General features: G+C 59.2%; 101 protein-coding genes, 1 tRNA gene and 20 pseudogenes. 66 read left to right on the top strand and 56 right to left on the bottom strand.

Translation table 11 applies throughout. The annotated features are described in order from the left end of the window. Positions 1-131 precede the first annotated feature (131 nt). The 15 genes and pseudogenes from C8024_RS23200 to C8024_RS08450 all read left to right on the top strand — a co-directional run bounded on the left by C8024_RS23200 (position 132) and on the right by C8024_RS08450 (position 9,328). Positions 132-923 carry a phytanoyl-CoA dioxygenase family protein gene (locus C8024_RS23200; RefSeq protein ID WP_217272091.1) on the top strand — a complete coding sequence of 264 codons (792 nt, stop codon included), beginning with the start codon at positions 132-134 and terminating at the stop codon, positions 921-923. A 429-nt stretch (positions 924-1,352) separates the two neighbouring features. Then, positions 1,353-1,649: pseudogene (locus C8024_RS20160) on the top strand (DsbA family protein); the annotation flags it as partial. Continuing rightward, a complete protein-coding gene (locus C8024_RS08510; RefSeq protein ID WP_173204086.1) occupies positions 1,643-2,218 on the top strand; it encodes a DsbA family protein in 576 nt (191 codons plus the stop codon). The pseudogene C8024_RS20160 and the gene C8024_RS08510, both read left to right, overlap by 7 nt. A 144-nt stretch (positions 2,219-2,362) precedes the next feature. After that, positions 2,363-2,555: pseudogene (gene secE / locus C8024_RS08505) on the top strand (preprotein translocase subunit SecE). A gap of 30 nt (positions 2,556-2,585) precedes the next feature. Then, positions 2,586-3,122 carry a transcription termination/antitermination protein NusG gene (nusG, locus tag C8024_RS08500; RefSeq protein ID WP_173204083.1) on the top strand — a complete coding sequence of 179 codons (537 nt, stop codon included), beginning with the start codon at positions 2,586-2,588 and terminating at the stop codon, positions 3,120-3,122. Between the two features lie 171 nt (positions 3,123-3,293). Continuing rightward, positions 3,294-3,725 (top strand): 50S ribosomal protein L11, encoded by a 432-nt coding sequence (gene rplK, locus C8024_RS08495; RefSeq protein WP_100092806.1) that lies wholly within the window; start codon positions 3,294-3,296, stop codon positions 3,723-3,725. Between the two features lie 4 nt (positions 3,726-3,729). Further along, positions 3,730-4,429, top strand: a pseudogene (gene rplA, locus C8024_RS08490) (50S ribosomal protein L1). Between the two features lie 109 nt (positions 4,430-4,538). Then, positions 4,539-5,318, top strand: a complete 780-nt coding sequence (locus C8024_RS08485) for a transglutaminase family protein (RefSeq protein ID WP_173204118.1) — start codon at positions 4,539-4,541, stop codon at positions 5,316-5,318. Continuing rightward, positions 5,207-5,779 carry a GFA family protein gene (locus C8024_RS23195; RefSeq protein WP_367947234.1) on the top strand — a complete coding sequence of 191 codons (573 nt, stop codon included), beginning with the start codon at positions 5,207-5,209 and terminating at the stop codon, positions 5,777-5,779. The genes C8024_RS08485 and C8024_RS23195 overlap by 112 nt, the downstream gene beginning before the upstream one ends. Before the next feature lie 568 nt (positions 5,780-6,347). Beyond that, positions 6,348-6,859 (top strand): annotated as a pseudogene (rplJ, locus tag C8024_RS08475) (50S ribosomal protein L10). A gap of 42 nt (positions 6,860-6,901) precedes the next feature. After that, positions 6,902-7,275, top strand: a pseudogene (gene rplL / locus C8024_RS08470) (50S ribosomal protein L7/L12). Between the two features lie 220 nt (positions 7,276-7,495). Next, positions 7,496-8,026: a hypothetical protein gene (locus tag C8024_RS08465; RefSeq protein ID WP_173204081.1), complete on the top strand. Its 531-nt coding sequence runs from the start codon at positions 7,496-7,498 to the stop codon at positions 8,024-8,026. Positions 8,027-8,077: 51 nt separating this feature from the next. Next, entirely contained in the window at positions 8,078-8,617 is a 540-nt protein-coding gene (locus tag C8024_RS08460) for an adenine phosphoribosyltransferase (RefSeq protein WP_173204079.1), read from the top strand. Then, entirely contained in the window at positions 8,610-8,885 is a 276-nt protein-coding gene (locus C8024_RS08455) for a hypothetical protein (RefSeq protein ID WP_173203969.1), read from the top strand. Before C8024_RS08460 ends, C8024_RS08455 begins: the two co-directional genes overlap by 8 nt. After that, entirely contained in the window at positions 8,882-9,328 is a 447-nt protein-coding gene (locus C8024_RS08450) for a hypothetical protein (RefSeq protein WP_367947229.1), read from the top strand. The genes C8024_RS08455 and C8024_RS08450 overlap by 4 nt, the downstream gene beginning before the upstream one ends. Before the next feature lie 100 nt (positions 9,329-9,428). Here C8024_RS08450 and C8024_RS08445 read toward each other — a convergent pair. Further along, positions 9,429-10,393: pseudogene (locus C8024_RS08445) on the bottom strand (carotenoid oxygenase family protein). After that, the gene (locus C8024_RS21330; RefSeq protein WP_254305720.1) at positions 10,342-10,821 is read right to left on the bottom strand and encodes a carotenoid oxygenase family protein; all 480 of its coding nucleotides are present in this window, start codon (positions 10,819-10,821) and stop codon (positions 10,342-10,344) included. Before C8024_RS21330 ends, C8024_RS08445 begins: the two are co-directional and overlap by 52 nt. 234 nt (positions 10,822-11,055) lie before the next feature. Here C8024_RS21330 and C8024_RS22540 point away from each other — a divergent pair, with 234 nt between their 5' ends. The 6 genes and pseudogenes from C8024_RS22540 to rpoC all read left to right on the top strand — a co-directional run bounded on the left by C8024_RS22540 (position 11,056) and on the right by rpoC (position 22,869). After that, on the top strand, positions 11,056-11,646 hold the full coding sequence (locus C8024_RS22540; RefSeq protein ID WP_302051607.1) for a TetR/AcrR family transcriptional regulator: 591 nt from the start codon (positions 11,056-11,058) through the stop codon (positions 11,644-11,646). Between the two features lie 108 nt (positions 11,647-11,754). Next, complete coding sequence (locus C8024_RS08435; RefSeq protein WP_173204075.1) at positions 11,755-12,663, top strand: hypothetical protein; 909 nt, start codon at positions 11,755-11,757, stop codon at positions 12,661-12,663. Beyond that, positions 12,644-13,495, top strand: coding sequence for a sulfatase-like hydrolase/transferase (locus C8024_RS08430; RefSeq protein WP_173204073.1), 852 nt, complete (start codon positions 12,644-12,646; stop codon positions 13,493-13,495). Before C8024_RS08435 ends, C8024_RS08430 begins: the two co-directional genes overlap by 20 nt. Before the next feature lie 11 nt (positions 13,496-13,506). Continuing rightward, positions 13,507-13,731: a hypothetical protein gene (locus C8024_RS08425; RefSeq protein ID WP_173204071.1), complete on the top strand. Its 225-nt coding sequence runs from the start codon at positions 13,507-13,509 to the stop codon at positions 13,729-13,731. Between the two features lie 278 nt (positions 13,732-14,009). Then, positions 14,010-18,402 (top strand): annotated as a pseudogene (gene rpoB / locus C8024_RS08420) (DNA-directed RNA polymerase subunit beta). 63 nt (positions 18,403-18,465) lie between these two features. Beyond that, the gene (rpoC, locus tag C8024_RS08415) at positions 18,466-22,869 is read left to right on the top strand and encodes a DNA-directed RNA polymerase subunit beta' (protein WP_173204069.1); all 4,404 of its coding nucleotides are present in this window, start codon (positions 18,466-18,468) and stop codon (positions 22,867-22,869) included. Positions 22,870-22,967: 98 nt separating this feature from the next. Here the strand turns inward: rpoC and C8024_RS23190 are convergent, their stop codons facing one another. The 4 genes and pseudogenes from C8024_RS23190 to C8024_RS08395 form a co-directional block, all read right to left on the bottom strand. Further along, a complete protein-coding gene (locus tag C8024_RS23190) occupies positions 22,968-23,453 on the bottom strand; it encodes a mannan-binding lectin (protein ID WP_217272087.1) in 486 nt (161 codons plus the stop codon). Next, entirely contained in the window at positions 23,420-23,833 is a 414-nt protein-coding gene (locus C8024_RS08405; RefSeq protein WP_173204067.1) for a hypothetical protein, read from the bottom strand. The genes C8024_RS23190 and C8024_RS08405 overlap by 34 nt, the downstream gene beginning before the upstream one ends. A gap of 141 nt (positions 23,834-23,974) precedes the next feature. Continuing rightward, positions 23,975-24,555, bottom strand: a pseudogene (locus C8024_RS08400) (FMN-dependent NADH-azoreductase). Positions 24,556-24,646: 91 nt separating this feature from the next. Next, positions 24,647-25,363, bottom strand: coding sequence for a pirin family protein (locus C8024_RS08395; protein WP_173204065.1), 717 nt, complete (start codon positions 25,361-25,363; stop codon positions 24,647-24,649). Between the two features lie 125 nt (positions 25,364-25,488). Here C8024_RS08395 and C8024_RS08390 point away from each other — a divergent pair, with 125 nt between their 5' ends. The 3 genes from C8024_RS08390 (at position 25,489) to C8024_RS08380 (ending at position 27,924) form a co-directional block, all read left to right on the top strand. Beyond that, positions 25,489-26,379, top strand: coding sequence for a LysR family transcriptional regulator (locus tag C8024_RS08390; RefSeq protein ID WP_173204063.1), 891 nt, complete (start codon positions 25,489-25,491; stop codon positions 26,377-26,379). A 219-nt stretch (positions 26,380-26,598) separates the two neighbouring features. Next, complete coding sequence (locus tag C8024_RS08385) at positions 26,599-26,898, top strand: hypothetical protein (protein ID WP_173204061.1); 300 nt, start codon at positions 26,599-26,601, stop codon at positions 26,896-26,898. Positions 26,899-26,904: 6 nt separating this feature from the next. Continuing rightward, positions 26,905-27,924, top strand: coding sequence for a M48 family metallopeptidase (locus C8024_RS08380; RefSeq protein WP_217272086.1), 1,020 nt, complete (start codon positions 26,905-26,907; stop codon positions 27,922-27,924). A 1-nt stretch (position 27,925) separates the two neighbouring features. Here the strand turns inward: C8024_RS08380 and C8024_RS08375 are convergent, their stop codons facing one another. From C8024_RS08375 to C8024_RS08345, 8 genes and pseudogenes are all read right to left on the bottom strand, one after another. Next, positions 27,926-28,195: a DUF6726 family protein gene (locus C8024_RS08375; protein WP_173204057.1), complete on the bottom strand. Its 270-nt coding sequence runs from the start codon at positions 28,193-28,195 to the stop codon at positions 27,926-27,928. A 49-nt stretch (positions 28,196-28,244) separates the two neighbouring features. Next, positions 28,245-29,075 (bottom strand): UTP--glucose-1-phosphate uridylyltransferase, encoded by an 831-nt coding sequence (locus C8024_RS08370; RefSeq protein ID WP_173204055.1) that lies wholly within the window; start codon positions 29,073-29,075, stop codon positions 28,245-28,247. Positions 29,076-29,122: 47 nt separating this feature from the next. Beyond that, a pseudogene (gene msrA / locus C8024_RS08365) lies at positions 29,123-29,655 on the bottom strand (peptide-methionine (S)-S-oxide reductase MsrA). A 10-nt stretch (positions 29,656-29,665) separates the two neighbouring features. Beyond that, positions 29,666-31,790: pseudogene (locus C8024_RS08360) on the bottom strand (efflux RND transporter permease subunit). Between the two features lie 65 nt (positions 31,791-31,855). Next, on the bottom strand, positions 31,856-32,737 hold the full coding sequence (locus C8024_RS21310) for an efflux RND transporter permease subunit (RefSeq protein ID WP_254305719.1): 882 nt from the start codon (positions 32,735-32,737) through the stop codon (positions 31,856-31,858). A gap of 36 nt (positions 32,738-32,773) precedes the next feature. Then, positions 32,774-33,778 (bottom strand): efflux RND transporter periplasmic adaptor subunit, encoded by a 1,005-nt coding sequence (locus C8024_RS08355; protein WP_173204053.1) that lies wholly within the window; start codon positions 33,776-33,778, stop codon positions 32,774-32,776. 183 nt (positions 33,779-33,961) lie between these two features. Next, the gene (aqpZ, locus tag C8024_RS08350) at positions 33,962-34,684 is read right to left on the bottom strand and encodes an aquaporin Z (RefSeq protein WP_367947228.1); all 723 of its coding nucleotides are present in this window, start codon (positions 34,682-34,684) and stop codon (positions 33,962-33,964) included. A gap of 116 nt (positions 34,685-34,800) precedes the next feature. Further along, a pseudogene (locus tag C8024_RS08345) lies at positions 34,801-35,759 on the bottom strand (L-threonylcarbamoyladenylate synthase). 52 nt (positions 35,760-35,811) lie between these two features. Between C8024_RS08345 and C8024_RS08340 the strand changes: the two are divergent. Both C8024_RS08340 and C8024_RS08335 read left to right on the top strand, forming a co-directional pair. Next, on the top strand, positions 35,812-37,563 hold the full coding sequence (locus C8024_RS08340) for an acyl-CoA dehydrogenase (protein ID WP_173204049.1): 1,752 nt from the start codon (positions 35,812-35,814) through the stop codon (positions 37,561-37,563). A gap of 2 nt (positions 37,564-37,565) precedes the next feature. Then, on the top strand, positions 37,566-38,396 hold the full coding sequence (locus C8024_RS08335) for an ATP-binding protein (RefSeq protein ID WP_173204047.1): 831 nt from the start codon (positions 37,566-37,568) through the stop codon (positions 38,394-38,396). A gap of 1 nt (position 38,397) precedes the next feature. On the opposite strand, the gene C8024_RS21305 is transcribed toward C8024_RS08335, so the two are convergent. Further along, positions 38,398-39,552 carry a sorbosone dehydrogenase family protein gene (locus C8024_RS21305; RefSeq protein ID WP_367947227.1) on the bottom strand — a complete coding sequence of 385 codons (1,155 nt, stop codon included), beginning with the start codon at positions 39,550-39,552 and terminating at the stop codon, positions 38,398-38,400. A gap of 254 nt (positions 39,553-39,806) precedes the next feature. Then, entirely contained in the window at positions 39,807-40,010 is a 204-nt protein-coding gene (locus tag C8024_RS08325) for a hypothetical protein (RefSeq protein WP_173204045.1), read from the bottom strand. A 161-nt stretch (positions 40,011-40,171) separates the two neighbouring features. Between C8024_RS08325 and C8024_RS08320 the strand changes: the two genes are divergently transcribed. Further along, complete coding sequence (locus C8024_RS08320; protein ID WP_100092837.1) at positions 40,172-40,381, top strand: hypothetical protein; 210 nt, start codon at positions 40,172-40,174, stop codon at positions 40,379-40,381. On the opposite strand, the gene C8024_RS08315 is transcribed toward C8024_RS08320, so the two are convergent. The 7 genes from C8024_RS08315 to C8024_RS08285 form a co-directional block, all read right to left on the bottom strand. Further along, the gene (locus tag C8024_RS08315; protein ID WP_173204043.1) at positions 40,382-41,089 is read right to left on the bottom strand and encodes a DUF2807 domain-containing protein; all 708 of its coding nucleotides are present in this window, start codon (positions 41,087-41,089) and stop codon (positions 40,382-40,384) included. Beyond that, positions 41,086-41,709 carry a class I SAM-dependent methyltransferase gene (locus C8024_RS08310; protein WP_100092839.1) on the bottom strand — a complete coding sequence of 208 codons (624 nt, stop codon included), beginning with the start codon at positions 41,707-41,709 and terminating at the stop codon, positions 41,086-41,088. Before C8024_RS08310 ends, C8024_RS08315 begins: the two co-directional genes overlap by 4 nt. 63 nt (positions 41,710-41,772) lie before the next feature. Then, on the bottom strand, positions 41,773-42,501 hold the full coding sequence (locus tag C8024_RS08305; RefSeq protein ID WP_173204041.1) for a head GIN domain-containing protein: 729 nt from the start codon (positions 42,499-42,501) through the stop codon (positions 41,773-41,775). Positions 42,502-42,667: 166 nt separating this feature from the next. Next, positions 42,668-43,198 carry a CarD family transcriptional regulator gene (locus C8024_RS08300; RefSeq protein WP_100092841.1) on the bottom strand — a complete coding sequence of 177 codons (531 nt, stop codon included), beginning with the start codon at positions 43,196-43,198 and terminating at the stop codon, positions 42,668-42,670. A 290-nt stretch (positions 43,199-43,488) separates the two neighbouring features. Further along, positions 43,489-43,827 (bottom strand): ferredoxin FdxA, encoded by a 339-nt coding sequence (gene fdxA / locus C8024_RS08295; RefSeq protein ID WP_100092842.1) that lies wholly within the window; start codon positions 43,825-43,827, stop codon positions 43,489-43,491. A 104-nt stretch (positions 43,828-43,931) separates the two neighbouring features. Further along, entirely contained in the window at positions 43,932-44,138 is a 207-nt protein-coding gene (locus C8024_RS08290) for a S4 domain-containing protein (protein WP_240616938.1), read from the bottom strand. A 105-nt stretch (positions 44,139-44,243) separates the two neighbouring features. After that, positions 44,244-47,054, bottom strand: coding sequence for a helicase-related protein (locus tag C8024_RS08285; RefSeq protein WP_173204039.1), 2,811 nt, complete (start codon positions 47,052-47,054; stop codon positions 44,244-44,246). A gap of 519 nt (positions 47,055-47,573) precedes the next feature. Here C8024_RS08285 and C8024_RS08280 point away from each other — a divergent pair. The 6 genes from C8024_RS08280 to C8024_RS08260 all read left to right on the top strand — a co-directional run bounded on the left by C8024_RS08280 (position 47,574) and on the right by C8024_RS08260 (position 52,128). Next, the gene (locus C8024_RS08280) at positions 47,574-48,827 is read left to right on the top strand and encodes a M23 family metallopeptidase (protein ID WP_254305718.1); all 1,254 of its coding nucleotides are present in this window, start codon (positions 47,574-47,576) and stop codon (positions 48,825-48,827) included. Positions 48,828-48,897: 70 nt separating this feature from the next. Continuing rightward, positions 48,898-49,899 (top strand): porphobilinogen synthase, encoded by a 1,002-nt coding sequence (gene hemB, locus C8024_RS08275; protein WP_173204037.1) that lies wholly within the window; start codon positions 48,898-48,900, stop codon positions 49,897-49,899. After that, positions 49,892-50,461, top strand: coding sequence for a GNAT family N-acetyltransferase (locus C8024_RS08270; protein ID WP_173204035.1), 570 nt, complete (start codon positions 49,892-49,894; stop codon positions 50,459-50,461). The genes hemB and C8024_RS08270 overlap by 8 nt, the downstream gene beginning before the upstream one ends. Continuing rightward, positions 50,458-51,009: a gamma carbonic anhydrase family protein gene (locus C8024_RS08265; protein WP_173204033.1), complete on the top strand. Its 552-nt coding sequence runs from the start codon at positions 50,458-50,460 to the stop codon at positions 51,007-51,009. Before C8024_RS08270 ends, C8024_RS08265 begins: the two co-directional genes overlap by 4 nt. Before the next feature lie 58 nt (positions 51,010-51,067). After that, a complete protein-coding gene (locus C8024_RS21300; protein ID WP_254305717.1) occupies positions 51,068-51,331 on the top strand; it encodes a hypothetical protein in 264 nt (87 codons plus the stop codon). A gap of 47 nt (positions 51,332-51,378) precedes the next feature. Then, complete coding sequence (locus C8024_RS08260) at positions 51,379-52,128, top strand: class I SAM-dependent methyltransferase (RefSeq protein WP_254305716.1); 750 nt, start codon at positions 51,379-51,381, stop codon at positions 52,126-52,128. Between the two features lie 28 nt (positions 52,129-52,156). Here the strand turns inward: C8024_RS08260 and C8024_RS08255 are convergent, their stop codons facing one another. Continuing rightward, entirely contained in the window at positions 52,157-52,672 is a 516-nt protein-coding gene (locus C8024_RS08255; RefSeq protein ID WP_173204031.1) for a hypothetical protein, read from the bottom strand. A gap of 217 nt (positions 52,673-52,889) precedes the next feature. On the opposite strand from C8024_RS08255, the gene rplU reads away from it, so the two are divergent. From rplU to C8024_RS08240, 3 genes are all read left to right on the top strand, one after another. Next, positions 52,890-53,414 carry a 50S ribosomal protein L21 gene (gene rplU / locus C8024_RS08250; protein ID WP_100092850.1) on the top strand — a complete coding sequence of 175 codons (525 nt, stop codon included), beginning with the start codon at positions 52,890-52,892 and terminating at the stop codon, positions 53,412-53,414. A gap of 62 nt (positions 53,415-53,476) precedes the next feature. Then, the gene (locus tag C8024_RS08245; protein WP_173204096.1) at positions 53,477-53,686 is read left to right on the top strand and encodes a 50S ribosomal protein L27; all 210 of its coding nucleotides are present in this window, start codon (positions 53,477-53,479) and stop codon (positions 53,684-53,686) included. Between the two features lie 179 nt (positions 53,687-53,865). Then, complete coding sequence (locus C8024_RS08240; protein ID WP_254305715.1) at positions 53,866-54,435, top strand: GNAT family N-acetyltransferase; 570 nt, start codon at positions 53,866-53,868, stop codon at positions 54,433-54,435. On the opposite strand, the gene C8024_RS08235 is transcribed toward C8024_RS08240, so the two are convergent. The 8 genes and pseudogenes from C8024_RS08235 to C8024_RS23175 all read right to left on the bottom strand — a co-directional run bounded on the left by C8024_RS08235 (position 54,337) and on the right by C8024_RS23175 (position 60,274). Next, positions 54,337-55,404 (bottom strand): metal-dependent hydrolase, encoded by a 1,068-nt coding sequence (locus C8024_RS08235; RefSeq protein ID WP_254305714.1) that lies wholly within the window; start codon positions 55,402-55,404, stop codon positions 54,337-54,339. The genes C8024_RS08240 and C8024_RS08235 overlap by 99 nt on opposite strands. Positions 55,405-55,595: 191 nt before the next feature. Next, a complete protein-coding gene (locus C8024_RS08230) occupies positions 55,596-56,291 on the bottom strand; it encodes a tRNA (guanosine(46)-N(7))-methyltransferase TrmB (RefSeq protein WP_173204029.1) in 696 nt (231 codons plus the stop codon). After that, positions 56,288-56,458: a hypothetical protein gene (locus tag C8024_RS08225; RefSeq protein WP_173204027.1), complete on the bottom strand. Its 171-nt coding sequence runs from the start codon at positions 56,456-56,458 to the stop codon at positions 56,288-56,290. The genes C8024_RS08230 and C8024_RS08225 overlap by 4 nt, the downstream gene beginning before the upstream one ends. After that, a complete protein-coding gene (locus tag C8024_RS08220) occupies positions 56,455-57,324 on the bottom strand; it encodes a hypothetical protein (RefSeq protein WP_173204025.1) in 870 nt (289 codons plus the stop codon). The genes C8024_RS08225 and C8024_RS08220 overlap by 4 nt, the downstream gene beginning before the upstream one ends. 124 nt (positions 57,325-57,448) lie before the next feature. After that, complete coding sequence (gene metK, locus C8024_RS08215) at positions 57,449-58,660, bottom strand: methionine adenosyltransferase (RefSeq protein WP_173204023.1); 1,212 nt, start codon at positions 58,658-58,660, stop codon at positions 57,449-57,451. Between the two features lie 69 nt (positions 58,661-58,729). Beyond that, on the bottom strand, positions 58,730-59,086 hold the full coding sequence (locus C8024_RS23185) for a nitrilase-related carbon-nitrogen hydrolase (protein ID WP_367947233.1): 357 nt from the start codon (positions 59,084-59,086) through the stop codon (positions 58,730-58,732). Positions 59,087-59,262: 176 nt separating this feature from the next. Then, positions 59,263-59,607: pseudogene (locus C8024_RS23180) on the bottom strand (apolipoprotein N-acyltransferase); the annotation flags it as partial. 103 nt (positions 59,608-59,710) lie between these two features. Further along, entirely contained in the window at positions 59,711-60,274 is a 564-nt protein-coding gene (locus C8024_RS23175) for a hypothetical protein (RefSeq protein WP_367947226.1), read from the bottom strand. Positions 60,275-60,358: 84 nt separating this feature from the next. Here C8024_RS23175 and C8024_RS08205 point away from each other — a divergent pair, with 84 nt between their 5' ends. Beyond that, entirely contained in the window at positions 60,359-61,042 is a 684-nt protein-coding gene (locus C8024_RS08205) for a hypothetical protein (protein WP_173204021.1), read from the top strand. Then, positions 61,032-61,471: pseudogene (locus C8024_RS08200) on the top strand (VOC family protein). Before C8024_RS08205 ends, C8024_RS08200 begins: the two are co-directional and overlap by 11 nt. Before the next feature lie 15 nt (positions 61,472-61,486). Here the strand turns inward: C8024_RS08200 and C8024_RS08195 are convergent. Continuing rightward, positions 61,487-62,083, bottom strand: a complete 597-nt coding sequence (locus tag C8024_RS08195) for a TetR/AcrR family transcriptional regulator (RefSeq protein WP_173204019.1) — start codon at positions 62,081-62,083, stop codon at positions 61,487-61,489. Between the two features lie 73 nt (positions 62,084-62,156). On the opposite strand from C8024_RS08195, the pseudogene C8024_RS08190 reads away from it, so the two are divergent. Then, positions 62,157-63,049 (top strand): annotated as a pseudogene (locus tag C8024_RS08190) (metal-dependent hydrolase). 24 nt (positions 63,050-63,073) lie between these two features. On the opposite strand, the pseudogene C8024_RS08185 reads toward C8024_RS08190, so the two are convergent. After that, positions 63,074-63,624: pseudogene (locus C8024_RS08185) on the bottom strand (hypothetical protein). A 234-nt stretch (positions 63,625-63,858) separates the two neighbouring features. On the opposite strand from C8024_RS08185, the gene C8024_RS08180 reads away from it, so the two are divergent. Both C8024_RS08180 and C8024_RS08175 read left to right on the top strand, forming a co-directional pair. Then, positions 63,859-64,992 carry a sensor histidine kinase gene (locus tag C8024_RS08180; protein ID WP_100092860.1) on the top strand — a complete coding sequence of 378 codons (1,134 nt, stop codon included), beginning with the start codon at positions 63,859-63,861 and terminating at the stop codon, positions 64,990-64,992. Beyond that, the gene (locus C8024_RS08175) at positions 64,989-65,738 is read left to right on the top strand and encodes a LytTR family DNA-binding domain-containing protein (protein ID WP_100092861.1); all 750 of its coding nucleotides are present in this window, start codon (positions 64,989-64,991) and stop codon (positions 65,736-65,738) included. The genes C8024_RS08180 and C8024_RS08175 overlap by 4 nt, the downstream gene beginning before the upstream one ends. Before the next feature lie 24 nt (positions 65,739-65,762). Here C8024_RS08175 and C8024_RS08170 read toward each other — a convergent pair whose 3' ends face one another. The 4 genes from C8024_RS08170 to C8024_RS08160 form a co-directional block, all read right to left on the bottom strand. Then, on the bottom strand, positions 65,763-66,782 hold the full coding sequence (locus C8024_RS08170) for a hypothetical protein (RefSeq protein ID WP_217272085.1): 1,020 nt from the start codon (positions 66,780-66,782) through the stop codon (positions 65,763-65,765). 110 nt (positions 66,783-66,892) lie between these two features. After that, positions 66,893-68,158, bottom strand: coding sequence for a vanadium-dependent haloperoxidase (locus tag C8024_RS08165; protein ID WP_173204016.1), 1,266 nt, complete (start codon positions 68,156-68,158; stop codon positions 66,893-66,895). A gap of 205 nt (positions 68,159-68,363) precedes the next feature. Beyond that, complete coding sequence (locus tag C8024_RS21295; RefSeq protein WP_254305713.1) at positions 68,364-68,813, bottom strand: TonB-dependent receptor; 450 nt, start codon at positions 68,811-68,813, stop codon at positions 68,364-68,366. Continuing rightward, on the bottom strand, positions 68,705-70,345 hold the full coding sequence (locus tag C8024_RS08160; protein ID WP_367947225.1) for a TonB-dependent receptor plug domain-containing protein: 1,641 nt from the start codon (positions 70,343-70,345) through the stop codon (positions 68,705-68,707). Before C8024_RS08160 ends, C8024_RS21295 begins: the two co-directional genes overlap by 109 nt. 238 nt (positions 70,346-70,583) lie before the next feature. Here C8024_RS08160 and C8024_RS08155 point away from each other — a divergent pair, with 238 nt between their 5' ends. Both C8024_RS08155 and C8024_RS08150 read left to right on the top strand, forming a co-directional pair. After that, complete coding sequence (locus tag C8024_RS08155; RefSeq protein WP_173204014.1) at positions 70,584-71,387, top strand: hypothetical protein; 804 nt, start codon at positions 70,584-70,586, stop codon at positions 71,385-71,387. Between the two features lie 132 nt (positions 71,388-71,519). After that, positions 71,520-72,731: a hypothetical protein gene (locus tag C8024_RS08150; protein WP_217272084.1), complete on the top strand. Its 1,212-nt coding sequence runs from the start codon at positions 71,520-71,522 to the stop codon at positions 72,729-72,731. 27 nt (positions 72,732-72,758) lie between these two features. Here C8024_RS08150 and C8024_RS08145 read toward each other — a convergent pair. After that, positions 72,759-73,657: pseudogene (locus C8024_RS08145) on the bottom strand (prephenate dehydratase). 211 nt (positions 73,658-73,868) lie between these two features. Here C8024_RS08145 and C8024_RS08140 point away from each other — a divergent pair. Continuing rightward, positions 73,869-74,495, top strand: a complete 627-nt coding sequence (locus tag C8024_RS08140; protein WP_100092869.1) for a cytochrome c family protein — start codon at positions 73,869-73,871, stop codon at positions 74,493-74,495. A gap of 17 nt (positions 74,496-74,512) precedes the next feature. Here C8024_RS08140 and C8024_RS08135 read toward each other — a convergent pair whose 3' ends face one another. Genes C8024_RS08135 through C8024_RS08125 form a run of 3 tightly spaced genes read right to left on the bottom strand, consistent with a single transcriptional unit; the run spans position 74,513 to position 76,338 of the window. Beyond that, positions 74,513-75,382, bottom strand: coding sequence for an LOG family protein (locus tag C8024_RS08135; protein ID WP_100092870.1), 870 nt, complete (start codon positions 75,380-75,382; stop codon positions 74,513-74,515). Between the two features lie 49 nt (positions 75,383-75,431). Then, positions 75,432-76,118 (bottom strand): extensin family protein, encoded by a 687-nt coding sequence (locus C8024_RS08130; protein ID WP_173204012.1) that lies wholly within the window; start codon positions 76,116-76,118, stop codon positions 75,432-75,434. A gap of 13 nt (positions 76,119-76,131) precedes the next feature. Further along, on the bottom strand, positions 76,132-76,338 hold the full coding sequence (locus tag C8024_RS08125; protein WP_173204010.1) for a hypothetical protein: 207 nt from the start codon (positions 76,336-76,338) through the stop codon (positions 76,132-76,134). 74 nt (positions 76,339-76,412) lie between these two features. Between C8024_RS08125 and C8024_RS08120 the strand changes: the two genes are divergently transcribed. From C8024_RS08120 to C8024_RS08100, 5 genes are all read left to right on the top strand, one after another. Then, a complete protein-coding gene (locus C8024_RS08120) occupies positions 76,413-76,724 on the top strand; it encodes a PepSY domain-containing protein (RefSeq protein ID WP_100095418.1) in 312 nt (103 codons plus the stop codon). Between the two features lie 115 nt (positions 76,725-76,839). Further along, positions 76,840-78,012, top strand: a complete 1,173-nt coding sequence (locus C8024_RS08115) for a phosphoserine transaminase (RefSeq protein ID WP_173204008.1) — start codon at positions 76,840-76,842, stop codon at positions 78,010-78,012. A gap of 107 nt (positions 78,013-78,119) precedes the next feature. After that, positions 78,120-79,703: a phosphoglycerate dehydrogenase gene (serA, locus tag C8024_RS08110; RefSeq protein ID WP_173204006.1), complete on the top strand. Its 1,584-nt coding sequence runs from the start codon at positions 78,120-78,122 to the stop codon at positions 79,701-79,703. A 65-nt stretch (positions 79,704-79,768) separates the two neighbouring features. Beyond that, positions 79,769-80,890 carry an ATP phosphoribosyltransferase regulatory subunit gene (locus C8024_RS08105; protein WP_367947224.1) on the top strand — a complete coding sequence of 374 codons (1,122 nt, stop codon included), beginning with the start codon at positions 79,769-79,771 and terminating at the stop codon, positions 80,888-80,890. A gap of 4 nt (positions 80,891-80,894) precedes the next feature. Next, a complete protein-coding gene (locus C8024_RS08100; protein WP_173204004.1) occupies positions 80,895-82,184 on the top strand; it encodes an adenylosuccinate synthase in 1,290 nt (429 codons plus the stop codon). A gap of 46 nt (positions 82,185-82,230) precedes the next feature. Here C8024_RS08100 and C8024_RS08095 read toward each other — a convergent pair whose 3' ends face one another. The 8 genes and pseudogenes from C8024_RS08095 to C8024_RS08065 form a co-directional block, all read right to left on the bottom strand. Then, positions 82,231-83,469 (bottom strand): dicarboxylate/amino acid:cation symporter, encoded by a 1,239-nt coding sequence (locus C8024_RS08095; RefSeq protein ID WP_173204002.1) that lies wholly within the window; start codon positions 83,467-83,469, stop codon positions 82,231-82,233. Between the two features lie 74 nt (positions 83,470-83,543). Further along, a complete protein-coding gene (locus C8024_RS23170; protein ID WP_367947232.1) occupies positions 83,544-83,816 on the bottom strand; it encodes an SLC13 family permease in 273 nt (90 codons plus the stop codon). A gap of 2 nt (positions 83,817-83,818) precedes the next feature. Then, on the bottom strand, positions 83,819-85,117 hold the full coding sequence (locus C8024_RS08090) for an SLC13 family permease (RefSeq protein ID WP_367947223.1): 1,299 nt from the start codon (positions 85,115-85,117) through the stop codon (positions 83,819-83,821). Positions 85,118-85,418: 301 nt separating this feature from the next. Beyond that, on the bottom strand, positions 85,419-86,486 hold the full coding sequence (aroC, locus tag C8024_RS08085; protein ID WP_173204000.1) for a chorismate synthase: 1,068 nt from the start codon (positions 86,484-86,486) through the stop codon (positions 85,419-85,421). Positions 86,487-86,552: 66 nt separating this feature from the next. Further along, positions 86,553-87,356 carry an enoyl-ACP reductase FabI gene (fabI, locus tag C8024_RS08080; protein WP_173203998.1) on the bottom strand — a complete coding sequence of 268 codons (804 nt, stop codon included), beginning with the start codon at positions 87,354-87,356 and terminating at the stop codon, positions 86,553-86,555. A 66-nt stretch (positions 87,357-87,422) separates the two neighbouring features. Continuing rightward, a complete protein-coding gene (locus C8024_RS08075) occupies positions 87,423-88,262 on the bottom strand; it encodes a YihY/virulence factor BrkB family protein (RefSeq protein ID WP_254305712.1) in 840 nt (279 codons plus the stop codon). Between the two features lie 113 nt (positions 88,263-88,375). Continuing rightward, positions 88,376-89,291 (bottom strand): annotated as a pseudogene (locus C8024_RS08070) (DnaJ C-terminal domain-containing protein). 69 nt (positions 89,292-89,360) lie between these two features. Further along, complete coding sequence (locus C8024_RS08065) at positions 89,361-89,819, bottom strand: ABA4-like family protein (protein WP_173203996.1); 459 nt, start codon at positions 89,817-89,819, stop codon at positions 89,361-89,363. Positions 89,820-89,920: 101 nt separating this feature from the next. Between C8024_RS08065 and pdxH the strand changes: the two genes are divergently transcribed. Both pdxH and C8024_RS08055 read left to right on the top strand, forming a co-directional pair. Then, on the top strand, positions 89,921-90,496 hold the full coding sequence (pdxH, locus tag C8024_RS08060) for a pyridoxamine 5'-phosphate oxidase (protein ID WP_173203994.1): 576 nt from the start codon (positions 89,921-89,923) through the stop codon (positions 90,494-90,496). Continuing rightward, on the top strand, positions 90,493-91,287 hold the full coding sequence (locus C8024_RS08055; RefSeq protein WP_173203992.1) for a PhzF family phenazine biosynthesis protein: 795 nt from the start codon (positions 90,493-90,495) through the stop codon (positions 91,285-91,287). The genes pdxH and C8024_RS08055 overlap by 4 nt, the downstream gene beginning before the upstream one ends. Positions 91,288-91,307: 20 nt before the next feature. Here C8024_RS08055 and C8024_RS08050 read toward each other — a convergent pair whose 3' ends face one another. Continuing rightward, positions 91,308-92,237: a serine hydrolase gene (locus tag C8024_RS08050; protein ID WP_254305711.1), complete on the bottom strand. Its 930-nt coding sequence runs from the start codon at positions 92,235-92,237 to the stop codon at positions 91,308-91,310. A 240-nt stretch (positions 92,238-92,477) separates the two neighbouring features. Between C8024_RS08050 and C8024_RS08045 the strand changes: the two genes are divergently transcribed. Continuing rightward, the gene (locus C8024_RS08045) at positions 92,478-92,846 is read left to right on the top strand and encodes a hypothetical protein (RefSeq protein ID WP_173203988.1); all 369 of its coding nucleotides are present in this window, start codon (positions 92,478-92,480) and stop codon (positions 92,844-92,846) included. Between the two features lies 1 nt (position 92,847). On the opposite strand, the gene mnmA is transcribed toward C8024_RS08045, so the two are convergent. Further along, on the bottom strand, positions 92,848-93,969 hold the full coding sequence (mnmA, locus tag C8024_RS08040; protein WP_173203986.1) for a tRNA 2-thiouridine(34) synthase MnmA: 1,122 nt from the start codon (positions 93,967-93,969) through the stop codon (positions 92,848-92,850). 201 nt (positions 93,970-94,170) lie between these two features. Here mnmA and C8024_RS08035 point away from each other — a divergent pair, with 201 nt between their 5' ends. The 6 genes and pseudogenes from C8024_RS08035 to C8024_RS08005 all read left to right on the top strand — a co-directional run bounded on the left by C8024_RS08035 (position 94,171) and on the right by C8024_RS08005 (position 101,505). Further along, entirely contained in the window at positions 94,171-94,512 is a 342-nt protein-coding gene (locus tag C8024_RS08035) for a hypothetical protein (protein ID WP_173203985.1), read from the top strand. Between the two features lie 124 nt (positions 94,513-94,636). Next, a complete protein-coding gene (locus C8024_RS08030; RefSeq protein ID WP_173204090.1) occupies positions 94,637-94,918 on the top strand; it encodes a DUF1153 domain-containing protein in 282 nt (93 codons plus the stop codon). Between the two features lie 165 nt (positions 94,919-95,083). Then, entirely contained in the window at positions 95,084-95,347 is a 264-nt protein-coding gene (locus C8024_RS08025; RefSeq protein WP_100092886.1) for a GlsB/YeaQ/YmgE family stress response membrane protein, read from the top strand. 249 nt (positions 95,348-95,596) lie between these two features. Then, positions 95,597-96,775: an efflux RND transporter periplasmic adaptor subunit gene (locus C8024_RS08020; protein ID WP_100092887.1), complete on the top strand. Its 1,179-nt coding sequence runs from the start codon at positions 95,597-95,599 to the stop codon at positions 96,773-96,775. Between the two features lie 27 nt (positions 96,776-96,802). After that, positions 96,803-100,226 (top strand): annotated as a pseudogene (locus tag C8024_RS21290) (efflux RND transporter permease subunit). Between the two features lie 74 nt (positions 100,227-100,300). Next, positions 100,301-101,505, top strand: a pseudogene (locus C8024_RS08005) (DUF445 domain-containing protein). On the opposite strand, the gene C8024_RS23165 reads toward C8024_RS08005, so the two are convergent. From C8024_RS23165 to C8024_RS07995, 4 genes and pseudogenes are all read right to left on the bottom strand, one after another. Next, positions 101,502-102,638 carry a hypothetical protein gene (locus C8024_RS23165; protein WP_367947231.1) on the bottom strand — a complete coding sequence of 379 codons (1,137 nt, stop codon included), beginning with the start codon at positions 102,636-102,638 and terminating at the stop codon, positions 101,502-101,504. The pseudogene C8024_RS08005 and the gene C8024_RS23165 sit on opposite strands and share 4 nt — an antisense overlap. Positions 102,639-102,704: 66 nt before the next feature. Beyond that, a pseudogene (locus C8024_RS23160) lies at positions 102,705-104,119 on the bottom strand (NAD-glutamate dehydrogenase domain-containing protein); the annotation flags it as partial. Positions 104,120-104,208: 89 nt separating this feature from the next. Further along, positions 104,209-106,176 (bottom strand): hypothetical protein, encoded by a 1,968-nt coding sequence (locus tag C8024_RS23155; RefSeq protein ID WP_367947222.1) that lies wholly within the window; start codon positions 106,174-106,176, stop codon positions 104,209-104,211. Between the two features lie 195 nt (positions 106,177-106,371). After that, on the bottom strand, positions 106,372-107,727 hold the full coding sequence (locus tag C8024_RS07995) for a hypothetical protein (protein WP_254305710.1): 1,356 nt from the start codon (positions 107,725-107,727) through the stop codon (positions 106,372-106,374). A 231-nt stretch (positions 107,728-107,958) separates the two neighbouring features. Between C8024_RS07995 and C8024_RS07990 the strand changes: the two genes are divergently transcribed. The 8 genes from C8024_RS07990 (at position 107,959) to C8024_RS07955 (ending at position 111,356) form a co-directional block, all read left to right on the top strand. Next, positions 107,959-108,034, top strand: a tRNA-Thr gene (locus C8024_RS07990). A 298-nt stretch (positions 108,035-108,332) separates the two neighbouring features. Then, positions 108,333-108,539, top strand: coding sequence for a PqqD family protein (locus C8024_RS07985; protein ID WP_173203983.1), 207 nt, complete (start codon positions 108,333-108,335; stop codon positions 108,537-108,539). 71 nt (positions 108,540-108,610) lie between these two features. After that, on the top strand, positions 108,611-108,952 hold the full coding sequence (locus C8024_RS07980) for a sulfotransferase (protein ID WP_173203981.1): 342 nt from the start codon (positions 108,611-108,613) through the stop codon (positions 108,950-108,952). After that, the gene (locus C8024_RS07975; RefSeq protein WP_173203979.1) at positions 108,931-109,374 is read left to right on the top strand and encodes a sulfotransferase; all 444 of its coding nucleotides are present in this window, start codon (positions 108,931-108,933) and stop codon (positions 109,372-109,374) included. Before C8024_RS07980 ends, C8024_RS07975 begins: the two co-directional genes overlap by 22 nt. 167 nt (positions 109,375-109,541) lie before the next feature. Continuing rightward, positions 109,542-110,291, top strand: a complete 750-nt coding sequence (locus tag C8024_RS07970; protein ID WP_173203977.1) for a sulfotransferase — start codon at positions 109,542-109,544, stop codon at positions 110,289-110,291. A 31-nt stretch (positions 110,292-110,322) separates the two neighbouring features. After that, a complete protein-coding gene (locus C8024_RS07965) occupies positions 110,323-110,796 on the top strand; it encodes a hypothetical protein (protein WP_173203975.1) in 474 nt (157 codons plus the stop codon). A 53-nt stretch (positions 110,797-110,849) separates the two neighbouring features. Continuing rightward, entirely contained in the window at positions 110,850-111,122 is a 273-nt protein-coding gene (locus C8024_RS23150; protein ID WP_367947230.1) for a hypothetical protein, read from the top strand. 96 nt (positions 111,123-111,218) lie between these two features. Continuing rightward, positions 111,219-111,356: a lasso RiPP family leader peptide-containing protein gene (locus tag C8024_RS07955; protein ID WP_173203971.1), complete on the top strand. Its 138-nt coding sequence runs from the start codon at positions 111,219-111,221 to the stop codon at positions 111,354-111,356. The last annotated feature ends 159 nt before the right edge of the window (positions 111,357-111,515 follow it).

Raw genomic sequence — 111,515 nt, 5'->3', positions numbered from 1 at the left:
TTCAATTCAAATAGTCGCTAGACAGGCTCCATAAGCAAAATACGGAGCGGATCGATGACTATAGCGAGCGAGATCGAAACAGCGGCAGAAGATCTGAGCCGCTACTTGCATGGCCGCAGTTTTGACGATGCCTGGGACCAGTATCAGGAGGAAGGCTATGTCATCTTCCCCGATGTCCTGAGCTCCGAACAGCTGGAACAGCAGCGCGCGGCGCTCAAACCCTGGATCGATGCCGATATCCGCGGCCGCAACAATTTCGAGGGCGACCGGTCCAACCGCATCTACGGTATGCTCGACAAGGATCCGGTCTTTGCCGACCTGATCTCCCATCCCCTGCAACTGGCCTTTGCCGAGCGGGAGCTTGGCAAAAGCTGTCTGCTCTATGCCTGTCTGGCGATCAACCTGCATCCCGGCGAAACCGTCCAGCCTGGCATTTCGATGACAGCCATTGCGGTCTGGCCCGGCCGCGCGATCCGCTCAGCCTTTCGACTTTCTGGTCGATCAGCGACACGACCGAGACCAATGGTGCCACCGAAATCATCCCTGGCAGCCACAAATGGGGCGCCGAACAGCCGGTGGGCGCCAATCGCGGCTCCGACTTCCAGACCGGTGTCATTGACAAGAAGACAGGTGCAGATGATGGCCATCCCGACATGATCAAGGCGACCATGCCAGCCGGTTCGCTAATGATCGCCAAGGGGACCTTGTGGCATCGCGGCGGCGCCAACAGTTCGGGCGACCAACGCCTGATCGTGACGCCGCAATTCTGCAAGGGCTGGTGCCGTCCGCTGGAACAGCAATTGCTCGCGGTCTCCCCCGAAAAGTTGCGCGCCTCCCGAAGCGGGTGCAGGAACTATTGGGTTACAATATCCACCCACCCTTCATGGGCTATGTTGACGGCATGCACCCGGGCAGGGTTTTGACGCAGATCTGAACTGCCCTCGAAGGGAGACCATTATGAAAGCCCTGAAAAGCGACGCGCCACTGATCGTCTATGTCGACATCAAGAGTCCCTATGCTTTTGTGGCGATCCGGCCGACGCTGGCACTGGAAAAAGCGCTCGGCATGCGTTTCGACTGGCGGCCGCTGACGCTCGATATCCCCAGCTATCTGGGGTCGGCGCGTAAAAGCGGGGGCAAGGTCGTCGAAAGCACCCGCAGCGCCAGCCAGTGGGTGGGCATCAAATATGGCTATCGCGATGCCCGCCGCTATGCCGAGCGTCAGGGCCTGATGCTCAAAGGCACCGAGAAAATCTGGGACTCGTCGATCCCCAACATCGGTATATTCTGGGCGATGCAGACGGACCGTGACCGCCTGGGTGACTATTTTGAAGCGGTCTATCCGCCTTCTGGCGGCGGGAGCTTGATATCGAGGATGTTGCGGTGGTCGAGGCCTGCCTGGAACAGGCCGGTATCGACTCGACCGGCTTTGCGGCTTTCGTCAACGGCGAGGGTCGTGCGCAGCATGACGCTCTGCAAACGCAGCTCCACCCGAGCGGGATTTACGGCGTGCCGACCTATGTCTTTGACGGCACCATCCTGTTTGGCCGTGAACATCTCCCTTATGTCCGCTGGCACCTGCAGGGCCGCAAAGGTCCGGCGCCCGACATCGCTTACGAAATTGATGGCGCGGAGGCATTGCCATGCTGAAGGTCTTCATCGATTTCAAATCGCCGGCTTCCTTCCTTGCGTTAGAACCGACACTGGCTCTGGCGCAGGACACCGGCGTTCCGGTCGACTGGCGGCCTTTTGCGGTCCGCCCCTTTGTGATCCCCGAAGAACAGGCCGACGAGACGGTCGGCGAGCGCCATCGCCGCGTCCGCGCCATCGCCCGGCGCGACACCCATTTGCATTATGCTGCGGTTCAGGGGCGGGAGATGCATTTCGCTCAGGCTCCGGCGGGTAGCGGTGCTGCTCTTGCCGCCTTGGCCGGGCTGGACGGTGACCCGGTGCCGTTTCTCCGCGCCGCCTTTGATGCCTATTGGACGGATCAGGCGGACCTTGATGACGAGGCGGTGGTCGCGGGCCTGTTGTCAGATGTGAACCTTGCTCTTCCCGACATGCAGTCGGCCCGTGAAACGCTGGATTCCATCCGCGCCGAGGCAGAAGAATCCGGCATTTTCGAATCGCCTTCCTATGTCATTGCAGACCAGCTATTTGTCGGCCGCGAGCATCTCCCGTGGATCGGCTCGCTGATCAAAGCGGCGACCGTCCGGTAAAATCCGGTTCTTTTTCTTGCGAATCCGGGAATCTGGGTATAAAGGGCTGGTTCTTTCCGAAACCATGCATATATCCGAACACAGTCAAATGACTGACACCCGGAGTTTATGTGGAAACCGGCGAGAAATTTTAGGGAATCAAGCATGGCGAAAGTCAATCCAGGCGAATTCATGAATCAGGTCAAGGCCGAGACCAACAAGGTCGTCTGGCCGACATGGCCCGAGACCGTCCGTACGGCGATCCTCGTGCTGATCATGACCACCATTCTTGGTCTGTTTTTCTCGGCGTTGATTCGGTTTTAACGGGATCGTGGCCTGGCTCCTCAGCCTTGCCTAAGCGCCCCACTCAGTTTTTTAGGTTATTCGCATGGCACGCTGGTACATCATTCACGCTTATTCGGGCTTTGAACACAAGGTCAAGGAAGCCATTGAGGCGGACGCCAAGCGTCTTGGCCTGACCGAGCTGGTCGAGGATATCGAAGTCCCGACCGAGACCATCACCGAAGTCAAGCGCGGCAAGAAGATCCAGTCGGAGCGGAAATTCTTCCCCGGCTATGTTCTGGCCAAGCTGCAAATGACCGATGATGTCTATCACCTGGTCAAGAACCAGCCCAAGGTAACCGGCTTTCTCGGCAGCAGCGGCAAGCCGCAGGCGATCAGCGAAGCCGAAGCGGCCCGCATTCTCAACACCAAGGAAGAAGCCGCCAACGCTCCGAAAGAACGGATCACGGTCGCTTATGAAATCGGCGACGAGGTCAAGGTCAAATCCGGCCCGTTCAACAGCTTCAACGGCATTGTCGAGGAACTGGATTTCGACAAGAACAAGGTCAAGGTTTCCGTGTCCATCTTTGGTCGCGCAACCCCGGTCGAACTGGACTTCGGCGAAGTCGACCTGATCAGCTAGTTTTCATGCTTCGGACCCAAGTCCGGAGCACAACAGAATTTGGTGGCTTTCAGCTGCCGAATACCACCGCGGGAGGAAGTTTCGGCTTCTGTCTGACCGCTTAATTTGAGGTTTCGGAGACCCGCTCATCCCGAGCTTGTCGAAGGACCGAAAGAATGAAAGGACTGCCAAATGGCTAAGAAAATTGATGGTTATATCAATTTGCAAGTACCAGCCGGTATTGCAAATCCATCCCCGCCAATCGGCCCTGCACTGGGTCAGCGCGGCGTTAATATCATGGAATTCTGTAAGGCGTTTAACGCGGCTACGGACAAGCTTGAAAAAGGCACGCCGATCCCGACCAAGATCACGGTCTATGGCGATCGCAGCTTTACCTTCGAAACCAAGACGCCTCCGGCCAGCTATCTGATCAAGAAGCTTGCCAAGCTGAAAAAGGGTTCGAGCGAACCGGGCAAGACTTCCGGCGGGTCGATCAAGGCTTCGCAGATCAAGGAAATCGCCGAAACGAAAATGGCCGACCTCAATGCCAACAGCATTGACCAGGCTATGAAAATCATTTCAGGCACCGCACGCTCGATGGGCGTAGATGTGGTGGAGGGATAAGAACATGGCGAAACTCTCCAAAAAATGCAGGCGATCAACGAGAAAGTCGATCGCGAAAACTGTACAGCATCGATGAAGCTATCAAGACGCTGAAAGGCTTGGCTGCCGACTCGAAATTTGACGAGACGCTCGACGTCGCGATCAATCTCGGCGTTGATCCCCGCCACGCCGACCAGATGGTCCGCGGCGTGGTCTCGCTGCCAGCCGGAACCGGCAAGACCGCCCGGGTTGCAGTATTTGCCAAGGATGCGAAAGCGGACGAAGCCCGGGAAGCGGGCGCTGACACGGTTGGTGCCGAAGACCTGATGGAAGCCATGCAGGGCGGCGATCTCAACTATGATCGCATCATCGCAACCCCGGACATGATGGGCGTTGTCGGCCGTCTCGGTAAGGTTCTGGGTCCAAAAGGCCTGATGCCGAACCCGAAACTCGGCACGGTTACCCCGAATGTTGCGCAAGCGGTCAAGGATGCCAAGGGCGGCCAGATCGAATATCGCGTCGAAAAAGCGGGTATCATCCACAACGGCATTGGCAAGGTCAGCTTCTCCGAAGCCGATCTGCGCAAGAATTTCGATGCGCTGGTCAACACCGTGATCAAGGCAAAGCCAGCCGGCGCCAAGGGCAAATATGTCCGCAAGGTCGGTCTAAGCACGACCATGGGCCCGGGCCTGAAAATCGATCTCGGCGAGATCGAAGGCGCCTGATTGATATGGCCCATCCCGGCGCGAGCAGGGATGATACACAAAGCTTATAGAAAAAGGCCGGGCGCGATCCCGGCCTTTTTTCATGCGCGATAATTTTAGAAGGACCGACATGACCCACTTGCAGATCAGCGCGGACCTCAGCTACCGCCTGCCCGCGCCCTGCACGATATTGGTCCAGCTCGAGGCGGCGGCGACACCCGACCAGACACTCACCCGCACGGACATCCATATCGGACCGGCCAACAGCCAAGCGGTGGTCCCGGCCCATGACGGTATCGGCACAAGATTGTGGACCACGCAGCAGGAACAGCTCACCGTCTCCTATGCCGCGCAGGTCGCGATCGATCGGGCCACCCCGGATTTTGCCACCCTGCCCGCGACCGCGCTGAATGACTTGCCCGGCCAGGCCGTGCCTTATCTGTTCAACTCGCTCTATTGCTCGGTCCATGCCTTTGACGAACTGGTGGCCGGAGAATTTCCCGGCCTGACCGGCGGCCCGCTCGTGTCGGCGATGGCCGATTATATCGGGCAGACCATGACCTATGGCTCGGATGTCGACAATGCCAACAGCAACGCCCGGCAAAGCTTTGACGCGCGCAAGGGCGTGTGCCGCGACTATGCCCATATATTGATCAGCATGGCCCGCGCCGCCAATATCCCGGCCCGCTTTGCCAGCACTTATGCGCCCGACGTCCGCCCGCAGGATTTCCACGCCGTAGCCGAAATATTTCTCGACGGCCGCTGGCACCTGATCGACCCCACCGGCATGGCGCAGGCATCGGATATGGCGGTCATCGGCATCGGCCGCGACGCCACCGACGTCTCTTTCCTGACGGCCTTCGGCAGCATGCAAATGGTCGAGCAGAAAGTGGACGTAAGACGCATCTGAGCCGCGACCCGCAATTTCCGGCTTTCAAAGCGCACCCGTTTTCCGGTAATATTGCTCCCGAACAACTCGCGGGAGGAAAATATGCACAAGGTTCCTGCCTCTGCGGCGCCATCCAGATCGAAGTCGCCGGTGACCTGCCCGAGGCCGACGCCTGCCACTGCAGCCAGTGCCGCAAGCAGTCCGGCCATTACTGGGCCTCGATCGACGTGCCGACCAGCGCCGTCACCATCCAGGGCGAAGACCATATCCGCTGGTATCAATCCTCGGAAAAAGTCCGCCGCGGCTTCTGCGACACCTGCGGGTCCTTCCTGTTCTGGGACCCGATCCACCACGATAAGATCGCCATCGCCATGGGCTGTCTCGACCAGCCGACCGGCACGAAAATCTGGAGCCATATCTTCGTCGCCGACAAGGGGGACTATTACGAGATTGAAGCGGGGGTGCTGCAGCGGGATCGGTAAACCTTCTCCCGCGAGGGAGAAGGATACGAAGCCTTATTCGCGTAGCGGATTAGGCGCAGTTGGATGAGGTGTTCTGCCCTCGACGGCCCGGAACACCCTCACCCAGCTACGACTAGGCAACAAGTTGCCAAGTCTCCACATCCCTCTCCCTCACGGGAGAGGGGAATAGGCACGCCGCAAAATCGCAGCGGAACATTGACATTGCGGAGAATCCCGTTAATGGCTCCCCTACAAATTGTGCTTCCGTCAAAAGAATCACAATTTCCGTCCGAGACAGCCGGTGAGGGTAATTTGGCCCTCTTAATTTCCAGCCTAGACGGGGATCAGTTTTTCGTGTGGAGACACACGGGCACGCAGCCAGCGTTTTCTAACGCGGCAGAGCGGCCAAAACCCCCCCTTCGGATTATACAGGATTGGTTTCGATCAGTCCTTTCGCTCGTCATGCTGAACTTGTTTCAGCATCTCTCGGGGACGCACATTGCCTCCCGGGGTCCTGAAACAAGTTCAGGATGACGATAACTTGAATCGGATGTGGGTTTCGGCCCCCATCCACGTGAAGGAGCAAAATATGGATCGTGGTCAAAAGATCGAAGCGGTTGCCGCTCTGAACGCACTTTTCAAAGAGGCCGGGGTGGTCGTGGTGACACGCAACCTGGGTCTGACTGTCGCGCAATCAACGGCGCTGCGGACGAAAATGCGGGACGAAGGCGCAAGCTTCAAAGTCTCTAAAACCGCCTTGCCAAGCTGGCTCTGGAAGGTACCGACTATGCCCCTATAGCAGATATGCTGACGGGGCCGGTCGCGCTTGCCACATCGGATGATCCGGTGGCCGCTGCAAAAATCGCAGTGGAATTTGCAAAAACCAACGACCGTTTGGAAATCGTTGGCGGCGCAATGGGCGACACCCTTCTCGACGAAGCTGGCGTCAAATCACTGGCATCCATGCCTTCGCTTGACGAACTGCGCGGAACGATTGTTGGCCTGCTTCAGGCACCAGCAACCAAGATCGCACGGGTTCTCGTCGAGCCGGCGACCAGTGTTGCACGCGTAACCAGCGCTTATGCTGCTACGGGTGAATGAATTTAACTTCTCAAATATTTAGAAAATTGGAGCGTATTTAAAATGGCTGATATTGCAAAACTGGTCGAAGAACTTTCGAAACTCACCGTCATGGAAGCGGCTGAACTGTCCAAGCACTGGAAGAAGAGTGGGGCGTTTCCGCTGCTGCTGCAGTTGCTGTTGCTGGTCCTGCTGCTGCAGGCGGCGGCGAAGCTGCTGAAGAGCAGACCGAATTTGACGTAATCCTGACCGGCGACGGCGGCAAGAAAATCCAGGTGATTAAAGAAGTCCGTGCGATTACCGCTCTGGGCCTCACCGATGCCAAAGCCCTCGTCGAAGGCGCGCCTAAAGCCATCAAGGAAGGCGTTGCCAAAGCCGAAGCTGAAGAAATCAAAGCGAAGATCGAAGCAGCCGGCGGTACCGTCGAACTCAAATAAGCCTGACGGTTTATTGCAAAATTTGGGGCGGCTTCCGGTTCGGGAGCCGCCCCTTTTTTTATTTTGGGCAGGCCGTCCCGGGGTTTGACCGCCGGGCGCCGGCACTCGCTCCTGTCAGCGACAATCTACAGGGTGGACACTTCCCTTCCCAGCTTTGACTAAAATGGTGCACCGGTATATTCTGGGCGATATTGGTTTCGACCAGGATCGGAGGCACCGGATGTTCACATTTCCGCTACTCATTCAAATTCATGTGATCGCTGCTGTCGTCGCGATTGTCACCGGGATGGTCGTATTCTCGCTGCCCAAGGGTGACAGGCGCCACCGGTTCTGGGCCTGCGTCTATGTCACCGCGATGATGGTTACCACCGGTATAGTCATATTCGTGCCGGCAACGGTGCTGGAATTTGGCGACAGCGGCTGGGGCTTTTTCCACCTGTTCATCCTGGTTGGCGGAGTCAGCGCCTTTGTCGGGATTTTCGCCCTGTTCAAATGGCGCAGGACGCGCGATCCGGCATGGCTGCGCAATCACCAGATCCGCTTCCCTTTCTCTTATGCAGGGTTGCTGATGGCCGGCGTCAGCCAGCTTTCGACCAATCCCCGCTTCGGCCTCGTCAACACATTGACCCCTGCCCAATTCTGGCTGAGCTTCATCGCCACCAATCTGGCGATCCTGGCGGTCGCGATGTTTTTCGTGTCGCGCTATCTGGCAAAAGGCGATCCCCGCCGGCGCTACGCGATGAAAATCTGAACGCGCGCCTTTTTCCTTGCAGAGGCCTCGCGCCGCTCTAGACTCCCGCGCATGACCGACAATGAAGATCTCGCCGCGCTGGTGCGCACGATAGCCGACTATCCGAAACCGGGTATCCAGTTTCGCGACGTATCCACGCTGCTGCTCGACGGCCCTGCCTTTCGTCAGACCATCGACCGGATGATTGCGCTGGTCGACCCCGACAGTTTCGACCTGATCGCCGGTATAGAGGCGCGCGGCTTCATCGTTTCGGCGGCAATGTCCTATGCGCTCGGCAAGGGCAAGGTGATGCTGCGCAAGCCGGGCAAGCTTCCCGGAAAATCGGTGAGCATCGACTATGCGCTGGAATATGGCACGGACCGGATCGAGATGCACGACGACGCGATCCGGCCAGGACAGCGGGTGCTGCTGGTCGACGATCTGCTGGCCACCGGCGGCACCGCCATGGCGGGCGTGGAGTTGCTCCGTGGCCAGGGTGCCGTGGTCGAACGGGCACTGTTCATTGTCGACCTGCCCGATCTCGGCGGCGCGGAGAACCTTGCCGCCGCAGGGGTAAAGCCAATGACCCTGATGGTCTTTGCCGGTGATTGATCTCCAACCCCAGATTGATCGAATAGCGGTCATAACCGGCGTCCAAGATGAAGCCGATGCGTTTCTGCGCGGTCACAACGCTGCCAGGCATGGCAGCCCTTTCGGCGATTACCGGACGGTCGATCATCCAAGATTGAACAAGGTCGCGGCCAAGCTTGCGATCATGTGTTCGGGTATCGGCAAGGTCCATGCAGGTGCTGCCGCGATGTTTTGCGGCAGCATTTCAAACCGGATCTATTCCTTGTTATCGGAACAGCGGGACAGGTGAGCGACATAGACGGGGACTGTTTCTATCTGCACCAAAGCCTGCAAGCCGACTATGGCACGCTGGAAAGATTTGGCGACCATGAAGGCTTTACCCACTATGATGCGGGCGCATGGCCGATTGGCCCGGCCGACTGGTCTCCGTTTGCAGCACTAGCCCAGCCAAATGGGTTCGACCTTCCTCATGCCCGCATCGCCACCGCCGACTGTTTCGTCAAATGCCCCGATCGCTCAGGCTATTTGCGCGATGTCTTGCAGGCCGATCTGGTCGACATGGAGACCGCAGCTGTCGCCCAGATTGCCACGCTGCTCGACATCCCCTGGGCCGGGATCAAGGCAGTAACCGACGGCGCCAACAGCGACAGTTCCGGCGACTTTCACGCCAATCTCGAAAGGACCGCTAACCGCGCCGCCAGCGAGGCAGCGCGGTTTATAGAATTGCTGTAGCCAGACCCGTTCGCCCTGAACCGGTCAATTGACGACCCATTCCGTTCGTCCGGAGCTCGTCGAAGGACCGCTACAGGCGGAACTCCAGCAGCAGGAAAACCTAGCCCGCCACCCAGTTGCCGTGGAACCCAGGCGGGATGCGATGCGGCAGATGGATCACCGCCTGCGGCTCGCCAACAAAATCATCCGCGTTAAGGATGTGCAATTCGGTTTTTCCTGCGCCGCATCGATCACCAAACCGATCAGCCAGCCCTCGTCCTCGGCCGCATCCGGCGAGCGGGGCACGAACACAAATTCTCCAGGGTGGCGATCCGGACCGAAGTCGCGCACCAGCTTGCTGCCCTCTTCCAGATCATGTTTGAACAATTCGGTGCCCGCCATGTCCAGTTCATCGGGACGGCCCGCCAGCGCGATATCGTAGATATAGCGATAGGGCTGCATCGTTTTCCGCTCGTCATAGCGCGGGAATTCCTGCGCCCGGTCGTCCAGAATCTTGCGGTCGACTTTCTTGCTCACCGGATCGACGGTCCAGCGTTCCAGCCGTGACCATTCGCCGCCCGGACCGAAGGTTGTTCGTGCGTAGGTGCTTTCGTGCACCACAACATCGACAATCACCTTGCCGTCGGCGGTTTCGAAGGCATTGGCAGGATGATAGACGTAGCAGGGCTCGTCCAGCTCGCACCAGATGGTTTCCATGCCCAGACCATCGCGCGGGCACAGACCGACACGCGCGCCATGGTCGGGATTCCAGTCATAGGGGAATTCGAATCCGGCGAGCATCCGCTTCATCGAGAAAGTCGCCGGCAGATCGAAAACCAGCACATGATTTTCGGTAATCTGGCAATCGTGGATTGATGGCCCCTGGCGCACCGGAATCGGTTCCTCGCGGCGGACCTTCCCGTCCTTGTCCAGCACCACATGCCAGACCTTGTCCATCACCGGCGCGTCATAGCAGATGGCGTGCATCTCGCCGGTGGCCGGATCGAGATGGGGATGGGCGGAAAAGGCGTGATTCAGTGTATTATCGAACGGATTATGCGCAATTGTGTCCAGTTCTGCAGACATTTCCACCGGAAATCCCCCGCTTCGACGATCGCGAAGGTCCGGCCGTTGATGCCGACGATATTGGTATTGGCATTATCGGTGCGCGGTTTGCGGGTGCCCGGCTTGCGCTCTTCGCCCAGCGCATCGCTCACCTTGTTCGACCGGATCCAGCGGTTGCGATACCATTCCGCCTTGCCACCGGCAATCCGGATGCCGTGGGCCATGCCGTCACCGGTGAACCAGTGGTAGCTCGCCTCGTCCGGTGCCTGGACCGGATTGGGCCCGATCCGCAGGTAGCGACCGTCAAGCTGGGCCGGGATTTCGCCGTCTACGTCCAGGTCCGCCAGCGTCACCTCTTCGGTCATCGGCTTGTGCACACCAGTCAGATAGGGATGCCCGCCCTCGGGCTTTTCCAGCCGCTTGCGGTTGAAGCTCGACACGGCGCCCATGACGGGCGTAACGGCGGCACGGATAGTTTTTCAATTACAGAGGCCATGGATATTTCCTTCCGGGTTGAAACAGCTGTCAGTCGGCGACAGACGATTTGGACCATGCAAAGGAAATTGCGTGCATCATTGGCAATATCCTCTCTTCCAGCTTGGCAAACCGAGTCGCAATGTTTATGCTGTTAACATGACCGACAATGATAACAGTGTCAACATAAGAGTGGCGGAAGGTGGAACATGCTTCCAATCCTTCCAGTGAGCGGGCCCTATCATCACGGGGATCTGCGCGCTGCGGCGCTGCAATTGGGGATGGAGCGACTGGAAAATCAGGAGCAACCGGATCTTGGCCTGCGTGCCCTTGCCCGCGATCTCGGGGTCTCGGCCACCGCGCTTTACCGGCATTTTCCCAACAAGGATGCCCTGCTGGATGCGCTGGCGCTGGAGGGCCTCAACCGGCTCGGCGGGAACCAGGCAGAGGCGGCCGCGAAAGCCGGCGGCGGCCGCGACGGTTTCGGCGAAGTCGGCGTAACCTATGTCAAATGGGCGGTCGAACACCCCGCCCTGTTGCGACTGATCTACAACCGCGTCGGCCAGGTCGATCTGGCTGCCGATGATCCTACCGCGATGGGCGAGGCCTTTTACCAGCTGCGCGCCGGCATCGCCGCAACCATGCCGGACGATATGCCGAAGGACCAGCGGGCGGCTGCCGCTCTTCACGCATGGTCGCTGGTCCACGGTCTCGCCATGCTGATCCTCGACGGGCAGGTGGCCTACGATCCCGAGATGGTGCGCAAGGTGGTGCTGATGAAGGATTTCGGCGACTGCTGAACGCCAGCGACAAACGCCAAGGCCGGCCTTCCTGTGCTTAACCTGCCTTTTACCTGATTCTGCTAGGCCTCCACCCCGGACAAGAGGCGGGGATCAAGAAACAGGCGGATGAGAGATTTCTTCACCAAAGGTGACTTGCCGGCCAAGCTCTATACCGGAATAATTCTCGGGCTGATGGGGGTGCTTGCAGCGCTCGAGCTCGCCCTAGCCGACCGCAAATACGGACTTTTCACCGGTGGTTTCGGCCAGTCGCAGGCGGTCGACACGCTGACCGAGCGCATGATCTTCCTTGCCGGCTATTTCTCTGCGATGGCGTTGCTGCTTTTCGGCATCTGGTGGATCATCGTCCGGCTGTTCCGCAGCCGGAGGTCCTGGCCTCCGTTGTTCCTGCTGGTGACGATTGCAGGGGGAACCTATGTCCTGCTGCTCGCTCTTACTTTCCAGCTGCACCAATATTTCAGCGACACGATGAGTTTCGCACTGATGGCCAATCTCGGCGGCGGCAGTCTGACCGATGCGCTGCTATTTGCCTCGAACGAGATTGTGCTCGGCCTCGCCGCACTGTTTGTCGGCCTGTGCGCCTATATTTTCCTGTTCCGCCTGCTGTCGCGCAAATATCCGGTGCGCGCCGGACATTTACCATGGCCGGCGCATGGCCGCCGGGCCATGCTTGCATTCGTCTCGACGCTTCTGCTGGCGATCGCGGTGCCGGCGGCATCAGCCGATGTGAAAATGGTCTCAACCGCACGCTCGCCTGGGGGCTGTTCACGCAGGCAGCCAACCAGATTACCGACTTTGACCGTGACGGCTATGGCTGGGTCTCCAGCATGCCGGACCGGCATCCGTTCAACAGCGCCCGCTATCCGCTGGCGCTGGATATCCCTGGGAACGGAATCGATGAGGATGGCTATGGCGGCGATCTGGAACTGGCGCCCATGCCAACGCAACCGCCGGCCCCCTGATAACGGGCAAACGTCCACATCTGATCCTGATCGTCATGGAGAGCGCGCGCTATGACGTGATTGGCAAGCGCATCGATGGCAAGCCGGTTGCGCCCAATCTCGAATCCATTGCCGAATCCGGCAGCCTTGTCTCTCCGGCTTTCAGCCATGTCGGCTTTACCACCGCATCGCTCAAATCGCTGTTTGGCGGGGCCCTGCAACCGGCAGACGGATCGCCCTCGCTGTTCCGCGAACTCAAGTCCAGCGGCTATGAAATCGCTGTCTTTTCCGGGCAGCCGGAAGATTTCGGTGATATTTCGGAGACCGTCGGCATGCGCGAGAATGCCGATATCTTTATCGATGGCGAGAAGTTGAAACATCTGCGCGCTTTCGGCAATGGTGCCCAGGGTTCGATCCTGGTCGACGAGAAACATCTGCTGAAAGCCTTTGCCGAAGAATATCGGCAGCCCGCGAAATGGCAGCAACCGCAATTTCTCTATTTCAATTTCCAGTCTCCGCATTTCCCCTATTTTCACGAGGGAATGCCCGTCAAACTGACCGACAGGCCCCTGCCCCGGCCCGAGATCAACGCCGGTAACCGGGACCGGCTGCAGCGGACCTACTGGAACGCGGTCCACTATTCCGACCAGCAACTTGGCATTCTGGTTTCCCGCCTGAAGCGGGACGGCCTGTGGGAGGACAGCGTGGTTGTCGTTACCGGCGACCATGGCGAAGACCTGTTCGAGGACGGATTTCTCGGCCATGGCCACAATATCAACATTCGCCAATATGGCACCTTTCTGGTCACCAACCGCCCGGGCGTTGAGGCCAGCGGCCCGATTGGCATGAGCGACTATCGCGCCATCATATTGTCGCTGCTCAAGGGCCAAAACCGGAGATCCCGGTAAAACCCGTGCTGATGACGGTCGGCGACCTCGAACGGCCGACACAGATCGGCATCGCCGAAGGCGCCTCGACGCTTACTTCGCTGCGGCTCGACACCGGCGAGGCCTGTATGGTCGAAAAGAAACAATGCGCCGGCGCCGGCGACCTGACCGGAGCTTTCAGGGACCGCGTCGACCGGCTGATCCGCGTCTGGGGATCGGCAAGATGGCAGAACCGGAGCGATCCGAAGCGCGATTGAGCGCAACCGCCACAATGTCGGTGTCTCCGGCACGCCAATCTCGGACACGCCTCTTGACCCAAAGCCGCTATCTCCCTATATCCCGCGCTCACCACAGATTTCGAGACAGGGCGTGCAGTCGCGCGGCGCGCCAGAAGAAATGAAATTTGCACGGTTTTCAGGACGCTAAAAAGCTGCAGTTTCCCGCTTCGGGAGACATGCGGCTTTTGTTGTCTTGAAGCGCCTCCACATTTTGATTTTCCGCCGGTTTTCCGGCGATGGCGAGAAGGCAAAACTATATGGCTACCCAAGCAGCTTCGGTCAAAACGACGGCTCCGACCCCCACCCGCAAGAAGCGTATTCGCAAGATCTTCGGCGACATCCACGAAGTCATCGAAATGCCGAATCTCATCGAGGTTCAGCGCGAATCATATGAGCAGTTCCTGCGTTCGGATCCTTCGATCGGATATGTCTCCGGCCTCGAAAAGACGCTGCGCAGCGTTTTTCCGATCCGCGATTTTGCCGGCACCGCCGAAATGGACTTCGTCAACTATCAGCTCGAAGATCCCAAATATAATGTCGAGGAATGCCGTCAGCGGGGCATCACCTATGCCGCGCCGATGAAGGTGACCCTTCGCCTGATCGTGTTCGAGGTCGACCCCGAAACAGAAGCACGCTCGGTTCTCGATATCAAAGAACAAGACGTTTATATGGGCGACATGCCTCTGATGACCAAGAACGGCACGTTCGTCATCAACGGCACCGAGCGCGTTATCGTCAGCCAGATGCACCGTTCGCCCGGTGTGCTGTTTGACCATGACCGCGGCAAGACCCACTCGTCCGGCAAATTCCTCTTCGCCGCCCGCGTTATTCCATACCGCGGCAGCTGGCTCGACTTTGAATTTGACGCCAAAGATATCGTCAACGTCCGTATCGACCGCAAGCGCAAGCTGCCGGTGACCGCATTGCTGCGTTCGCTGGGTGACGCGATTCTGGAAGTCAAAGAGAAGAAGCCTGATTTCAAGGTCGGCGAGATGGTTCGTGTCAGCGGCATGAAACAGCCTGCCGAAATTCTCGAGATTGACGGCAATCTGATCACGATCCGCGAACCCATGGGCGCGATCGAATTCAACGGCGGCAAGATTGAAGACGAAGGCCGCACCAAGAGCGCCGAAATCGTCAAGATCGTCAAGCAGGGCTATTCGGAAGAAGATATCCTCAACCTGTTCTACGAGCGCATCGTTTACAAGCGCGCGAAAGACGGCTGGACCATTCCTTTCGTCGCCGAACAATGGCGCGGCATCAAGCCGACCTTTGACATTGTCGACGCGCAGAGCGGAGAAGTCGTTTTTGAAGCGGCGACCAAGATCACCCCGCGCGCTGCCAAGAAAGCCGAATCCGATGGCATGAAAAACATCGTCATCCCGACCGAGGAAATTTTCGGTCGCTACAGCGCCTTTGACCTGATCAACGAGAAAACCGGCGAGATTTACATCGAAGCGGCGACGAAGTGACCGCCGAAAATCTCGAGAAGATTGACGGTGCCGGCATCGACGCGCTCGAACTGCTCGACATCGACCATGTCACAACCGGTCCATGGATCCGCAACACGCTGAAGGTCGACAAGGCCGAAGACCGCGACGGCGCCCTGTCCGACATCTACCGCGTCATGCGTCCTGGCGAACCGCCAACGCGCGAAACCGCAGAAGCTCTTTTCGAAGGCCTGTTCTTCGATCCGGAACGCTATGACCTGTCCGCCGTGGGCCGTGTCAAACTCAACATGCGTCTCGAGCTGGATGCGCCTGCTGATTATACGATCCTGCGCAAGGAAGACATTCTCGCCGTTGTCAAAACCCTCGTCGATCTGAAAGACGGCAAGGGCGAAGTCGATGACATCGATAATCTCGGCAACCGGCGTGTCCGTTCGGTTGGCGAGCTGCTGGAAAACCAGTATCGCGTCGGCCTTCTCCGCATGGAGCGCGCCGTCAAGGAGCGCATGAGCAGCGTCGACGTATCCACCGTGATGCCGAACGATCTGATCAACGCGAAGCCTGCGGTTGCTACCGTTCGCGAATTCTTCGGCTCCTCGCAGCTGTCGCAGTTCATGGATCAGACCAATCCGCTTTCGGAAGTCACCCATAAACGCCGCGTATCAGCCTTGGGCCCCGGTGGTCTGACCCGTGAACGGGCCGGCTTTGAAGTCCGCGACGTTCACCCGACCCATTATGGCCGTATCTGCCCGATTGAAACGCCGGAAGGCCGAACATCGGTCTGATCAACTCGCTGGCATCGTTCAGCCGCGTCAACCAGTACGGCTTTATCGAAACGCCATACCGGAAAGTCGTGGACAACAAGGTCACCAATGACGTTGTCTATCTTTCCGCCATGGAAGAGCAGAAGCACACCGTGGCCCAGGCAAATGCCGAGCTGACCGAAGACGGCAGCTTCGTCGAAGAAATCGTTTCCTCGCGTCAGGCTGGCGAATTCCTGATGGCGCCGCGCGACATCATCACGCTGATGGACGTCAGCCCGAAACAGCTGGTTTCGGTTGCTGCCTCGCTCATTCCTTTCCTGGAAAACGATGACGCCAACCGCGCGCTCATGGGATCGAACATGCAACGTCAGGCTGTGCCTCTGGTGAAAGCCGAAGCACCGTTTGTCGGAACCGGCATGGAAGAAACCGTGGCCCGCGACTCTGGCGCAGCCATCGCGGCCCGCCGCGCCGGCATCGTCGATCAGGTGGACGCCACCCGTATCGTCATCCGCGCATCGGGCGCTGTCGAAGCCGGCAAATCCGGTGTCGACATCTACACGCTGCAGAAATTCCAGCGGTCCAACCAGAACACCTGCATCAACCAGCGTCCGCTGGTGAAGGTCGGCGAAATCGTCCAGCAGGGCGACACGATCGCCGACGGTCCGTCCACAGACATGGGCGAACTGGCACTCGGCAAGAACAGCCTCGTCGCTTTCATGCCCTGGAATGGCTACAACTACGAGGATAGTATCCTCATCTCCGAACGGATCGTGAAAGACGACGTCTTCACCTCGATCCACATCGAAGAATTTGAAGTCATGGCCCGCGATACCAAGCTTGGCCCCGAAGACATCACCCGCGACATTCCGAATGTCGGCGAGGAAGCGCTGCGCAATCTCGACGAAGCAGGCATTGTCTATATCGGTGCGGAAATCGAGCCTGGCGATATTCTCGTCGGCAAGATCACGCCCAAGGGCGAATCGCCGATGACGCCGGAAGAGAAACTCCTCCGCGCCATCTTCGGTGAAAAAGCGTCCGACGTGCGTGATACCTCCCTGCGCCTGCCGCCGGGCGTTGCCGGCACGGTCGTCGAAGTCCGTGTCTTCAACCGCCACGGCATCGACAAGGACGAACGTGCGCTGGCGATCGAACGCGAGGAAATCGGTCGCTTTACCAAGGATCGCGACGACGAACGCGCCATTCTCAACCGTGCAACTTTCAACACGCTGAAAGACATGCTGATCGGCCAGACCGCGACTTCCGCGCCCAAGCCGATGAAGAAGGGTGCGACGATCACCGAGGAAAGCCTGTCCGAACTGGAACAGGTCGACTGGTGGAAGATCGCCGTCAAGGATGATCAGGTTCAGTCCGATTTCGAAGCCACCCGTCAGCAATATGACGAAGCGATCAAGCTGATCAACGAACGGTTCGAAGACCGTCGCGAGAAGCTGGAACGCGGTGACGAACTGGCGCCTGGCGTATTGAAAATGGTCAAGGTCTTTGTCGCGGTGAAGCGCAAGCTGCAACCGGGCGACAAAATGGCCGGCCGTCACGGTAACAAGGGGGTTATCTCCCGGATTCTGCCGCAGGAAGACATGCCGTTCCTCGAAGACGGTACACCGGTTGACATCGTGCTCAACCCGCTGGGTGTGCCTTCGCGAATGAACGTCGGACAGATTTTCGAAACGCATCTGGGCTGGGCCGCACGTGGTCTGGGCCAGCAGGTCACCGAAGCTCTGGAAGAATGGAAGCTTGCCAACCCCGATCCACAGGCAGCACCGCCACCGGATGCGGTCAAGGAGCGGCTCAAGGTCATTTACGGCGAACAATATCACGAAGATATCGACAGCCGTGACACTTCCGAGATCGTTGAAATGGTCGGTCATCTGCGTCACGGTGTTCCGATGGGCACACCGGTATTTGACGGTGCGCATGAAAGCGATATTTCCGACATGCTCGAACTGGCAGGTCTGGATCGCAGCGGTCAGGTCAATCTCTATGATGGACGGACCGGCGACAAGTTCGACCGCAAGGTGACCGTGGGCTATATCTACATGCTCAAACTGCACCATCTGGTCGACGACAAGATCCACGCCCGTTCGATTGGCCCCTACAGCCTTGTCACGCAGCAGCCTCTCGGCGGTAAAGCCCAGTTCGGCGGACAGCGTTTCGGGGAAATGGAAGTCTGGGCACTGCAGGCTTACGGCGCGGCTTACACGCTGCAGGAAATGCTGACGGTCAAGTCCGATGACGTGATCGGCCGGACCAAGGTTTACGAAGCGATCGTCAAGGGTGACGATACGTTCGAAGCCGGCGTTCCGGAAAGCTTCAATGTTCTGGTCAAGGAAATGCGGTCGCTCGGCCTCAACATCCAACTCTCCAGCTTTGGTGACGAAGATGATGAAGACGACGACGGGATTGCGATAGCGGCGGAGTGAAGCGCTAGTTTCACACCACGCAGCATTTCAAATTTGGGGCGAAAGCCCAAGAGGAATTAAGACATGAATCAAGTAACAAATTTTGCAAATCCGATCGCAAAACCGGAAACATTTGACCAGATCCAGATTGGCCTTGCCTCGCCAGAGCGTATCCGCAGCTGGTCCTTTGGCGAAATTAAGAAGCCTGAAACCATCAACTACCGGACCTTCAAGCCGGAACGTGATGGCCTGTTCTGCGCGCGTATCTTCGGTCCGGTAAAGGATTACGAATGCCTGTGCGGCAAGTACAAGCGCATGAAATACAAGGGCATCGTCTGCGAAAAATGCGGTGTCGAAGTCACGGTAACCAAGGTTCGCCGCGAACGCATGGGTCATATCGACCTTGCTGCTCCGGTCGCCCATATCTGGTTCCTGAAATCGCTGCCGTCGCGCATCGGCCTGCTGCTCGACATGCAGCTCAAGCAGCTGGAGCGCGTGCTCTATTTCGAAAGCTATGTGGTTATCGAACCCGGTTTGACGGCTCTGGAAAAATTCCAGCTGCTGACCGAAGACGAAATGCTCGAAGCGCAGGATGAATATGGTGAAGACGCGTTCTCCGCCGGCATCGGCGCAGAAGCGGTCAAGATCATGCTGCAGGACCTGGACCTGAAGCAGGAACGCGACGATCTGATGGAAGAGCTGCGGACGACCAAGTCGACGCTGAAGCCCAAGAAGATCATAAAGCGCCTGAAAGTGGTCGAAAGCTTCATCGATTCGGGCAACAAGCCGGAATGGATGATCCTCGAAATCATTCCCGTGATTCCACCCGAGCTGCGCCCGCTGGTACCTCTGGATGGCGGCCGTTTCGCGACCTCCGATCTCAACGATCTCTATCGTCGCGTGATCAACCGGAACAACCGTCTGAAGCGCCTGATGGAGCTCCGCGCGCCGGACATCATCGTCCGTAACGAGAAGCGCATGCTTCAGGAATCGGTCGACGCTTTGTTCGACAATGGCCGTCGTGGCCGGACCATCACCGGTGCCAACAAGCGTCCGCTGAAATCCCTGTCCGACATGCTCAAGGGCAAGCAGGGCCGTTTCCGCCAGAATCTTCTCGGCAAGCGCGTCGACTATTCCGGCCGTTCGGTTATCGTGACCGGTCCTGAGCTGAAACTGCACCAGTGCGGTCTGCCAAAGAAAATGGCTCTCGAGCTGTTCAAGCCGTTCATCTACGCGCGGCTTGATGCCAAGGGCCTTTCGATGACGCTCAAGCAGGCCAAGAAATGGGTCGAAAAAGAGCGCAAGGAAGTCTGGGACATTCTTGAGGAAGTGATCCGCGAACATCCGGTGATGCTGAACCGCGCACCGACGCTTCACCGTCTCGGCATCCAGGCATTCGAGCCGGTATTGATCGAAGGTAAAGCCATCCAGCTTCACCCGCTGGTCTGCTCCGCCTTCAACGCCGACTTTGACGGTGACCAGATGGCGGTCCACGTTCCGCTGAGCCTCGAGGCCCAGCTGGAAGCGCGCGTGCTGATGATGTCGACCAACAACATCCTGTCGCCAGCCAACGGCAAGCCGATCATCGTTCCTTCGCAGGATATGGTTCTCGGTATCTATTATCTGACAATGGATCGCAAAGGCGAGCCGGGCGAAGGCATGATGCTGGCCGACATGGCCGAAGTGCATCAGGCTCTGGAAATCGGTGCGGTGACCCTGCACTCCAAGATCACCACCCGGGTTCCGCAAACCGACGAGGAAGGCAACCCCATCCTCAAGCGTTTCGAAACCACGCCGGGCCGTCTGCTGATCGCCGAATGTCTGCCGAAATCGCATCTGGTGCCGTTCGACATCGTCAACCGCTTGCTGACCAAGAAAGAAGTCGGCGACGTGATTGACCAAGTCTATCGTCACACCGGTCAGAAAGACACCGTCCTGTTCGCCGATGCGATCATGGGCCTTGGTTTCCGCCACGCTTGCCGCGCCGGCATTTCCTTCGGCAAGGACGACATGATCATTCCGGATTCCAAGGATGCAACGGTTGAGGAAACCCGCACCCTGGTGGCTGACTATGAGCAGCAATATCAGGATGGTCTGATCACCCAGCAGGAAAAATATAACAAGGTGATCGACGCCTGGTCCCGCTGTGGTGACACGGTTGCGAACGCGATGATGGACGAGCTGGCCGCGACGCCAGAGGACGAACATGGCCGCGAACGCGAGATCAACGCGATCTACATGATGAGCCACTCCGGCGCCCGTGGTTCGCCAGCCCAGATGAAGCAGCTGGGCGGCATGCGCGGCCTGATGGCGAAACCTTCCGGCGAGATTATTGAAACACCGATTATCTCGAACTTTAAGGAAGGCCTGACGGTTCTGGAATATTTCAACTCCACCCACGGTGCCCGTAAGGGTCTTGCGGATACGGCGTTGAAAACGGCCAACTCGGGTTATCTGACCCGTCGTCTGGTTGACGTTTCGCAGGATTGCACGATCGTCGAGGAAGATTGCGGCACCGAAAATGCGCTGGAGATGAAAGCCATCGTCCAGGGCGGTTCGGTCATCGCTTCGCTTGGCGAACGTATCCTTGGCCGGACCATGGCCGAAGATATTGTCGACAGCAAAGACGACAGCGTCGTGATCAAGGCCGGCACCCTGCTGGACGAAGCCGCCATATTGGTGATCGAGGAGCTCGGCATCCAGTCCGCGCGCATTCGCTCGCCGCTGGTCTGCGAATCCAAGATGGGCGTCTGCGGCACCTGCTACGGTCGTGACCTTGCCCGCGGTACACCGGTGAATATCGGTGAAGCGGTTGGCGTTATTGCGGCCCAATCGATCGGTGAGCCGGGCACGCAGCTGACGATGCGGACCTTCCACATCGGCGGCGCGGCACAGCTCAACGAGCAGTCCAATCTGGAATCGGTGGCAGAAGGTGTTGTCGAATATCGCGACATGCCGGTTATCGAGGACAAGAACGGTCGTTTCCTCTCGCTGGCGCGTAGCGGCATCATCGCCGTGATCGACAATGACGGTCGCGAACGGTCTGCCGACAAGGTGCCTTATGGTACCAGCGTGCTGGTCAAGGATGGCGCCAAGGTGAAACTGGGCGATCGTCTGGCCGAATGGGATCCGTTCACCATGCCGATGATCACCGAGAAGCCGGGTGTCATCAAGTTCCAGGACGTCATCGAAGGCAAGACGATGACCGAACAGACCGATGAAGCCACCGGTATCGCACAGCGTGTGATCACCGAATATCGCGCTTCCGGCCGTGGAGCCAATAAGGAAGACCTTCGCCCGCGCCTCACCCTGCTGGATGAGAATAGCGGAGAAGCTGGCCGCTACATGCTCGCCAATGGTGCAACCCTGTCCGTCGAAGACGGTGCCAAGGTTGCTGCCGGTGACGTGCTGGCGCGTGTCTCTCGCGAAGCTGCGAAGACCCGCGACATTACCGGTGGTCTGCCCCGTGTGGCCGAGCTGTTCGAAGCGCGCATTCCGAAGGACAATTCGATCATCGCCAAGATCGACGGACGGATTGAATTCGTTCGCGACTATAAAGCGAAACGCAAGATCGCGATTGTTCCGGAAGAAGGCGAACCAGTCGAATATCTGGTGCCGAAGACGAAAGTCATCGACGTGCAGGAAGGCGATTTCGTCAAGAAGGGCGACAACCTGGTCTCCGGTTCTCCGGACCCGCATGACATTCTGGAAGTTCTCGGGGTTGAGGCGCTGGCCGAATATCTCGTTTCGGAAATCCAGGAAGTCTATCGTCTGCAGGGCGTGAAAATCAACGACAAGCACATTGAAACGATCGTTCGTCAAATGCTGCAGAAAGTTGAAATCACCAATGGCGGCGATACGACGCTGCTGCCGGGCGAACAGGTCGATCTCGAAGAGATGCTGGAATATAACGCCAAGCTGACCAAGAAGCAGGAACCTGCTGCCGGCAAGCCGGTTCTCCTCGGTATCACCAAGGCGAGCCTGCAGACGCGCAGCTTCATCTCTGCGGCTTCTTTCCAGGAAACCACCCGGGTGCTTACCCAGGCGGCTGTCGAGGGCAAGAAGGATCAGCTGATCGGTCTCAAGGAGAACGTGATCGTTGGTCGCCTGATCCCGGCCGGTACCGGTGCGGGCATGAACCGCGCGCGTATTGCGGCAACCAGCCGCGATGCAGCCCTGCGGGCGCAGCAGCAGAAAATGCTGGATGCAATGCAGGCTGCGGCTGATCTGAAGGCGGAAGAAGTGGCCAATGCTGCGGCGACCGCTCCGGCTGCCGATGCAGAGCCAACTGCGGCGGATGTGTTCGGCGAAGCTCCGGTCGAGGAAGCCCTGATTGCTGCGGATAGCTCCGAGGAACAGCATGCAGCCGAACTGGCCCAGGGCGATGAAGCCGCTACCGGCGATTCCCACATGGCGAAAACCATGGGTGAAGGCATCGAGGCAAGCGATACCGAAGCCGCCCAGAGCGACGAAGACAAAGACGAATAGTCTTACCCGTCTGAAAGCGAATGAAAAAAGGCCCCGCCGGATTATCTCCAGCGGGGCCTTTTTCATGTTGGTGAGACCGGCGCGAACATTTCTGTCCGCTAGAATCTGATCTCGCAGACCGACATCTTGCCTTGCACAGTGGTCCGCCACTGGCCGGTCCACTCGCCACCCTGCGATGCGGCGACGGCCGGACATTTCCTGCGTGCATCCTGCTGGTTCCAGATTGGTCCGGCATTCACATCGCGTGTTCGACTGGCCGGAGGTGGAGCCGGACGGGACGCCGTGCCTTGCCGTGATGTCGATGTGATCCGGTACAGATCGGACTTGGAACCACCGTTCTGGCCATAGCCGACCCACTGGCGATGCAGATCCAACTGCAATTGGACATTGCGTGAGCTGTCATTCAGATAGACCGACCATTGATCACGCCCGGTTTCCGTGAAACGGAACGTGGCCTGCCCCCGATCGTTAAATTCGGCCCAGCGCCGCGGTCCGGTCTGTCTGAAGCTGCCGCCAGAGAAGAACACCTGTTTGACATTGCGGCCGTTGGTCACGGCGCGTGGAGCCGGCGACGGCGAACGCACGCGCCCTCGTTGCGATAGGCGCTGACGATCGGATAAAAATCGCGCTTGGGACCTCCGTTGTCGCCAAGGCGAATCCACTTGCGGTGGATATCGATCTGCAACTGCACGCTGCGTGAAGGATCGTTGAGATAGACCGACCAGTCATCGCGGCCGGTTTCGTTGAAGGTAAATTTCACACGGCCGTCAGCACCATATTCGGTCCAGTGCCCTCTCCCGGTTTCCCGAAACAGCCCGCCGTTGAACCGCACTTCCGACACATTATAGCCATTCACGCCCTGCTGCTGCCGTTGCGCGACTGCTGCTTCGGAAAAGATCAGGGACGTCGGGCCCAGCGCGGCAACGGTCAGGCCCATTGCCACCGCTCTGTTTAATAATTTCATGGATTCCCCATTATTTTTGGCGCGACCCGGGATAAGGTTGGCACAATACGGCCATGGTTGCCATGGTTCTTTCCATATTTAACGAAAAGTCCGCCGGCGGTTGGCCGGCGGACTATGTGATTTTGCTGGTCGGCAAGCCGATCAGATCGAAGCGACTTGTCCGAGCGCCTGGTCGAGCGCCGCCTCGCCCTTCATCATCTGCTGGTCAGCAGCGATAATCGTCACGTCGGTGATGCCGACAAAACCGAGAATATGACGCAGATAGCCGGAGGCAAAGTCGATCTCGCTGCCCACTTCAGTGCCGCCCGATGCAATCAGCACATAGGCCTTCTTGTCTTTCAGCAGCCTTCGGGACCATTGGCGGTATAGTGGAAGGTCTTGCGGGCGCGGGCGATAAGGTCGATCCATGCCTTGAGCGCCGCCGGCACGGTAAAATTGTAAATCGGCGTGCCAATTACCAGCGTATCGGCTGCGACAAGTTCGTCGACCAGCCTATCCGACAGGGCCAGTTCGGCCTTTTGGCCTTCGGTTCGTGCACTTTCATCGGTGAAGTTCGCGCCTACCCAATCTTCTGTCACGAAGGGCAAAGCTTCGGAGAGATCACGGGTGACAATATTGTCCGGCGCCAGCCTTGCGATCACGGCGTCGGTGAGGGCACGGGAGGATGAGCCGGCTTTGCGGGCACTGGCATCTACGCGGAGGATATTCTTGGACTGGGTCATGACATTGTTCCTTTGCTATGGAATGGACGGGGAAATTGGAGGGACGCTCTAGGGGTCAGGGGATTGTGAGCGTCCCTCCGGGCGCGGGGAGTTAGTCTTGGGGCTCCCACGCTTCGACAAAGACAAATTCGGCCTTGTCAATTGCTTCGATCTGCAGCGACGAGACGTCCCGGATCGCGAGGGAATCGCGAGGACCGACCAGTTCGCCATTGACCCGGACCTGACCGGTGGAACCGACCAGATAGACATGGGCGCCATCGGCAATCTGGTGCTCGATCGTCGTTCCTTCGCCAAGCGTGGCACCATAGAGGCGGGCATCCGCCCCTATCATCAGCGCACCACCCTTGATGTCCTCCTCGAAACCGCTGGCGAGGATTTCCAGCTGACCGGAACGGTCGCCTCTGGGAAAGGCTTTCGCATCCCAGCGCGGCGCTCCGCCGGCTGCACGGGGCTCGATCCAGATCTGGAACAGACGGGTCTGGTCGTCCTCCAGATTATATTCGCTGTGCATCACGCCAGTGCCGGCGCTCATCACCTGGACATCGCCAGCTTCGGTACGGCCTTCATTGCCCATATTGTCGCGGTGGGTAATCGCCCCTTCGCGGACATAGGTGATGATTTCCATATCCTTGTGGCCGTGCATCGGAAATCCGGTCTTCGGCTTGATCTCGTCATCATTCCACACCCGGATCGGGCCGAAGCCCATGCGGGCCGGGTCCCAATAATTGCCGAATGAAAAATGATGCCGGGCCTCCAGCCATTCATGGTCGACATGGGCCAGATCCTTGAACTCTCGTTTCTCCATCATTGTATTTCTCCTGTTCGAGCGGGCCTTGTTTCCGCTCTGCTTGAGAAAGAGATAGGGCGACCTCAGTGTTTCGGAAATAGCCGATATTGAATTTGATTGTTTCCATTTTTGTTTAATATGATGCCATGGCATTACCCGATTACGAAGCCTGGGCGATTTTTGCGGCGGTTGCGCGGCTGGGCAGCTTTACCGCTGCCGCGCAGGAACTGGCATTGTCCAAACCGACGATCTCGAAGGCCATATCGCGGCTGGAAGAGTCGCTCGGCACGGTGCTGTTTCACCGCACCTCGCGCAGGATTTCGCTTTCCACCGCAGGCAAGGCGCTGCTCCCGCATGCGCGGCAGATCGCTATGGACGGTGAAGCAGCGATGGAAGCCGCTCGCGACACAACGCATCTGTTACAGGGGCAGGTGCGTCTGGCTGCCCCGCTCAGCTACGGTCTGTCGCATCTCGCACCGGTGATCGCCGACTTCATGTGCGCCTATCCGGAAATCACCGTCGACCTGCAGCTCAATGACGCGCGGGTTGATCTGGTCGAGGAAGGTTTTGACTGCGCGATCCGGATCGGCGCGCTCCCCGACAGCAGCCTGAGAGCGATCAAGCTGCGCAGGATGGACGGCTATTTCATCGCCGCCCCGAGCTATGTCGAGCGCAAGGGCGAGCCGGAAAGTCCGGCTGATCTGGGTGATCACGATTGCTTCATCTACTCGAACACGCCGAGCCCAGAACATTGGCCGGTGACCGGCCCTGATGGCCATATCACCAATGTGCGGCCCAAATGCCGGTTCCGCAGCAACAATGGCGACGTCATGCTGCCGGCGCTGATCGCCGGACGCGGAATTGGCTATCTGCCCGATTTCCTCTGCCAGAAGGCACTGGACGCGGGTGATCTGGTCAATATTCTTCCGGGATGCCGTATCGGCGATATCGCCCTCAATATTGTCATGCCCCCGTCCCGCCTGCGACCGGCCCGGGTCGATGCACTGGTGGACTTTCTGAAGGACAATTTGCGCTAGCCAGAGCTGCGCACAGTTTTGCTGTCCTACATCGTCCGGATTTAGTAGCCTCTCCCGATGAACAGGAAAATGCTGATCCACCCTGCTGCGAACGCGACTTTCCCGCCATATATCGGGGTTATTCCCGGCTGTCTGTATCTGCAAAATTCGTCAACAGAGTGATTTTTCATAATACTGTAAAGTTTGTAAAGTTCATCAGGAAAACAGGCCCGAAAATTAATGCCGCTCGAGACCATCTTGCTTTTTGTCGTCGCCGACCTGATGTTTTGTTTCACGCCGGGGCCGGCCACCATGGTCATCGTCAGCCATGCCCTGCCCCATGGTCCGGCGGGCGGCATGCGCGGGGCCCTGGGGCCGATCGTCGGGGTCAATCTCGGCAATGCCGACCAGGTTCAGCCGTTGTTACAGAAAATCGCTGCGGCTATATTGTTCGGCTCAGCCTTGACACTGGCATGGTGGAACCTCAACGCCAGCGCGATGCAGAGCGCGTTCAACCTGCCGCAAGGCGCGATTGGCTAGATATATATGATGAACAGAATATGGCCTTTCCTCCTCGTCCTGAGCTTTTCCCAGCCCCTGTCGGCGCAGGAAAAGCCTGATGGTGAGGTTAGCGCGGAAACGATATTGGCGTTGAAGGGCCTGCAGCTGCTGGACCAGCGGATGAACGCCATCGGCTTTCGGCTGATCAGTGCCAATGCCGCCTATTGCGACCAAAAAGCCGCCACGACCGGCCTGCTGCTGAATGACGTGGCCCAATATGCCGATCAGGAAACCGCCCGTTTCGCGCTCGGCTTCGATGGCGCGATAGGGATCACCGCAGTCGCGCCGGACAGCCCCGCTGCGGCGGCGGAACTGTCGCCGGGGAACAGCCTTCTGGCGATCAACAACAAGGCGATCGAGGATATCGCGGTCGATCTCTCGCAATCGTCGAGCGAAGAACCGGCCTATCGCCGGATCAATACAATCAACCGGGTGTTTCGACAGATGCTCGCCGCGGGCGATGTACAACTGACCATATCGGAAGGTGGCGTCCGCCGGACGGTACCGATCAAACCGGTCGAGACATGCACCGGGCAGTTCCAGATCCGGGTCAGCGCCGACCGCAGCGCCACCGCCGATGGTCGGCTGGTCAGCGTCTCCTCGCAGCTTGCCGAATATTTTCTGAGCGATGACGAATTTGCCGCCGTCGTCGCCCATGAACTGGCGCATAATCTGCTGAAACACCGCGACCGGCTCGATGCGCAACAGGTCAATCGCGGCTTTTTCGGCCAGTTGGGCAAGAGCGCCGGCCGGATCAGGGAAACCGAGATTGAAGCGGACCGGCTATCGGTCTGGCTGATGGCCAATGCCGGCTATGACCCGCAGGCTGCGATCGCCTTCTGGACCCGCTACGGCAAGGAACATGGCAAGGGCATCTTCTCCGCCTCGACGCATTACCGCTGGAAGAAGCGGGTGCAGCTATTCGAAGAAGAAATTGCGAAGATGGACGCGATGGAACCTGTCGACGGCAAATATGCGCCGCCACTGCTGACCGGGTCCGACTGACTCAATCGTCGTCCTTGTAGGCGTCCTTGCAATTGCGGCGTTCCTGCTTGTTGCGCGCTTCATCAAGGCACAGGTCGCGCTGCTTTTTCCGGTCGGCCAGCGCCTTGCGCCCCAGATCTTCTTCCCTCTCGGACTGGGTCTGGGTGGTCGCATCCACTGCGGTCTCGACAACCGTACCGGCGGCCCTGAACGGCGCCGTTACGATTTTGCTGACGCAGCCGGACAAGAGCATGGGAACAAGAGCGACCGTCAATATGGGTGATATGCGCATGATATACTCCTCAATTGCTCCGTGCCGGCATCGTGATCGCCTGAAAGATTCAGGACTCTGCCAGCAATTTCTCTGCTATTTCCCTGATATCGCTGCCGATCTCCGGATGGGCCAGCGCCAACGCCAGATTGGCTTCGACATAGCCCTGTTTCGACCCGCAATCATAGCGCTTGCCGTCAAAGGTCATGCCGTGGAACGGCTGCTGGCCGATCATCTGCGCCATCGCGTCGGTCAGCTGTATCTCGCCGCCGGCACCCGCTGCCTGGGTTTCCAGGATCCGCATCACTTCGGGTTGCAGAATATAGCGGCCGGGCAGAATGAGGTTGGATGGCGCGGTGCCGGCCGCAGGCTTCTCGACCAGCCCCTTGACCTCGGTGATCGGACCGTCGCGATAGCCCGGATCAATGACACCATAAGAGGGCGTTTTCTCGATCGGAATTTCCAAGGCACAGACGATATTGCCGCCAAGCTTGTTATAGGCACCGACCATTTGCTTCATGCAGCCAGGCGAACCGACCATGAATTCGTCAGGCAGGAAAATCGCGAAGGGTTCGTCCCCGATAATATCCCGCGCGCACCAGATGGCATGCCCGAGCCCCAAGGGCTCCTGCTGCCGGACGAACACACAGTCACCGGGCTTGAGCCGGGTTCCTTCGAGCACCGACCGGTCTTTTCCCCGGTCAGCCATATTGCGCTCGAGTTCAAACGCCATGTCGAAATGATCCTCGATCATGCCCTTGCCCCGACCGTTGACGAAGATCATTTGCTCGATCCCTGCCTCCAGCGCCTCGTCGACGGCATATTGCAGCAGCGGACGGTCGACGATCGGGAACAGTTCCTTGGGCATGACCTTGGTCGCCGGCAGAAAACGGGTGCCCATTCCGGCAACAGGGAAAACGGCTTTTTGATCGGTTTCATATTTCTGTTCTAGTCCTTCAACTTGTTGGCGAAGCTGGTCCGCAATTTTTGCAGTTTCGGCGGGATGGTGGCGACACAATATGGATTGCTGCGCCCTTCGTCAGCCCAATATTGCTGATGATAGTCTTCCGCCACGTACCAGGGGCCGGCCCCTCGATAGTGGTCACAACCGGTTCGACGCGCCCCTCTGCCGCCCGCTTGATGCCGGCTTCGGCTTCGGCGCGCTGCTGGTCGTCCAGCGGGAAAATCGCCGACCGGTACTGAGTGCCGATATCATTGCCCTGCCGGTTGAGCTGGGTCGGATCATGGGTGGCGAAGAAAATATCCAGCAGATCGGCATAGCTGACGATCGCATCGTCGAAACCAATCTTGATCGCCTCGGCGTGCCCCGTGGTCCCGGAACAGACTTCACGATAGGTCGGGTCGGGCTTGGCGCCGCCAATATAGCCGCTTTCGACGGAAGTAACCCCGGCAATATCGTTGAACACCGCTTCGGTGCACCAAAAACAGCCACCGGCAAAAATGGCTTCCTGCTTGGCCATATAAACTCCTTTACAGGGTGGCAGTCTCGCCCCCTTCATTTGCAACGTCACGCGCTTCATCGCGCCTGGCGACAAGAAGATACATGGCGGGTGTTACCACTCGAGACAAGAGGGTCGAGCTGATCAGCCCGCCGATGATGATCCCCGCCAAGGGCGCATATAGTGCTCCGCCCCATAGAGCGAGCGGCGTCAAGCCGCCGATCGCCGTGATCGATGTCAGCAGCACCGGCAGGAACCGGACCTCCCCGGCTTTCTCGATCGCGTCGCGCAATCCCATGCCCTGCGCGCGCAGCTGGCTGGTGAAATCGACCAGCAGAATCGAGTTTTGATTTCAATCCCGATCAGCGCGATAAAGCCGATCAGCGCCATGACGCTCAGCGAGTTGCCGGTGAAATAGAGGGCGAGAATGCCGCCAACCGTGCCCAGCGGGATAACGCCCGCCACCACGATCGTTTCGCGGAACCGCCTGAACTCGGCCACCAGAACCGCAAAGATCAACATGAATGCGGTCAGGATCAGGGGACCGAAATTACCGAATGTTTCGCCGATTTTCTCGGCCTCGCCACCGATGGACCAATCATAGCCTTCGGGAAACTTGATCTGTTCCAGCTGTTCCACGGCACGGTCATTGACCGTCGAGGGAACTTCGCCGAAATCGACCTGGGCGGTAACCAGCACCGTCCTGCGCAACTGATGCCGCTGGATTTGCGGAGTGACATTGGTCAGCTTGGGATCCGTGATCTGGGCCAGCGGCACCGGGTCGCCGGCGCGCGTTGCAACGTAGATCTTGTCCAGCACCGATATCGGCAGATTGCCCTCAAACGGGAAGCGAACCGTCACCGGATAATTATCCCCTTCCTGATCCCGGAAAGAGGCTGCTCGTTCGCCACTGATCGCCAGCCGGATGGCGCGCCGCGGTTCGCCCGATGGAATATTGAGCAGGGCCGCTTTCTTCTCGTTCAACCCGATGTCGAGATCGATCTTGTCGGTCTCCACCGGATTGACGATATCCCGGGCGCCGGCGTTGCGCAGAACATCTGCAATCGTCCCTGACAATTGCTTGAGCGTATCCAGTTCCGGGCCGGACACCCGGATGACAATCGGTGCTTCCACCGGCGTACCGTTCTGGAACAGCTCGATCTTCACCCGCGCGCCTGCAATCTGGTCGAGCTGCTTGCGCAACCGGTCGATCATTTCCGGACCTTCCCGGGTGTCCCATTCGTCCAGCACCGCCAACACTTCGCCATAGTTGATGCGCTCGGCCCTCGGACCGACATTGTAAAATACCTGGGGATTGCCGTTGCCGATATTTTCCGCCCGTACTTTGATACTGGGTTCCGTCTCCAGAATTTTCGTCACTTCAGCCACGATCCGGTCGGTACGATCCAGACTGCTGCCCTGTTCCGCTTCCACCGAAACCCGGAAATAGGGAGCGTCGGCAAAAGGAAAAAGCGAAAAGCCGAGGCTTGGCACCAGCGCAAAAGCCGACAGGCACAAGACCATGGCCAGCACCACCGTCTTGACCGGCGCCGCCAGAGCTATGTGCAAGAAGGGACGATAGAAGCGCTGGATTTTGTCGTTAACCCAGCGCAGCGCGCGATTGCCTTCCGGATTTTCATCCCGTCGCAACATGCGACTGGCGAGAAAGGGGATCAGGGACAGCGAGATTATCAGCGAAGAAATGACCGTCGCAATGATCGCTATGAAAAAGACCGGGTATAGGAGCCGGCGCCGCTGGGCAGGAACAGCAATGGCACGAATGCCAGCACCAGCACCGCGGTGGAGCCGATAACCGCAGCGCGGATTTCCAGACTACCCTCGATCGCCGCCTGGGTTCTGGTTTTGCCCATTCGCAAATGACGCGCGATATTTTCCGTCACGACGATGCTGTCGTCGACCAGCAACCCCAGCGAAACGATAAAGCCGGCAATGGAAAGCTGGCTGAGATTATATCCCATCGCATAAAGCACGAGCAGACCCGAAGCGAGCGAGAGCGGAATCGAGATCATGACGATGCCCGAAGAGCGCAATCCAAGCGGCAAAAGTGTGAAAATCACCAAAGCGATAGCAATGGAAAAGTCGCGCGTCAGTTCGTTCAATCGCCGTTTCACGTCGCGACTCTGGTCAAACTGCATGACCAGCTCGATATCCGGAGGCAGCACCAGCCGCTGTTGATCCATTACCACATCAAGTTCTTGCTTCAGTCGCGTGACATCAACAGCATCTTTTGCGTAACAGTAAGAAACACAGCGCGCTGACCATTGTGACGGGCGCGATAAAGCTGCTCCTCCGCGCCCCAGCTGACGTCTGCAACATCATCGACGGTCAAAAGCGATCCACTCGATGCCCGCAAAGGCAATCCGCGAATGGCATCAAGGTCCCGAAACGCGCCGCCTGCTTCCACATTCAGCCTGCGTTCGCCACTCTGGACTGCTCCGCCGGGCAAGTCGGCTCCGCCCTGACGGACGGCATCGGCTATTGCACTGGCCGGAACGCGCAGTTCGGAAAGCCGCTCCGGCTTTACCTCCACGCTGACTTCCGGCTGCGGCAGGCCGAAAATTCTGGCCTCCCGAACGCCGGAATTCCGCATGAAAATATCGGCCATATCTTCGGCATATTTTTCCATCCGCCGCCACGAAGCGGTTTCACTGACCAGCGCCACCTGCATGACCGCAGCCTCGGTCGTGCGGATCTTGCGAAACTCCAGCTTCTGCAGTCCGGCCGGCATCTCGTCCCGGATCGCGGAGACTTCCCGCACCACGTCATCGAAATAGCCGTCGACATCACCGGACCATCGGCTGAATTCGACCCGGATGACGGTTCCGCCATCGGTGCTCGTTGATCGCACTTCCGCTATATCGTCCAGTCCCTGAACGACGTCTTCGATCGGCTTGGCAACCGTCTCTTCCATTTCCTGCGCATCGGCGCCCGGCTGGATTGCGATGATATTGACAGCAGGTATGGGAAAATGCGGATCGACGGCTTTTGGAATACCACTGAGCGCGGTTAGCCCCAGCAGTGTGAGCAGGATGAACAGGACCGAAGAGAGCTGCCAGCGGGAAATGACGAAGCGGGCAAGCATCTCAGACCCGGCAATCCTTTTGATAAAAGTTGATGCTCATCGTACTGGCCGGATGGGTTTGATCAAATCGCCGTCTCTCAGCTTCTCGACGCCCCGGGTCACGATCACCTCGCCCGCCGACAGGCCAGCGAGAATTTCAAGATTCCTGTCGGTCAATTTTCCGATCTGGACATTGCGCTGCTTCACCCGGTCTTTGTCATCGACCACGAACACAAGGCCTTCACCGGTGCGGACCCCGAATATCGCGTTGGCGGGAATGACGAAGGTCGCTTGGCCCTCGCGGGACACCTCCACTGCTACCATGCCCAATTGCCCGGACCGCAGTCGATCGCTCGCAGGGAGCCGGAAATTCACCTCGAAAGTTCCGGTCCGCTCGTCTGCCCGCCCGTCCTTCTCGCTGACCACTGCATCCAGCGGCGTCTTGGAAACCGCGGACAGCAAGACCTTGGCCGGCATGCCGACGCTGATACGGGCGGCATCGGCATCGGTCATCGGCACCCGCAAGACGAAACCCTTGTCGATTTCACCCAATATCATTGCCGTCATGCCGGCGGTCACAATTTGCCCTTCATCGATGTTGCGCGATAGAATGATACCGCTACTCGGGGCGCGGATATAGGACGTGCGGCTGGCGAATTCCGTGGCCTCGATCTGGGCCCGCGCCGCGCGCGCTGTCGCTTCGGATTGTTCGAGCCGGGATTTGGTTACCCAGCCGTCCTTGAACAATTTCGCAATCCGCTCATATTCCGCTTCGGCACGATCCCGCTCGGCGCGCGCCACGCTCAGATCTGCAGCCACTGTACTGCCGTCCAGAGCTGCCAGAATCGCGCCCTGCTTGACCCTGTCACCTTCTTCATAGCGGACGGAAGCGACTTTACCGTCGGTGGTAAAACCCAGCGCAGTTTCGCGGCGCAAGCGAACGGTCCCGGCGGCATTCAGGACTTCGCTCTCGCTCGCCGGCTGGACCGTGGCCACTGCTGCCGGGATCGGCTCGGAGGAGCTGGGCTTTGCCTCTGGTTCGCTGACACTGCATCCGGTCATGAAAACCAGACCGCCGAAAATCGATACTATCGTTCTGCCAAGCGTCATATTGCGCACTATCACCCCTAATCAATTTGTCTTAAGTCGCTATCGGGCGCGGTCCAATAGAAAATTGCGAATTCAAACCAAAAAGGGCCGGATTATGAAACCCGGCCCGTGAAATGTGCTATTAAAGAGTCAGTATTAATTTTCTGTGCCGACGATCTCCTGGCCGGAACCGCCCATGACCTTGTAGACGATACCTGCCAGGACCGCGCCGACGATTGGTGCCACCCAGAAAACCCATAGCTGCGACAATGCGATACCGCCTTCGATCAGGGCGGGACCGGTGCTTCTCGCCGGATTAACCGAGGTATTGGTTACCGGAATGCTGATCAGGTGGATCAGCGTCAATCCCAAGCCGATCGCCAGTGGTGCAAAGCCAGCCGGTGCCCGGCCGTCCGTCGCACCCAATATGATCAGCAGGAAGAAGAAGGTCAGCAATATTTCGATCGCGATGCCAGAGCCTAATGCGAAACCGCCGGGCAAATGTTCGCCGACACGGTTGGATGCCAGACCGTTTACCGCAAGGCTATAATCCGCATTGCCCGAAGCAATCAGATAGAGCGCGGCGGCGGCAATCGTCGCGCCCGCGACCTGGGCGATGATATAGACGGGAATTTCCTGCGCTGGAAAACGCCCTCCCATCCAGAGGCCGATGGTGACGGCGGGATTGAGGTGGCACCCGCTGATATGGCCAATAGCGTAGGCCATGGTGACAACAGTTAGTCCGAAGGCGAGAGAAACCCCCAATAGACCAATACCGACCTCTGGATAGGCGGCCGAGATCACCGCGCTCCCGCACCCTCCGAAAACAAGCCAGAATGTCCCCAGAAACTCAGCCAAGGATTTTTGCAAAGCAGTCACGATATCTCTCCCTCTCCGGTCGAAGCGCAGCATCAGCTCGCGCCATATCGCCTTACCCTATGGCAGATATCCCGTTTCTCCAAGGCGATGGCCTGTAATGTTATGTAAACTGGCGGCTATCTGGGGCTTGCAGCGCGGCGCAGCCGGTCATTCAGTGCAATCCCGATGCCGGCGTTCGGGATGGGTGCGACGGCAATTCGCGGCTTGCCGCTCGCGTCAGCGTCATGGAGCGCGGCAAACAAAAGACTGGCGGCTTCTGCGAGATCCGCATCCGGTGAAAGATTCCGGTCACCGGGCAGATTTCCAAAGCCGATATGATATTCATCATCCGCAGCGGTTTCAGCATTGAGGCGCAGCGGCTTCGATGGCGCGTAATGCGACAGCATTTGGCCGGGTGCCTCGATCAGGTTGGTGTCTGCCAATATCGGCGCTTTCCCGGCGACCGCTTCCAGTTGCGCTTCTGTGACCGGACCGGGGCGCAATATCCGGTATTCTCCGCCGGCCACGGCGATTATCGTCGATTCGATCCCCCGTTCGCATGGGCCGCCATCCAGTATCAACGGCGCCTTGGCGCCCAGGCTGCGCGTGACATGCTCCGCCGTTGTCGGGCTGATCCCGCCGCTGCGGTTGGCCGACGGCGCGGCGAGATACAGCCCCGACTGTTCGAGCAACTCGCGCATCACCGGGTGCGCCGGACAGCGCAGGGCGATCGTTTCGAGACCGGCAGTGACAGCGGCCGCAACCGGGCAATTTTCACGTTTCGGCACCACAATCGTCAACGGCCCCGGCCACAAGCGTCCGCGAACAACGACGCGAGATCTTCAAATTTGCCTAGTTTTCCGGCTGATTCGCGATCCGGGACATGTACGATCAGCGGATTGAAATCCGGTCGGCCCTTGGTCCGGTATATCTCCGCCACGGCGGCGGCATTGGTCGAATCGGCAGCCAGACCATAGACGGTTTCCGTCGGCACAGCGACCAGTCCGCCTGCGCGCAGGCGGGCGACGGCCTCGCCAATAGTCGCATTGCCGTAACGGCGCGCTTCGCCGCCAATATGATCATTTGAGCCGGACATGACCCTGCGCTATAGCCCAGCGGAAAATCAGGCAACAACGGATAGCAAATAGATGAGTTTTACAGCCCCCGGTCGCGAACAGAATTTTGTGCTCAAACATATCGCCAATATCGGCGAACTGGCGAGCCACGAGCGCTTTGCCGGTGCGAGCGAGGATATGGTCGAAGCGATTGTCGAAGGCATCGGTCAATTTGCGGCTGGAGAATTTGCACCGCTCAACCGGATTGGCGACACGGTCGGCGCGCGCTGGAAGGACGGAAGCGTGACCATGCCCGAGGGTTACAAGGAGGCTTATGCGCAATTCGTCGAAGGCGGCTGGGCATCGATTGACGGACCGGAAGATTTTGGCGGTCAGGGCCTGCCCTATTCGCTCTCGGCGCTGATCCTCGAAACCTGCGGCGCGGCCAATTTTGCTTTCACCCTGTGCCCGATGCTCAGCTTCGGCGCGATCGAGGCGATCCATGTCCACGGGTCCGACGAGCAGAAGGCCCAATATCTGCCCAATCTGATTTCCGGCGCCTGGACCGGCACGATGAACCTGACCGAGCCGCAGGCCGGCTCCGACGTCGGCGCGCTGCGCTCGACTGCCGAACCGATTACCGAGGGCGAACATGCCGGCAAATACCGGATCAAGGGCCAGAAAATCTATATCACCTTTGGCGAACATGATCTGACCGACAATATCATCCATCTCGTGCTTGCCCGTACCCCGGGAGCGCCCGAGGGCACGCGCGGGATTTCGCTGTTCATCGTCCCAAAATTTCATCTCGATGCCGACGGCAATCCCGGCGCACCCAATGATGTGACCTGCGTGTCGATCGAGCACAAGATCGGTATCCACGCCTCGCCGACCTGCGTCATGGCTTATGGCGAACAGGGCGAGTGTATCGGCGAAATGATCGGTGGCGAATTTGGCGGCATGAAGGCGATGTTCACGATGATGAACAACGCCCGCATCAATGTCGGATCGCAAGGCGTACAGATCGCCGAACGGGCAACCCAGCAGGCCAGCCATTATGCCACGGAACGGGTCCAGTCGGCCCGCGCTGGCAGCGGCGACAAGAGCCCTGTCGCGATCATTGAACATCCCGATGTCCGGCGGATGCTGCTGCGGTCCAAGGCGCTGACCCAAGCCGCCCGCGCGTTGCTCTATTATGCAACGTCGAGCGTTGACCGCGCTACCCTCGGCATCGAAGGAGCCAAGTCCCGCGCCGAAATCCTGACACCGCTGATCAAGGGCTATGGTACCGATATCGGCAATGAAGTCGCCTCGCTCGGCGTGCAAGTGCACGGCGGCATGGGCTTCATCGAGGAAACCGGGGCCGGACAGCATTTCCGCGACGCCCGGATTGCCCCGATCTACGAAGGCACCAACGGCATCCAGGCCGCCGATCTGGTTGGCCGGAAACTGGGGCTGGACGGCGGCGAGGCTATGCAGACATTTATCGCCGAAATTCGCAGCGAGGCGAAGGATGAAGAGAGCCTGCTGGCGCTTGCCGACAGCTGCGAGAATATCAGACAGTGGATGGCGAGCGGCGACGCGTCGATCGATGACCGGCTGGCGGGAAGCTATGCCTTCATGACCATGCTGGCGACCGCGACCTGCGGCATGCTGATGAAGAAGCAGCACCGGATTGCCAAGGCGGAACTGGGCGGCGGGAATGATCCTTTCCTCAAGGCCAAGCTGGTGACCACCCGCTATTATCTCGATCATATCGTCCCCGAAGCGCTGGGCCTGAAAGCGGCAGCAACGGGCGGAGCGGATATATTATACAGCCTGAGCAGCGCCGAGCTGGCCGGCTGATCATGACCGACACGGGCAACAGGGACGTGCTGGAACGCATTGCCGATGCGCTCGAACGTCTGGCTCCGCCACCTGCAGAACCGCTCGATTTGGCGTCCGGTGAGGCGTTTCTGTGGGACAGACGCACCGCAAGGGCGATTGCGCCGTTCCAGCCGACCGAAATCGAATTGCTCACCGGCATTGATCAGCAGAAAGACCGCCTGCTGGACAATACGACCCGCCACGCGCAGGGTCACGCCGCCCATGATGTGCTGCTCTGGGGCTCGCGCGGCATGGGAAAATCAGCCCTCGCCAAGGCGGTGGTCCGGACGCTGCAGGCGCAAGGCGAGGATATTGCCCTGGTCGAGGCACCGTCGGACCATCTGGAGACGCTCCCGGCGCTATTCGAACTTCTGGCATCATCCCAGCGGCGGTTTGTCATCTTTATCGACGATATCGGCTTTTCCGAGGGCAGCAGCGAACCGCGCACGCTACGCTCGATGCTGGAGGGCGGTGCCAGCCAGCGGCCGGCCAATGTCCGACTCTATGTCACTTCGAACCGCCGCCACATCGTACCGCGCCAGATGAGCGAGCAGGACGATCCGGTAAACCCGCGCGACGCAGTCGATGACCAGCTGGCGCTTTCCGACCGTTTCGGTCTGCGGCTCGGCTTCCACGCCGCATCACAGGACGACTATCTCGCGATCATCGCCCGCTATGCCGAGGTCCACGGGCTGGAATTCGATCGCGAGGATGCCCTGCTCTGGGCGAAACAGCGCGGCAGCCGGTCGGGCCGGGTGGCATGGCAATATATTGTCGAACTGGCCGGACGCGCCGGCACGTTTCTGTCCTAGCCTATTCCTCGGCCACCGCAGCCGGTTTGGCCGCATCCTTGCGCGAGACCCGCCAGATAATGCCGCCGACATCGTCGCTGACCAGCAGGGCGCCGGTCTGGTCAAAGCCCACCATTGTCGGACGGCCCCGCGCCTGCTGCTCGTCATCGACGAAACCGCTCAGGATCGTGACCGGCTTGCCTTCCGGCTCGCCGCGCTGGTTGAAATTGACATAGATCACATCATAGCCGGACAGGGGTTGGCGGTTCCACGAACCATGGCGCGCGACCACCGCACCGGTGGCAAAGGGCTTGCCCAGCGCCTGACCATGGGAAAAGGCGAGGCCAAGCGGCGCAACATGCGCGCCTAACGCGTAATCCGGACGCCGCTCATATTGCCGGTGATCAAGATTTTTCGGATCGACCCGCGGGTCGACATGACCGCCCCAGAAATGCCAGGGCCAGCCATAATGCGCACCCCAGCGCACTTCGGTCAGATAGTCGGGCACCATATCGCTGCCCAGCATGTCACGTTCGTTGACCACGGTATAAAATTTGTCGGTACCGGGCAGATAGGCCATGCCCACCGGATTGCGCATGCCATCGGCGTAGATGGACTTTTTGTTGGTCGCGAGTTCGACCTGCAAAATGGCAGCGCGCTGTTTTTCGACATCCATGCCGTTTTCACCGATATTGCTGCTCGAACCGACCGAGATATAGAGATATTTACCATCCTGACTGGCCAGCAGATCACGGGTCCAGTGATTGTTCGGAGCCTTCGCGTTCAGATTGGCAACCTTGCGACCCTCGGCTGTGATTTTCGTGTCGCCTTCCGCATAGGGATAGGCATAGACCGCATCGGTGTTGGCGACGTAAAGCGTATCATCGATCAGCGCCATGCCGAACGGCGAATTGAGATTTTCAAGAAAGGCGAATGTCTCGTCGACCTTGCCGTCCTTATCGCTGTCACGCAGCAGGCTGATCCGGTTGGCCGATTCGGTGCCCGCTCCGGCCTTGCTCATCAGGTTGCGCATGATCCAGCCTTCGATTCCGCTGTTGGTCCGCGGCGGGCTGTTGGTTTCCGCCACCAGCACATCGCCATTGGGCAGGCGAAACATGCTGCGCGGATGGTCCAACCCCTCGGCGAACCGCTCAACCACAAAGCCTTCGGCTGCCACCGGACCATCACCCTCACCCCAGGGTTCGGCCTTGGCGATATTGATGGTCGGGAATTTTCCGTACGGACATTGGTCAGATCGGGTTCGACGCCGGTGGTCGCATCGAGCGGCAAGCGCGCGGTATCGCCGCGGGTGAAATAATATCCTGCCCCGATCCCCAGAACGATGAGCAGAATCGCGATATTTCTAATATGTTTCAGCATGCGCGGATAATAGGTGGCGTCAATCGTCCTGACAAGCGCGGTCTGAAATGGTCAGCGGCCCTGCCACCATATGAGCAGTGCCGCCAGCACACCCAGCGCCAGTCCGGCCAGCAAGCCGGCAGAAGGCTGTCCCATATAGCCGCCGATAAAAGCGCCGGCGATCGCGCCGATCGCAATGAATATGCCGCCGCCACTGCGGTTTTTCACGCCGTCTGCGGAAGATTTGGAAGCAGGTTCGGGGGTTTCTGGATTCATGGCCGCTGCCCTAAACCACAACGTGGAGAATGACCAGAGCTTCCCGCATGACTATGCTTAACGTTCTGGTAACCTTAGCTTTTGAAGATATTTCCACCGGTCGACCGTAAAGACGGTGATGAGCTTGGAGACGAAGAGGTCTCCCGAAACAGGAGCCATAAATGCAACTACCCGTATTCATTGACTCCACCCATTATAGCGATGCCGAGCGACTGATCACCAATTATGGCGAGGAAGCCGGTCTGGAAGCAGCCAACCGCGCCGACAAGAGCCGGTCTCTGGGCAATCATCTCCATTATTGCAAATGGCGGCAGGTCGAACGGCTCTGCATCTTGCTGGCAATCGACCAGTCAATCGGCACGGTTCACTAGCTATCGGTCGGGGTTGCAGACGATCGTGGCGGCCCCGTCGGTTCTCACCGTACAATTGGGCCTGCCGGCGATATTGATTCGTCCGGTGCCATTGTTGGTAATGATCGCTTCCCGCGTCACCGCCATCTGACTGCTCGCAGGTCCGCGGTGGATCAGCGTCAGCTTTTCAACCGTCAGTTCCGGGCCTTCAAACATGCTGGCTCCCTGCAGTTCGATCCGGGCGTCGCGTACCTCGCCCGCCATCGTCACCTGCCCGCCGCCGGTCATTGCCAGATCCAGCCGGTCCGCATCGATGGCATCGATATGCAATGTGCCAAAGCCGCCAAGACGGACGCGCGGATTGCGGCCAGACAATTTGTCGAGAGTCACCCGGCCCGATCCCAGGTGCGAGATATTGCTGATCGCATAGCTGCTAAGATACAGGGTTACCGGTCCGTCACCATCATAATTGTCACGGTCCAGCGACTTGGGTCGCACCGAGACGATCAACTGCTTGCCGTTTCGCTGCAGCGATACCCGATCCAGAAGCTGGCGAGTCTCTCCTTCTGCGCGGGCAGAGGGACCCTTGCCCGACGTCAGCACCACATTCACGCCATTGCCGATCCGGATATCGTCAAAACCGAACAGGGAAAATTTCCGCTCTGCAGCCTGCGCCACAGCGGGCAGCAGCAAGGCGACGGAAAGCAAAACTATCGAGAGGAACCTCATAGCGGCCTCGCTTCGCCGAATTCCATCCAGCCGAGCCAGCGCGGGGTCTTCGGCGCATAATGGCCGGCATTTTCGATCAGCTTATAGCCGTTGGCTTCAAATGCCCTGGCCACCGGCCGGTGCAGATGGCAACCGCCGGCGATATGCTTCCACACGGGTTCGATGCGCCTTTGCCATTTTTCCGGTCCCTTGTCGGGTGCCCGGCCATGTTCGAGAAAGAGGATCTTGCCGCCGGGCTTCAGGACCCGCCGCATTTCCGACATCACCCGATCGCCATCCTGAACCGAGCAGAGCGTGAATGTGGTCAGCACCGTGTCGAAACTGGCATCGGCAAAGGGCATGTCCTCGCCGATACCGTCGCATATTTCCATGTCGAAACCGCGCTCGCTCGCTTCCTGGCGGGTATAGTCGAGCAGTCCCGCGGAGGGATCGAGTCCGGTCAGCCTGTTGACCCTGGACCGGTCGTAAAATTGCAGATTGATGCCACCGCCGCAGCCCAGTTCGAGCACATCGCCATCGGCTTTCGGCACGATCTGGCTGCGGTCCTTCATCACCGCCGGCTGCGAACAGGCGAAGCGGATCAGCTTCGGTACCGCATATTTATCCCATAGATTTGCCATCGCGGGCGAATCTGCCACAGCGACGACAGATCGCCAAGCGATTTCAGCGAGATGGCCGGGCGATCAACCGCATTTGACGGTACCGTTGCCCATTACCCGCGACTTGCACTTCGCATCGCCATGGATGCGAACATCGCCGGATCCCATGACATTAGCGTCGACCGATCCGTCGGAGGACAGCTCGACATCGCCGCTTCCGGCAACCGCTATGGTGGCACTCTTCGCGTTCAGATCCTTGCCGCTGATATCACCGGAACCGGCGATCGAAATCTCGATGGATCCCGCGGTGCCCGCGAGAGCCAGATTACCGGAACCGGCAATCTTGGAACTGAGCGAAGCCGAATTGATTTTTGCCACGCTGATATTGCCCGAACCGGCAATGCTCAGCGCGGACGAATCCGTGGTCATCGCATCGACCTGCATATCGCCAGATCCGGCGAGCTTGGCGTTCTTCAGCGACGGCGCGCTGATATAGATCGTGGCCTTGCCGCTATCGCCCCAGAATTTGTCATCACCATCGCGACCGATTTTGATCTCGTCACCGGATATTTTGTAGCGCAGCTGTTCGATGGCGTCGGAATCGCCTTCCGCCCGGATCGAGAAATCATCCGCGGTGGTGAAGATCACATCATCGGGGCCGGCCAGAGTGACGCCTTCGAACGCTCCGGGATTGCTGGCGCTGGTGCCGATGGCACTGCCGTCGGCAAAGCTGCTGCCGGAGCTGGATGCGGCATCGCCCACGGCATCGACAATCGACCCTTCGCAAGCCGCGAGCGCCAATAAGGGTGCCAAAACAATATTCTCTTCATCCATGCCTCCGTAGCTGTATTAATCGACTAATACGCCCGCGCCGGATAGAGATCAACTGAAAAATGCTGCTCCTCCGGACAAAAAAGGGGGCTGCCACATCTCTGTGTCAGCCCCTTTTTAATTTCGAAAAACGCCGGAACGCTATCGATTAATCTTCTTTCACTTCATAATATTGCGGTGCCGCAATATTGAGAATATCGAGAATCTTCGCCAGAGCCGTCGGCTCGTCGGTTTCTTCCATCGCCGCCAGTTCGCGGGCGAGGCGGCTCGATGCCGCTTCGAAAATCTGTCGTTCGGAATAGCTCTGTTCGGGCTGGTCGTCAGCGCGGAAAAGATCGCGGGTCACTTCGGCAATCGAGACCAGATCGCCCGAGTTGATCTTCGCTTCATATTCCTGCGCCCGCCGCGACCACATCGACCGCTTGACCTTGGGCTTGGCTTTCAGGGTTTCCATGGCTTCACGGAGTGTTTTGTCGGAAGACAATTTGCGCATTCCTACGCCTTCTGCCTTGTTGGTCGGAACCCGAAGGGTCATCCGTTCTTTTTCAAAGCGCAAAACATAAAGTTCGAGTTGCATGCCCGCAATTTCTTCATTTTGCAGTTCAATAACCCGTCCAACGCCATGTTTTGGGTAAACAACATAATCGCCCACATCAAAGGACAGCACATTCGCAGCCATAAAAAGCCTTTCTTGAATAAATGGAAAAGAACGCTGCTAACGTTCGAATTTCGTACAAAGTGACGAAAAAACCCTTCCGTACATATGTTTAACGACCGAACACCACCCGCTTCCTCAGGTGTCCAGCCGCCAAGTGACGCTTATGTAGCAGATTCGTCACAAAAAGCAATTTATCGTTGCATTGCACAACTCATCATGACCAGAAATGCCCATTTCCGGCATCTGGATGACAAATTCTATCTGTCCTGGCGCAACAATATCGCGGAACGGCTGTTCCGGCCAAATCCGGCTTAGTCGCCAGCGCCGGGCTTTTCGGAGAAGAAGGCCTCGAACTTGCCTTCCATGCCCTTATATTCGTCGGCATCGGCTGGCGGGTCGCGGCTGACCGTGATGTTCGGCCATTCTTCGGAGAATTTCGTGTTGATCTCGAGCCATTTTTCCAGCCCGTCTTCGGTGTCGGGCAGAATCGCCTCGGCCGGGCATTCGGGTTCGCAGACGCCGCAGTCAATGCACTCGCTGGGGTTGATGACCAGCATATTGTCGCCTTCGTAAAAGCAGTCCACCGGACAGACTTCCACACAGTCCATATATTTGCATTTGATACAGTCTTCGGTAACAACATAGGTCATCTGGTCTTAAACTCCCCAATACCGGCCCACGATTTCAGGACGGCAGAATTTGTCCTAGCTATTGCGCAATTTCTGACACGTCAACAGTTGGTTTGGCCGCTATTTCAATTACCAGTCTGCAATATCTCATAACAGGATTGCGCCTGCAAAGCGCTGCTGCGACGTTCGGGTAGCGCAATGATGCGCACCACATGCACGTCATGGCCCTGCGGTACGGTGAGAATATCGCCCTGCCGAACCCGGACATGGCCCCGTTCGATCCGCCGGCCGTTCAGCCGGACATGTCCCTTTTCAGCCAGCTTGCGGGCCATCACCCGGTTGTGGGCAAAGCGCAGATACCAGAGCAGCTTGTCGATCCGCAGCACGGGCTGTGCTGCAAGGATGCGTTGCTCCGCCCTGCCGCTCAAGCCTGCATCCTATTTCTTCATGCTGTCCCGGAGCGCCGCCAGCTCGGCGAAGGCCCCGCCAGCAGTGGCGAGAACCGGTTCCGCCTTGCGCTTGGCGGGCGCGCCCTTGTTCTTTTTCTGGTGCTTCTCGCGGGGTTTGAAATGGCTTTGGTTTTTCTTGCGCGCCATGCCTTTCCAGCGCCAATATTGAACGGCCGGTGCCGGTTCTGCCGGCCCGGATTCTGCGTCGGAAGAAACCTCTTCCACTGTCGCTTTCGCCGCATCCGCCGTGTCGGCAACCGCGTCCGGTGTGGCGGGCTTTTCCGCTTCCGTGCCGGTGTCGGCAGCACTGGCTTCGGGTGGCGCCGCGGCCTCCGCGTCCGCCGGGGCCACCGGATCTGCCGCAGCGGCAGGCGCTTCGACCGGGGCCGGCTTGTCATCGGTTTTGACAAAGCCTGCCAGATCGAGCAGCGCTTCATGACAGGCTTTCGACAGGCCGAGGGATGTTGCCAGAGCCGAGTCCACGGCGAATACCGCGTCCTGCTTGCGGGCCTCATGTGCCTGCTTGACCAGTCGCTCGACCATGTCGACCCTGACATATTCGTCGGCAATCCTGCGGAAACCGAGACGCGTGGCATGGCCGGCAGAGGAGAATGTCCCCTGTTTCAGATGCACCGCATTGTCTGGCGCCTGTTCGATCATCGGCTCTTCGTCATAGGCGGCAAACAAGGCCGTCCGCCAGAGTACAGCACCGGGTTTCATCAGCGCGTGGTGAAAAATATCGAGCGCGCCGAATACCAGGCCGGCGCGGCGCGCGTGCCCGCGCATATCATTGTCGAGCGCCCGGACGGCCTGATCGATTTCGCGCCGCGAGAGAATCCCGCCCGCGTCGACAATCTGCGCGAACAGCGCACGCACCGCCGGCGGCGTTTCCGGCTCGTTGGCAAGAGCGTCAATCTTGACCAGCCCCTGCAAATGCTTCGCCTTCATCGAATCAACCCAGGCCTTGACCCGGTCCATGACCTTCTGGCTGTCCTCGGGCGTCATATCCTTGATCGAGCGCTCGAACCTGATCTCGGGTTGCAACAGCGTCTTGCCCTTCGCCAGGACCGCAAGCCGGCTGTCGCCCCAGAGGATCGCCGGCTGTCCGGCCGAATCGGGAACCAGCTCCAGAACGGAGTCCGGTGCCTTGGCAAGAGCGTCTGCATTGTCCGTCATAATCCGTCCCAAATATCTTTCTGCCGCAGCCAGCAGCATTTTTCGATCTTCTCTCCGGCTATCGGAAGGCACGACAAATTGAAAGCCCTTGAGTGTTCCTATTTCCTGTCCCTCGACCAGGACCTTGCCGTCGTCATCGACGATGACATCCTGATGCAACATATCTTTCAGCAGACCGCGCATCAACACCCGTGTCCGCTTGTCGACGAAACGCTGGGTCAGCTGGCTGTGCATGGCATCACTGAGGCGCGATTCCAGCGCGCGGGTCCGGTCGACCATCGCCTCGGGCTGCTCCACCCAGCGGGACTTTTGCGCGATATAGCTCCAGCTGCGCGCGGCGGCGATTCGCGCGCCCAAGGTGGCGATATCGCCCTGGACATTTTCCAGCCGGGCAATTTCCTGCGCCATCCGGGCGTGGGGAATGCGACCCGATCCGCTGGCGAGATGCGGCCAGAGCGAAGCGACGAAGCGCGCCTGGTGATCGGCACCGACCTTGCGGAAATCTGGGATGGAGGCCGCTTCCCAGAGCAGCCGGATCTTGTCGGGTGATTGCGCGAGACCGGCCACCGCCCGATCCTGCGCCAGCCGTTTCAATACCGCCAGATCGACCGCTTCCGGAGCCGCCTGCAACCGGCGGCCCTGCGGAAATTCCTCCAGCGAGCCGATCAGGCGGTCGACCGAACCGAAATCCGGCTCGGCGTTGCGCCAGTAGAGCCATTCCAGCTTCGGGAAATGATGCGATTCAAGATTTTCGATATCTTCCGGCTGCAGTTCGTCCGACGTGGCAAGGCCGGTCAGCACGCCGAAACTGCCGTCCTTCTGGTGCCGGCCGGCGCGCCCGGCAATCTGTCCGATTTCCGCCAGGGTGAGCGGCCGGCGGCGGCGACCGTCGAATTTCTTCAGCGCGGCAAAGGCGACATGAGTGACGTCGAGATTGAGCCCCATGCCGATCGCATCGGTGGCGACAAGATAGTCGACTTCACCATCCTGGTACATTTTGACCTGGGCGTTGCGGGTCTGCGGCGACAGGCTGCCCATGACGATCGCCGCGCCACCGTGCTGGCGCCGCAGCATTTCGGCGATCGCGTATACATCCTCGAGCGAGAAGGCGACGATTGCCGAACGCCGCGGCAGTCGGGACAGCTTGCGCGGACCGGCATAGCTCAGGGTCGAGAACCGGGGCCGGGTGACGATTTCGGCATCGGGCAGCAAAGCCTCAATGAGAGGCCGCAGACTTTCCGACCCGAGGATCATGGTCTCCTCACGACCACGCGCGTGCAGCATCCGGTCGGTGAAAATATGGCCGCGTTCGGGATCAATGCCGATTTGCGCCTCGTCGATCGCGACAAAGGCGAATTCCCGGTCCATCGGCATCGCTTCTGCGGTGCACAGGAACCATTGCGCGTCTTTCGGGATGATCTTTTCCTCACCCGTGACCAGCGCTACCCGGTTGGCGCCTTTCAGCGCCACAACCCGGTCATAGACCTCGCGCGCCAGCAAGCGCAGCGGAAAGCCGATCATCCCGCTCGAATGGGCACACATGCGCTCGATGGCAAGATGGGTTTTGCCGGTGTTGGTCGGGCCGAGAACGGCGACAAGAGACGACTGGGAAAACGGGGACATTGCCGATACAACAGCCGATCAGGCGCGCAGTTGCAAGAGGCTTGGCGCAAAAAGCGCGGACGCTGACCGGATAACCTTGATTTTACACGATTCACCGCATGTAAACGGCCTGCACGGCGGCTTAATTTGACTTTAACCAAGTTCCTGCACAGAGGTTGCTCATATACAGGATGCAAAGTCATGAATTTGCATCGCAAGGGGTTCGTTTGTTCAAGAGTATCGACGATATCGACATGCAAATTCAGGGGTCTGCAGCGATCGCAGCCAATCCCCTTTCGTCGTCGCCAGCCCGAACCGGCTCTCCCGAGAAAAATTCGCCGAATGGCGTGAATATCTTTCCGAACTCGACTGGGTGCCCGATCTGGCGTCGACATCGGCAGCCCGACCTGGTTTCGCGGGCTGGTAACGCTGACCGCGCTATGTGGCTTTGCGATCAGCGCGCTTCCCGATTTTGGTCCGATTGCCGGACATCGCGCCGAACCGCTGAGCGGCTACCGCGCCGACCAGGCCCGCTCGCAAATGATTGCCCCGCTCGCTTACGGCTCCGACACCGGCATCAGGATGGCGGCGACGGACGCGGTGCGCCCGCTGGCGGAAAGTCCCGAACGGCCCTCGATCGAACTGGTCGCCACGCTTGGTCGCGGCGATAGCCTGCGCCGGGTGCTGCAGCGCGCCGGGGTCGCCAGCGACGAAGCCGCCCAGGCCAATGACCTGATCAGCCGTGCCGTTCCGCTTGGTGATATCAAGCCCGGCACCAAGATCGACGTGATACTGGGCCGTCGCCCGGCCAAGAATCAGGCACGACCGCTCGACCAGCTCGCCTTTCGCGCCCGTTTTGACCTCAATCTTGAAATTTTGCGCGACAGCAGCGGATTAAAGCTGAACCGCAAGCCGATCCTCGTCGACGACACGCCGTTGCGGATCAGGGGCACGGTCGGTTCGAGCCTCTATCGCTCGGCGCGCGCCGCGGGCGCACCGGCTGATGCGGTGCAGAAATATCTCCAGGTCATCGGCTCCAAATTGTCCGTATCCCGCGACATCCGCGCCACCGACGAATTTGATATCATCCTGTCCTATCGCCGCGCCGAAACCGGAGAGGTCGAAGTTGGCGACCTGATTTACGCCGGCCTCGATCGCGGCGGCAAGCCGCAGGCGCAGATGCTGAAATGGCAGAGCGGCGGCCGGACCAACTGGTTCGAAGCCTCCGGTGTTGGCCAGTCCAGCGGCGAGCTTGCCCGGCCGACCAACGGACGGATCACCTCCGGCTACGGCATGCGCCGCCATCCGATCCTGCGCTACAAGCGTATGCACAGCGGACTGGATTTCGGTGGCGGCTATGGTGCCCCCATTTATGCCGTGACCGACGGCACCGTCACCTATGCCGGACGCAAGGGCGGCTTTGGCAATTATGTCAAGCTGCGGCACAGTGGCGGCTTGGCTTCCGGCTATGCCCATATGAGCCGCATTGCGGTGAGCAACGGGCGGCAAGTCCGCCGGGGCCAGATCATCGGCTATATCGGCTCGACCGGCCTGTCGACGGGCCCGCATCTTCATTATGAACTTTATCGCGGCGGACGTGCTATCAATCCACAGTCGGTCAAATTTGTCGAACGCGCGCAGCTGGGCGGACGCGAACTGCGCCGTTTCAAGGGCGAGTTGCAGAAGCTGCAGCAAGTGGCACCGGGCGCGGCCCTCGCGCCGCTGAAAAGCGCTTCGGTACAAAGCGAACCGGAACGCGAGATCAACCGGCTGAACAAACCCCTGAAAAGCTAGGCCGGCTCTGCCGCAGCAAAGTTTTTACAGAAGAGTTGAGCAGCGCTTCCGGCTCGGCTAAGCCTTTCCCATGTCACAGCCAGCCTCTTTCCCGCACAGCCGATTGCGCCGCACGCGCACCCACTCTTGGAGCCGGGATATGGTCCGGGAGACGCACCTGACGCCCTCCGACCTGATCTGGCCCCTGTTCATCACCGACGGAGAGGGCGTGGAAGAACCGGTCGCCGCGCTGCCCGGCGTCTCGCGCTGGTCGGTCGACGGAATCGTCGAACGGGCAAGGGAAGCGCGCGATCTTGGCATTCCCTGTCTTGCCCTGTTTCCCAACACGCCGGCGGATAAACGCAGCGATGACGGCAGGGAATCGCTCAATCCGGACAATCTGATGTGCCGCGCCACCAGGGCGGTGAAGGATGCGCTGGGCAACGATATCGGAATTCTGACCGATGTTGCGCTCGACCCCTATACCAGCCACGGCCAGGACGGGCTGATCGACGACAATGGCTATGTCGAGAATGACCGCACGCTCGACATGCTGACCAAGCAGGCGCTGAACCAGGCCAATGCCGGCGCGGACATTATCGCACCATCGGACATGATGGACGGCCGGGTCGGTGCAATCCGCAATGTGCTGGAACTCGCACATCATCACAATGTCCAGATCATGGCCTATTCCGCCAAATATGCGAGCGCCTTTTACGGCCCGTTCCGCGATGCCGTGGGATCGGGAGGGCTGCTCAAGGGCGACAAGAAAACCTACCAGATGGATCCGGCCAACAGCGACGAGGCGATTCGCGAAATTGCCTTTGATATCGCCGAAGGTGCCGACAGCATCATGGTCAAGCCGGGCCTTGCCTATCTCGACATCATCTATCGCGCCAAGTCGGAGTTCAACGTGCCGGTCTTCGCCTATCAGGTGTCCGGCGAATATGCGCTGATCAAGGTCGGCGCCGAAGCCGGCGTCGGCGACCATGACGCGCTGATGATGGAGAAGCTGCTCGCGTTCAAGCGGGCCGGATGCTCGGGCATACTCACCTATTTCGCCACCGATGCGGCGCGTTTGCTGAATGGCTGAGAAAGCCGGCGATATCGTACTGGAAACCGAGCGGCTGATCCTGCGCAAATGGCGCGCGAGCGATATCGAGCCGTTCATGGAACATCTCAATACCCGCAATGTCATGCGCTGGCTGGGCGGGGTGCAGAGCCGCGAGAAATTCGACGCCGCGATGCAGCGGCTGGAAGGCTATGACCGCGACTTCGGCCACACATTCTGGATCGTCGAGCGCAAGTCCGACGGAGAAATCCTCGGTTTCTGCGGCCTCAAGAGGGTCAACGCGCCGCAACCCAAGCTGACCGGTGCCCATGAAATCGGCTGGCGGCTGCGCGAGGATGCCTGGGGCAAAGGCTATGCGCGGGAAGCCGCAACGGCCTGTCTGGACGCTGCCTTCAGCCGCTGGAACGCCCCTTATGTCGTTGCCCTGACGGTCGCCGGAAACGAGCCAAGCTGGGGCCTGATGAAACGCCTCGGCATGACCCATCGTCCAGAACTGGATTTTCACGATCCCGTTTATGGCGAAGACCTGAACCCGACCATTGTCTACAAAATCGAAGCCGAAGACTGGAGCTCCAACGCATGACCCAAGCCCTCATCCTGCCGTTCAACGGCAAAAGCCCGAAAATCCATCCCAGCGCCTTTATCGCGCCCGGCTGCAAGATTATCGGCGATGTCGAAATCGGCCCCGAATCGAGCGTCTGGTACAATTGCGTGATTCGCGCCGACGTGAATTTCATCCGGATCGGCGCGCGCAGCAATATCCAGGACGGCACCACCATCCATTGCGACAGCGCCACGCCGGCGACGCCCAACGGCAATCCGACGATCATCGGCGATGACGTGCTGGTCGGCCATATGGTGATGCTGCACGGTGCGACGCTGGAAGATCGCGCCTTTGTCGGCCTGAGCACGACGGTGATGGACGGCTGCGTGATCGAGGGCGACGCTATGCTCGCCGCCGGTGCGACGCTGACCCCGAACAAGCGAATCCCCTCGGGACAGCTCTGGGCCGGATCGCCCGCAAAATATATGCGCGACCTGACCGAACCGGCGATTGCCGGGATGCGGATGGGCGTCGCCCATTATGTGGAAAATGCCAAGGCGCACAAGGCCGCGATCGACGCGCTATAGCTTATGGATTTTTATGCTAACGCCCTGACCGGGTCGCTGTTCTTCAGGAGACGGCGAGATGACGGAAGCAATTGACGCAAGCAAGGTAGAGCAGCTGGCAGGCAAGGTCATCGGGGATGTTGCCGGCGCGATGGCCGTTTTCATGTCCTATCTCGGCGATCAGGCGGGCGTCTATGCCGCCATGGACGGGGCCGGAGCGCTGTCAGTCGACGCGCTGGCCGAGAAAACCGGACTGAACCCGAAATATCTGCTGCAGTGGCTCGGCTCCAACGCTGCCGCCGGCTATGTCACGCACCATCCCGACGGCGATCTTTTTCCCTGAGTCCCGAACAGGCGCTGGTCCTTTCCCGCGAAGGCCAGCCGGCCTGCATGCAGGGCTTTTTCCAGAGCGTCATATCCCAGTTCGAAACCCAGGCCGAAGCGGTGGAAACCTTCCGGTCCGGCAAGGGCAGGCCCTGGGGCGACCATTCGACTTGCTGCTTCTGCGGCACCGACCGCTTCTTCCGGCCCGGCTACGAGGCCTGTCTGATCGATCAATGGATTCCCGCGCTGGACGGCGTCGAAGCGAAACTCAAGGCCGGGGCCAAGGTCGCCGACATCGCCTGCGGCCACGGCTCCTCCACCGTATTGATGGCAAAAGCCTATCCCGACTCTACAATTCACGGAATCGACTTTCACGAACCGTCGATTATCGAGGCGCGCGCCAAGGCCGCTGCGGCGGGCGTGACCAATGTCGAATTCCAGGTCGCCTCGGCGCAGGATTTCCGCGGCGAGGATTTCGACTTCGTCTGCATTTTCGATGCGCTGCACGACATGGGGGATCCGGTCGGCGCCGCCGCGCATATCCGCAAGGCCCTGCGTCCGGACGGCAGCTTCATGCTGGTCGAACCGCTCGCCGGGGACAATATGGCAGACAATCTCCACCCCCTCGGCCAGATCTTCTACGCCTTTTCGACCACCATCTGCACACCCGCCTCGCTGGCGCAGGATGTTGGCCTCGGCCTCGGCGCACAGGCGGGCCAAAAGCGGCTGACCGAAGTGCTCAATCAGGCCGGTTTCTCGAACGTCAGGCGCGCGACGGAAACGCCGACCAATATGGTGCTTGAAGTAACCGGCTGAACCGGGAGGGAGGACCGGCCGCCGCGAATCAGCGCAGCCGGTTCTTCATCGCCTCGATATCCGCCTGCTGCCGGTCGACCTGGGCCTGCACCAGGTCACGCTGCGCGCTGATAATGGCGGTGCCGCCCGATTCGTCTGCGGCGGTCTCGCGCTCGAGCTGCTCCCGGTAAAGCGCATCGATATCGGCCAGCGCCTCGACCGACGGGCTGCGCTCTATCTCCAGCGCGGCCAGTTCCATATGTGCGACCACCCAGGCCTCGCTGGATTCCGCCGCACCGCGCGCCGCATCGACTCGGCTTTTGACGGCCGGCAGTCGGGCCTGAAAACGATCATGCGCTGCTCGACTTTGCGCGATGGCTGCGTCCAGCTTGATCTGCTGATCGGCTGAAAGAGAGGAAATCGCGGTAGCAGGGGCTGCCGCTGCGTCCATGGTTGCCCCGTCTTCATAGGGTCGCTTCTGAAGCGACGGAAAATCGCCCTCCTGCATTGCGCAACCGGACAGCGTTACCGTGATAATTGTCACCAAAGCTGGGAGTTTTTTCATTGCTCTGTCTTTACGAGAGGCTTATCCGCTCTGCAACGGCGAATCTCCGGCCAGGAAGCGGAGTGGTGCCGGGTCGCCCTGAATAGCCAAAATCGCCTTAAGCCGGTTGACAGTGCCGGTCCCATCGGTTAGCTGCCCACTCTTTCCAGCGTGAGCCGAAAGACTCGCGTTGACGGGCTTGTGCGCTGGAACCATAAATTTGAAACGGAAAATAGCCATGTTCGCAATTGTGCGCACCGGCGGCAAACAATATCGGGTTGCCGCAGGAGATATTATCGCAGTCGAAAAACTAGCTGGTGAAGCTGGTGATTCGGTAACCCTCGACGACGTTCTGCTTGCCGGTGACGGTGGCGACATCAAGGACGTGAAGGGTCTGACCGTTGCGGCCGAGATCATCGCCCAGGAAAAAGGCGAGAAGGTCATCATCTTCAAAAAGCGCCGCCGGCATAATTATCGCCGCAAAAACGGCCATCGCCAGCAGCATACGGTTCTGAAGATCAGCGCCATCGGCTCTGAAAAAGCTCCGAAGAAGGCTGCTCCCAAGAAGGAAGCTGCGCCTGCCGAAGACAAGCCAGCGGCGAAAGCCAAGGCTGCTCCGGCTGCGGAAGCCAAGGCTGAACCAGCCAAGAAGGCACCAGCGAAAAAGGCTGCTGCCAAGACCGAAACCAAAGCAGCTGCGGCCAAGAAGGCTCCAGCGAAGAAGCCAGCAGCCAAAAAGCCGGCTGCGAAGAAAGAGGACTAAACCATGGCACATAAAAAGCAGGTGGTTCATCCCGCAACGGTCGCGACTCCGAAGGTCGTCGCCTGGGCGTCAAGAAATTTGGCAGCGAAGCCGTTGTCGCCGGTAATATCATCATCCGCCAGCGCGGCACGAAGACCCATGCGGGTCGCAATGTCGGCATGGGCAAGGACCACACATTGTTCGCGCTCATTGATGGCAAGGTGGAATTCCACAAAGGCAAGCTCGGTCGCAAATATGTGTCCGTCGATGCCATGGCTGAAGCCGCAGAATAACCGGATAATCAATAAAGGGTTATCCACCAGAGGGATGACCCGGCAGGTTCTACGGAACCGGCAATTTCAGGGAGAGGGTCATCCTCTCCCTTTTTATGTCTCCCTGTCATAGCGTCACGATCTTGTAACGGGTCCGCTCTAGCGGAAACATCATTCAGGTCGGGGGCGCCGCGAATATGATGATGGAGAGTCCCGATGTTTGCCATAACACCAAGATTGCTTTTAGGCCCGGCTGGCCCGAGGACCGGGGCAGCCTGTTTGCCGCGATCAACGATGAAACGGTGGTCCGCAATCTGGCCAGCGCCCCCTGGCCTTACCGGCCTGACGATGCCGAGCATTTTCTGGCGACGCCCCGCCCCGCGACCCATCCCAATTTCCTGATCTTCAGCCGCAACGGCCAGCCACCGGTCCTGCTGGGCAGCATCGGGTTTGGCGACAAGGAAGAAGGACAACTCGAGCTGGGCTACTGGATTGCCCGTGACCACTGGGGCCACGGGTACGCAACCGAGGCCGGCCGCGCGGTCCTCGATATCGCCAGAGCGCTTGGCCATCCGGAAATCCGGGCCGAGCATTTCGCCGACAATCCGGCTTCGGGAAAGGTGCTCAGGAAACTGGGCTTCAGGCCGACCGGCCACTCGGTTCCGCGCTATTCAAAAGGCAGGGCACGAAAAGCAGATGCAATCCAGTTCACCCTGTCGCTTTCGGACGATGATTCGGCGGTGGATGCGATGCGAAATATCGCCGCCTGAAGAAACGTCAGGCGACTTTCTTGAACGGACCTGCGCTGCGACGGCCAGCGATCGGTGTAACCTTCGCGCTGTCTGCCGCTTCATCCATGACAGCGGCTTCATATTCGCTCTCGGCAAGCTTGATAAGCGGACGATCATCAATGTCCCAGGGGTGAAAACCCGGCTTGAAAAAAGCGAGAAGCGGTCGCAGGGTCCGGCGGAAAGGCGCCTTGCCGACCAGCGCATAATGGGCGAGACCATAGTAGGCGCGCAGCCCGGTAATGCCGTCCTGGCGAAGCAGTTCCAGAATGCCCTGGTGCGGTTCTTGGCAAAGCCGAAGGAAATTCGGGCCATGAAGCTGCAGCGGCCAAGCCAGCATTTCAGCGGGTTCCAGTCCCTGGTCATATGCAACCAGGTGTCATAGGCCACGCCCTTATGCTCGATTTCTTCCGAAGCATGCCATAGCCAGAGATTGCGTTGATCCTCGTCGGCATCTTTCAGATGTGCAGGATTGCCGATCACCTCGGCCGCGAGGATTGCGGTGATATGTTCAATACACATGGTCGCCACGAGCTGGTCATGGTCCGGCTTGGCCCGTATCGTTGTCACCACGCGGGAAATCGCTTCCTCGAGCAGCGTGATATCGAAATCACAGTCTTTCAGATGCTCGTTGAAACTGTGATGCTCCCGGCTGTGAATCGCCTCCTGCTGGATGAAGGCGCGGATTTCACCGCGCAGCTTGGGCGGCACGTGCTTGATGAATTTCTTGAGCGAATCGATGAAAAACAGCTCTCCTTCGGGAAAGGTCACGGAAAGCGCGTTGAAAAAGGCGGAGGCAAAGGGGTCACCGCCGACCCAGCGACGCCGGTTGATCTCGGCGCTGGCGAGGTTGAGATTGCGGGGTTGAATATGAAGGTCTGCGGGTGTCGCGCTTTTGTTTCGCGCGGTGAAGTTGGTCGCTGAATCAGCAATAGTCGGAGCAATGTCCATATTATCTTTGAACCTCCCAGTTCGATTCTTTTCGGCGCCACCCGATTTTTGGTTAAGCGTCAATTAGACAAGGAAGGTTAAGGTTCGGCATCGCAAGATGCCTAACAGCCATAGTTAAATATCCGTTATCGCGCCCCGGACCGGCGGAAGCCGGGCAAGTCGCATCATGAACAGCTTTGCGCTTATTTGGTTTATTTGCGCCGGTAGCGGAAATACCAGACGTCGTGACCCTGACGGCGCGCCTTGGCTTCATAGCGCGTCTCCGGCCAGCCACCGGGACGGATCATCCAGTCTTTCGGGCTTTCGCACAGCCAGTCAAATTCATCGCGCTGGTTCATGATCATGCAGGCCCATTCCAGATAGACCGGATGGTCGGTGCCGAACCGGAATTCGCCGCCGGGTTTCAGCTTTGCCGCGATCAGGTCGACCGGACCGTGGTTCATGAAGCGGCGCTTGGCATGGCGCGCCTTTGGCCAGGGATCGGGGTGCAGCAGATAGACAAAGCTCAGCGCGCCGTCGGGAATCCGTTCGAGCACATCCAGCGCATTGCCCATATGCAGCCGGACATTGGCCAGATGGCCGTCGCGGACATGCTGCAGCGCGCCGACCACGCCGTTGAGATAGGGTTCGCAACCGATGAAACCATGATCCGGCAGCATGTCGGCGCGCGCCGCGAGATGCTCGCCCGCTCCGAAGCCGATTTCGAAATGCAGCGGCCGGTCGGTGCCGAACAGCGACGCCGAGCTGACCGGTCCCTCGGTGGGCACAGCAATTTGCGGCAGCAGCTTCTCGACCAGCTCTACCTGCTGGTCGCGCAGGGCATGGCCTTGCCGACGGCCGTAGAGCTGGCGGATGGTTGTGGGGTCGCCATCTTTAGATTTTGTCATTGATCCTCATCGGCTGGTACGTTGATGGTTATCGTCGGTCCGGACGATGGCGGCCATGTCGTGACAGCCGAAATCGCGGCGCCGTCACCGGTCGCCGACAGAAGAACGCCCGGCGTCGGCAATTTGTCCAGATCGGGGAATATGATATTCTGGTCCAGCCGCATCATGACCGGGGTAAATCTTGCTTCCCGCTACCGCCAGTCAGACCGCCAAGCCGGTTTGCGTAAACCGAAGCGGCGCGTCCGGCGTCCCCCAGAGGCATCAGATATCCGTTTTCCGATCCACCGGCACGATAGATGGAAAACGGACCGAAATCCTGCGGATCCCGGCAATAGATACCGGGTTCCTCGCCATCGGCTGTATCATTGACCGGGATGTTCAGGAAACCAGCCGACAGGGCATCGGTCATTGTCGGCTTGATCCGCTTGACCCTGTCACTCAGCTTCAATGCATTTTCGCATGGCAGAATTACGGCAGCGGCGGGCCCGGAAACAATCTCTTCCGGCCAGCTTATATCATTCAATATCGGCATCAGCGAGGCCGCCAGTTGCTCCGCCGATAGTTCGGCAGAGGTGAAGCGGATTTTCACCAGCCAGCCATTGAGCGGCAACATGGCAACCCCGGTGCTTTTGAATTCGTTTCCGGACGTGCTGTACACCGCCATCAATCCGCTCGCTTCGGACTGGCCCGGCGGGGTGAACGCCGACGAGAGATATTGGCTGGTACCCGGCAGCAATTCGACATTGCCGCGCAAGGCCTGATTCGCTGCGTCGAACCACAGGGGCACACTGTTAACCGCGGCGCGATAGAAGAACAGCGTCAGCCGGGTCTGCCCGTCATCCCCGTAATATTGCCCGTAAACATCCAGCTCATCGTCGGTCAGGTCGCGGATATATTGCCTGTCAAAACCGCCAAGCCGCGCCGGCATCGTCATGCCGCTATTCTGGTGATCCCAGTCTTCGCCTGCGGTCGCCTCGATTGTTCTCTGTTCGGGCTGCGCTTGTGCGGGAGCCGCCAAGAATAGGATCGACATGCAGATAACGCCCCATAGGGTCCTGCCATATGATTTTAGCGGTCCGCGCATGATGATTTCTCTCCCTCCGGTTATCGATAGAGAATAGACGATAATCGGGCGCGCGAATAGCCGGGTTGTGGACCTAGATCGCCGCTGTCAGCGCGTCCACCAGATCGGTCTTCTCCCAGGTGAAGAAATCGCCGGTCGCCTTGCGGCCGAAATGGCCATAAGCCGCGGTCGGCGAATAGATCGGCTTGTTCAGACCGAGATGGGTGCGGATGCCTTTCGGCGTCAGGCGGACCAGCTGCGGCAATATTTCCTCCAGCTTCTCCTCGCTCACCTTGCCGGTGCCGTGCAGGTCGACATTGATCGACAGCGGCTCGGCCACACCAATTGCGTAGGACAGCTGGATCGCGCAGCGTTTGGCGAGGCCGGCCGCGACGATATTCTTCGCCAGATAGCGGGTGATATAGGCGGCAGACCGGTCGACCTTGGTCGGGTCCTTGCCGGAAAAAGCGCCGCCGCCGTGGGGGCTAGCGCCGCCATAGGTGTCGACGATGATCTTGCGACCGGTGAGGCCGGCGTCACCGTCAGGACCGCCGATTTCAAAGCGACCGGTCGGGTTGACGTGGATCACCGTATTGTCGGTAATGAAACCGTCGGGCAATATCTTGCGAAACACACCCATCACATAATCATATAATTCTTCGTAAAGTGCCGGATTGTCGCTGCCCTTGAAATAGCCCGGCGCGTGCTGCGTCGAGACCACCAGGGCAACTGCCTCGACCGGCACTTCATTGACGTAGCGCAGGGTCACCTGGCTCTTGCTGTCGGGCTCCAGAAACGGCGCTTTGCCGCTGTGACGGTCAGCGGCCATCTGTTTCAGTATCTCGTGCGAATATTGCAGCGTCGCCGGCATCAGGTCGGGCGTTTCGTCGCTGGCATAGCCGAACATGATACCCTGGTCACCGGCACCCTCGTCCTTGTTGCCGCTTTCATCCACGCCCTGCGCGATATGCGCCGATTGCGGATGGAGATAATTTTCGAAGGTCAGATTCTGCCAGTGGAAACCATCCTGCTCGTAACCGATTTTCTTCACCGTCTCGCGGACCGCGGTCTGGATCTCTTCCTGCGCGCCCGGTGCCCAGTTGCCGTCGGTATCGATCATGCCCTTGCCGCGCACTTCGCCGGCCAGAATCACCCGGTCGGTCGTGGTCATGGTTTCGCAGGCCACGCGCGCTTCCGGATCCTTGGCGAGGAACAGGTCGACGATGGCATCGGAAATCTGGTCCGAAACCTTGTCGGGATGACCTTCAGAGACCGATTCGGAGGTGAATATAAATTCTGAACGCATGGCAAAAATCCTGATTTTGAGCCGAAATGACGTCGGCCACAGAGACATAAGGAAAAGTTTATATCTACTTTAACGGGCGCGCACGCGGATGGCAATGGAAGATAGAAGCAAAATCAGCGCCAGACCCAGCGGCAGCAGATTGCCGTGGCGCGCGAACAGGGTAGGTGCCTTGGCCTGCGGCAGACGGCTGTCGATCCGGCCCGCCTGCCCCATCGGTACGCTGGCCCGGATCGCACCATCGGCATCAATGACGGCCGAAATGCCGGTCGGCGTCGAACGGATCACCGGCAGCCCCTCTTCAATGGCCCGCAAGCGCGCCTGCGCCAGATGCTGCGGCGGCCCCCAGCTGCCGAACCAGGCATCGTTGGACGGGTTGAAGATGAAGTCCGGGCGATTGTCGCGATCGACGACCTGTCCGGAGAAGATGATTTCGTAGCAGACCTGCAGCCCGGCCTTGCCAAGCGCGCCCAGATCGAGCGACCGGCGCCGGGCCCCGGCCAGAAATCGAAATCCCCCGGTGCCAGGCGGGACAGGCCAATGGCGGACAAAAGCGGCCGCATCGGTAGATATTCGCCATAAGGCACGAGATGGGACTTGTCGTATCGCCCGATCAGTTCATGTTCGGAATCCATCGCAAAGACACTGTTCCGGGCACCGACCGCGCGTCCTTCCGCTGCGTCAAATTCCAGCTTGAGCGCGCCGAGCACCAGCACGTCGCCGGGCTTCATCAGCATACCGAGCTGCTGCCGGACAAATTCCGGCGGGCGGCCATAATAATAGCGGGCCGGATAGCCGGTCTCGAGATAGTCGGGAATCGCCGCTTCCGGCCAGAAAATGATCCGCGGACTGTCGTCTTCGCGCAGCGTCAGTTCCGCCAGCTTGGCCAGATTCTGCTCTTCATAGCCAGCCTTCCATTTGTCCTGCTGGCCGATATTGGGCTGGACCACGGTGATTTGCGGCTGGTCCGCAGATATCTCGCCGGGCCGGGGTTGCGGCAGCAACGAAAGTCCGGCGAAAATCAGCAGCAGCGGCAGCGCGGCCCGCCATTTTTCAGGCAGAGCAGCCACAGGCCGCCGGCGCGGCGATCAGGATCGCGGACAGGCCATAGGAACCGACAAAGATGCTGGCACCGGCCATCTGGCCAAGCGGCAGCGCGACCGACCCGAGCGGATTCCAGATGAACCCGCTGAACACCCAGCTTCTGAGCCATTCGGTGATGATCCAGAGGCCTGCCATCGCCAGGATGAACACCGCCGGTCTGTTCCTGCCCAGCCAATAGGCGGCCAGCGCCGCCAGCGCAGGATAGACCGCCAGATAGAGCGAAAGCAGGACCACTGCGATATAGCCGAGCCACTCGGGCATCGCCGCCTGGAAGGTGAAAGCCTTGGCGATCCAGTTCAGGCCGATGATGAAATGGCCCACACCGAACAGCCACCCGGTGAAAAAAGCGGCCTTTCGGCTCTTCGCCTGCATCACCAATGCCATCCACAGGGCCAGCATCAATATGGTCAGCGGCCAGAGGTTCAGCGGCGCGAAGCCGGTTGCGCTCAGCCCGCCCGCAAACAGCGAGATTGCGTAGGGATGGCGGGCGATCATTTCACGGAGTTTTGACACCAGCGGCTTTTGCCGTGTTCGCGATCACCATTCAATTGCTAATTGCCGCAACCACCATTTGCTTGCTATCGTCCGGCCATGAAGATGATGACCCTTCTGACGCTCGCGCTGGCGCAACCGGCGGCCAGCCCGCCGGAACCACTGGAGCAAAAGCAGCAGCAGGCGCTTGCCTGCGTCGCGGTTCTTGCGATCGTCGCCTCGGAGCAGGAACGCGGCGTGCCCGCTGCGCTCGACTATCCCTTCCTCGCCGAACGCGGCGCGACCTATGCCGGGCTGGTCGGCCAGCAGATCATGGAGGATAGCGGCAGAAGCAGGGAACAGGTCCGCGACGCGATGATAGCGGCAGTGGCCGAACGCCAGACCACCGCGCAGGCAGCCGCCGATCCGGACGAGGCGCTCGGCAGCGAGATGGCGACCTGCCTGCCCCTGCTCGATGCCGCGGTACCACCCAGGCCGAAACCGGACCTGATCCAGTGCGCCGGCATGCTGCAACTGGCCTATGAGGAAGTCCACGACCGCGAAGGCCTGTCCAAGACCGCGCAGGATCTCAAAACCCTGGCATCCGTGCTCGACAGCCGCGCGCGCGATCAAATGCGCGCCGAGGGACTGAGCGGTCAGGAGAGCGACATATTATTGACCCGGATCCGCGAAGCGATGCTTGCCGAGGCCAGAGAGCGGGAATCGGCGGGTCAGGGTTCCAATCTCGATTTCGAACATTGTTTCACCCTTGCCGCTCCCGAAGACAAGCAGAGAAAATATGAACATTGAAGCCCGCCCGCCTTTACGCCCCTTCCATCTCGCCTTTCCGGTCCATGATCTTGAGGCCGCCCGCACCTTCTATGGCGAGCTGATGGGTTGCGAAGAGGGTCGCAGCGACACGCACTGGATCGACTTCAACCTGTTCGGGCACCAGATTGTCACTCATCTCGACGAAAATTTCACGCCCCGCCCGATGGTCAACCCGGTCGATGGGGAACAGGTTCCGGTGCCGCATTTCGGTGTCGTGCTGACCATGGCCGCCTGGCAGGCGCTCGCCGATCGCCTGACCGCTGCCGCTGTCGACTTTGTCATCCCGCCGACGATCCGCTTCGAAGGACAGGTCGGCGAGCAGGCGACGATGTTTTTCAGGATCCGAGCGGCAATGCGCTCGAGTTCAAGGCCTTTGCCAGCGACGACCAATTGTTCGCCACAGACTGACCGGCCCGCGGAAGCCTAGACGTCCTGTCCGCTCTCGGTCTGGTCCAGCCCGTCTTCCAGTTGCCGTTCGGCCAAATCGCGGGCGCTGCTGCGCGCCAGGCCCAGCGATCCCGACAAACGTTCGCCAATCAGGGCGTCACCCAGAGCCATCAGCACCAGCGTAAGCGTATCTTCGTGCATTTCGCGATCTTGGTGGCCGCCGTCGCCAACATCATCGACCAACTGGTGAATGGCCTCGATAATCGGATCCAGCGCATCTTCGTTGCCGGTCAGCATCATCCATGACCAAAGCGCCGCAGCGCCCTGCTTGTCAAAGGCATCGAAGGTCAAATCGACAATATCGCGCGCGCAGCCTTCGCCCGAGCGGGATTTGAGAATCGCCTGCGCAATCATGCCGCACACTTCGTCGGACAAATAAACCGCCAGTGCCTTTTGCAGACCGGAGGCAGAACCGAAATGGTGCAACAGATTGGCGTGGGTGCGTCCGATTCGGCTGGCGACAGCCTTCAGCGTCACCGATTGCGGTCCCGTTTCGATCAGCAGGTCGCGGGCAGCACCAAGCGCCATGCTGCGGCTTTCTTCCGGAGAGAGACGTCTCTTTGCTATTGACATTTATGTAAGTAGCCTTATTGTCATTGATGTTAGCCATAGGCTGCATTTCGCATAATGGAAACATCTGATGAATATGCCTGGCATTGACCATATCGAACCGGAACCGATCGACACGCCGACGCCGGCGGGTCATGAAATCACGCCCCGCGACCGCAGGTTCGGTCGGGAGGAGGGCTATGATCCTGCAAAATACTGGCAAAATGGCGATCCGGTGGCGACGGCCTTCTACAATTGTCTGTCGCTGACCTTTCCCCGCGGCGAGGCCTTTTTCATCGAAAGCGTGAAGGAATTCCGCGATCATACGCCGCCGCAACTGCAGAAGGAAATCCGCGCCTTCGTCCAGCAGGAAGTGATCCACAGCCGCGAACATCTGGCGCTCAACCGGCGGGTCGAGGAAAATGGCTATGACACCAGCCGGATCGAACAGCGTATCACCGAATCGCTGGCCATGACCAAGGGCCGCCCGAAAATCACCAATCTCGCGGCAACGATGATCCTCGAACATTTTACCGCGATCATGGCCCAGCAATTTCTTGCCAATCCCCGCCACTGGAAGGATTCGGACGAGGAAACTGCCGACCTGTGGCGCTGGCACGCGCTCGAAGAGATAGAGCATAAGGGCGTTGCCTATGACACCTGGCTCTACGCGACCCGGAACTGGAGCCGCTGGCAACGCTGGAAGGTGAAGGCACTGATGATGCTGGTGATCACCCGAAATTTCTGGGGCAACCGCTGGAACGATACGCTCGATCTGCTGGCGCAGGATGGCATTACCGGATGGCGGGTAAAACTCAGACTGCTAAAATTCCTGCTGGTCGAGCCGGGCATTGCGCGGGCGATCATCATTCCGTGGATCAAATTTTCCTGCCCGGATTCCATCCGTGGAACGAGGATGACCGACACCTGATACAGCGCGCGGAAAGCGACTATGACGCGGCGATAAACGGGCGGCCGGCTGCCGCATAAAGTCCGGGGTCTAAGCGGGCACGCTCAATGCGCCGCTCTGTTCATGTCCACTTTTTCGACCCACTCGGGGAAGAAGCTGGGTTCGCGGTTGGACCAGCCGGGCGCGTCGCAGCGGCTTCGCTGATCGACTGCAACAGGCCCTTGCGGGTTTTCGGGTGCAGATGGGGTAGCGCCGCAGCCGCGCAAAAGGCACCGGGCAGCCACGGACGCGAATCCGGACCGAGCAGGCGCTCGTAAAGAAAACGGAAGGCGGGAAAGCTGTGAATACGGCCCTGCCCCAGATCATAAGCCGCAAGCGAAATCAGCGATGGCATGAACGCCTCGATACTGTCGATCGCACAATCTTCGGGAATGGCTTTGCGAATGTCACGGATCCGCCGGTACAGGGAAATCTGGACCTGGATGCCCGCTTCCTCGACCTTGTCGCGCGACCAGGTTTCCACGGCGTCGGAACGTTCGAGACCGACATCCAGCGACCGGCGGATATAGCGCTGGGTCGCCGAGCTGAAGCTCGCAAATTCTTTCATCTCGGCCAGCGTCATCGCGCCGGGGACGGATCGTGTTTCCTTGGTCATCTCTTCGCAACTCCTCGTGGACTCATCCCACGAAGACATTTGACCAAAACATGGTTAGCAATTGGTTAAGCATGGGCCGATTATTGCGCCTCGGCCGAGCAGAGTGGGAAAATTGCGCGCCAGACTTATAAAGTTTCGACCAACCGCAACCATGGTTCGACCGGTCACGATTCCCCTAGAGACAATTGATACCATATTGGCCTAAGCTGACTCGAAACCGAGAATTGAACGCATATGAGAAAATTTGAACTGGGAAACCACAAGCCGTCGGTCGGACATCAGGTCGCCATCCTGTCGATCCTCGGATTCTGGTTTTTCTACATGATCGTCCTGACATTGCGGGCATCGATCGGCGACTGGCCGGCGCAGGGTGAAATGGTCATGCGCCGGACCGTGGTGACGATTTTCGGTATCGGCACCACCTATCTGCTCTATCTGTTTCTCCGGCAGTTCGAGGACCGGGCGCTCTCGACGCGGATCATCACCGCCTTTGCCGCCGCGATCCCCTGCGCCATCATCATCGCCTCGTTCAACCATTATGTCTTCAACGTCTATTATCCCGAAAATCTGTGGGACGAAGCGCATGTCGAGGAAATGCGCAAATATATGTCGCAGGAGAATCTGGCGTTCAAGGCGATCTTCGAAGACGCCACGTCGCGCTTTTTCTTCATCGTCAGCTGGACCTCCCTCTATCTGACCCTGAGCTATGCCGGCAGGGTCCGGCAGGTCGAGCGCAAGGCCGCCCGCTTCGCCCAGGCGGCGCAGGATGCCGAATTGCGGTCGCTGCGCTATCAGGTCAACCCGCATTTCCTGTTCAACACGCTCAACAGCCTGAGCACCCTGGTGATGCGCAGCCAGCCGGAAGAAGCCGAGGAGATGATCCTCAACCTGTCGAAATTCTATCGCACCAGCCTGTCGGGCGATCCGCTGGAAGACGTGCCGCTGTCGGAAGAGGTGCACCTGCAAAATCTCTATCTCGATATCGAGGCGGTGCGCTTCCCCGAACGGCTGCGGACCAAGGTGAATATTCCCGACGACCTGCTGGGCGTTCTGGTTCCGGGCCTGATCCTGCAGCCGCTGGTCGAGAATGCGATCAAGCATAGTGTTGCCCACAGCAAGCGTCCGGTGACCATTTCGATCAGCGCGCGGTCCGATGGCGACAATCTGATCCTCACGGTGGCCGATGACGGCGATCCGCGACCGGTCGATCTGCAGGATAGCGACGCAAGCAGCGGCATCGGTCTGGCCAATGTCCGCGACCGGCTGGAAACGCGCTTTGGCCGGCAGGCCGGCCTGCAGACTGTACGTCCGGCAGAAGGCGGCTATATTGCGCAGCTGACCCTCCCGTTGATGCTGGACAACCCATGACCGAAGAAACCGAAACCAGACCGCTATCCACGCTGATCGTCGACGATGAACCGCTGGCGATCGAACGGCTGCAACTGCTCTGTGCGCGGCAGCCGCATATCAACCTGGTCGGCACGGCTAGCGATGGCGAAGCGGCGCTGCGCCTCACCGAACAGCTGAAGCCCGATTTGCTGCTGCTTGATATCGCGATGCCGGGCAAGGACGGGCTCGACGTGGCGCGGGCCCTCTCCGGCAAACCCGATGCGCCGGCGATCATCTTTGTCACCGCCTTTGACCGTTTTGCGGTCGAGGCCTTTGACGTGGCGGCGATCGATTATGTGCTGAAACCGGTCGAGAATGCGCGGCTGACGCTGGCGATTTCCCGGGTTCGCGAACGCACGGCGGAACCGCGCAGCGACGGAGCGGACGATTCGCCCTGGGCGGAGGAATTCTGGGTCCCCTATAAATCGGAATTGCGCCGCATTGTCGCTTCCGAAATCGACCGGGTCGAGGCCGAACGCGACTATATGCGCCTGCATGTCGGTAGCGTGAGCTATCTGCTGCACCAGACCATCACCGGCCTGGAAGAGCGGCTCAACCCCGAGGAATTCATCCGTCTGCACCGTTCGCATCTGGTCCGGCGCGACTGGATTGCCGGCCTGCGCCATGACGGCGGTGGCGTGTGGATGGCCTGCCTCAAATGCGGCACCGAAATCCGCATCGGCCGGACCCATCTGGCGGAAGCGAAAAAACTGGCCGGCAAATAGCCGGCCCGGAATAGAGCAGACCCCCTAGAAGCTGTAGCGCACCGACGCGGTCGCGCTGGTTTCGTCCTCGTCGACCACCGAGATGCCGTCGCGCGCAACCTGTGCCTTGCGGGCGTTGACGCCGACATTGGTCGACAGGCCGCGGGCAATATCATAGCGAACGCCCAGCGAAGCGGAGCTTTCCGATGTGCCGTCCAGTTCGCCATAATGGCCGGCGGCGGACAGGCTGAGCACGCCGATCTTGGTCTGCGCGCCGCCCGAGACATACCAGCGATCGAGATCGATCGCACCGGCCTGCAGATTCTCATAGCCCAGTCCGAGATCGAACAGGCTGCTGCCATAGACAAATTCGCCGACCGCACCGACACCGATCGTATCGAAATCCGTCACCCCGTCGGCGGCGAGATAACGGGCGCGGGCCACGCGCGTGGCGACGCGATAATCCTTGTGGCCCACCGGCCGCTGGAATTGGGCGCCCAGTTCGAAACGGCCGTCGCCGTCGACTATCCCGGTCAGCGTGGTCGGACCGAAGCGGCCGCTATAGCCGCCGCCCCAGCGGTTGATCCGGCCGTAGAAATCGTCGAAAGCGAGATCGGCATTGCCGACACCCCGCCGCCGCCGCGTCGCCTCGCGCACCAGACCATCGACATTGCCGCCGATCAAACTGCCCCAGCTGGTGCGGACAAAGCCGGCGACATTATCGTCATAGTCGCGGGTATTTTCATCATATTGCCCGAAATAGGCCAGCCCGACATTCCATCGGTTGGCGAGCTGCATCTCCACGCTGAAATCGAGATTGGTGACCAGGCTGACATCGACATCACCGTCGAAGACGCTGTCATCGACCGTCAGCTTGACCGGCACATCGACGACACCGCCGACCAGCACGGTCGCTTCGCCGATTTCAAACGCCAGCGGCTCCTCGAACGAGGAGAGACTGTCATAGTTGAGGCTGACCTGCGCCTGGGCCGAACCGGCGGACAGGGCGATCACTCCGACGGCTAGCGGATGCCAGGGAAAGCGGGAAGGTCCGGATGTCATCATTCAGACCCTCCGCCGGAAATAATGGGCATGGGCATGGTTGGCGATCGCCTTGCCGGCATCCATCCCGACCATATGGTCACTCATCCAGTGGACCCCGCCATAGATACGGCTCAGACCATTTCGTCCGCCGCCTGGCTCAGGCTGGTCCAGTGCCGGGTGATATCGCGCAATTGCGGCCACAGCACCTGGTCGGGCGACTGGTGCGAGAAACGCACCCGGTCGGTGCCCAATATATGGCCGATCATCGTCGCGCCCGCCGCGCCGAAGGTTGAGTGGCCGGACGTATAGGACGGGAATTCCGGCGTCGGAATGTAGCTGCGCCACTGTTGCTCCCGCTCGACCCGCGGATCGTGATTGCCGAATCGCGGCGCGCGGTGCCGGATCGCGGTTTCCGGCCGGATGACGTCATGACGATATTTGGTATCCCAGGCCTGGATCGAGGCGTCGCACTGGGTCATGCCGATCAGCGCCATCGCCCGCGCCCATTCGATGAAGGACAGATTGCGATCCTGCAGCACCTGGATCCCGATCAGCATATAATGGCCCGGCGGGGTAATCCCCCAGGGCCCGTCTTCCCAGAACATCGCGATCTCGGTCTGGTCGGCGGTCCGCTCGCGGCTGTCGGCGCGGCCCAGCGACCGGACCTGGGCATATTCGTCGGCAAATTCCGGGCTGGCCGGATCGTGAAAGCCGATGGTGCGGAAATTCTCGACCCGACCCATCGTCCAGGGCCTGATCTGCCCGTGACCGGGATAGAGCGGTCGCGAGAAACTGTCGAAGGCGGGGCCGGGCTTGGCGCTGTACAGCGGGCCCGTCGGCGTCCATTGCAGCGCGTCATGACGTCGCTTGTAGCGGCCCAGATAATAATTGACCTTGCTCGGCTGCGATCCGTCGCGGGTGCGCATCTTGACGATGTCCAGTCCGACCTGCCGGCCCCATGCGGCGCCCAGCGACTTGGCCTCGCCGTCGGGAATCGACCGGGCAAAAGCCATGCGTTCGCCGACAAAAGGTTGCTGGAACACTTCCGAGGCGGCGGTGGCAAAAGCCACGCCATAAGCCATGGCCGGATCGGCCCCGCGCGGCCCGGCGCCCGTTCCGAACGGATCCTCATAAGCCTGCAATATGCTGTTCGCGGCCAGAAAGCCGGCCACTGTCGGCATCGCCATATTATAGGCCGCGCGCGGCGGCGGCACCCGCTGGTCGCGGATCTGCTGCAGCATGATGTCGCACCAGTGCGTAACGATATTATGGTTTTGCGGTCGCAGCACCGGCGTGAGATAGGACGTCGCCGAACCGAAGCGGCCAGTGCATCCTGTCAGACCGGCGGCACCGGCGATGGCAGCACTCGCCATGAACTGGCGTCTGGAAAATGTCATTGTCCCCCCTGAACAACCACGTCGTTGCCCTGGCCCGACAGAACGACAAATTTGCACATCGCCCTAATGGTGAACCACAAATAAATCGTTAAAACCGGCGCTACAGGCCCTGTTATGCCCCCGGCTGCCATGAAAAAGCCGAAGACAGGCCGCCGCCCGGACCGGATATCACCGCCGCATGCGGGTGGAACGGCGTGCCGCGATATCAGTGCCCGCCAAAGCGCAGGCGGATACCACCATTGAAGATGAACCCTTCGAGCGGCGCCCAGGCATCCACCGTCCACTGACCGCTCGCGGCGCGCTGCGGAAGGACCAGCGGATCGTAACGCGACTGCCGCACATCGAGCAGATTTTCGGCATTGGCAAACAGGCTGATCTTGCCGAGCACGATCTCGCCGAGCAGTCCGAGATGGACATAGGGTCGCGAACGGGTCCGGAACGGATTGTCCTCCAGCTCCTGCCGTCCGGTATAGTAAAGCTCCACGCCGATCCGGCCCTTGCCATGTTCCTCCCACATGCCGACCAGACCACCGGTGTGGCGCGGTGTCAGCGGCACCCGCTGGCGGCCTGTTCCGGCCGGGTCGGGTTCGGTGGCATCGACGAAGACATAGCTTCCGGTGACCGTGAAGCCGTTCTGCTTGTACCGCAGCAGCAATTCGGAGCCGCGAATCCGGGTCGTGCCGCTGGCGTTGACCAGGCGCACCCGGTCGCTGCAATATCTTCGAGCCTGGTCGAATTTTTGATATTCGCGCCGAACAGGGTCAGATTGGCTTCCCACGGCCCGTCGGCATAGCCCATGTCGAGCGAAGCGGTTCGCGCGCTTTCCGCTTCCAGATCGCCGAGCGGCTCCAGCCGCGACAGGCCGGCGGCCTCGATCGCGTCGACAAAGGGTGTCGGTGCAAAGAAACCGCCGCCCACCGATCCCCGGACGGTCCAGTTGCCGGGCCGGTAGAGCGCCGACAGGCGCGGGCTGAACCGCGTGCCAAATTCGTCATGAAAGTCGACCCGGGCGCTCGCAGCAAGCGTCAGGTCATGGGTCGCCTCCTGCTCGAGCTGGGCGAAGATCGCCGGAACCTTGTAGCTATAGTCAAAGGCCGGAAAGCTGTCCGAGCGAAAACTGTCTGCCTGATAGACGAGACCGCCGACCCAGGACGTGCTGCCGCTGGTTCCCGCAACAGAAGCCTCGACAAAGGCGTTGCTGTGCCGGTCGTCTTCGACAACCGCGCCGAAGCGATGCAGATGATCCTGCCGCATGGCCGAAGCGCGCAGATGCAGGCTGACCCGATCACCAATCGGCTTTTCCGCCACCAGCCCGGCATCATAGCGTTCTGTGTCCTGCGCCTGCACGAAGGCCGTGCCGTCGGGAACCGTGCTTCCGGGCAGAGTGCCGCCCACCCGGTCCTCGGTCATCGCGCCGAGCGTGACATAGAGGGACGAGCCGTCGTCACCATCCCACTGGAAGCGCGGGCGGGCCGTGAAACGGTCGTAGCCGGCCATGTCATACCAGCCATCGCCATCAATATCCTGACCGCTTTGCCGGTGCGCCCCGGCGGTCAGGGAAAGGCCGGCGCTGGCGCTGATCGGCCCGGCGACATAAGCGGTCAGGTCCTGCCCGTTGCGGGTGGTGGCATTGGCGAGAATGTCGGCTTCGAATTCATCCCCCGGCCGCTTCGAGACGAGATTGATAACCCCGCCCAGCGCCGACGCACCATAGAGCGCCGATGCCGCGCCCTTGATCACCTCCACTTGCCCGAGATCGGTCGGCGGAATCTGCAGCAGCCCCAGCGAAGCCGCCTGACCGCCATAGAGCGGCAGATTGTCGGCCAGCAATTGTGTATAGCGTCCCTCCAGCCCCTGAATACGGATATTGGAAGCGCCCAGCGCGGGGGATGTGACCTGCACCCGCACGCCGCCCGTCTCGTTGACCAGCATGGCAATATTTCCGGGCCGCATGATCGCCTTTTCCTCGATCTCTTCGCCGGCAATGACCTCGACGCGAATCGGTTCATCCTGGACCCGGCGGTTGAGCCTGGTGCCCTGGACAATGATATAGTCATTTTCCTCTTCTGCATGTTCGTGGTCCGGACCTGTCTCGACCGGACCGGCCTCCTGCGCAACGAGAGGCATCGGGAGGCTGAAAACAGGCAAGGAGCAAAGCAGCAGAAAACGCCGGTAGCTGGAAATCACGACAAAAGTCCTTTTTGAATAATGGCAACGCCGCGGCCTATGCACCCTCTAGTAGCTATAGGGTCAAGCCGTGATGACAAGCGAAGAGACGGAATTTTCATGGCACAATTTTCGTGGCACAGGGCAATGATCTCGCAAATATTTTTCGGCATATTCTGTCAGGCACGCACCCTCTTTCCTACAATGTACCATATCGGTTATATAAGGATCATCTTGCAACCAGAAAAGGATGAATGCTATGATTGACCAACCGCATGCCACCGATGTTCCCCACCAGCCCGCACCACGCTGGACCCCGGAAAAACAGCGCGAATTCCTGGAAGCGCTCGCACGCTGCGGATCCGTAAAGTCGTCAGCCGCCTTTGTCGGAATGAGTCGCGAAAGCGCTTATCGCTTGCGCCGTCGACAGGAAGGGCGCGCCTTTGACCGGGCGTGGGATGCGGCGCTGATCCATGCCCGCGACCTTTATGCCGAAACCCTGCTCGAAACCGGGCTCAACGGCTGGACCGAGACGGTCTGGTATCATGGCGAGGAAGTCGGCGAGCGGACGCGCTTTTCCCCCGGACTGCTGCTCGCGGCGCTGGCCCGGCTCGATGCCAAGGCCGATGGGCTGGATCTGGCCGGTGAGCCCGTGCGCGAAGCGGCGGCGGATTTTGACGCAATGGTCGAAGCAATCGGCGAAGGCGATGATTGCGCAGCCATGCTCGAGGCGCAGGATCGCGCGGCACAGGCCCGGCGGGCCCCGCCCCCGAACCCCTACAGGACCGAAGCGAGCGACGAAGAATTGCTCGAGCGGCTCGAAATGTTTCACGAACGCGAACTGATAGCCGCAATGGCACCGGAAGATGTCGATACGTCCGATCTTGATCCGTACGAGGCGGACGACTGGGACGATCTGCAATGGGCGCGCGCGGAGCGCAGTGGCATGATGGATCAGCCGGGCTTTTGGGAAAAAGCCAATCCCGAAGGCTATGATGATGACCATTTTGATGGCTCTGATGACTGGGGTGGCCCGGACAAGAAAGGTCCGTCTTTCCACTAAGGGGGTGTGACCCGTGTGACCCTGCAAGCCGGCCGCATCCCGATTCGCGCGGATCGGCAAGAAAGCCGTCGACAAAATATCGGTGGAAGGCCTATTTGTGGGCGTCACCTTCCGGGACCTTCGGACATTATCTTGCTGCTGAACATCTTCATCATCCTGTCGGCCATCGCAACCGGACTGCTGCTGCTCTCCCCGCGCCTTTCGAAATCGACCGTCTGGCGCGCAACGGTGACACCGCTGGCTTCGATCATCGGCAGCGGATTTCTGGTGCTCGCGCCAATATTGGTGTCCGACTATGGCTATATCGCGCCACTGGTCATGGCTGGCCTGTGCCTCGGGGCCTTCCTGTTTGGTGCTGCCATCCGGTTCAACATATTGCAGCGCAATGTCGACCATCCGCTGCCGGACCCATGGACCGACCGGCTGGAACTGGCCGCCTCATGGGCACTGGTCTTCGCCTTCACTATCTCGGTCGGCTATTATCTCAACCTGTTCGGCGCCTTCGGTGTCAGCCTGACTCCATTTGACAATAGCGCCAATGCCAAGCTGCTGACCTCGGCGGTCTATATATTGATCCTGATCGTCGGCTGGACACGCGGGTTCAAGGCGCTGGAAAAGATGGAATATAGCGCGGTGACGCTGAAACTGGCGATCATCGTCAGCCTGCTCGTCGGCCTGAGCTGGTATTTCTACCAGAAAGCGAGTGCGGAAACGCTGTTTGACCACCCGCCGCTGCTTTCCGGCTGGCCAGCGCTCACGCTCGCATTCGGCCTGATCATCACCGTCCAGGGCTTTGAAACCTCGCGCTATCTGGGCCGCGACTATGATCCGGCCACGCGGATCAAATCCATGCGTCTGGCGCAGATTGTCAGCACCGTGATCTACATGATCTATATCGGACTGTTCGCCTATAGTTTCGAGCGCGAGCAATTCGCGCTTACAGAAACAGCGATCATAGACATGATGGGAATCATCACCCCGGTCCTGCCGCTGCTGCTGGTTGCCGCTGCGCTGGCCGCGCAGTTCAGCGCCGCAATCGCCGACACCAGCGGCTCGGGCGGGCTGGTCGAGGAACTGACCAGGGGCCATGTCAAGGCGCGCACCGGCTATGCGATACTGGTCGGCATGGGGCTGCTGATGACCTGGAGCGCCGATGTTTTCCAGATCATCGCTTATGCCAGCCGCGCTTTCGCGCTTTATTATACGTTGCAATCGGTGATCGCGGCGCGGCGCGCTTTCCTGACCGGGGGCAACCGGCTCAAGGGCGTGGGCTTTGTCCTGCTGGCGATGCTGGGCGTGCTGATCGTGCTGTTCGGCAATGATGTCGAATCATCGAACGGCTGAGGAACGGGGACCCCGGCCGCCGGCCGGCTAGGCGATGACCGTCCGCGGCCGTGCCTGCCGATAGGTGCCGAGGATTCGCACGCTGTTGCAATGGAAGCCGAGTTCGGCGAGCGCCCGGTCGATCGCCGGATCGCCGGGTGCGCCCTCGATATCGGCGAAAATTCGGTGGCGGCAAAGCTGCTGCCCTGCTGGTAGCTTTCCAGCTTGGTCATGTTGACGCCATTGGTCGCAAAGCTGCCGAGCGCCTTGTACAGCGCGGCGGGAATATTTTTGACCTCGAAAATGAAGGTCGTCATCACCGGACCATTGGGTTCGGGTTTCGCCGCCTCCGGCGCGAGCACGACGAAACGGGTGATATTGTCCGGTGCATCCTCGATCGCGTCGGCGATCGGCTGCAGGCCGTAAATCTGCGCCGCAAGCTTGGGTGCAATGGCGGCGGCATGGGGATCGTCCTGCTGCGCGACAAAGGCAGCGGCAGCGGCGGTGTCGGCATAGGCCACGGGGATGATGCCGCGCGCGCGCAGATAGTGGCGGCACTGGCCGAGTGCCTGCGGATGGCTCATCGCCGTGCGGATTTCGGCATCGGCGGATCGCGCCATCAGGCAGTGGCTGATCTGCATGAAATATTCGTCGACGATATGCAGGCCCGATTCGGGGAGCAGAAAATGGATATCGGCAACCCGGCCGTTGAGCGAATTTTCAATCGGGATGATCGCGCTGCCGGCCGTGCCATGCTTCACCGCATCGATCGCATCCTCGAAGGCGAAGCAGGGAACCGGCAGTCCGTCCGGCGCATAGTCGAGCGCGGCGAGATGGGAATTGGCACCGGGCGCGCCCTGGAAGGCGATCGCCTTTTCAGGCTTATCAGCGCCTTTTTCGGTCATTTTCCTGACCATGCCCAGTGCGTTTTTCGGAAAGCTGTCCATCTCGTCCCTCTTTTACGCTGCTGCGATAGTCGAACCGGATGCAGCGGGGCAAGAGGGAAGTGGCCCGCCCGTCGGGACCCTGTGCAATTCGCATGGCCTATCGCGTATTTTACGGCAATTGAGGCCTTGCGTTGGTCCGTGGCTCTCTTTACAGACAGCACAAATTTGGCAGGCCCTTGGCCGCCGCTCACTCAGGGGTTTGAGAGACAATATGAGCAACAACAACACCATCGCAGGTTGGGTACTGGCTGGCGGCATCGCGGCCCTCGGCTTTTCCATTCTCAGCAGCAAATATTTCCACGCCGGCCAGCACGAACGCCCCGAAGTCATGGGCTATGCGATCGAAGGCGTTGAATCCGCCGGTGGTGGTGACACGGGTCCTGCTATCGAGACCCTGCTGCAGACGGCCGATGCCGCGGCCGGTGAGAAGGTCTTCGCCAAATGCGCAGCCTGCCACACGATCAACCAGGGCGGTGCCAATGGCATTGGACCGAACCTGTGGGACACGATGGGCAAGCCGCATGGCCATGTCGCCGGCTTTGCCTATAGCGACGCGCTGAAAAGCGTTCCGGGCAACTGGGACTGGGCCGCCATGGACGCCTGGCTGACCTCGCCGCGCAAATATGCCAATGGCACGAAGATGACCTTCGCCGGCCTCGGCAAGGCCGAAGACCGCGCCAATCTGATGGTCTATCTGAACGCACAGGGATCGAACATCCCGCTGCCGCCTCCACCGGCGGTTGAAGAACCGGCAGCGGACGAAGCGGAAGCGGAAGCCGGCGCTGATGCCGAGGCTGAAGAAGCGGTTGAAGCGGACGCAGCTGCGGCTGAAGAATAAGCCGAAGCCCGGATTGCCTAGTCGCAATCCAGTTCGTAAAATTGCTGGATAATATCCCAGGCCTCGTCTGCGGTTTCTACAAACTGGAACAGTTCGAGGTCCCGGCGGCTGATCGTGCCTTCGTCGGCGAGCGCGTCGAAGTTGATCACGCGATTCCAGAAGGTCTTGCCGAACAGCAATATCGGCAGCTTCTCCATCTTGCCGGTCTGCACCAGCGTGACCAGCTCGAGGAACTCGTCGAGCGTCCCGAAACCGCCCGGGAACACGGCTACCGCACGGGCACGCAACAGGAAGTGCATCTTGCGCAGCGCGAAATAGTGGAACTGGAAACTCAGTGACGGCGTGACAAATTCATTGGGCGCCTGCTCGTGCGGCAGGACGATATTCAGTCCGATCGACTCCTGGCCGACATCGGCGGCGCCGCGATTGGCCGCCTCCATGATCGACGGGCCGCCGCCGGAGCAGACGACGAAATCGCGCTTGCCATTGTCCGAAATGCCGCAGGCGCTGGCCAGCCGCGCCAGATTGCGGGCTTCGTCATAATATTTGGCTTTCTCTTTCAGCCGTTCCGCGATTCTCCGGGAATCCTCGTCAGGCGCCGCCTCGATCAAGGCGTCGGCCTTGTCCGGCTCGGGGATCCGCGCCGATCCGTACATTACCAGAGTGGAGCCGATACCGGCTTCGTCGAGCAGCATCTCCGGCTTGAGCAGTTCGAGCTGGAAGCGGACCGGCCGCAATTCCTCACGGAGCAGGAAATCGGTGTCCTGAAAAGCCAGCCGATAGGCCGGATCGCGAGTCTGCGCCGTTTCCAAATGGGCCTTCTCGGCGAATTCGGCTTCTTCCTTGGCGTGGTAAAAGCGGCGGTCGTGGAGATCTTTATTGGTCATGGCTTCGCCCTAGAGCAAAGATTTGTGGCTGACCAGTGGCCTTGTCCCGCTAGCGGCAATATCCGTTTCCGCTCATATCGAGATGGAAATGATCGCGATGCGCGGCATTGTAGTTCGGACTGAGAACAGTGCCGAAGCGTTTGCAGGCACTGTCGTGGATTGCGGCGAGAAACTGCATTTCCTGGCGCCCGCTTTTCCAGTTATTCTCGACCGTGATACGCCGACCGTCGGTGAGCACGAAAGCGGATACGTCGATCGCATTGGCATGGGCATGTTGCGACAATTTACCCGACCCGGCGATATTGCGGCAACTATAGCTGCCCATCGTTTCGATCCGCTTGAGATCGCTACCGAGATATTTGCGGGCCGCGCGTTTGACGGCATATTCGGTCCAGGCGGCAAATTTGCCGGCCAGCTCGCATTTGACCGGGCCGAGATTGGTCACGTCCGCGCCGACATCGAGCAGCTTGATACTGTCGATCTGGCTGCACCCTCCGCTGAACTGGCGATTGGGCAAGGGAGAGAAACGGACATTGGCCTTGCCAAGGTCGCTGTAACATTGCCGCGCTGCCGCTGTCGGATTGAAGGAGCCGAGACCGGCGGAGGCTTGTGGCCGCTGAGATTGACCGCTGCTGCTGCCCGCCGGTATTGCCCCACATGCGCTGAGCATCAAGGAGACTAGGCCCAGAAGCGCAACAGCGCGCGTCTGGCGAACGTTATACGATTTCATTGTCATGCCCGGCGCTATGTCAGAAGATGGTTAAATCCGGACTGATATCCATGGTTAACAGAATCTTGCCAGATATGGTTTGTGCTCGGGGGTAAAGCTGCCGGACACCATAACCAGAAAGTCTGGCGGGGAAAAACCGTAAAAAACCATCTCTGAGCATTGAAAAAGCGCCGGAACACCCGATCTCGAACAATGTATTCGCCATTGTTCCGGTGTCTGTCGACATTTTCGATTCACGGAACTGGACAAGACCGCGCATTCCAGATCGCGGCAAATCGATTAGAGTTGGAGAAAATGATCATGAAAAATTCTACAATTGCCGTAGCGATCGCTACCATATTGGCGACCACCGGATTTTCCGCACCCGCCCTCGCGACGGGCAAGATGACCTGCGACGCAGGACCGCAATCCGGCTGGAAAACGCAGGCCCAACTCGAAGCGGCGCTGGTAGAACAGGGCTGGACGGTCAAAAAGTCCAAGGTCGATGGCGGCTGTTATGAAGTTTATGGCACCACTCCGGAAGGCGAACCGGTGGAGGCCTATTTTCACCCTGTATCGCTCGAAAAACTGCTGGTTTCACGCCGCGGCAAAGTTCTTTTCCGCAAGCAATAGCCGGTATCAATCGCAACCAAGAACGCGCTTGACATGCTGCGCCGCACCATACAAAGCGGCGCCGGGCCACGCGGTCCCAACGCCGCGCGAGCTCTCTGTAAGGAGAAGCGTTTAAATGACTGATACGACTATACCGACGCCAGAATTGCGTCCTGACTGCCCGAATTTTTCTTCGGGTCCTACAGCCAAATTCCCCGGCTGGTCCCTCGACAAGATCAACACCATCGCCATGGGCCGTTCGCATCGTTCCGCGACTGGCAAGGCTCGCCTGAAATATGCTATCGACCTCAGTCGCGAGCTGCTCGGCATCCCCGACGACTATCTGATCGGTATCGTGCCGGCCTCCGATACCGGCGCCGTGGAACTGGCGATGTGGAACATGCTCGGTGCCCGTCCGGTGACGGTTGCAGCATGGGAAAGCTTCGGCAATGTCTGGATTCAGGACGCCGTGAAGCAGCTCAAGCCTGCCGACCTCACGGTCCTCGAAGCCGACTATGGCGAAATCCCGGACCTGACCACGATCGACAAGGGTGACGATATCGTCTTCACCTGGAACGGCACCACCTCGGGCGCGCGAATTCCCGATACCGACTGGATTGCCGACGACCGCGAAGGCGTGACGATCAACGACGCTACCAGCGCCGTCTTTGCCCAGCCGATGGACTGGTCGAAGCTCGATGCCACCACCTACAGCTGGCAGAAGGTCATGGGTTCCGAAGCCGGTCACGGCATGCTCATCCTAAGCCCGCGTGCCGTCGAGCGGATCGAAAGCTACACCCCGTCCTGGCCGTTGCCGAAAATCTTCCGGGTGAAAAAGGGCGACAAGCTCAACACCGCGATTTTCGAAGGCGCAACGATCAACACGCCGTCCCTGCTCGCGACCGAAGATTATATCGCTTCGCTCGAATGGGCCAAGTCGATCGGCGGCTTGTCCGAACTGCACGCCCGCGCCGACCGCAACGCCAAAACCGTCCACGACTGGCTCGAAGCCACGCCGTGGATGCGCAATATGGTCAGCGATCCGGCCAAATGGACCAACACCGGCGTCTGCATGGTATTCCAGGGCGAATGGTATGACAGCCTCGACGACGACGCCAAGGCTTCCGTGCCCAAGAAGATCGCAGCAATGCTCGAGAAGATGGACATTGCCTATGACTTCAACGGCTATCGCGATGCCCCGCCGTCGCTGCGCATCTGGTGCGGTTCGACGGTCGAGCAGGAAGACATTCGCCGTCTGCTGCTGTGGATCGAATGGGCTTATGCTCAGGTGAAAGCCGAGCTTTCCTAATTGTGTCGCCCCGGCGAGAGCCGGGGCCAGGCCAATGCCCTGCTGTAAAGCCATTGGTCTAGAAGCCGGCCCGTGCCGGCGCGATCATTCCGACAAGGAACATTATGATGCCAAAAGTACTTATTTCCGACAAAATGGACCCGAAAGCCGCCGAGATTTTCCGCGAACGCGGTTGCGAAGTTGACGAAATCACCGGCCAGACACCGGAAGAGCTGATGAAGATCATCGGTGAATATGACGGCCTTGCCATTCGCTCCTCGACCACGGTCACTCCCGAAATACTGGAAGCCGCGACCAATCTGAAAGTGGTCGGCCGCGCCGGTATCGGTGTCGACAATGTCGATATTCCCGCCGCTTCCGCCAAGGGCGTCGTGGTCATGAACACGCCGTTTGGCAACAGCATCACCACAGCAGAACATGCCATTGCGCTGATGTTCGCGCTCGCGCGCCAGCTTCCCGCCGCCGACTTGTCGACCCAGGCCGGTAAATGGGAAAAGTCGAAATTCATGGGCGTCGAGCTGACCAGCAAGACGCTCGGCCTGATCGGCGCCGGCAATATCGGTTCGATTGTAGCCGAACGCGCCATCGGCCTGCGGATGAAGGTTGTCGCCTATGACCCGTTCCTCACCGAGGAACGCGCGGTTGAAATGGGTGTCGAGAAAGTCTCGCTGGACGATCTGCTCGCCCGCGCCGACTTTATCACCATGCACACGCCGCTGACCGACCAGACACGCAATATCCTGTCTGCCGAAGCGCTCGCCAAGACCAAGCCGGGCGTGCGGATCATCAACTGCGCGCGCGGCGGCCTGATCGACGAAGCGGCCTTGAAGGAAGCGCTGGAATCCGGCCATGTCGCCGGCGCGGCCCTCGACGTTTATGCGCAGGAACCGGCAAAGGAAAACGCGTTGTTCGGCACGCCCAACCTGATCTGCACACCGCATCTCGGTGCCTCCACCAGTGAGGCGCAGGTGAATGTGGCAATCCAGGTCGCCGAGCAGATGGCTGATTATCTGGTTAATGGCGGCGTCGAAAATGCGCTGAACATGCCGAGCCTCTCGGCTGAACAGGCACCGAAGCTGAAACCCTATATGGCACTTGCCACCCAGCTCGGATCGCTCGTTGGCCAGCTCGCGGCCGACCAGATCAAGGGCGTTGCCGTTGAAGTCGAAGGCGCAGCCGCAGAGCTGGACCAGAAGCCGATTACGGCTGCGGTGCTGGCCGGGCTGATGCGGGCCTATAGCGACACCGTGAACATGGTCAACGCGCCCTATCTGGCGAAAGAACGCGGACTTGACGTTCGCGAAATCCGTCACGAGCGCGAAGGCGATTACCACACACTCGTTCGCGTTTCCGTGACCACCGACGAAGGCGAGAAATCGGTTGCCGGCACCCTGTTCGGATCGTCCGGCCCCCGGCTGGTCGAAATGTTCGGCATCAAGGTCGAGGCGGACATGGAAGGCGACATGCTCTATATCGTCAACCGTGACGAGCCTGGTTTTATCGGGCGCGTCGGTTCGACGCTGGGCGAGGCGGGCGTCAATATCGGCACCTTCCACCTTGGCCGTCGCAGCGATGCGCCGGGTGGCGAAGCTGTATTGCTGCTCTCGATCGATTCGCCGGTCGAAGAGCCCGTCCTCTGGTCGGTCTGTCAGCTGGAAGGCGTGAAAACGGTCAAGGCCCTGAGCTTTTGATTCAATAGGGCGAGACCCAAGAAAAAAGATGGCCTGAGCCTTTGCTTGGGCTATGGAGCAGGGCCATGCGAAAACCATCCAATCTTCTGCCCGAAGGATTTCACGACGCGCTGCCGCCTTATGCCGAGGCGGCATCGCGACTGGAACGCGATGTACTCGATACGCTGGCCAGCCACGGTTATGCGCGGGTCACACCGCCTCTGGTCGAATATGAGGACGGGTTGACCAACCGGATGCAGGGCGCTTCGCGAAGCGATCTGATGCGGTTTGTCGATCCGATCTCCCAGCGCACCCTGGCGTTGCGTCCGGACATGACAATGCAGGTCGGCCGGATTGCCACGACCAGTCTGGCGGACCGGCCGCGGCCGCTTCGGCTGAGCTATTCGGGCCAAGTGCTGAAACTGCGCTCGGGACAGTTGCAGCCGGAACGCAGCCGGTTGCAAATCGGTGCGGAACTGGTTGGCAGCGACAGCGTCATTGCCGCCAGCGAAATTGTCTCGGTCGCGATCGAAGCGCTTGAACGGGCGGGCGTTTCCGGCATCACCGTCGACTTCACGCTCCCCGACCTGATCGATATGCTGGCAGCCGGCCCCTTGCCGTTGAACGAAGCCCAGATTGCCGAAGTCCGCAGCGAACTGGATATGAAGGACGCCGGCGGCCTCAACGCGATGGGCGCAACCGGTTATTTGCCTTTGATCGAGGCAACCGGCCCGTTCGACGAAGCAATGGCGAAAATGCGGGAATTTGACAGCGAGGGTCTGCTGGGTTCACGACTGGACGGTATTTCCCGGATCGCCGCCAGCATCCAGGGCAAGGCTAGCCTCACCCTCGACCCGACCGAACGCCACGGTTTCGAATATCAGAACTGGTTCGGCTTCACCCTTTATGCCGACAGTTTCATCGGCGCACTGGGCCGTGGCGGCAGTTACGAAATCCTGCACCCGGACGGCGCAACCGAAGCCGCGGTCGGCTTCTCGCTCTATCCCAATCCCCTGATCGACGCCGGTTTTGGTGCAAAAACCAGCGAGCAGATATTTTTGCCGATCGGCCATGACAAGGATATGGCCGCGCAGCTGCGGGAATCAGGCTGGCGCACAGTGGCGGCCCTTTCAGACAAGACCGGGCCGAGCGCTCGGATGTACCCATATTCTAAACGGCGATCAGCCGGAACCAGTATAAGAAAGTGATTCAATGGCCAATGTAACGGTAATCGGCGCACAATGGGGTGATGAAGGCAAAGGCAAGATTGTCGACTGGCTATCCGAACGCGCCGATGTCGTGGTCCGCTTTCAGGGCGGCCATAATGCAGGCCATACGCTGGTTGTCGATGGCGCCGTGTACAAGCTTTCGCTGCTGCCATCGGGCATCGTGCGTGGCGCCCTGTCGATTATCGGCAATGGCGTGGTGCTCGACCCGTGGCATCTGCGCGACGAAATCGAGAAACTGACTGGCCAGGGAGTGGCAATCAATACCGACAATTTCGGCATCGCCGAGACTTGCCCGCTGATCCTGCCGATCCACCGCGATCTTGACGCGATGCGCGAGGATGCCAGCGGCAAGGGCAAGATCGGAACAACTCGGCGGGGTATTGGCCCGGCCTATGAAGACAAGGTTGGTCGCCGCGCGATCCGGGTCTGCGATCTCGCCCATCTCGATGATCTGGGGCCGCAACTCGACCGGCTGTGTGCGCATCACGATGCGCTCCGTGCCGGCTTTGGCGAACCGCCGGTGGACCGCGAGCGGCTGCTCAATGACCTGAAGGAAATTGCCGACAGTGTGTTGCAATATGCCCAGCCGGTCTGGAAGCGCCTCAACGAGGCGCGGCGCGACGGCAAGCGGATCCTGTTCGAAGGCGCGCAGGGCGTGTTGCTGGATGTCGACCACGGCACCTATCCGTTTGTCACAAGCTCCAATACGATTTCGGGCACCGCTGCGGGCGGCTCCGGCATCGGCCCGTCCGGCACCGGCTATGTCCTTGGCATCACCAAAGCCTATACAACCCGCGTCGGCTCCGGCCCCTTCCCGACCGAACTGGACGATGATATCGGCCAGCGGCTTGGCGAACGGGGACATGAATTCGGCACCGTCACCGGTCGCCAGCGGCGCTGCGGCTGGTTCGATGCAGTGCTCGTGCGGCAGGCGCTGGCGGTGTCCGGCGTTGCCGGCATCGCGCTGACCAAGCTCGACGTGCTCGACGGATTCGAGCAACTGAAAATCTGTGTCGGTTACGAACTCGATGGCGTCACATACGATTATCTGCCGCCCCACCATCAGGATCAGGCCGCGGTCAAACCGGTCTACGAGACGCTGGAAGGATGGAGCGAGTCCACCGCCGGCGCGCGCAGCTGGGCCGATCTGCCGGCGCAGGCGATCAAATATATCCGGCGGGTGGAAGAACTGATCCAGTGTCCTGTGGCATTGGTGAGCACGTCGCCGGAGCGGGACGATACGATATTGGTGACGGATCCGTTCGCGGATTGAGGCCCCTTCGGGCTCAAATCTTATAGTTGGCCGCCAGATTTCAGCGTTAAACATCGTCCGCAGAGATCATTTCTTCGCGGTCGATCTCGCCGGTCATCGAAGCCACTGTCACCGCTACGGCTGCATCACCTGAGACATTGGTGGTCGTGCGCATCATGTCCATGATCCGGTCGACACCGGCAACAAAGGCGATGGTTTCAAGCGGCACGCCAACGCTGCCGAACACCAGCGCCATCATGATCAGGCCAGCGCCCGGAATACCCGCCGCGCCAATCGCGCCGAGGGTTGAGGTGATGGAGATCAGGAAATAGTCGCCCCAGGAGAGGTCAACGCCGAAAATCTGTGCCCCGAACAACGTCGCAAGGCCGAGATACATGGCCGTTCCGTTCATATTGATCGTAGCGCCCAGCGAGACGACAAAGCTGGCCACCGAATTGCGGACACCCAGATTGCGTTCGACGCAGCGCAGCGTCACCGGCAAGGTCGCATTGGAAGAAGCGGTCGAATAGCTGACCGCGATCGCGTCAACGATACCGCGGAAGAAATCGATCGGAGGCAGTTTCGCGACAAACTTGATCATCCCTGAATAGACTATCCCGATGATCAGCAGGCAGCCGAGATAGTTGAGCCCGACCAGTTGGGCCAGCGAGAGCAATGCATCCATGCCCAACGTGCCTGCAACCCAAGCCATAAGCGCGAACACGCCAAAAGGCGTCAATTCCATCACGATCATCGTGACTTTCTGCATGACGATAGCGCCGCTATCGAATATCTTGGCCAGCGGCTTGCCGTCTTCCTTGGCCATCAGAATGCCTATACCGATCAGCAAGGCAAAGACGATCAGCGGCAATACGCGCACGTCGGCCATGACCTGAACCGGACTGTCCGGGACGATCGAGAGGATCATGTCCACGGCGGTCGTATCATTGGGCGCAGGAGTTTCGCCCATTTCGATCGTATCGGTGTCGACGCCCGCTCCGGGCTGGAAAAATGTGCCAAGCGCAAGACCCAGCCAGGCGGCTATCTGACCTGTTATCACGAACAGGATCATCGCCCGCCCGCCAACGCTGCCCAGTTTCTTGAGATCCCCCAGCGCCGCTACGCCGGCAACCAGAGAGAAGAAGATCAGCGGAACGACCAGCATCTTGATCGCCTTGATGAAGAAATCGCCGATCCATTTGATGGTTTCCGATTCCGGCCCCCAGACCAGGCCGGTGATGACGCCGAGCACAAGCGCCGCGATCACACGCTGCCAGAGCGGTATCTTGAACCAGAATGCCAACATGCGATTGTCCCCCGAAATTCTATCCACCCATGCCTATCGACCGCTGCGGGGCGCGGCAAGCCTTTAGGCCGTGGTTACATCCAGAAGCTGATCGCTAGACAGGTCGACAGTCCGACGCCAAAGGTCAGCGGAATTCCGGCCTTGAAGAAGTCGGTGAACCGGTAATTGCCTGCTGCGTAGACCAGCGTATTGGTTTGATAGCCGATCGGTGTGGCGAAACTGGCGGAAGCGGCGAACATCACCGCAATCACCAGCGGGCGAGGATCTACTCCCAGATCATTGCCCAGTGCAATGGCAATCGGCGTAATGATGATGGCGACCGCGTTGTTGGTAACGATCTCGGTCATGATCACGGACAGGACGTAAATCGCAAAAACCAGCCCCCATGGTGGCACTTCCCGCAAAAAGGAGTCAGTTCGGACACGATCAGGTCGACACTTCCGGCTTGCTGGAGCCCCAGACCGACCGCGAGCATCCCGAATATCAGAACCAGCACATTGCCATCGATTGACCCCCAGGCCTCTTCCGCGTCGATACAGCGCGCCAGCAGGATTGCACCAACCGCTAGAATGGCCGCGACCGCGAGAGATATGATATTGAACGCGGCAAGAACCACCACCGCGACAAGGGCCCCGATAGCAACGGGAGCCCGGTCCCTGCGAAAGGCCCGAATCTTGGTTTGTCCGACCCCGAAAAGATTGGGGTTCTGATACATGCGGTGAATATCTTCGCTCGATCCAGTCACCAGCAACCGGTCCGCCGCGTGAATACGGGCGTTGGTCAGGTCGGACCGCGGCAGGTTGCGATAGCGGGTCATGCCCAATATGCGAACATTGAGCTGCGACAGGAACGGTATGTCGTACAGCCGGTTACCGATGCTGGGATGGCTCGGCGCCACCGTTGCCTCGACCAGTTCCTCTCCCAATGGCCCCGCATCACCCTTGTGGACGATGCCCACTTTGAAATCTTCCGATTCGCGCAGCGAGATCAGCTCGGCGAGATCCAGCTGCACCACGATCCGGTCGCCCGCCCGCAGTTCATGGTGATCAAGATCGTGGCGAATATAGCTGCTCAATCTTTTGACAGCCGTGACCTCAAGGCCCGCGCGGCGCAATTCGGGGACGGCGGAAAGTTTCTTGTCGATCACCGATGCTCTGTTGCGCACCGTCAATTCGGTAAGAAAGGCGCTTTCATCGCTACTGTCAAACTGGCCCTGAACCTCTCCGCCTGGCAACAGCCAGCTGCTGAACAGGACCATCATCACGGTGCCGGCAACAGCAGCGATCAGGCCATAAGGCGTGATTTCGAATATGCCGAACCCGGCCAGCCCCTGGTCACGTGCCACGGCATCGACAATCAGGTTGGTCGACGTGCCGATCAGCGTGGTCGTACCGCCCAATATGCAGATGAAGCTCAGCGGGATCAGCAATTTCTTGGACGAAAAACCGGTCGCCCGCGAGAGCCGCAGGATGATCGGTATCAAAACGATCACCACCGGCGTATTGTTCATGAAGGCAGAAGCGACAAAGGCGCCCAGAAACATCTCGGCCACAGCCAGTTTGGGATGCCGTTTGGCACGCTTGATGATGAACCCGGCGATCGCGTCAATCGTTCCCGTTCGCAGCAAGGCGCCCGACAGGATGAACATCGCGGCAATCGTGATCGGAGCCGTATTGGAGAAGACCGAAAAAGACCATCGGAATCGATGATCCCGAGAAACAGGAACATGCAGGCACCGAGCACCGCAACCACTGCTGCGGGAAAGCGCTCCATAATGAACCCGGCAAACAGGAAGCCGAGAATCACGAGACCGATGACAGCCTTGTTGGCTTGGATATATTCATCAATAACGTGGAGGATGAGGTCGATCATGGATCAGGAACAACCTTCAATAGAGCCTGCCGAAGCGCGAGATGCCGCTCCTTGGGTCGTTATATCTGCCAGAGAGCTCATCCGCATTGCGCCCGATGGAGCATTTTCTGGTCAGCAAGAACCAGCGCCATCATCGCCTCGACCACCGGTACACCGCGGATACCCACGCAAGGATCATGACGGCCCTTGGTCGATATTTCGGTCGCCTCCCCTTGGGGACTTATCGTTAGAACCGGCGTCAAAATAGAACTGGTCGGCTTAAACGCCACCCGGCAGAAAATGGGCTGGCCTGTCGATATCCCACCCGCAGTGCCGCCCGCATGATTGGATAAGAAACGCGGGCCTTCATTGCCGGGACGCATGGCATCAGCATTTTCTTCGCCGCGCAAACGCGCAGCGGCAAAGCCGTCACCGATTTCAACACCTTTGGTGGCGTTGATGGTCATCATCGCAGCAGCCAGCTCGCTATCAAGTTTGGCATAGATAGGCGCACCCCAGCCCGCAGGCACGCCTGTGGCCTCACAGGCAATGATCGCGCCAAGACTGCTGCCATCTTTGCGCGCGCCATCAACCAAGGCTTCCCAACGCTTGGCCGCCACCGCATCCGGGCAGAAGAAGGGATTATTCCCGATTTCATCCGCATCGAAATTCGCCATATCCACCGCGTCGCCGCCAATTTCTGCGACCCATGCCCGTACGGAGACTTCCGGAATGGCTAGCCGTGCAACCGCACCGGCAGCAACCCGTGCTGCGGTTTCCCGTGCGCTGGACCGGCCACCGCCGCGATAGTCGCGAAAGCCGTATTTCTGGTCATAGGCATAGTCGGCATGACCGGGGCGGTAAGCTTTGGCGACTTCGCTATAGTCCTTGGACCGCTGATCGACATTTTCGATCATCAGCGAAATCGGTGTGCCGGTGGTCTTGCCTTCGAAAACACCGGAGAGGATTTTGACCTGATCCGGCTCCTGTCGCTGGGTCGTATATTTCGACTGGCCGGGCCGCCGGGCATCCAGAAAGGGCTGGATATCAGCCTCGCTCAGTTCCAGGCCAGGCGGGCAGCCGTCAACAACCGCGCCGAGCGCGGGTCCGTGGCTTTCTCCCCAGGTGGAAAAGCGAAAGGCGTGGCCGAAGGTGTTAAAACTCAAAACTCGCTCTCCGCGTTTAAAGACTTATTCAGCATCCGATCCACATTGCCCGGACATCGGCATCCATCAATCCAGCGCGATATCCGGCGCATCTTCCTGTTTCATGCCGACGGTATGATATCCGGCATCGACATGATGGGTTTCACCGGTGACGCCAGCAGAAAGATCGGACAGGAAATAGAGAGCCGACGCGCCGACATCATCGATCGTCACATTACGCCGCAACGGTGCATTATGCTCGTTCCATTTCAAAATATAGCGAAAATCGCCAATGCCGGAAGCCGCCAGGGTCTTGATCGGACCGGCAGAAATCGCATTCACCCGAATGCCGTCAGGACCGACATCATTGGCCAGATATTTGACCGAGGTTTCCAGCGCGGATTTGGCCACGCCCATGACATTGTAATGCGGGATCACTTTCTCGGCTCCATAATAAGACAGAGTAAGCATGGACCCGCCCGCTCTCATCAGCGCGGCAGCGCGCTTGGCAACGGCGGTGAAGCTGTAAACGCTGATATTCATGGTCATCAGGAAATCATCCAGCGTGACATCGAAATATTTGCCGCGCAGCGCTTCCTTGTTGGTAAAACCGATCGCGTGAACGACGAAATCCAGCTTGCCCCAGCGCTTCTCGATTTCGGCAAATGTCGCGTCGAGCTGGTCCATGTCGCTGACATCGCAATCGAGCAGGAAATCACAGCCCAGTTCTTCGGCCAGCGGCTTGACCCGTTTGGCCATCACGTCGCCCTGATAGCTGATCGCCAACTCGGCGCCATCGGCGGCCAGACGCTGAGCGATACCCCAGGCCAGAGACTTGTTGTTGGCAAGCCCCATGATCAAGCCCCGCTTGCCTTTCATTAAATCACTCATCGCCATGGTCTCCTGAATTCCGATAATCGCCGCTGATAAACGCTATCCGGATGATTTTCCAGCGTATCATTCGTCCTGTCCGTTTCTGGAGGGCCGTTCGGCCAATGCAGCATTTATCTCGGCCCCGATTACCATTCCGAGGCCGACGAGATAGAAGAATATCAGTGTGATGATAACCCCGGCAAGGCTGCCATAGGTGAGCTGGTAATTTGACGCATATTTCAGGAAAACGGGCAAGAGTCCGGTAATCATGAGCCACCAGCCGCTGATGAATACCGCGCCCGGCCATTTGGGATATTGGCGCGGCCGATATTGCCGGGGGGTCAGCAACCGGAACAGGAGATAGAGCGTCGCAAACAGCACCAGAAACGGGACTGCATTGGACAGCGACACCCATAGTGCATCACCCTCGAGGGCCGGAAAATAAGTTCCCAGAAATTCACGGATCCCTGCAACCACGAATTGCGCGCTGAGCGCCAGCATCGCGAAAAATACGGAAACGAGAATGAGTACGATCGATGTCAGGCGATATTCCCAGAAGGCACGTTGGGCCTGGACGCCATAGGCGCGGTGCAGGATTTCGCGGATAGTCTCGATCAAACTGGTGGTGGTCCAAAGCCCCACGATCGCACTGAGCCACAACAAGGGGCCAGTCCGCGCGGTCATCGCGTCGTTGATCGGATCATGCAGGGCCGCCGCGACCGATGGCGGAACGGTGACCAGAAAAGCCTCTACAAAATCGGTGCCGACAGCGGTCTGTCCGAAACCGCCGACGACCGCCGCGGCAATGATGAAAAAGGAGAATACCGCGAGCAACGACAGATAGGCAAAATTCCCCGCGAAGGTGAAGCCGTCATAATAGACGCCGACCGCTGTGCGTTCCAGAATGATCAAGGCCTGACGCAACGGACTTTCGTTGGCCAGTTTATCTGTGGCCCGGTTCCCGGATGGTCGCGGCTGCCCCCTGTCCTGGTGACGGGCTTCCGGCGACAACTCGGACAGGGGACCGCGATTCAAACCTAAACACCCATACTGGAGCGTGGATTGTCTTTCGGATTCCAGTCTTTCACAAATTCAGCGAGCTTGTCGTCTTTTTCCGGCAGGGTGATCATCAAAGTCACCAACTGATTGCCCCGAACGCCGGATTTGCTGTGAAATCCCTTGTTCTTCAATCGCAGAGTCTTGCCCGAACTCGACCCGGCAGGAATCGAAAGCATCACCGGCCCGTCCACCGTCGGTACCTTGATCTTTGCGCCTTCCACGGCCTCTTTCAGGCTGATCGGCAGTTCCAGCCGGATATTGTCACCATCGCGTTCGTAAAACGGGTGGGAATTGATATGGATGGTGACAATCGCATCGCCATTGCCGCCCGGACCCTGTCGCCCCTTGCCGCTAAGCCGCATCTGGGTGCCTTCCTCGACTCCCTTTGGCAGGCTGAGGTCGATGGTCTTGCCATCCTCAAGCGTGATACGTTGCTTCTGCAGCGTTGCTGCGGCAATAAATTCGACCTTTAGGCGATAGCTGACGTTGGCACCCTTGGACGGTGGCGCGCTGCGCTGACGGCTGCCGAAAGGCGAGCTACCGCCCCCACCGCCGAACAAGCCTTCAAAATATCTCCAAATCCGCACCGGCATTACCGAAATCATGTTGCTGGCCGCCCGGACCCCGCTGATATCCACCGCTTCCTCCGCCAAAGCCGAAGGGCGCTGTTGGATTGCCTTCCGCATCAATTTCGCCGCGATCAAATTGCCCGCGCTTTTCCTTGTCGAGCAGCAGATCATAAGCCCGTGTGACATCGGAGAAACGCTCCGTCGCCTTGGGGTTATCCTTGTTCTTGTCGGGATGCAGTTCCTTGGCGAGCTTGCGATAGGCAGACTTGATTTCCTTGTCGCTTGCCCCCTTGGCAACACCCAATGCTTGATAGGGATCTATCATTATTTGACCTTTTTCAAATCCTTACCATGCAGAGATTGGCATTTGTCTCCAATTTTCAACTCTACTGTCTTATTCGGGCAAAACGGCATCTGCAACCTTGTTATGCCGCGTGAAACGCAACAGCAGATAAAGAACCAGTCCCAATGGCCCCAGCATCAGGACAAACGCCAAGATAGGTATCTGCAACCAACGTGCAAACCCGTATTTATCCGCATTGCGCGCCACCCAGATTCCGACAAACAGATCGAAGGCCAGATAATGTATCCAGCCGACGGTAGCACCGCCGGGACTGGAAAGCAGTTGCTGGATTGCCGACAGACTCGAAAAGTCCAGCGAACCGCCGCTACCGCCGTCAATCAGACCCACCGTCATGGGGATCACGATCAGGGCATAAGCGAGGGCCAGCAGCCCGACCCCGCCATAGAACAATCCGGTCATTATATTATGCGACCGCGGCGCGAATGCGAGAATGAGCCACATCAGCAATGCATAATTGTTAGTGATCGTAAATATCAAGTCCCAGTTCACAAAAGCCTCTCCTTGCCGTGCTTCTAGCAGAAAACAGCGCTTTGTCGCCGGACAAAATTTGTTTGTTTGCCGGTTATCGGCAGGATGTTAAAGGCAGCGGCATGACAGATCCATTTCCCCTATTCGAGACTTGGTACGCCGAAGCGCGAAAAACCGAGATCAATGACAGCAACGCAATGACCATTGCCACCGCCGATGCCGATGGACAGCCATCGGCACGGATGGTTTTGCTGAAGAGCCATGGGCCGGATGGCTTTATCTTCTACACCAACCAACAAAGCCGAAAAGCCAGCGATATCGCGGAAAACCCCAAGGCCGCGATCTTGTTTCACTGGAAAAGCCTGCGTCGCCAGATCCGGATCGAAGGCCAGCTTTCAGCGGTAGATAATGCCAAGGCAGACGCCTATTTTGCCTCGCGCAGCCGGGATTCACAGCTGGGAGCCTGGGCATCGGACCAGTCGCGCCCGCTTGCCGACCGGGCAACCTTCCTCTCCCGATTCGAGGACATGAAACAGCGGTTCGATGGCCAGGATGTCCCGCGTCCACCGCATTGGTCCGGTTATTGCCTGACCCCCGATTGTTTTGAATTTTGGCAAGACGGCGCACACCGGCTGCACGAACGGCGGACCTTTGTTCGCAACGGAGACACGTGGACGGAAGGACTGCTCTACCCATGACGTACCTGCCTTATTATCATGTCGATGCTTTTGCCGACCGACCCTTTACAGGCAATCAGGCAGCGGTGATGCCGCTCGATAACTGGCTGGAAGACAAAATATTGCAGGCCATTGGCGAGGAAAATAATTTCGCCGAGACAGCCTTTTACCTGCCCGATGAAAGCGGCGAGGCAGACTATGAACTACGCTGGTTCACGCCAACCGTGGAAATAGCGCTCTGCGGCCACGCCACGCTCGCCAGCGGGCATATCATATTGTCGCAGGAGCCCGATCGCCAGCAGGTGACTTTCCGGACACGGCAGGCCGGCATCCTGACCGTCGTGCGCGATGGCGAGGGTTATGCGCTGGACCTCCCCGCCTATGCCCCCGGGCCCAAAGACATGCCGGAAATTATCACGCTGATTGGCGGCGACCCCGTTGAAACCCAGTTTCACGAAGGGCGTTATCATGTTCTTCGCTATGCAAGTGCAGGCGAGATACTGGCTCTAAAACCGGACCTGAAAGCACTCGCCGCGCTGGGCAACGCGCAGTTTATCTGCACCGCACCGGGCAAGGACAGCGATGTTCTGAGCCGGGTTTTCGTCCCGGGCGGAGGAGTTGATGAAGACAGTGTGACTGGCTCTGCCCATGCCGTACTGACCCCTTTCTGGGCAAAGCAGCTGGGTCGCGACAGCTTCACGGCCTATCAGGCCAGTCAGCGTGGCGGCTATGTCAATTGCCGATTGGACGGCGACCGAGCGTGGCTGGGCGGGAAATGCGTAACGGTCGTCGAAGGCAGGTTTCGCCTTTAGCGCCCCGGCCGAAGCTGCTGTTAGCCCCGGATTGGGAACAGAGCCATGATCCGGCCAATCTGTGCGCTCATCGGCGCCAGCACATCATCTTGCGTCTTGCCCAGCCGGACCACTGTCAGTTGCTGTTCGGGCGACACGACGATCTGCTGACCGAGATGGCCGAGCGCGGCGAAGATAGTGTCCGGCCCATTGTCGGGGAAAAGCACCTGATTGCGACCCTCGGGACGCCTTTTGTTCAGCCAGAGATGACCGCCATAGGCCGGGTCGTTTTCCGAGGAAGCCTTCATGAACCGGACCCAGCTGACCGGCAAATGCTGTGCGCCCTTACGGGCCCCATTGTTGCGCAAAAATTCGCCAAACTTGCCATAATCACGGGCAGTGGCATGAATGAAGCTGCCGCCAAGGAAAGTGCCGTTCGGACCAAATTCCGGATAGGTACCATCCATCCCCAACGGCTCCAGGAGGCGGCCCCGGATGAACCGCAAAGTGTCGTGGCGGCGCACCTCGGGGTCCGCACTCTTCGTCAGGGTGCGGGCTATAATATCGGAAAGTATGATGCTGGTTGCAGTGCTATATTCAAATTTCTCGCCCGGACGCGCTTCCATCGGGCGCGCTTCGGCATAGGCCGCGGTATCCTGCGCACCGTCCAGGAACAGCATCCGGTTGGTATCCGCCTCGAATACAGTTTTACCGCCTTCTTCCGGCAACTCCGTATGATCAAGGCCGGAGGACATATGGAGCAACTGACGCAGAGTTATGTCGCCACGCGGATCACCCGGTCTTTGCCATGCCGGCACCGGTGCCGGATCATCGAGCACCAACCGGCCATCTGCTACCAGGAATCCAATCAATGCTCCGGTGAAACTTTTGGCCATCGACCAACTGATGAACCGCGTATCCTCGTCATAACCCTCACCGTAGCGTTCGGCGATAATTTTCCCTTGATACATTATCAGGAAAGCCCGCGTTTCCGCCATCGCCGGGTCTCAAAAAGCGGGGAGATTGCCGCATCCAGCCGCGCCTTGGCAACGGGGCTGGCATCCGAAATATATGCCAGTTCCGCCGCGCTTTTTGCGGGGCCTCAACGGCTTCCCCATTCGATCCGCAAGAAGAAAGAACGAGCGTCAGGGCCGGTATCAAAGCGAGTTTAATCTTGTGCATGAGCCGTCGTTGCACCAATAGAAGCCGCCATGGCAACCGTAAAAGACACATCATCATCACGACCGAGCAAGGCGCGTTTGGCAATATATGCCGGGGCGCTCTTCCTTGTCGTTCTGGTCGCTCTGTTCGTTTATAATTATAAAAGCATAAAGGGTCAGCTTGACATCGGGACTGCCTACGGGGCCCGGGTTGCCTGTTCGTGCCACTATATCGGCGGTCGGGATATCGAGGATTGCGAAAAGGATTTCGAGCCCGGCATGGAAGTGATCAGATTGACTGTCGACGAGGATCGCAAGAGAGTGACCGCATCTGCGTTGCTGATGGAATCTGCTACCGCCGAATTTCGCGAAGGCTGGGGCTGCCTGATGCTGACCGACGAGCAAGTCGAGGCTGAATAGGCTAGACTTCGACGCCCGCCAGCCATTTCTGCTCAACCGCAGCGGTGCTGACGATCCAGCCACCACCCAGCACCCGGTCCTTATGGTAGAAAACCGCCGCCTGACCTGGAGCGACACCGAATTCCGGATTGTGGAACCGCAGTTCCTGTCCTTCTAGTCGGGCGAGAGTGGGCTTCGACATCGAGCGAACCTTGACTTCCACCGGACCAGCATAATCACCGCCGATCCAGTTGATGTCGCGCAACGATGCAGAAGCCACCGCAAGGGCCGCTTTGGGACCGACAATGACGCGTTTAGCCTCCGGGTCCAGTCGAATGACATATAGTGGTTCGGCCTGACCGCCAATTTCCAATCCCTTTCGCTGGCCTACGGTATAATGGATAAGGCCCTTGTGGCGCCCCATTATTCTGCCATCGATATGGACAATCTCGCCGTCATCGTCGGCATCCGGGCGCAATTTGCGTACGACGCTGGCATAATCGCCATGCGGTACGAAACAAATGTCCTGGCTGTCCGGCTTGAACGCTACCGCCAACCCCATTTCCTCGGCGATTTCACGCACCTGGCTTTTCGGCATATCGCCGAGCGGGAAACGCAGATAATCCAGTTGATCCTGCGTGGTAGCAAACAGGAAATAGCTCTGGTCCCGCGCCGGATCGAGCGCCCGGTGCAACTCTGCACCCTCTGGTCCCGGCACGCGCCGGACATAATGGCCAGTAGCCAGACAGTCCGCACCCAGTTCGCGGGACAATTGCAGCAGATCGGTGAATTTGACGCCCATATTGCACTGTACGCACGGTATCGGTGTCCGGCCGGCCATATATTCGTCGGCGAAGACATCCATCACCGAATCCTTGAACCGGCTGGCATGGTCAAAGACATAATGAGCAATGCCAAGCCGATCGGCCACGGCGCGGGCATCACGAATATCCTGGCCAGCACAACAGCTGCCGACGCGCCCGACCGCCTCACCATGGTCATAAAGCTGCAGGGTAATGCCAATGGTTTCAGCGCCGGTACGAGCCGCCAGAGCCGCCACCACGCTTGAATCGACACCGCCCGACATGGCCACGACAATGCGTTTGCCCGTCAGGTTATCGCCCAGCTGAAAATTTCCGTTCATTCTGTCCGTCATCACAATTGCACCCCTTAGAGAATTCCCGCCGATTGCGCCAGCGCGGCGAACAATTCCCTTCCCGGTCCCCGATATGATCCATTTTGGTACGAATTGGGCCAACACAAGGAAGGATTGCTTAACTTCTCCTAAGGCCTCGTAAACATCCCTTTTACACTAGTTTATACCTTCACTGCTAGACCGGCGTCTATGGAAATGAACTTCCCCCATAAAGGCATGCAATGGCCTGTGCTTGATGAAGGTCGGGATGTTGCCGCGCAACGTGCGGATCAGCAGGCCTTGCTTGCCAGGGCCATTGCCAGACAGACGTCGAGCCAGTCGGCCCGGAAGTTTGTGGCAGCCAAGCATGATGCGGGAGGCGCAAAGCAGCCGCTGCACGCCTCCTTCATGGACGACCGGATGGCTTTTTTGCCGGAAGGTCGCGTTCCGGCACGTCCGGCTACAGGGAAGCAATATTGTTCAGGACCGGGAGTTTTCGGCCTGATCTGGCACAGCAGGGAATCGACAAATGAGAGAGTAGTGAAATTATAAACGTGACGTTTACCTTGGCAGTTCAGGTAATCGAAAAACTCTACCGGTACGAAGGCCAGACGTAACGGGAACGGGGTAAAATGCCGCAAGGCAAAATTGAGGGTAGTATGATTGAAAACCAAAAATAAAACCAGCGCAAGTTGTCGGGCCCCTTGGCGAACCGCTCACCATTGACGATTTGCCAAAGCCGGGTACGACTCGCTGGGTAGTCCGCCGCAAGGCAGAAGTCGTCGCGGCAGTGAACGGCGGCCTGCTGACTGTTGATGAAGTTTGCGACCGCTACGATCTGTCTCTGGAAGAATTCGCTTCCTGGCAACGGGCTGTCGATCGGTCCGGCATGCCGGGACTGCGCGTGACGCGAATCCAGCATTACCGCGACTTGTACGAGCGTCAGCAGAAATATTGACCGCCATTCCTCCGGATGCAGCTTCCGGACATGAGAAATTGAACAGGACCGCCGGACTTGCTCCGGTGGTCCTTTTTTATTCCTTCAAGTTCAAGCAATAATCGTCTATGTAATTGTATTCGCGAGTGTAAAGAATTTATATTCGTATACAATCAGGAGGAACATATGGGTTGGATTATTGCATTGATCGTTGGCGGTATTGCGGGCTGGCTGGCCAGCATGGTCATGGGGCGTGATGCTTCCATGGGTGTCTTCTGGAATATCATTGTCGGCATCATCGGTTCGGTGATCGGCAACTTCGTTGGACGTTACTTCGGATTTGGCGGCAGCATTCAGGAATTTTCAATCGCCGGGCTGCTCACAGCTTTTGTCGGTGCGGTTGTCCTGTTGCTGATCCTCAATCTCATCCAGCGCGGCCGGGTACGCTAAACCCGCTCTTCAGCCGGAAATTCTGAATCGGGAAGGGCCGGTCCGTTGGCGGATCGGCCCTTTCATACGATGATATCGATCGTTGATCGAACCGGGACTTGAAAGACGGGCCGAATTCTGTTCCGGCTTGCTGCCGGTGCTATATTTATGTAACACAGCTGATGAAAATCCGGATTGACCCGAAAATCAGCGATTCTTTTGTGTATTGCAGTGTGAAAATACGATAAGAGCCCGACTGAAGAGTAAAAAATGAATTATGAATCAACCATCCCCAGCGATCATATCGCAACGCTCGAAGATGCGGAAATGCGAAGCACAAAACGCACGCGGCTGATCATCACGGTTGCCGTCCTCCTGGCGCTGTTGCTGGCCTATATCGCCTATAATTATTTTGTTGGCAGCGCGGTCGAGGAAGATGGCGCGAGCCAGGCCCCGATGGTCACGGTCATGAGCCCGGGCAAGCAACAGGTCGTGCGCACCATCAATGCAACGGGCACTCTGGCCGCGCGACGGGAAATTCAGGTAAGCGTGGTCGGTGAAGGTGGCCGCGTGACCAATGTCTACGTCGACGCCGGTGACTGGGTCAAGCAGGGCCAGATCATGGCGAGCATCGACCAGTCGGTCCAGTCCCAGCAGGCCGCAAGCCTCGAGGCTTCAGTGGGTGTATCGCGCGCTGATCTCAATCTGGCGCAGGCCAATCTTGATCGCGCCGAACAGCTGGTCGACCGGGGTTTCATTTCCAAGGCAGATATCGACCGGCTGACAGCGACCCGCGATTCCGCCGCCGCGCGTCTGCGCGTCGCACAAGCGCAATTCAGCGAAGTTCGGGCGCGCAATGGCCGGCTGAACATCGTCGCGCCCAAGGCCGGACTGGTTCTGGAGCGCAATGTCGAACCGGGCCAGACCGTCACGCAGGGCAGCGGAACCCTGTTCCGGATGGCGCAAAATGGCGAGATGGAATTGCAGGCGCGACTGGGCGAAAGCGACCTGGCCAATATTTCGGTCGGCACCACGACCCAGGTTACCCCGGTCGGAACCGACAAGATTCTCACCGGACAGATCTGGCAAATCTCTCCGACCATTGATCCCCAATCCCGTCAGGGCATAGCCCGGATCGCTCTCGGCTATGACAGCGCCCTGCGGCCCGGCGGCTTTGCCAGCGCCAGCATCGAGAGCGGTACATCCGAAGCTTCGGTCATCCCGGAATCGGCATTGCAGAATGATAGCGAAGGCAGTTTCGTCTATATTGTCGACGCGGACAACAAGGCCGTGCGGCGCGACGTCGTTGTCGGCTCGGTGTCGAGTGCCGGGATTTCGATCATTTCCGGCCTGACCGGAAATGAAAAAGTTGTGCTCCGCGCAGGCGGCTTCCTGAGCCCTGGCGAAACCGTTCGGACAACCGTGCAGAAAAATGCTGGCGGCGCTTGATCCGTGCGCGAATTTGAGGCCTGATCGATGAATCTTCGCAATATTTCCGCCTGGAGCACCCGCAATCCGGTTGTGCCGATGGTACTGTTTGTCGCCCTGCTCTTTGCCGGCTTGCTGAGCTTCAACCGCATGGACGTGGTGAACAACCCGGACGTCGAATTTCCGGCTGTCTCGGTAAGAATTTCGCAACCCGGTGCCGCGCCTACGGAAATCGAGAACCAGATCACCCAGAGGGTGGAGGCAGCGGTCCGGTCAATCAGCGGCGTCAAGAATATCAGCTCGACGGCCAGCGAAGGCAGCAGCAGCACATTTGTCGAATTCGAGATTGGTGCCGACGTCAACGACAGCGTCAACGAAGTGAAAAATGCGGTGGACCAGGTTCGCGGGTCGCTGCCCGATGGCATATTGGAACCGCAAATATCGAAAGTCGACGTCGCCGGCGGACCGATCGGATTTTTGCGGTCAAAGCCGCTGACATGACCGTCGAACAGCTCAGCTGGTTCGTCGATGATACGGTCGCCAAGCGCCTGCTGACCGTCAACGGCATGGCCGAGGTCAACCGCTTTGGCGGCGTCGACCGGGAAATCCGCGTCATTTTGAAACCCGACCGGATGCAGGCGCTGGGTGTGACCGCCAACCAGGTCAACAGCGTGCTGCGCCAGGTGAATATCAACGCGGCCGGCGGCCGCGCGGAAGTGGGTGGCACCCGCCAATCGGTCCGCGTTTTGGGCAATGCCGACGACGCCTATGAACTGTCGCAAACGCAGATCGCCCTGCCAAATGGACAGGTCATCAAACTCAGCGATGTGGCCGAAGTCAGCGACTCCTTTGGCGAGCGCAGTTCGATCAGCAAGGTCAAGGGCGTAGAGGTTGTCAATTTCTCCATGGACCGGGCGCGCGGTGCCTCCGACGTCACGGTATATGACGCGGCGATCGAAATCATGGACAAGATCGAGGCCGAAAATCCGGGCATCGAATTCATTCCGCTCGGCACCAGCGTCGACTATACCAAATCACAATATAAGAGCTCGATGCTGGCGATGATCGAAGGCGCCATATTGGCGGTGGTCGTGGTCTTCATCTTCCTGCGTGACTGGCGCGCGACGGTTATCTCCGCCATCGCCATTCCCTTGTCTGCAATTCCGACCTTCTGGTTCATGGATCTGCTGGGATTCAACCTCAACTTCCTGTCCCTGTTGGCGCTCGGCCTGGTGGCCGGTGTGCTCGTCGATGACGCGATCGTGGAGATCGAGAATATCGTGCGCCACATGCGCATGGGGAAAACCGCCTATCAGGCGTCGATCGACGCTGCCGATGAAATCGGCCTCGCCGTGGTCGCGACGTCTTTCTGCATCGTCGCCGTCTTCCTGCCGGTCGGCCTGATGCCCGGCATATCCGGTCAGTTTTTCAAGAATTTCGGCATCACGGTGGTTGTCTCCGTGCTGATGAGTCTGGCAGTCGCACGTATGATCACGCCGATGATCGCCGCCTATTTCCTCAAGGCCAAGGGCCATGCGGAGCATGGCGAAGGCGTCTGGATGGATCGCTATATGCGGCTGCTGCAATGGGTTCTCGACCGCAGCGAAGCCGATCGAATCCGGGAAAGTCTTGTGCCGGCCAAAGCCGCCTGGTGGCAATATCTGTGGGGCTTCGTGATGTTCACCCTGATCGTTGCCGCGTTCCTAGTGCCAGCATTCGCGGTCGGTTTCCTGCTGAACGGACTGATGGAGACGCTGATTCCCAGTGACCTTCTCAGGGCCCTGCTGAGTCTCGCTGGCGGCATTGCCGTGGGCGGGCTGGCCGGATATTTCGTGGCCTTCCTGTTCAGAATTCTTTCGGGGGGCATCGGCGGTCGCTTTAGCGACTGGTACGCCTATCGTTCCGGCCGATTCCGGGCACGTGCCCATGATCACCGGATGTGGATGATGGGCGTCGGGATAATAGCCTTCGTATTGACCGTGATCCTGTTCGCGATCACCCCGCAGGAGTTCCAGCCGGTTACAGACCAGGACACGAGCCGGGTCGAGATCGAGGTTGTTCCCGGCACCACTCTGGAGCAAACCGAGAAAATCGCCGATCAGGTATCCGAGCTGATGTACGCGCAGCCGGAAGTCGATCGCGCCCTGACCCGGGTGCGCGAGACCAATGCTTCGGTCTTCGTATCGCTGAAAAAGGAGCGGAAGAAACCTCGATCGAGTTCGAGCGGAGCATGTTGCCCGAGCTTCAGAAGATTCCCGATGCCCGGATTTCCTTCCAGTCGCAAAGCGGTGGCGGAGGAACCGGACGCGATATCTCGATCATGCTCACCGGCTCCGACCCGGAACTGCTCGATGCGACCGCCGCGCAACTGGTCGAACAGATGAAGGATATCAAACTCGTCCGCGCTCCTCGGATCGCGGCCGATCTCAGTCGCCCGGAAATCATTATCACGCCCTACCTCGATCTTGCGTCCCAGCTCGGTGTCACCACCGCTGCGCTCAGCCAGACGATTCGCATCGCCACGCTCGGCGAGATCGACCAGAACGCGGCAAAATTCTCGCTGTCGGACCGGCAGATTCCGATCCGGGTGATGTTGCCGTTGGAATCGCGAAACGATCTGACCACCATTCAGAACCTGCCGATTCCGATTGCCAGCGGCGGCACCGTGCCGCTCAGCCGGGTAGCCGAAGTAAGCTTTGGTTCCGGACCGACTTCGATCCAGCGCTATAACCAGAACCGCCGCACCTTTGTCGGAGCGGACTTGGCCCCGGATGTGATCAAGGGCGAGGCTATGGAGCAGATCTTCGACCTGCCGATCATGAAAAATCTGCCGACCGGCGTATCGAACGAGGCCTTTGGCGAGGACGAATGGCAGGCCGAACTGGCCGTGAATTTCATGATCGCCCTGATTTCCGGTATCTTGCTGGTCTTCGCGACGCTGGTCCTGTTGTACAAGCGGGTGATGTCGCCGTTGGTCAATATGGGCTCGCTGGCGCTTGCCCCTCTCGGCGGCATATTCCTGGTGTGGATCTGGGGCCTCTCGCTCTCCATGCCGGTACTGATCGGCGTGCTCATGCTATTGGGTATCGTCAGTAAGAACTCGATCCTGCTGATCGACTTCGCGATCGAGGAAATGCAGAAAGGTATTCCCAAATTCGAGGCAATCATGGATGCCGGGCACAAGCGTGCGCAGCCGATTGTGATGACCACAGTCGCAATGACCGCGGGTATGGTACCGACCGCTCTCTCCTTGTCGGGCGACGGCGCCTGGCGCGCACCGATGGGTGTTGTCGTGATCGGCGGCCTGATCGTGTCGACCCTGCTGACACTGGTTATCGTACCCGCTGGCTTCAGTCTGGCAGACGGGTTCGAACGCCGCGCTGGGCCCTGGTTGCGCAACAAGATGCTGACCTACAAGACCGGGGACGATCGCCATGACCGGCCCGGGGCAGAGGTCCAGCCCGCCGAGTGAAGCCGATATCGTCACACAGAAGCAGCGGCAGCGTTACCGGCTCCGCTACCAAGTCCAGCAACGCGGGCCGGGATATGAAGATCATCGCCACCGGCATGCTGGTGGTGATGGCGATCATCTATTTTGCTGCCAAAAGCTATGAAAGCGTGCACCCCGCCCTCGGTTTTGTGCGCGCCTTCGCCGAGGCCGCAATGGTCGGCGGCCTGGCCGACTGGTTTGCCGTCACCGCCCTGTTCCGCCATCCCATGGGTCTGCCGATTCCGCACACCGCGATCATTCCGCGCAACAAGGACCGGATCGGCGATACGCTGGCCAATTTCCTCAAGGATAATTTCCTGATTTCGCGACTGGTCGCCCAGCGCATGCGCCATGTCGACCTTGCCAGCGGTATCGGCCGCTTCCTGCAATCGCCGAGCGGTGGCGAAGGCCGGCTGAAATTCGGTGCGTCACGGCTGCTGGGCGATGCCATTGCCTCGCTCGACAAGGACCGCCTGGGCACGATGTTCAAGGGCGCGGTCAAGAAACAGGCCGTCGGACTCGATATCGCGACACCGATGGGTCAAATTCTCGCCGCGGTCATGGCGGAAACCGGCACGGACCGCTGATCGATTCGAGCATTCGCTGGGCCTATCGGACGCTGGACACCAACGAGGCGGTGATCCGTAAAATCGTTACCGACCGTGCCAATGCGGTGATGCGCTGGACGGGTCTGGACGACCGGGTTGCCAACGAGGTGCTGGATGGTCTCTACAAGCTGATGGCGGACATGGCGGCCGATCCCCATCATCCGGTCCGGGCGAAAACCGAGGAAAGCCTCGAGCAACTGGCCAGAGAATTGCAGCATGATCCGGACCTGCGCCAGAAGGTGAATGAATGGAAGCTCGAGATGATCGAGAATCCGGCGATTGCCTCATGGCTCGACGGAATCTGGGAACAGGGCAGGGAAGCGTTGCTGCGCGCGGCGCGCGATCCCGATGCGGCCATGGCCGGCCAGTTCGGCGATGCGCTGATTCAGCTGGGCAACAGCCTGCAGCAGGACAAGCAGCTGAACCGCCAGATCAATCGTTTCGGGCGACGCGCCGTCATCGGCGTCGTCGACAGCTATGGCGACAATATCGTCAAGCTGGTGTCAGAGACGATCCGCGGCTGGGACACGCAAACGATTACCGACCGGGTCGAAAATGCGGTCGGCCGCGATCTGCAGTTTATCCGCGTTAACGGCACGCTGGTTGGCGGGCTGGTCGGTCTGTCCCTCCACACATTGGGCTACTGGATCTAGCGCGAGAGCAACAGGCGCGCCTGCCCGGCAATTTGCGCGAGCATGGCGATCGACGGCTTCGGCGTCTGCTGCGCCCGGTCCATGATCTTCCTGAACTGGGCCACCCGGGCAATATTCCGCTCCGCCCAGCTCTCGACAAATTGCTGCATGTCCTTGCCGCGGGTGCGACGCAGGAAATCGAGGCGCATCTGCTGGAAATCGCGCGCCAGACCGGCCACCAGCAAGCGGTCCCAGGGATCGGACGGATTGATCCGGGTCGCGGTCATCTGGGCCCAGTCGAGACCAAGCTGGCTGCCGAGCTGGGTAAAGGCCGCAGCGACGTCCAGGGCGTCGATTTCCCGGCTATGCGCCAGATAGGCGATGCCGGCCGCGCCGTCATTCTTGTAGATATTGGCGATCTTGCCAGCGATTTCGGGGGTCGCTCCCGCCTCGACCAGCAGCTTGACCTGGCGCGACGCCTGCAGCCGCCCTTCGGCGGTGATCAGATTCTCCACATTCTCGTTGAGCAGGGTGACCCCCGGCGCGAGCATGTTGACGGTGTCGTCGATCCGGTCGTCCGACACGCCGATCCGCATCAGGTCCGCCATATGCGAGCGCAGGACATAGGCGAGCCGGTCGAACAGCGTGATCCTTATATCTTCCGCAATCTCGGCCACCTCCAGCGCGTGCCACAGCCGGTCGGCGTGGAACAGACGTTCTGCCATGACAAAGGCCCGCGCGACCTCTCCCAAGGTGCAGCCTTCCTCCTCGGCCAGTTCGAACGGGTCGATCAGCCCGAGCCGGTTGATCATCCGGTTGGCCAATTTGGTCGCGATAATCTCGCGGCGCAACTGATGGCTGAGAATGGCTTCGCGATGGCCTTCCTGCATCGCCGGCGGAAAGGCCTGCAGCAATTCGCTGTCCAGCCCCGGGTCATCCCCCAGATCGCTATTTTCAATCGCGCCCTGCAGGGCAAGCTTGGCGGTGGATATCAGCACGGCCAGTTCCGGCCGGTACAGCCCGCGGTTCTCCTGACCGCGCCGGATCAGATCCTCGTTGCTCGCCAGCCCTTCAACCGCCCGGTTCAGCTGGCCCTGTTCCTCGAACTGTTCGATCAGGCGAACATAAGAGGGTAGAGATTTCGCCCCGCCCATTTCGGCGATGGACAGGCCGAGTGCCTGCAGCCGGTTGTCTTCCAGCACCAGTGCGCCAACATCGTCGGTCATGGACTTGAGCAACATGTTCCTTGCGTCCGGCTGCAGATTGCCGCTGGCCAGTTCCGCGTTGAGGGCGATCTTGATATTGACCTCGTTGTCGGAGCAATCAACCCCGGCGCTATTGTCGATAAAGTCGGTGTTGATCCGGCCCCCCTTCGCGGCAAAAGCGATCCGCGCGGCCTGGGTAATCCCCAGATTGGCGCCCTCGCCGATCACCTTCACCTGCAATTGCTCGGCGTTGAGACGGATCTTGTCATTGGCCGGATCGCCAACCTCGATGTGATTTTCGGACGCCGCTTTCACATAAGTGCCGATCCCGCCAAACCACAGCAGATCGGCGTTGCATGCCAGTATCGCGGTCATCAGTCTGGACGGAGTCGTCTCGACATCCTCGGGCAGACCGAGCATCCTGGCGGCCTGTTCGGAAATCCGGATCGTTTTGGAATTGCGGGAAAATACCCCGCCGCCCGTGGAGATCAGATCCTTGTCATAATCCTCCCAGCTCGACCGCGGCAGTTCAAACAGCCTTTTCCGTTCGACCCAGCTTTTCGCCGGATCGGGATCCGGATCGATGAAAATATGCCGGTGATCAAAAGCGGCCACGATCTTCAGACTTTTGGAGAGCAGCATGCCGTTGCCGAACACGTCGCCCGACATGTCGCCGACCCCCACCACCCTGACCGGTTCGGTCTGGATGTCGATCCCCGACTCGGCAAAATGGCGCTGGACGGAAACCCATGCGCCGCGCGCGGTAATGCCCATGGCCTTGTGGTCATAGCCGTTGCTGCCGCCACTGGCGAATGCATCACCGAGCCAGAAACCGCGATCGATGGCGATCTGGTTGGCAATATCGGAGAAGCTCGCCGTCCCCTTGTCCGCCGCCACGACAAAATAGGGGTCATCCTCATCGAGCCGCTGCACTTTCGCAGGGGGTACGACCTTGCCATCGACGATATTGTCGGTCACCGACAGCAGCGCAGAGATGAATATCTTATAGGCTTCGACGCCTTCGGCGAGAAAAGCGTCGCGGTCATCGCCCGAAGGCAGCTGTTTGGCAAAGAAGCCGCCCTTTGCGCCAGTCGGCACAATCACGGCATTCTTGACCCGCTGGGCCTTCATCAGCCCCAATATCTCGGTGCGGAAATCGTCCCGGCGGTCGGACCAGCGCAGCCCGCCACGGGCGACCGGACCGGCCCGCAAATGGATCCCTTCCACGCGCGGGCTGTAGACAAATATTTCCCGCCACGGCAAGGCGCCGGCAATTCGGGGATTTTGGCGCTCTCGATCTTGAAAGCCAGCGCTTCGCCGGCCCGATAGGCAAAGGCATTGGTGCGCAATATCGATTCGATCACCGCCCGGAACAAACGCAGGATGCGGTCATCGTCAATGGCATGGACGGTGACCAGACCGGCGTCCATGTCCCGCATTGCCACCTGGGTTGCCTTCACGCGATCGCCGTCAAAAGCAGGATCATGCAGCGCGCGGAAAAGCGCGATCATTGCGGCCGTCACATCCGGCGCCTCGGCCAAGCTTCCACAACGGTAATCAGGCCGTAGCTCAGACCGGTCTGGCGCAGATAGCGGAACCAGGCCCGCATCCAGACCGTCGAGCGGGCATCGATGCCGGCGGTGGTGATAAGCTGGTTGAAGGCATCATTTTCGGCCTCGCCGTCCAGCACATTGGTGATTGCCGCTTCTATTTCGTCGGACCGGGCAATCAGGCTGTCGCAACGCTCTTCCGAGCGCAGTTCGAGCAGGAAATCGTGAATGAAACCGAGCCGGCCATCGTCAAGCGGGGTCGGAACCGATTCGAGCACGGTAAACCCGAAATTCTCCAGCGTCGGAACCGCATCCGAAAGCGGCAACGCACCCCCGAGATGGTAGATTTTCAGCCGCAGCAAATTGTCCGCATCACTGGCAAGCCGGTAAAGCCGGGTGGAGCGCTGGCCGCCACGCTCCAGCTTGAACAATCGCATGATATCCTTGGCGGCCTCCAGCGCGCCATAGGTCGACTGATAAGTGCCCGGGAAACAATTGGCGTAGCGCTGCGCAAGAACCGCCGCGCGGTTTTCCTGACCCGCCTCCCTCAGATTGCGCTCGACTTCCGGCTTCCAGCCCCGGACCATATTCTCCAGTTCCTGGTCGAGCAGGTCGGGATCCGGAATCCGGCCGTCGGTTCCCATGTCGAGCGTATAGCGCAGAGAGGAGACTCCCCCCTCTTCCAGCGTATTGGACCAGCTCAATATTTTTGCGCCGGTTGCCTCCGTGAGCATATGTTCGACATTCTGCCGCCGTTCGGTCGAAAGCTGCTCGCGCGGGAGCCAGACAAAGGCGAAAAGATGGCGGGCGAGCGGCGAGATCACGCTATGCAGTTTCGGGCGCGGCCGGTCGATCAGCGACATCGAGATCAGGGCCAGTTTTTCCAGATCATCCTGCGCAAATGTGATCAGCAGATCGTGCGGCAACGATGTCAGTGCATGGGTCAGGCTTTTCCCCGCGTGACCCGATACCGAAAATTCGAACTTGTCGAACAGACGAGTGAGCTGGGTTCGCAACACCGGAATATTCTCGGGCGAAGCGGCCAGCGCCGCACTGGTCCACATGCCGGAAATGATCGACAGCGCCGTGATCCTGTTCTTCTCCCGGACCGGCACGATGATCAGGTCCATCAGCACGTGGCGATGTACCGTGGAAAGCTGGTTCGATTTGATGATCAGCGGCGCCTTGCCACCATTTTCAAACCATTCGAACGCGCGCCTCCGGCTTTCGTCCGACAATATCGGCTGCGGGCGCATGCGGGCGATCCCGAGTTCCTGGGTGCGGCCACCGCTGGTATCGACCCGTTCGTGCCCCAGCAAAGTCAGGTTGCGATCGAGGAACCAGCGGAGCAGGGTCGCGCCCTCGCCTTCCGGCAGGCCGTCGGCATTTTCCCCGAGCACGATCTGCAGTTTCAGCCAGTCAGCCACCGCGGCGGCAACATCCTTGAGATTGGCGCGCAGCGCCTTGACCAGTTCCCTGCGAATCCGGGCATCGGTCCGCTCCAGCTCGATATAGATGACCGACTCGCGTTTTTCGCCGCGGGTTGCCTGCTCGACAAATTCGATCAGCTGGCCTTCGGCGTCGCGCCTCACGGCTACCACCGGGTGAATCAGCCGTTCGACGGTCAGACCGAAACCGGCAATGGTCGCGCATACCGAGTCGACCAGAAACGGCATGTCGTCGTTTACGACCGCAAGGCGCAAATGTCGGTGATCCTGTTCGCCGCTTACGCTTTCCAGCGACAGGTTCGCCTCGCTGCCGCGCCGTTCCCGGGCGGATCGCAACGTGAAACGCGCCGCTTCCTCGCACGCATTTTCGTCAAATCCGATATTTTCACCCGGCAACGCGCTTTCGCGAAAGGCGGCGACCAGCGCCTTCTCCAGGCTGTCGTCTTTGGTTCGAGCTGGCTTGGATTTCCGTTCGCGATTGGCCGCCATTTTTCCCCCAAGTGGATCGAGACGGGTCAGGACCCCGTCGGCATGGCCATGCTATGCGCCCAATCGGCAACGCGCTCAAGAGGCTAGCCGGTCCTTTTCGCAGGGCTGCAGGAGAATGTTCGCGATAGTGATATTTCTGTTACAGATGTAACTATTGCCGGGATGATCGCGGCATGGCCGGCGCGCCGGCGACAATCAGATCTCGGTATGTTTCAGCGCCTGGCTGGTCAGCTTGTCATTGCCGCGAACCGGTCCGACGATGGACAATTCACCGTCCGAACCCTTGCGGGCAACCAGCACGACAAATTCGGAGTCGCCCGGATCAATATCCTGCAGTCTCTGTGACGGCGCCGCGCGCAGTTTCACCAGCAAATCCTCACCGGCCGATCTGAGCTTATTGAGCAGGCCGGACGTCCGTCCTGCAGCACGTTCGGCATGGACAATCGCTTTCAGCCCGCCCTCCTGCTGGCCCAGAAGATCAGCCAGCGTTCCCCTGGGAATCGCGTTGCGCTTCGCATATTTGAGGATGGTCGCATATTCGGTCAGCCGCGTCTTGTCGTAGCCGGTGCCGAATACCAGTTTGACAATCGGCGTCATCGGCGCGCGTTCCTGGACCACAAGACCGCTGTCCTCGAGCAGCATCTCATATTCGCTCGGAAACATCTCGGTCATCAGGTAGAAATCATAGGCATGGCTGATTGCGGCATAAAGCGCCGCACGGCTGCGTTGCTCATTATGCGCGGCGTGGTCGGCGCTGTTCCGGGCTGCTGCCAGCCAGTCGGCCAGACTTGCGTCCTCCGCCGGCTGTTCCGGCGATTCCGCCTCGGCCGCTTCCGCTGTAATGGCAAAGGCAGATGTGAGTTCCAGCGGTTTGACCGCTTCCCGTTCGTCCAGACCGGTCGCATTCGGCCCGTCTTCCCAGACCGGTCCTGCCACTTTCCGTTCGGGGGCCGAGAGCATCGCTTCGGATACCTGCCCCTCGATCTCCTGCTGGACGGCGTCGGTGGCGACTTCCTTCCAGTTGATCACGCCATAGATGAAATCTATCGTGTCATCGTCGGTGGAGAAGGGCAACAGGATGCCGCGATACATGATCGTGATCCCCTGATGATTGACGAATTCGGCTTCGAAACCGATCGGGGCCTGATTGGCGATGATCTGCAGATAATGGTCGGTAATCCTCGACAGCAAGGAACGCGGCGGCACGTCGGCAACCGCGGTGATCGACGCATCGATATTGCACTCTTCGCGAAGCTCGCGACCGAGAAACTGGATCGAGGGATTTTCAACACCATTGGTGAAATCGAGCAAAACGCTGTTCGGTCCGAAGTCCCCGTCCGTTTCGGGCGAAAGATCCTCGACATTCGGGAAATGCCGTTCGCCCAGCAGGCTGGCCCAGAAATTATAGGCGCGCACATGCATGCGGCGTTCGTCCTGGCTGATCGGCGGCGGCGCCTCGACCGCGGCGTCGTCATCTTCAAAGACCGTGTAATCAGGTACCGAAAGCAGGTCCTGATCGCCGAGTTCGTTGTGATTGCGTAGGTTTTCCATGCTGCCCCATTGCGATTGCATCAATTCCACACTGGTCTGCACCGCACATGGTAAATATATGGTAAATATCCGGATAATGACGGCCAGAGCCGTTTGCCGCGAGCCCCGGACCGCATCCGCACCAACCCCTCGAAATATCGACTGCGCGCACTTGTCACGGCAAGACTCTGCTGTTAATGGCGCGCGATCAACGGAAATTGCGTGAGGCCGAACCTCATCCGTTTCCTCGATGCCGCTTTAGCTCAGTTGGTAGAGCATCGCATTCGTAATGCGGGGGCCAGAGGTTCGAATCCTCTAAGCGGCACCACCCAGTTTCCTATGAACAGAATTGATCGTCAGGGGCCGCCCTTTTGTCGTTTGTATGGACGACGATCGATTCGCCTTAATTCGATTGTCCGTAGTCAGAGAATTTGGCAGGGAGGGACACCGGTCAATTATATCGGAACGGCACAGGTTCACGCATTGCGGTTATTTTCGGATAAATTGCGACACTGAATCAAGGCCGCCGATGTTCAAAGGCAGATAATTATGGCAGTTCCAGCGCATATTCGTTCGGCGGAAGATGTTATTGTCTCCGAATGCGAAAGCGAAGTTTTTTGCTCAACATGAACGGCGAACGTTATTTCAGCCTGAAAGGAGTGGGCAAACGTTTTTGGGAAGAGATAAGCAGAAACACTTCTGTCGAACAGGCTATGGAAAAACTACTTGGCGAATTTGCTGTTAGCCGAGAGGTGCTACGCAACGATATCACAGAGCTTTACGAGCAATTGGCGGAACGCGAGCTGGTTGTAGAGGTGCCGGACGGCAAATGAGCATTGGCGCTTTCCTGAATGTAGCACGACGATCCGTACGGCGGCTGAACATTTGGCCGGAGAGGCGCCGGTTGACGGCATTGGGCGAATCAGTCTCACCGGAATATCTTACGCTTTTTCTGGGTAACCCGCGTTCGGGCACGACCCTGATCCGCAGCCTGCTCGATGCGCATCCGGCAATAGCGCTCGGCCAAGAGCTCAATCTGGTCGAGCTATTTGCGCGCGGCGAACGGTCCTGGGAATATATGTGCGGTGCGATGCTCGACAATGCGGCGCGGTTTGACGCTGATCCGATTTGGAATGGTTATCCGTATGGAGTCAGCTACGACCATGGCCAGACGAGCGACATATTGGTGATTGGCGACAAAAGGCTTCGCGAACCAGCGCGATCATGGGTGAGCAACCGGCATTGATGACACGGCTGCTAGATTGGAGCCCGGTTCCCGTAAAGTTCATCCATTGCGTGCGCGCGCCGCTGGACGTTATCGCGACCAAAACGAAGAAAAATGGCAAGGGCCTGATGCGCAATATAGATATTTACTTTGAGCGCGAATGCATTGCGATGCAGGCCGAACAGCAATTATCAAAAAGTCAATTCCACCGCGTGCATCTTGAGGACATGATTACTGCCCCGCAAGACAGTCTGAAAGCGTTGCTGGCTTTTCTGGGAGTCGATGGAAGCTCTGAATATATTGAGGCCTGCGCAGCCCATGTGTTCGATAGCCCTCGCCGCAGCCGCGATGCAGTTGAATGGACAGACGTACAAAAAGACGCGGTGCGGACGGGGATATCGAAAATCGAACATTTGCATCGCTACCAGGAAGGTTGCAGCTGATGTCTTCAAATGACTTCAAACTCTGCAATCATCCATGCTGATCGACTTTGATCGCAAAAGACGGCTCATGGCCTGTTCGGCGCGGAGTGACGCGCAGCAGTTCAAAGCCTTCCGTCTGGGGCGCAGGAGAAATCAAAACTCCGACGACGACATCATGTCGCCCCTAGATGACTGAAATAATCCCGATCAAACGTAAGATGCGGCATTGGAGCCATCGGCTACGCGGCTGGCGCGCGCAGGTGCATCCGGCGCCGGTATTCCTGTTGGGCCATCCAAAATCGGGAACGACGGCGATTGGCTCGCTGCTCGCGCGCGCCACCGGTTTGGAGGTGGCTCATGATCTGTTTCAAAGCTTTGGCATATCCAGGGCCGAGGCGGCAGATCTGATCGAGGGCAGAATGACAATTGCCGCGTTTGTCGCAAAATATCCTTATGCGTTTGCCAGCCCGCTGCAAAAATGCCCCAAGCTGACCTTCGCCTATCCGGCTCTGGTCCAGCATTTCCCGCTCGCCCGTTTCGCGCTGATCGCGCGCAATCCTTATGATACCATCCGCAGCTTCCTGTTCCGCCGCGGATTGCCCGGGGATGCGACGCGGATCGAACGCCCCTTGGCATTGCTGCCCGAAAAGCTTGAGGGCCATTATATTGACCGGCTCGCGCATCGTTGGAATTTGGCGGCGGAGGTGGCGCTCGATCATCCGGAGCATATAACCAAGATTCGCTACGAGGATTTTCGCGAAGACAAGATTGGCGAGATAGCCCGTCTGGCAGATAGCCTGGGGCTGACCGCGCAACATGATGTCACGCCATGGCTCGATATCGACTATAAGCCGCGCAGTCATACCGGCACGACGGTTGAGCAGTTTTTGGCACCGAGAATTTTGCGCGGATCGGAGCGATCTGCGGCGAAAACATGATTCGGTTGGGTTACACTAAAGGGGCCGAATCATGACCTATCTTGATGGCAGATTTCAGGACGGCAAGCTGGCGCTTCACGTTTCGGCGGGACCGGCTCAGATTGACGCTCTGCGCTCCGGATATCGCAAAGCGTCGCCCTTCCCCAATATGGTGATCGACAATTTTCTTTCATCCGAACTTGCCGAGCGGCTGAGCGACAATTTCCCGCCGCCCGCATTGGCCAGCGTGTCGCGCGACAGCCAGCAGCAATATTTGAAACGCGGATACAGACCTTCCAGCCTTGGCGAGCATCCGTCGGCGGAGCTGCTGAAGGCGTTTAACAGCGAGCCGGTGATTGCTTTGATGGAGGCGCTCACCGGCCACCAGAATCTGGTCGCCGATCCCGATTTGGTCGGCGGCGGTTTTCACGAAATCGAACGCGGCGGGCATCTGGATGTGCATGCCGATTTCAATCTGCACCCGCGAATGCGATTGGTCCGGCGGATCAACTTGATCGTTTTTTGAACCGCGAATGGGAGCAAGACTGGGGCGGCGCGCTAGAGCTATGGCAATCCGACATGAGTGCATGTGCTGTCTCCGTGCCGCCGATATTCAATCGCGCGGTGATTTTCGATACCGGCAAGATGTGCTTTCACGGTCATCCTCACCCGCTCAAATTACCCAAAGGACTCACCCGCCGGTCAATGGCACTCTATTTCTATTCGGTCCAGACCCCCGCCGACAGCGACGTTGACACCCTGACCAATTGGCAAGGCCGGGCCGGCAAAAGCACTTTGGCTACCAATTGGATATCGCGGGCACGGAGAGCTTGGCGCGCTATTGGAAATTGACATGTTATCGACGCTGTCATCTAGGGCCTTGTGATTGTATCGATAGTATCTTAGATCCGGTGGCCTATTGCAATTTTCGGTATCCGGGGAGTTCTTATGAAAAACGAAATGAACGAACAAAACAACACCAAAGCCGTCTATGAAAAGCCTGAACTGGAAGATCATGGTTCGCTGGCCGAGCACACGCAATCTGGCAATGCTGCCGGTGCAGCGGGTGATCTTGGTTCTTCATAAGCCCGCCCTTTTGGATCGCGTCTGACGGTTGATTACAACCGCAGGGTCGGTAAGCCGCAGCGACTTTCTCAGCAAGTTTCGGATTTCGTCAACGGGGAAACAGCGCGCCGGGTGTGCCATCGCCGATGAGCATAGCATCGCTATGGCTATTCCATCTTT

Source organism: Sphingopyxis sp. BSNA05, assembly GCF_013265645.1.
GTDB lineage: Bacteria > Pseudomonadota > Alphaproteobacteria > Sphingomonadales > Sphingomonadaceae > Parasphingorhabdus.
Note: the sequence above shows the minus strand (reverse complement) of the source record. Positions and strands in the feature narration are given on the sequence as shown.

Excerpts from the sequence above, each read along its gene's own strand:
- C8024_RS08510 (WP_173204086.1), top strand. The coding sequence starts at position 1,643 with ATGCTGAAGGTCTTCATCGATTTCAAATCGCCGGCTTCCTTCCTTGCG.
- nusG (WP_173204083.1), top strand. The coding sequence starts at position 2,586 with ATGGCACGCTGGTACATCATTCACGCTTATTCGGGCTTTGAACACAAG.
- rplK (WP_100092806.1), top strand. The coding sequence starts at position 3,294 with ATGGCTAAGAAAATTGATGGTTATATCAATTTGCAAGTACCAGCCGGT.
- C8024_RS08485 (WP_173204118.1), top strand. The coding sequence starts at position 4,539 with ATGACCCACTTGCAGATCAGCGCGGACCTCAGCTACCGCCTGCCCGCG.
- C8024_RS08465 (WP_173204081.1), top strand. The coding sequence starts at position 7,496 with ATGTTCACATTTCCGCTACTCATTCAAATTCATGTGATCGCTGCTGTC.
- C8024_RS08460 (WP_173204079.1), top strand. The coding sequence starts at position 8,078 with ATGACCGACAATGAAGATCTCGCCGCGCTGGTGCGCACGATAGCCGAC.
- C8024_RS21330 (WP_254305720.1), bottom strand. The coding sequence starts at position 10,821 with ATGGGCGCCGTGTCGAGCTTCAACCGCAAGCGGCTGGAAAAGCCCGAG.
- C8024_RS22540 (WP_302051607.1), top strand. The coding sequence starts at position 11,056 with ATGCTTCCAATCCTTCCAGTGAGCGGGCCCTATCATCACGGGGATCTG.
- C8024_RS08435 (WP_173204075.1), top strand. The coding sequence starts at position 11,755 with ATGAGAGATTTCTTCACCAAAGGTGACTTGCCGGCCAAGCTCTATACC.
- C8024_RS08430 (WP_173204073.1), top strand. The coding sequence starts at position 12,644 with ATGGAGAGCGCGCGCTATGACGTGATTGGCAAGCGCATCGATGGCAAG.
- C8024_RS08425 (WP_173204071.1), top strand. The coding sequence starts at position 13,507 with ATGACGGTCGGCGACCTCGAACGGCCGACACAGATCGGCATCGCCGAA.
- rpoC (WP_173204069.1), top strand. The coding sequence starts at position 18,466 with ATGAATCAAGTAACAAATTTTGCAAATCCGATCGCAAAACCGGAAACA.
- C8024_RS08405 (WP_173204067.1), bottom strand. The coding sequence starts at position 23,833 with ATGAAATTATTAAACAGAGCGGTGGCAATGGGCCTGACCGTTGCCGCG.
- C8024_RS08395 (WP_173204065.1), bottom strand. The coding sequence starts at position 25,363 with ATGATGGAGAAACGAGAGTTCAAGGATCTGGCCCATGTCGACCATGAA.
- C8024_RS08390 (WP_173204063.1), top strand. The coding sequence starts at position 25,489 with ATGGCATTACCCGATTACGAAGCCTGGGCGATTTTTGCGGCGGTTGCG.
- C8024_RS08385 (WP_173204061.1), top strand. The coding sequence starts at position 26,599 with ATGCCGCTCGAGACCATCTTGCTTTTTGTCGTCGCCGACCTGATGTTT.
- C8024_RS08380 (WP_217272086.1), top strand. The coding sequence starts at position 26,905 with ATGATGAACAGAATATGGCCTTTCCTCCTCGTCCTGAGCTTTTCCCAG.
- C8024_RS08375 (WP_173204057.1), bottom strand. The coding sequence starts at position 28,195 with ATGCGCATATCACCCATATTGACGGTCGCTCTTGTTCCCATGCTCTTG.
- C8024_RS08370 (WP_173204055.1), bottom strand. The coding sequence starts at position 29,075 with ATGGGCACCCGTTTTCTGCCGGCGACCAAGGTCATGCCCAAGGAACTG.
- C8024_RS21310 (WP_254305719.1), bottom strand. The coding sequence starts at position 32,737 with ATGCTTGCCCGCTTCGTCATTTCCCGCTGGCAGCTCTCTTCGGTCCTG.
- C8024_RS08355 (WP_173204053.1), bottom strand. The coding sequence starts at position 33,778 with ATGACCGGATGCAGTGTCAGCGAACCAGAGGCAAAGCCCAGCTCCTCC.
- C8024_RS08340 (WP_173204049.1), top strand. The coding sequence starts at position 35,812 with ATGAGTTTTACAGCCCCCGGTCGCGAACAGAATTTTGTGCTCAAACAT.
- C8024_RS08335 (WP_173204047.1), top strand. The coding sequence starts at position 37,566 with ATGACCGACACGGGCAACAGGGACGTGCTGGAACGCATTGCCGATGCG.
- C8024_RS08325 (WP_173204045.1), bottom strand. The coding sequence starts at position 40,010 with ATGAATCCAGAAACCCCCGAACCTGCTTCCAAATCTTCCGCAGACGGC.
- C8024_RS08320 (WP_100092837.1), top strand. The coding sequence starts at position 40,172 with ATGCAACTACCCGTATTCATTGACTCCACCCATTATAGCGATGCCGAG.
- C8024_RS08315 (WP_173204043.1), bottom strand. The coding sequence starts at position 41,089 with ATGAGGTTCCTCTCGATAGTTTTGCTTTCCGTCGCCTTGCTGCTGCCC.
- C8024_RS08310 (WP_100092839.1), bottom strand. The coding sequence starts at position 41,709 with ATGGCAAATCTATGGGATAAATATGCGGTACCGAAGCTGATCCGCTTC.
- C8024_RS08300 (WP_100092841.1), bottom strand. The coding sequence starts at position 43,198 with ATGGCTGCGAATGTGCTGTCCTTTGATGTGGGCGATTATGTTGTTTAC.
- fdxA (WP_100092842.1), bottom strand. The coding sequence starts at position 43,827 with ATGACCTATGTTGTTACCGAAGACTGTATCAAATGCAAATATATGGAC.
- C8024_RS08290 (WP_240616938.1), bottom strand. The coding sequence starts at position 44,138 with ATGGCCCGCAAGCTGGCTGAAAAGGGACATGTCCGGCTGAACGGCCGG.
- C8024_RS08285 (WP_173204039.1), bottom strand. The coding sequence starts at position 47,054 with ATGTCCCCGTTTTCCCAGTCGTCTCTTGTCGCCGTTCTCGGCCCGACC.
- C8024_RS08280 (WP_254305718.1), top strand. The coding sequence starts at position 47,574 with ATGATTGCCCCGCTCGCTTACGGCTCCGACACCGGCATCAGGATGGCG.
- hemB (WP_173204037.1), top strand. The coding sequence starts at position 48,898 with ATGTCACAGCCAGCCTCTTTCCCGCACAGCCGATTGCGCCGCACGCGC.
- C8024_RS08270 (WP_173204035.1), top strand. The coding sequence starts at position 49,892 with ATGGCTGAGAAAGCCGGCGATATCGTACTGGAAACCGAGCGGCTGATC.
- C8024_RS08265 (WP_173204033.1), top strand. The coding sequence starts at position 50,458 with ATGACCCAAGCCCTCATCCTGCCGTTCAACGGCAAAAGCCCGAAAATC.
- C8024_RS21300 (WP_254305717.1), top strand. The coding sequence starts at position 51,068 with ATGACGGAAGCAATTGACGCAAGCAAGGTAGAGCAGCTGGCAGGCAAG.
- C8024_RS08260 (WP_254305716.1), top strand. The coding sequence starts at position 51,379 with ATGCAGGGCTTTTTCCAGAGCGTCATATCCCAGTTCGAAACCCAGGCC.
- C8024_RS08255 (WP_173204031.1), bottom strand. The coding sequence starts at position 52,672 with ATGAAAAAACTCCCAGCTTTGGTGACAATTATCACGGTAACGCTGTCC.
- rplU (WP_100092850.1), top strand. The coding sequence starts at position 52,890 with ATGTTCGCAATTGTGCGCACCGGCGGCAAACAATATCGGGTTGCCGCA.
- C8024_RS08240 (WP_254305715.1), top strand. The coding sequence starts at position 53,866 with ATGATGGAGAGTCCCGATGTTTGCCATAACACCAAGATTGCTTTTAGG.
- C8024_RS08235 (WP_254305714.1), bottom strand. The coding sequence starts at position 55,404 with ATGGACATTGCTCCGACTATTGCTGATTCAGCGACCAACTTCACCGCG.
- C8024_RS08230 (WP_173204029.1), bottom strand. The coding sequence starts at position 56,291 with ATGACAAAATCTAAAGATGGCGACCCCACAACCATCCGCCAGCTCTAC.
- C8024_RS08225 (WP_173204027.1), bottom strand. The coding sequence starts at position 56,458 with ATGATGCGGCTGGACCAGAATATCATATTCCCCGATCTGGACAAATTG.
- C8024_RS08220 (WP_173204025.1), bottom strand. The coding sequence starts at position 57,324 with ATGTCGATCCTATTCTTGGCGGCTCCCGCACAAGCGCAGCCCGAACAG.
- metK (WP_173204023.1), bottom strand. The coding sequence starts at position 58,660 with ATGCGTTCAGAATTTATATTCACCTCCGAATCGGTCTCTGAAGGTCAT.
- C8024_RS08205 (WP_173204021.1), top strand. The coding sequence starts at position 60,359 with ATGATGACCCTTCTGACGCTCGCGCTGGCGCAACCGGCGGCCAGCCCG.
- C8024_RS08195 (WP_173204019.1), bottom strand. The coding sequence starts at position 62,083 with ATGTCAATAGCAAAGAGACGTCTCTCTCCGGAAGAAAGCCGCAGCATG.
- C8024_RS08180 (WP_100092860.1), top strand. The coding sequence starts at position 63,859 with ATGAGAAAATTTGAACTGGGAAACCACAAGCCGTCGGTCGGACATCAG.
- C8024_RS08175 (WP_100092861.1), top strand. The coding sequence starts at position 64,989 with ATGACCGAAGAAACCGAAACCAGACCGCTATCCACGCTGATCGTCGAC.
- C8024_RS08170 (WP_217272085.1), bottom strand. The coding sequence starts at position 66,782 with ATGATGACATCCGGACCTTCCCGCTTTCCCTGGCATCCGCTAGCCGTC.
- C8024_RS08165 (WP_173204016.1), bottom strand. The coding sequence starts at position 68,158 with ATGACATTTTCCAGACGCCAGTTCATGGCGAGTGCTGCCATCGCCGGT.
- C8024_RS08155 (WP_173204014.1), top strand. The coding sequence starts at position 70,584 with ATGATTGACCAACCGCATGCCACCGATGTTCCCCACCAGCCCGCACCA.
- C8024_RS08140 (WP_100092869.1), top strand. The coding sequence starts at position 73,869 with ATGAGCAACAACAACACCATCGCAGGTTGGGTACTGGCTGGCGGCATC.
- C8024_RS08135 (WP_100092870.1), bottom strand. The coding sequence starts at position 75,382 with ATGACCAATAAAGATCTCCACGACCGCCGCTTTTACCACGCCAAGGAA.
- C8024_RS08130 (WP_173204012.1), bottom strand. The coding sequence starts at position 76,118 with ATGACAATGAAATCGTATAACGTTCGCCAGACGCGCGCTGTTGCGCTT.
- C8024_RS08125 (WP_173204010.1), bottom strand. The coding sequence starts at position 76,338 with ATGTCGACAGACACCGGAACAATGGCGAATACATTGTTCGAGATCGGG.
- C8024_RS08120 (WP_100095418.1), top strand. The coding sequence starts at position 76,413 with ATGAAAAATTCTACAATTGCCGTAGCGATCGCTACCATATTGGCGACC.
- C8024_RS08115 (WP_173204008.1), top strand. The coding sequence starts at position 76,840 with ATGACTGATACGACTATACCGACGCCAGAATTGCGTCCTGACTGCCCG.
- serA (WP_173204006.1), top strand. The coding sequence starts at position 78,120 with ATGCCAAAAGTACTTATTTCCGACAAAATGGACCCGAAAGCCGCCGAG.
- C8024_RS08105 (WP_367947224.1), top strand. The coding sequence starts at position 79,769 with ATGCGAAAACCATCCAATCTTCTGCCCGAAGGATTTCACGACGCGCTG.
- C8024_RS08100 (WP_173204004.1), top strand. The coding sequence starts at position 80,895 with ATGGCCAATGTAACGGTAATCGGCGCACAATGGGGTGATGAAGGCAAA.
- C8024_RS08095 (WP_173204002.1), bottom strand. The coding sequence starts at position 83,469 with ATGTTGGCATTCTGGTTCAAGATACCGCTCTGGCAGCGTGTGATCGCG.
- C8024_RS23170 (WP_367947232.1), bottom strand. The coding sequence starts at position 83,816 with ATGACCGAGATCGTTACCAACAACGCGGTCGCCATCATCATTACGCCG.
- C8024_RS08090 (WP_367947223.1), bottom strand. The coding sequence starts at position 85,117 with ATGTTCATCCTGTCGGGCGCCTTGCTGCGAACGGGAACGATTGACGCG.
- fabI (WP_173203998.1), bottom strand. The coding sequence starts at position 87,356 with ATGAGTGATTTAATGAAAGGCAAGCGGGGCTTGATCATGGGGCTTGCC.
- pdxH (WP_173203994.1), top strand. The coding sequence starts at position 89,921 with ATGACAGATCCATTTCCCCTATTCGAGACTTGGTACGCCGAAGCGCGA.
- C8024_RS08055 (WP_173203992.1), top strand. The coding sequence starts at position 90,493 with ATGACGTACCTGCCTTATTATCATGTCGATGCTTTTGCCGACCGACCC.
- C8024_RS08050 (WP_254305711.1), bottom strand. The coding sequence starts at position 92,237 with ATGTATCAAGGGAAAATTATCGCCGAACGCTACGGTGAGGGTTATGAC.
- C8024_RS08045 (WP_173203988.1), top strand. The coding sequence starts at position 92,478 with ATGGCAACCGTAAAAGACACATCATCATCACGACCGAGCAAGGCGCGT.
- mnmA (WP_173203986.1), bottom strand. The coding sequence starts at position 93,969 with ATGAACGGAAATTTTCAGCTGGGCGATAACCTGACGGGCAAACGCATT.
- C8024_RS08035 (WP_173203985.1), top strand. The coding sequence starts at position 94,171 with ATGGAAATGAACTTCCCCCATAAAGGCATGCAATGGCCTGTGCTTGAT.
- C8024_RS08025 (WP_100092886.1), top strand. The coding sequence starts at position 95,084 with ATGGGTTGGATTATTGCATTGATCGTTGGCGGTATTGCGGGCTGGCTG.
- C8024_RS08020 (WP_100092887.1), top strand. The coding sequence starts at position 95,597 with ATGAATTATGAATCAACCATCCCCAGCGATCATATCGCAACGCTCGAA.
- C8024_RS23165 (WP_367947231.1), bottom strand. The coding sequence starts at position 102,638 with ATGGGCGGGGCGAAATCTCTACCCTCTTATGTTCGCCTGATCGAACAG.
- C8024_RS23155 (WP_367947222.1), bottom strand. The coding sequence starts at position 106,176 with ATGGCGGCCAATCGCGAACGGAAATCCAAGCCAGCTCGAACCAAAGAC.
- C8024_RS07995 (WP_254305710.1), bottom strand. The coding sequence starts at position 107,727 with ATGGAAAACCTACGCAATCACAACGAACTCGGCGATCAGGACCTGCTT.
- C8024_RS07985 (WP_173203983.1), top strand. The coding sequence starts at position 108,333 with ATGAACGGCGAACGTTATTTCAGCCTGAAAGGAGTGGGCAAACGTTTT.
- C8024_RS07975 (WP_173203979.1), top strand. The coding sequence starts at position 108,931 with ATGGGTGAGCAACCGGCATTGATGACACGGCTGCTAGATTGGAGCCCG.
- C8024_RS07970 (WP_173203977.1), top strand. The coding sequence starts at position 109,542 with ATGACTGAAATAATCCCGATCAAACGTAAGATGCGGCATTGGAGCCAT.
- C8024_RS07965 (WP_173203975.1), top strand. The coding sequence starts at position 110,323 with ATGACCTATCTTGATGGCAGATTTCAGGACGGCAAGCTGGCGCTTCAC.
- C8024_RS23150 (WP_367947230.1), top strand. The coding sequence starts at position 110,850 with ATGAGTGCATGTGCTGTCTCCGTGCCGCCGATATTCAATCGCGCGGTG.
- C8024_RS07955 (WP_173203971.1), top strand. The coding sequence starts at position 111,219 with ATGAAAAACGAAATGAACGAACAAAACAACACCAAAGCCGTCTATGAA.